At 45.8% G+C, this 115343-nt stretch carries 111 protein-coding genes, 4 tRNA genes, 1 other RNA gene and 2 pseudogenes (1 of these 118 running past the window's edge); 39 read left to right on the top strand and 79 right to left on the bottom strand.

All coding sequences use genetic code 11. The features are described 5' to 3' along the window. Positions 1 to 1604 precede the first annotated feature (1604 nt). Positions 1605 to 2015, bottom strand: a complete 411-nt coding sequence (locus tag BCOA_RS29440) for an Lrp/AsnC family transcriptional regulator (RefSeq protein ID WP_014097623.1) — start codon at positions 2013 to 2015, stop codon at positions 1605 to 1607. Between the two features lie 106 nt (positions 2016 to 2121). Here BCOA_RS29440 and BCOA_RS29435 point away from each other — a divergent pair, with 106 nt between their 5' ends. The 5 genes from BCOA_RS29435 to BCOA_RS29415 all read left to right on the top strand — a co-directional run bounded on the left by BCOA_RS29435 (position 2122) and on the right by BCOA_RS29415 (position 5900). Beyond that, complete coding sequence (locus BCOA_RS29435) at positions 2122 to 2538, top strand: carboxymuconolactone decarboxylase family protein (RefSeq protein WP_014097622.1); 417 nt, start codon at positions 2122 to 2124, stop codon at positions 2536 to 2538. 218 nt (positions 2539 to 2756) lie between these two features. Continuing rightward, entirely contained in the window at positions 2757 to 3944 is a 1188-nt protein-coding gene (locus BCOA_RS29430; RefSeq protein WP_014097621.1) for a M20 family metallopeptidase, read from the top strand. A 60-nt stretch (positions 3945 to 4004) separates the two neighbouring features. Next, entirely contained in the window at positions 4005 to 4199 is a 195-nt protein-coding gene (locus BCOA_RS29425) for a DUF3311 domain-containing protein (RefSeq protein WP_013860056.1), read from the top strand. Then, positions 4196 to 5665, top strand: coding sequence for a sodium:solute symporter family protein (locus tag BCOA_RS29420; protein WP_014097620.1), 1470 nt, complete (start codon positions 4196 to 4198; stop codon positions 5663 to 5665). Before BCOA_RS29425 ends, BCOA_RS29420 begins: the two co-directional genes overlap by 4 nt. Positions 5666 to 5816: 151 nt before the next feature. Continuing rightward, a tRNA-Leu gene (locus BCOA_RS29415) sits at positions 5817 to 5900 on the top strand. A gap of 301 nt (positions 5901 to 6201) precedes the next feature. Here the strand turns inward: BCOA_RS29415 and BCOA_RS29410 are convergent. From BCOA_RS29410 to BCOA_RS29405, 4 genes and pseudogenes are all read right to left on the bottom strand, one after another. Further along, complete coding sequence (locus tag BCOA_RS29410) at positions 6202 to 6525, bottom strand: four-helix bundle copper-binding protein (protein ID WP_014097619.1); 324 nt, start codon at positions 6523 to 6525, stop codon at positions 6202 to 6204. A gap of 185 nt (positions 6526 to 6710) precedes the next feature. After that, on the bottom strand, positions 6711 to 7034 hold the full coding sequence (locus BCOA_RS34770) for a four-helix bundle copper-binding protein (protein WP_014097618.1): 324 nt from the start codon (positions 7032 to 7034) through the stop codon (positions 6711 to 6713). 143 nt (positions 7035 to 7177) lie between these two features. After that, positions 7178 to 7309, bottom strand: a pseudogene (locus BCOA_RS34765) (four-helix bundle copper-binding protein); the annotation flags it as partial. 45 nt (positions 7310 to 7354) lie between these two features. Next, entirely contained in the window at positions 7355 to 7573 is a 219-nt protein-coding gene (locus BCOA_RS29405; RefSeq protein WP_013860060.1) for a DUF2933 domain-containing protein, read from the bottom strand. A gap of 216 nt (positions 7574 to 7789) precedes the next feature. Between BCOA_RS29405 and BCOA_RS29400 the strand changes: the two genes are divergently transcribed. The 3 genes from BCOA_RS29400 to BCOA_RS29390 are packed head-to-tail and all read left to right on the top strand — an operon-like array spanning position 7790 to position 10304. Then, positions 7790 to 8227, top strand: coding sequence for a hypothetical protein (locus BCOA_RS29400; RefSeq protein ID WP_013860062.1), 438 nt, complete (start codon positions 7790 to 7792; stop codon positions 8225 to 8227). Between the two features lie 30 nt (positions 8228 to 8257). Then, complete coding sequence (locus BCOA_RS29395; RefSeq protein WP_014097616.1) at positions 8258 to 9655, top strand: sensor histidine kinase; 1398 nt, start codon at positions 8258 to 8260, stop codon at positions 9653 to 9655. Beyond that, positions 9630 to 10304 carry a response regulator transcription factor gene (locus BCOA_RS29390; protein ID WP_013860064.1) on the top strand — a complete coding sequence of 225 codons (675 nt, stop codon included), beginning with the start codon at positions 9630 to 9632 and terminating at the stop codon, positions 10302 to 10304. The genes BCOA_RS29395 and BCOA_RS29390 overlap by 26 nt, the downstream gene beginning before the upstream one ends. A 71-nt stretch (positions 10305 to 10375) precedes the next feature. Here BCOA_RS29390 and BCOA_RS29385 read toward each other — a convergent pair whose 3' ends face one another. Then, complete coding sequence (locus BCOA_RS29385; protein WP_013860065.1) at positions 10376 to 10930, bottom strand: YdhK family protein; 555 nt, start codon at positions 10928 to 10930, stop codon at positions 10376 to 10378. Positions 10931 to 11140: 210 nt separating this feature from the next. Between BCOA_RS29385 and BCOA_RS29380 the strand changes: the two are divergent. Continuing rightward, a pseudogene (locus BCOA_RS29380) lies at positions 11141 to 11638 on the top strand (SDR family oxidoreductase); the annotation flags it as partial. A gap of 97 nt (positions 11639 to 11735) precedes the next feature. On the opposite strand, the gene BCOA_RS29375 reads toward BCOA_RS29380, so the two are convergent. Next, entirely contained in the window at positions 11736 to 12389 is a 654-nt protein-coding gene (locus BCOA_RS29375; RefSeq protein WP_014097614.1) for a YkyA family protein, read from the bottom strand. After that, positions 12386 to 13321 carry a polysaccharide deacetylase family protein gene (locus BCOA_RS29370; RefSeq protein WP_014097613.1) on the bottom strand — a complete coding sequence of 312 codons (936 nt, stop codon included), beginning with the start codon at positions 13319 to 13321 and terminating at the stop codon, positions 12386 to 12388. The genes BCOA_RS29375 and BCOA_RS29370 overlap by 4 nt, the downstream gene beginning before the upstream one ends. Positions 13322 to 13667: 346 nt before the next feature. Here BCOA_RS29370 and BCOA_RS29365 point away from each other — a divergent pair, with 346 nt between their 5' ends. The 4 genes from BCOA_RS29365 (at position 13668) to BCOA_RS35395 (ending at position 15446) form a co-directional block, all read left to right on the top strand. Beyond that, positions 13668 to 13955, top strand: coding sequence for a hypothetical protein (locus BCOA_RS29365; protein ID WP_014097612.1), 288 nt, complete (start codon positions 13668 to 13670; stop codon positions 13953 to 13955). Between the two features lie 144 nt (positions 13956 to 14099). Continuing rightward, positions 14100 to 14173: transfer RNA gene (locus BCOA_RS29360), tRNA-Pro, on the top strand. A gap of 694 nt (positions 14174 to 14867) precedes the next feature. Beyond that, the gene (locus BCOA_RS34755) at positions 14868 to 14975 is read left to right on the top strand and encodes a YjcZ family sporulation protein (RefSeq protein WP_014097611.1); all 108 of its coding nucleotides are present in this window, start codon (positions 14868 to 14870) and stop codon (positions 14973 to 14975) included. A gap of 309 nt (positions 14976 to 15284) precedes the next feature. Further along, positions 15285 to 15446, top strand: coding sequence for a hypothetical protein (locus BCOA_RS35395; protein WP_014097610.1), 162 nt, complete (start codon positions 15285 to 15287; stop codon positions 15444 to 15446). 1183 nt (positions 15447 to 16629) lie between these two features. Here BCOA_RS35395 and BCOA_RS29350 read toward each other — a convergent pair. The 4 genes from BCOA_RS29350 to BCOA_RS29340 all read right to left on the bottom strand — a co-directional run bounded on the left by BCOA_RS29350 (position 16630) and on the right by BCOA_RS29340 (position 19074). Next, complete coding sequence (locus tag BCOA_RS29350; protein ID WP_230090549.1) at positions 16630 to 17952, bottom strand: chloride channel protein; 1323 nt, start codon at positions 17950 to 17952, stop codon at positions 16630 to 16632. Between the two features lie 234 nt (positions 17953 to 18186). Further along, a non-coding RNA gene (ssrS, locus tag BCOA_RS34750) (6S RNA) lies at positions 18187 to 18381 on the bottom strand. A gap of 46 nt (positions 18382 to 18427) precedes the next feature. Next, positions 18428 to 18724 carry a rhodanese-like domain-containing protein gene (locus BCOA_RS29345; protein ID WP_014097608.1) on the bottom strand — a complete coding sequence of 99 codons (297 nt, stop codon included), beginning with the start codon at positions 18722 to 18724 and terminating at the stop codon, positions 18428 to 18430. 89 nt (positions 18725 to 18813) lie between these two features. Continuing rightward, positions 18814 to 19074 (bottom strand): metal-sensitive transcriptional regulator, encoded by a 261-nt coding sequence (locus tag BCOA_RS29340; RefSeq protein ID WP_014097607.1) that lies wholly within the window; start codon positions 19072 to 19074, stop codon positions 18814 to 18816. A gap of 581 nt (positions 19075 to 19655) precedes the next feature. On the opposite strand from BCOA_RS29340, the gene BCOA_RS29330 reads away from it, so the two are divergent. Further along, on the top strand, positions 19656 to 20444 hold the full coding sequence (locus BCOA_RS29330) for a thermonuclease family protein (RefSeq protein ID WP_014097606.1): 789 nt from the start codon (positions 19656 to 19658) through the stop codon (positions 20442 to 20444). Positions 20445 to 20545: 101 nt separating this feature from the next. On the opposite strand, the gene BCOA_RS29325 is transcribed toward BCOA_RS29330, so the two are convergent. The 3 genes from BCOA_RS29325 to BCOA_RS29315 all read right to left on the bottom strand — a co-directional run bounded on the left by BCOA_RS29325 (position 20546) and on the right by BCOA_RS29315 (position 24480). Next, a complete protein-coding gene (locus BCOA_RS29325) occupies positions 20546 to 21055 on the bottom strand; it encodes a PTS sugar transporter subunit IIA (protein ID WP_017551018.1) in 510 nt (169 codons plus the stop codon). 399 nt (positions 21056 to 21454) lie between these two features. Next, positions 21455 to 23056, bottom strand: a complete 1602-nt coding sequence (locus tag BCOA_RS29320; RefSeq protein ID WP_014097604.1) for a xylulokinase — start codon at positions 23054 to 23056, stop codon at positions 21455 to 21457. Positions 23057 to 23073: 17 nt separating this feature from the next. Continuing rightward, positions 23074 to 24480 carry a sugar porter family MFS transporter gene (locus BCOA_RS29315; protein WP_014097603.1) on the bottom strand — a complete coding sequence of 469 codons (1407 nt, stop codon included), beginning with the start codon at positions 24478 to 24480 and terminating at the stop codon, positions 23074 to 23076. A gap of 485 nt (positions 24481 to 24965) precedes the next feature. Here BCOA_RS29315 and BCOA_RS29310 point away from each other — a divergent pair, with 485 nt between their 5' ends. Both BCOA_RS29310 and araA (BCOA_RS29305) read left to right on the top strand, forming a co-directional pair. Next, complete coding sequence (locus tag BCOA_RS29310) at positions 24966 to 25664, top strand: L-ribulose-5-phosphate 4-epimerase (RefSeq protein WP_014097602.1); 699 nt, start codon at positions 24966 to 24968, stop codon at positions 25662 to 25664. A 31-nt stretch (positions 25665 to 25695) separates the two neighbouring features. Beyond that, on the top strand, positions 25696 to 27117 hold the full coding sequence (araA, locus tag BCOA_RS29305; RefSeq protein WP_014097601.1) for an L-arabinose isomerase: 1422 nt from the start codon (positions 25696 to 25698) through the stop codon (positions 27115 to 27117). A 698-nt stretch (positions 27118 to 27815) separates the two neighbouring features. On the opposite strand, the gene BCOA_RS29300 is transcribed toward araA (BCOA_RS29305), so the two are convergent. Beyond that, complete coding sequence (locus BCOA_RS29300; protein ID WP_014097600.1) at positions 27816 to 29810, bottom strand: glycoside hydrolase family 127 protein; 1995 nt, start codon at positions 29808 to 29810, stop codon at positions 27816 to 27818. A 2-nt stretch (positions 29811 to 29812) separates the two neighbouring features. Beyond that, on the bottom strand, positions 29813 to 31216 hold the full coding sequence (locus BCOA_RS29295; protein ID WP_014097599.1) for an MFS transporter: 1404 nt from the start codon (positions 31214 to 31216) through the stop codon (positions 29813 to 29815). Positions 31217 to 31362: 146 nt separating this feature from the next. On the opposite strand from BCOA_RS29295, the gene BCOA_RS29290 reads away from it, so the two are divergent. Next, positions 31363 to 32316 carry a helix-turn-helix domain-containing protein gene (locus BCOA_RS29290; RefSeq protein WP_014097598.1) on the top strand — a complete coding sequence of 318 codons (954 nt, stop codon included), beginning with the start codon at positions 31363 to 31365 and terminating at the stop codon, positions 32314 to 32316. A 615-nt stretch (positions 32317 to 32931) separates the two neighbouring features. Here BCOA_RS29290 and BCOA_RS29280 read toward each other — a convergent pair. Then, the gene (locus BCOA_RS29280) at positions 32932 to 34068 is read right to left on the bottom strand and encodes a GntR family transcriptional regulator (protein WP_014097596.1); all 1137 of its coding nucleotides are present in this window, start codon (positions 34066 to 34068) and stop codon (positions 32932 to 32934) included. Positions 34069 to 34483: 415 nt separating this feature from the next. Between BCOA_RS29280 and chvE the strand changes: the two genes are divergently transcribed. From chvE to BCOA_RS29255, 5 genes are all read left to right on the top strand, one after another. Then, complete coding sequence (gene chvE, locus BCOA_RS29275) at positions 34484 to 35557, top strand: multiple monosaccharide ABC transporter substrate-binding protein (RefSeq protein ID WP_014097595.1); 1074 nt, start codon at positions 34484 to 34486, stop codon at positions 35555 to 35557. Between the two features lie 120 nt (positions 35558 to 35677). Then, the gene (mmsA, locus tag BCOA_RS29270) at positions 35678 to 37204 is read left to right on the top strand and encodes a multiple monosaccharide ABC transporter ATP-binding protein (protein WP_014097594.1); all 1527 of its coding nucleotides are present in this window, start codon (positions 35678 to 35680) and stop codon (positions 37202 to 37204) included. 6 nt (positions 37205 to 37210) lie between these two features. Then, positions 37211 to 38374 carry a multiple monosaccharide ABC transporter permease gene (gene mmsB / locus BCOA_RS29265; protein WP_017550147.1) on the top strand — a complete coding sequence of 388 codons (1164 nt, stop codon included), beginning with the start codon at positions 37211 to 37213 and terminating at the stop codon, positions 38372 to 38374. Positions 38375 to 38495: 121 nt separating this feature from the next. After that, on the top strand, positions 38496 to 39917 hold the full coding sequence (gene araA, locus BCOA_RS29260; RefSeq protein WP_014097592.1) for an L-arabinose isomerase: 1422 nt from the start codon (positions 38496 to 38498) through the stop codon (positions 39915 to 39917). 150 nt (positions 39918 to 40067) lie between these two features. Further along, entirely contained in the window at positions 40068 to 41669 is a 1602-nt protein-coding gene (locus BCOA_RS29255) for a xylulokinase (RefSeq protein ID WP_041818104.1), read from the top strand. 194 nt (positions 41670 to 41863) lie between these two features. Here BCOA_RS29255 and BCOA_RS29250 read toward each other — a convergent pair whose 3' ends face one another. The 5 genes from BCOA_RS29250 to BCOA_RS29230 form a co-directional block, all read right to left on the bottom strand. Further along, positions 41864 to 43207 (bottom strand): GntR family transcriptional regulator, encoded by a 1344-nt coding sequence (locus BCOA_RS29250; protein ID WP_014097590.1) that lies wholly within the window; start codon positions 43205 to 43207, stop codon positions 41864 to 41866. A gap of 286 nt (positions 43208 to 43493) precedes the next feature. Continuing rightward, the gene (locus BCOA_RS29245) at positions 43494 to 44909 is read right to left on the bottom strand and encodes an ISLre2 family transposase (RefSeq protein ID WP_014097589.1); all 1416 of its coding nucleotides are present in this window, start codon (positions 44907 to 44909) and stop codon (positions 43494 to 43496) included. A 203-nt stretch (positions 44910 to 45112) separates the two neighbouring features. Beyond that, a complete protein-coding gene (locus BCOA_RS29240) occupies positions 45113 to 47164 on the bottom strand; it encodes a methyl-accepting chemotaxis protein (RefSeq protein ID WP_014097588.1) in 2052 nt (683 codons plus the stop codon). A gap of 222 nt (positions 47165 to 47386) precedes the next feature. Further along, positions 47387 to 48073, bottom strand: coding sequence for a glycerol acyltransferase (locus BCOA_RS29235; RefSeq protein ID WP_014097587.1), 687 nt, complete (start codon positions 48071 to 48073; stop codon positions 47387 to 47389). Further along, positions 48066 to 49160 carry a glycosyltransferase family 2 protein gene (locus BCOA_RS29230; protein WP_014097586.1) on the bottom strand — a complete coding sequence of 365 codons (1095 nt, stop codon included), beginning with the start codon at positions 49158 to 49160 and terminating at the stop codon, positions 48066 to 48068. Before BCOA_RS29230 ends, BCOA_RS29235 begins: the two co-directional genes overlap by 8 nt. A 325-nt stretch (positions 49161 to 49485) precedes the next feature. On the opposite strand from BCOA_RS29230, the gene BCOA_RS29225 reads away from it, so the two are divergent. Further along, a complete protein-coding gene (locus tag BCOA_RS29225) occupies positions 49486 to 50268 on the top strand; it encodes an SDR family oxidoreductase (protein ID WP_014097585.1) in 783 nt (260 codons plus the stop codon). 857 nt (positions 50269 to 51125) lie between these two features. Here BCOA_RS29225 and BCOA_RS29220 read toward each other — a convergent pair. The 7 genes from BCOA_RS29220 to BCOA_RS29190 all read right to left on the bottom strand — a co-directional run bounded on the left by BCOA_RS29220 (position 51126) and on the right by BCOA_RS29190 (position 58321). Continuing rightward, positions 51126 to 51596 carry a divergent PAP2 family protein gene (locus BCOA_RS29220; protein ID WP_014097584.1) on the bottom strand — a complete coding sequence of 157 codons (471 nt, stop codon included), beginning with the start codon at positions 51594 to 51596 and terminating at the stop codon, positions 51126 to 51128. A 61-nt stretch (positions 51597 to 51657) separates the two neighbouring features. Further along, positions 51658 to 52803, bottom strand: a complete 1146-nt coding sequence (gene solA / locus BCOA_RS29215; protein ID WP_014097583.1) for an N-methyl-L-tryptophan oxidase — start codon at positions 52801 to 52803, stop codon at positions 51658 to 51660. Between the two features lie 75 nt (positions 52804 to 52878). Beyond that, entirely contained in the window at positions 52879 to 54045 is a 1167-nt protein-coding gene (locus BCOA_RS29210) for an NAD(P)/FAD-dependent oxidoreductase (RefSeq protein WP_014097582.1), read from the bottom strand. Between the two features lie 527 nt (positions 54046 to 54572). Beyond that, a complete protein-coding gene (locus tag BCOA_RS29205; protein WP_014097581.1) occupies positions 54573 to 56042 on the bottom strand; it encodes an aldehyde dehydrogenase family protein in 1470 nt (489 codons plus the stop codon). Between the two features lie 14 nt (positions 56043 to 56056). Further along, on the bottom strand, positions 56057 to 56986 hold the full coding sequence (locus BCOA_RS29200; RefSeq protein ID WP_014097580.1) for an ornithine cyclodeaminase family protein: 930 nt from the start codon (positions 56984 to 56986) through the stop codon (positions 56057 to 56059). A 1171-nt stretch (positions 56987 to 58157) separates the two neighbouring features. Next, a tRNA-Ala gene (locus tag BCOA_RS29195) sits at positions 58158 to 58230 on the bottom strand. An 18-nt stretch (positions 58231 to 58248) separates the two neighbouring features. After that, a tRNA-Ala gene (locus BCOA_RS29190) sits at positions 58249 to 58321 on the bottom strand. A gap of 166 nt (positions 58322 to 58487) precedes the next feature. Between BCOA_RS29190 and BCOA_RS29185 the strand changes: the two genes are divergently transcribed. Then, entirely contained in the window at positions 58488 to 59489 is a 1002-nt protein-coding gene (locus BCOA_RS29185; protein ID WP_014097579.1) for a potassium channel protein, read from the top strand. Between the two features lie 117 nt (positions 59490 to 59606). Here the strand turns inward: BCOA_RS29185 and BCOA_RS29180 are convergent, their stop codons facing one another. Continuing rightward, positions 59607 to 60956, bottom strand: a complete 1350-nt coding sequence (locus BCOA_RS29180) for a glucose-6-phosphate isomerase (protein WP_014097578.1) — start codon at positions 60954 to 60956, stop codon at positions 59607 to 59609. Positions 60957 to 61112: 156 nt separating this feature from the next. Here BCOA_RS29180 and BCOA_RS29175 point away from each other — a divergent pair, with 156 nt between their 5' ends. The 3 genes from BCOA_RS29175 (at position 61113) to BCOA_RS29165 (ending at position 62526) form a co-directional block, all read left to right on the top strand. Beyond that, positions 61113 to 61343 carry a DUF378 domain-containing protein gene (locus tag BCOA_RS29175; protein ID WP_014097577.1) on the top strand — a complete coding sequence of 77 codons (231 nt, stop codon included), beginning with the start codon at positions 61113 to 61115 and terminating at the stop codon, positions 61341 to 61343. A 143-nt stretch (positions 61344 to 61486) separates the two neighbouring features. Continuing rightward, positions 61487 to 61966, top strand: a complete 480-nt coding sequence (locus tag BCOA_RS29170; RefSeq protein ID WP_225620993.1) for a GyrI-like domain-containing protein — start codon at positions 61487 to 61489, stop codon at positions 61964 to 61966. 362 nt (positions 61967 to 62328) lie between these two features. Then, positions 62329 to 62526 (top strand): hypothetical protein, encoded by a 198-nt coding sequence (locus tag BCOA_RS29165; RefSeq protein WP_014097574.1) that lies wholly within the window; start codon positions 62329 to 62331, stop codon positions 62524 to 62526. A 315-nt stretch (positions 62527 to 62841) separates the two neighbouring features. On the opposite strand, the gene yugI is transcribed toward BCOA_RS29165, so the two are convergent. Continuing rightward, positions 62842 to 63228 (bottom strand): S1 domain-containing post-transcriptional regulator GSP13, encoded by a 387-nt coding sequence (gene yugI, locus BCOA_RS29160; protein ID WP_014097573.1) that lies wholly within the window; start codon positions 63226 to 63228, stop codon positions 62842 to 62844. Between the two features lie 265 nt (positions 63229 to 63493). On the opposite strand from yugI, the gene BCOA_RS29155 reads away from it, so the two are divergent. Beyond that, positions 63494 to 63703, top strand: a complete 210-nt coding sequence (locus BCOA_RS29155; protein ID WP_014097572.1) for a helix-turn-helix domain-containing protein — start codon at positions 63494 to 63496, stop codon at positions 63701 to 63703. A gap of 394 nt (positions 63704 to 64097) precedes the next feature. On the opposite strand, the gene BCOA_RS29145 is transcribed toward BCOA_RS29155, so the two are convergent. Next, on the bottom strand, positions 64098 to 65129 hold the full coding sequence (locus BCOA_RS29145; RefSeq protein ID WP_014097571.1) for an NADH:flavin oxidoreductase/NADH oxidase: 1032 nt from the start codon (positions 65127 to 65129) through the stop codon (positions 64098 to 64100). 198 nt (positions 65130 to 65327) lie between these two features. On the opposite strand from BCOA_RS29145, the gene BCOA_RS29140 reads away from it, so the two are divergent. Continuing rightward, a complete protein-coding gene (locus BCOA_RS29140) occupies positions 65328 to 66185 on the top strand; it encodes an aldo/keto reductase (protein WP_014097570.1) in 858 nt (285 codons plus the stop codon). 382 nt (positions 66186 to 66567) lie between these two features. After that, a complete protein-coding gene (locus BCOA_RS29135) occupies positions 66568 to 67410 on the top strand; it encodes an aldo/keto reductase (protein ID WP_014097569.1) in 843 nt (280 codons plus the stop codon). A gap of 388 nt (positions 67411 to 67798) precedes the next feature. Here the strand turns inward: BCOA_RS29135 and BCOA_RS29125 are convergent, their stop codons facing one another. The 3 genes from BCOA_RS29125 to BCOA_RS29115 all read right to left on the bottom strand — a co-directional run bounded on the left by BCOA_RS29125 (position 67799) and on the right by BCOA_RS29115 (position 70408). Next, on the bottom strand, positions 67799 to 69049 hold the full coding sequence (locus tag BCOA_RS29125; protein WP_014097567.1) for a L,D-transpeptidase family protein: 1251 nt from the start codon (positions 69047 to 69049) through the stop codon (positions 67799 to 67801). Positions 69050 to 69464: 415 nt separating this feature from the next. Then, on the bottom strand, positions 69465 to 69677 hold the full coding sequence (locus BCOA_RS29120; protein WP_235221920.1) for a hypothetical protein: 213 nt from the start codon (positions 69675 to 69677) through the stop codon (positions 69465 to 69467). Positions 69678 to 69808: 131 nt separating this feature from the next. Beyond that, positions 69809 to 70408: a peptidylprolyl isomerase gene (locus BCOA_RS29115; protein WP_014097565.1), complete on the bottom strand. Its 600-nt coding sequence runs from the start codon at positions 70406 to 70408 to the stop codon at positions 69809 to 69811. Between the two features lie 134 nt (positions 70409 to 70542). Between BCOA_RS29115 and BCOA_RS29110 the strand changes: the two genes are divergently transcribed. Together BCOA_RS29110 and BCOA_RS29105 are read left to right on the top strand one after the other, a co-directional pair. After that, entirely contained in the window at positions 70543 to 70926 is a 384-nt protein-coding gene (locus tag BCOA_RS29110; RefSeq protein WP_014097564.1) for a kinase-associated lipoprotein B, read from the top strand. 206 nt (positions 70927 to 71132) lie between these two features. Further along, positions 71133 to 71954: a hypothetical protein gene (locus BCOA_RS29105; protein ID WP_148261660.1), complete on the top strand. Its 822-nt coding sequence runs from the start codon at positions 71133 to 71135 to the stop codon at positions 71952 to 71954. A 293-nt stretch (positions 71955 to 72247) separates the two neighbouring features. On the opposite strand, the gene BCOA_RS29100 is transcribed toward BCOA_RS29105, so the two are convergent. The 7 genes from BCOA_RS29100 to BCOA_RS34745 all read right to left on the bottom strand — a co-directional run bounded on the left by BCOA_RS29100 (position 72248) and on the right by BCOA_RS34745 (position 76745). Beyond that, positions 72248 to 73342, bottom strand: a complete 1095-nt coding sequence (locus BCOA_RS29100) for an NAD(P)/FAD-dependent oxidoreductase (RefSeq protein ID WP_014097562.1) — start codon at positions 73340 to 73342, stop codon at positions 72248 to 72250. Then, complete coding sequence (locus tag BCOA_RS29095; RefSeq protein WP_014097561.1) at positions 73335 to 73649, bottom strand: (2Fe-2S)-binding protein; 315 nt, start codon at positions 73647 to 73649, stop codon at positions 73335 to 73337. The genes BCOA_RS29100 and BCOA_RS29095 overlap by 8 nt, the downstream gene beginning before the upstream one ends. A gap of 22 nt (positions 73650 to 73671) precedes the next feature. Continuing rightward, positions 73672 to 74763, bottom strand: coding sequence for an NAD(P)/FAD-dependent oxidoreductase (locus tag BCOA_RS29090; RefSeq protein ID WP_014097560.1), 1092 nt, complete (start codon positions 74761 to 74763; stop codon positions 73672 to 73674). After that, on the bottom strand, positions 74753 to 75076 hold the full coding sequence (locus BCOA_RS29085; RefSeq protein ID WP_014097559.1) for a (2Fe-2S)-binding protein: 324 nt from the start codon (positions 75074 to 75076) through the stop codon (positions 74753 to 74755). The genes BCOA_RS29090 and BCOA_RS29085 overlap by 11 nt, the downstream gene beginning before the upstream one ends. Before the next feature lie 142 nt (positions 75077 to 75218). Further along, positions 75219 to 75380: a UTRA domain-containing protein gene (locus BCOA_RS35705; protein WP_196491390.1), complete on the bottom strand. Its 162-nt coding sequence runs from the start codon at positions 75378 to 75380 to the stop codon at positions 75219 to 75221. A gap of 243 nt (positions 75381 to 75623) precedes the next feature. Next, positions 75624 to 75791 carry a hypothetical protein gene (locus tag BCOA_RS29075; protein WP_230951772.1) on the bottom strand — a complete coding sequence of 56 codons (168 nt, stop codon included), beginning with the start codon at positions 75789 to 75791 and terminating at the stop codon, positions 75624 to 75626. Between the two features lie 33 nt (positions 75792 to 75824). Further along, on the bottom strand, positions 75825 to 76745 hold the full coding sequence (locus BCOA_RS34745; RefSeq protein ID WP_014097557.1) for an Rpn family recombination-promoting nuclease/putative transposase: 921 nt from the start codon (positions 76743 to 76745) through the stop codon (positions 75825 to 75827). Positions 76746 to 77536: 791 nt separating this feature from the next. Between BCOA_RS34745 and BCOA_RS29065 the strand changes: the two genes are divergently transcribed. Next, on the top strand, positions 77537 to 78745 hold the full coding sequence (locus BCOA_RS29065; protein WP_017552034.1) for an MFS transporter: 1209 nt from the start codon (positions 77537 to 77539) through the stop codon (positions 78743 to 78745). A 68-nt stretch (positions 78746 to 78813) separates the two neighbouring features. On the opposite strand, the gene BCOA_RS29060 is transcribed toward BCOA_RS29065, so the two are convergent. Further along, complete coding sequence (locus tag BCOA_RS29060) at positions 78814 to 79200, bottom strand: PaaI family thioesterase (protein WP_013860109.1); 387 nt, start codon at positions 79198 to 79200, stop codon at positions 78814 to 78816. A 99-nt stretch (positions 79201 to 79299) separates the two neighbouring features. Here BCOA_RS29060 and BCOA_RS29055 point away from each other — a divergent pair, with 99 nt between their 5' ends. Beyond that, entirely contained in the window at positions 79300 to 79662 is a 363-nt protein-coding gene (locus tag BCOA_RS29055) for a hypothetical protein (RefSeq protein ID WP_014097555.1), read from the top strand. A 426-nt stretch (positions 79663 to 80088) separates the two neighbouring features. Here the strand turns inward: BCOA_RS29055 and BCOA_RS29050 are convergent, their stop codons facing one another. Genes BCOA_RS29050 through BCOA_RS29035 form a run of 4 tightly spaced genes read right to left on the bottom strand, consistent with a single transcriptional unit; the run spans position 80089 to position 84333 of the window. Then, positions 80089 to 80268, bottom strand: coding sequence for a hypothetical protein (locus tag BCOA_RS29050; RefSeq protein WP_014097554.1), 180 nt, complete (start codon positions 80266 to 80268; stop codon positions 80089 to 80091). Between the two features lie 60 nt (positions 80269 to 80328). Then, on the bottom strand, positions 80329 to 81450 hold the full coding sequence (locus tag BCOA_RS29045; protein WP_014097553.1) for a GerAB/ArcD/ProY family transporter: 1122 nt from the start codon (positions 81448 to 81450) through the stop codon (positions 80329 to 80331). Between the two features lie 16 nt (positions 81451 to 81466). Next, positions 81467 to 82678: a Ger(x)C family spore germination protein gene (locus BCOA_RS29040; RefSeq protein ID WP_014097552.1), complete on the bottom strand. Its 1212-nt coding sequence runs from the start codon at positions 82676 to 82678 to the stop codon at positions 81467 to 81469. Next, positions 82675 to 84333 (bottom strand): spore germination protein, encoded by a 1659-nt coding sequence (locus tag BCOA_RS29035; RefSeq protein WP_014097551.1) that lies wholly within the window; start codon positions 84331 to 84333, stop codon positions 82675 to 82677. The genes BCOA_RS29040 and BCOA_RS29035 overlap by 4 nt, the downstream gene beginning before the upstream one ends. A 117-nt stretch (positions 84334 to 84450) precedes the next feature. On the opposite strand from BCOA_RS29035, the gene BCOA_RS29030 reads away from it, so the two are divergent. Further along, complete coding sequence (locus tag BCOA_RS29030) at positions 84451 to 84678, top strand: hypothetical protein (protein WP_014097550.1); 228 nt, start codon at positions 84451 to 84453, stop codon at positions 84676 to 84678. Between the two features lie 48 nt (positions 84679 to 84726). Here the strand turns inward: BCOA_RS29030 and BCOA_RS29025 are convergent, their stop codons facing one another. The 4 genes from BCOA_RS29025 to BCOA_RS29010 all read right to left on the bottom strand — a co-directional run bounded on the left by BCOA_RS29025 (position 84727) and on the right by BCOA_RS29010 (position 89308). Beyond that, positions 84727 to 86745, bottom strand: coding sequence for a leucyl aminopeptidase family protein (locus BCOA_RS29025; protein ID WP_014097549.1), 2019 nt, complete (start codon positions 86743 to 86745; stop codon positions 84727 to 84729). 73 nt (positions 86746 to 86818) lie between these two features. Next, positions 86819 to 87433: a 3D domain-containing protein gene (locus tag BCOA_RS29020; protein WP_014097548.1), complete on the bottom strand. Its 615-nt coding sequence runs from the start codon at positions 87431 to 87433 to the stop codon at positions 86819 to 86821. A gap of 256 nt (positions 87434 to 87689) precedes the next feature. Further along, complete coding sequence (locus BCOA_RS29015; RefSeq protein ID WP_014097547.1) at positions 87690 to 88007, bottom strand: YuiB family protein; 318 nt, start codon at positions 88005 to 88007, stop codon at positions 87690 to 87692. An 80-nt stretch (positions 88008 to 88087) separates the two neighbouring features. Further along, on the bottom strand, positions 88088 to 89308 hold the full coding sequence (locus BCOA_RS29010) for an NAD(P)/FAD-dependent oxidoreductase (protein ID WP_017552026.1): 1221 nt from the start codon (positions 89306 to 89308) through the stop codon (positions 88088 to 88090). A 354-nt stretch (positions 89309 to 89662) separates the two neighbouring features. Between BCOA_RS29010 and BCOA_RS29005 the strand changes: the two genes are divergently transcribed. Beyond that, positions 89663 to 90658: an NAD(P)/FAD-dependent oxidoreductase gene (locus tag BCOA_RS29005; protein WP_014097545.1), complete on the top strand. Its 996-nt coding sequence runs from the start codon at positions 89663 to 89665 to the stop codon at positions 90656 to 90658. 45 nt (positions 90659 to 90703) lie between these two features. Here the strand turns inward: BCOA_RS29005 and BCOA_RS29000 are convergent, their stop codons facing one another. From BCOA_RS29000 to BCOA_RS28975, 7 genes are all read right to left on the bottom strand, one after another. Beyond that, a complete protein-coding gene (locus tag BCOA_RS29000; protein ID WP_014097544.1) occupies positions 90704 to 91249 on the bottom strand; it encodes a hypothetical protein in 546 nt (181 codons plus the stop codon). Then, the gene (locus tag BCOA_RS28995) at positions 91239 to 91838 is read right to left on the bottom strand and encodes a TcaA second domain-containing protein (protein ID WP_014097543.1); all 600 of its coding nucleotides are present in this window, start codon (positions 91836 to 91838) and stop codon (positions 91239 to 91241) included. The genes BCOA_RS29000 and BCOA_RS28995 overlap by 11 nt, the downstream gene beginning before the upstream one ends. 3 nt (positions 91839 to 91841) lie before the next feature. Then, complete coding sequence (locus BCOA_RS35620; RefSeq protein WP_017552025.1) at positions 91842 to 91973, bottom strand: hypothetical protein; 132 nt, start codon at positions 91971 to 91973, stop codon at positions 91842 to 91844. A gap of 5 nt (positions 91974 to 91978) precedes the next feature. After that, the gene (locus BCOA_RS34440) at positions 91979 to 92542 is read right to left on the bottom strand and encodes a DUF5105 domain-containing protein (protein ID WP_080564924.1); all 564 of its coding nucleotides are present in this window, start codon (positions 92540 to 92542) and stop codon (positions 91979 to 91981) included. Then, on the bottom strand, positions 92451 to 92912 hold the full coding sequence (locus BCOA_RS34435) for a DUF4352 domain-containing protein (RefSeq protein WP_017552023.1): 462 nt from the start codon (positions 92910 to 92912) through the stop codon (positions 92451 to 92453). Before BCOA_RS34435 ends, BCOA_RS34440 begins: the two co-directional genes overlap by 92 nt. Positions 92913 to 93491: 579 nt before the next feature. Beyond that, positions 93492 to 93854 carry a HesB/IscA family protein gene (locus BCOA_RS28980; protein WP_013860122.1) on the bottom strand — a complete coding sequence of 121 codons (363 nt, stop codon included), beginning with the start codon at positions 93852 to 93854 and terminating at the stop codon, positions 93492 to 93494. Between the two features lie 172 nt (positions 93855 to 94026). After that, positions 94027 to 94371 carry a YuzD family protein gene (locus tag BCOA_RS28975; RefSeq protein ID WP_014097542.1) on the bottom strand — a complete coding sequence of 115 codons (345 nt, stop codon included), beginning with the start codon at positions 94369 to 94371 and terminating at the stop codon, positions 94027 to 94029. A 141-nt stretch (positions 94372 to 94512) separates the two neighbouring features. Between BCOA_RS28975 and BCOA_RS28970 the strand changes: the two genes are divergently transcribed. Then, positions 94513 to 94749, top strand: coding sequence for a NifU family protein (locus BCOA_RS28970; RefSeq protein ID WP_014097541.1), 237 nt, complete (start codon positions 94513 to 94515; stop codon positions 94747 to 94749). 336 nt (positions 94750 to 95085) lie between these two features. On the opposite strand, the gene yutH is transcribed toward BCOA_RS28970, so the two are convergent. Continuing rightward, the gene (gene yutH / locus BCOA_RS28960; protein WP_014097540.1) at positions 95086 to 96096 is read right to left on the bottom strand and encodes a spore coat putative kinase YutH; all 1011 of its coding nucleotides are present in this window, start codon (positions 96094 to 96096) and stop codon (positions 95086 to 95088) included. 131 nt (positions 96097 to 96227) lie between these two features. On the opposite strand from yutH, the gene BCOA_RS28955 reads away from it, so the two are divergent. Then, positions 96228 to 96731, top strand: coding sequence for a phosphatidylglycerophosphatase A family protein (locus tag BCOA_RS28955; RefSeq protein WP_014097539.1), 504 nt, complete (start codon positions 96228 to 96230; stop codon positions 96729 to 96731). A 123-nt stretch (positions 96732 to 96854) separates the two neighbouring features. Here the strand turns inward: BCOA_RS28955 and BCOA_RS28950 are convergent, their stop codons facing one another. The 4 genes from BCOA_RS28950 to lipA form a co-directional block, all read right to left on the bottom strand. Further along, on the bottom strand, positions 96855 to 97619 hold the full coding sequence (locus tag BCOA_RS28950; protein WP_014097538.1) for a TIGR01457 family HAD-type hydrolase: 765 nt from the start codon (positions 97617 to 97619) through the stop codon (positions 96855 to 96857). 26 nt (positions 97620 to 97645) lie between these two features. Further along, entirely contained in the window at positions 97646 to 98086 is a 441-nt protein-coding gene (locus BCOA_RS28945; RefSeq protein WP_014097537.1) for a DUF86 domain-containing protein, read from the bottom strand. A gap of 49 nt (positions 98087 to 98135) precedes the next feature. Further along, the gene (locus BCOA_RS28940) at positions 98136 to 98429 is read right to left on the bottom strand and encodes a YutD family protein (RefSeq protein WP_017552020.1); all 294 of its coding nucleotides are present in this window, start codon (positions 98427 to 98429) and stop codon (positions 98136 to 98138) included. A gap of 130 nt (positions 98430 to 98559) precedes the next feature. Continuing rightward, positions 98560 to 99480, bottom strand: coding sequence for a lipoyl synthase (gene lipA, locus BCOA_RS28935; RefSeq protein ID WP_014097535.1), 921 nt, complete (start codon positions 99478 to 99480; stop codon positions 98560 to 98562). 194 nt (positions 99481 to 99674) lie between these two features. Here lipA and BCOA_RS28930 point away from each other — a divergent pair, with 194 nt between their 5' ends. After that, the gene (locus BCOA_RS28930) at positions 99675 to 100658 is read left to right on the top strand and encodes a M23 family metallopeptidase (protein WP_014097534.1); all 984 of its coding nucleotides are present in this window, start codon (positions 99675 to 99677) and stop codon (positions 100656 to 100658) included. Positions 100659 to 100685: 27 nt separating this feature from the next. Here the strand turns inward: BCOA_RS28930 and yunB are convergent, their stop codons facing one another. The 15 genes from yunB to BCOA_RS28850 all read right to left on the bottom strand — a co-directional run. Further along, entirely contained in the window at positions 100686 to 101372 is a 687-nt protein-coding gene (yunB, locus tag BCOA_RS28925; RefSeq protein WP_258434701.1) for a sporulation protein YunB, read from the bottom strand. Between the two features lie 375 nt (positions 101373 to 101747). Continuing rightward, positions 101748 to 102050 (bottom strand): YunC family protein, encoded by a 303-nt coding sequence (locus tag BCOA_RS28920; protein WP_014097532.1) that lies wholly within the window; start codon positions 102048 to 102050, stop codon positions 101748 to 101750. 185 nt (positions 102051 to 102235) lie between these two features. Beyond that, positions 102236 to 103606, bottom strand: coding sequence for a bifunctional metallophosphatase/5'-nucleotidase (locus BCOA_RS28915; protein WP_026104669.1), 1371 nt, complete (start codon positions 103604 to 103606; stop codon positions 102236 to 102238). A 264-nt stretch (positions 103607 to 103870) separates the two neighbouring features. Beyond that, positions 103871 to 105268 (bottom strand): Fe-S cluster assembly protein SufB, encoded by a 1398-nt coding sequence (gene sufB, locus BCOA_RS28910; protein WP_014097530.1) that lies wholly within the window; start codon positions 105266 to 105268, stop codon positions 103871 to 103873. Between the two features lie 6 nt (positions 105269 to 105274). After that, positions 105275 to 105718: a Fe-S cluster assembly sulfur transfer protein SufU gene (gene sufU / locus BCOA_RS28905; protein WP_014097529.1), complete on the bottom strand. Its 444-nt coding sequence runs from the start codon at positions 105716 to 105718 to the stop codon at positions 105275 to 105277. Beyond that, a complete protein-coding gene (locus BCOA_RS28900) occupies positions 105708 to 106937 on the bottom strand; it encodes a cysteine desulfurase (protein ID WP_014097528.1) in 1230 nt (409 codons plus the stop codon). Before BCOA_RS28900 ends, sufU begins: the two co-directional genes overlap by 11 nt. Then, positions 106937 to 108247: a Fe-S cluster assembly protein SufD gene (gene sufD / locus BCOA_RS28895; RefSeq protein ID WP_017552017.1), complete on the bottom strand. Its 1311-nt coding sequence runs from the start codon at positions 108245 to 108247 to the stop codon at positions 106937 to 106939. Before sufD ends, BCOA_RS28900 begins: the two co-directional genes overlap by 1 nt. A gap of 16 nt (positions 108248 to 108263) precedes the next feature. Continuing rightward, positions 108264 to 109049, bottom strand: coding sequence for a Fe-S cluster assembly ATPase SufC (gene sufC / locus BCOA_RS28890; RefSeq protein ID WP_014097526.1), 786 nt, complete (start codon positions 109047 to 109049; stop codon positions 108264 to 108266). Positions 109050 to 109384: 335 nt separating this feature from the next. Next, entirely contained in the window at positions 109385 to 109741 is a 357-nt protein-coding gene (locus BCOA_RS28885; protein WP_014097525.1) for a hypothetical protein, read from the bottom strand. A gap of 248 nt (positions 109742 to 109989) precedes the next feature. Continuing rightward, the gene (locus tag BCOA_RS28875; protein WP_014097524.1) at positions 109990 to 110298 is read right to left on the bottom strand and encodes a thioredoxin family protein; all 309 of its coding nucleotides are present in this window, start codon (positions 110296 to 110298) and stop codon (positions 109990 to 109992) included. A 58-nt stretch (positions 110299 to 110356) separates the two neighbouring features. After that, positions 110357 to 110740, bottom strand: a complete 384-nt coding sequence (gcvH, locus tag BCOA_RS28870; protein ID WP_014097523.1) for a glycine cleavage system protein GcvH — start codon at positions 110738 to 110740, stop codon at positions 110357 to 110359. Positions 110741 to 110810: 70 nt separating this feature from the next. Continuing rightward, on the bottom strand, positions 110811 to 111170 hold the full coding sequence (locus BCOA_RS28865; protein ID WP_014097522.1) for an arsenate reductase family protein: 360 nt from the start codon (positions 111168 to 111170) through the stop codon (positions 110811 to 110813). Between the two features lie 103 nt (positions 111171 to 111273). Then, on the bottom strand, positions 111274 to 113058 hold the full coding sequence (locus BCOA_RS28860; RefSeq protein ID WP_014097521.1) for an acyl-CoA dehydrogenase family protein: 1785 nt from the start codon (positions 113056 to 113058) through the stop codon (positions 111274 to 111276). A gap of 264 nt (positions 113059 to 113322) precedes the next feature. Continuing rightward, positions 113323 to 114501, bottom strand: a complete 1179-nt coding sequence (locus tag BCOA_RS28855) for an acetyl-CoA C-acetyltransferase (protein WP_014097520.1) — start codon at positions 114499 to 114501, stop codon at positions 113323 to 113325. A gap of 178 nt (positions 114502 to 114679) precedes the next feature. Next, on the bottom strand, positions 114680 to 115343 hold the end of the coding sequence (locus BCOA_RS28850; RefSeq protein WP_014097519.1) for a 3-hydroxyacyl-CoA dehydrogenase/enoyl-CoA hydratase family protein. It continues 1721 nt past the right edge of the window; only the last 664 of its 2385 coding nucleotides appear in the window; the start codon falls outside the window, past its right edge; the stop codon is at positions 114680 to 114682.

Genomic DNA, 115343 nt, shown 5'->3' with positions numbered 1-115343 from the left:
CACTTGAAACGCGCCCTATGTGAAGGAAGACCTTCTTTTTAACGTAGACGCACCCTATGTTAAGGAAGAGCCTCGTTTTTCCGTACTTCCTTAACGTAGACGGGCTCTACGTGAAGAAAGGCCGTCAATTTTTCGTGCTTCCTTAACATAGACGGGCTCTATGTTAAGGAAGAGCCTCGTTTTTCCGTACTTCCTTAACATAGATGCCCTCTATGTGAAGAAAGGTCGTCTTTTTTCCGCGCTTCCTTAACGTAGACGTACCCTATGTGAAGGAAAGTCTTCGTTTTTCTGTGCTTTCTTAACGTAGAGCCCCTCTAAGGAATTGCGACTGGGCCCGAAATGTCTTTTTGAACCTGCCAAAAAGACAAAACACGTTGCATCCGGGCTCGAAATGTCTTTTTGAACCTGCCAAAAAGACAAAACACGCTGCACCCGAGCCCGAAATGTCTTTTTGAACCTGCCAAAAAGACAAAACACGCTGCACCCGAGCCCGAAATGTCTTTTTGAAGCCGTCAAAAGGACAAAACACGCTGCATCCGAGCCCGAAATGTCTTTTTGTACCTGCCAAAAAGACAAAACAAGCCTCGCCTAGGCTCGAAATGTCTTTTTGAAGCCGTCAAAAGGACAAAACACGCTGCATCCAGGCCCGAAATTCTTTTTGAATCTGTCAAAAGGACAAAACACGCTGCATCCGAACCCGAAATGTCTTTTTGAACCTGTCAAAAGGACAAAACACGCTGCATCCGGGCTCGGAATGTCTTTTTGAACCTACCAAAAGGACAAAACACGTTGCATCCAGGGCCGAAATGTCTTTTTGAAGCCGTCAAAAGGACAAAACACGCTGTATCCAAACCCAAAATGTCTTTTTGAAACCGCCAAAAAGACAAAACACGTTGCACCCGAGCCCGAAATGTCTTTTTAAACCTGCCAACAAGACAAAACACGTTGCATCCGGGCTCGAAATGTCCTTTTGAACCTGCCAACAAGACAAAACAAGCCGCACCTAGGCTCGAAATGTCCTTTTGAACCGGCCAAAAGGACAAAACACGCTGCATCCGAGCCCGAAATGTCTTTTTGAACCGGCCAAAAGGACAAACACGCTGCACCCGAGCCCGAAATGTCTTTTTGAACCTGCCAAAAAGACAAAACAAGCTGCATCCGGGTCCGAAATGTCTTTTTGAAGCCGTCAAAAAGACAAAACACACTGTATCCAGGCTCGAAATGTCTTTTTGAACCTGCCAAAAAGACAAAACAAGCTGCACCCGGGTCCGAAATGTCTTTTTGAACCTGCCAAAAAGACAAAACACGCTGCACCCGGGCCCGAAATGTCTTTTTGAAGCCGTCAAAAAGACAAAACACGGTGCATCCGAGCCCGAAATGTCTTTTTGAACCGGCCAAAAAGACAAAACACGCTGTATCCTGGCTCGAAACGTCCTTTTAAGACAAAACACTGCAAGGATGCTGACAGCCTTGGCAAAAATTTAAATGCAAGGGTGTTATAAAATTTGCACTTGAAGCTGATTCAATTATAGAGAAAACAAAATCGCATTTTTAAAGATGGATTCTTCTAGAGCTTACTCAGAATCGGATTCGTTCAGTAAGGCCTAAATTACTTTTGAAAAAATAAAGTTCGTTTTAGAATGTGCAAATAACTGCAGTTTATCAATAAATTGCTCCGCGTCTTCAAATGAGTGGAAGCGGGCTTTTAACATAAAGCATGCTTCACCAGCAATACGATAACAAAAATCAACATTCGAATACTGGCATATTTGCTTTTTAAAATCGTCATAACGATTATTTTTAATTGTCGCTTCAATGATGGCTTCTATCGGGTATCCCAGTTTTTTTTGGTTCAGTTCAATGGTATAGCGTTTAATGATATCCTGTTCTTCTAATTGTCGTACCCGCTCTCTCACAGCCGGGGCTGATAGATGAATACGCCTGCTTAGCTCGCTCATTGATAACCGGCTATCTTCTTTCAATTCATGTATAATTTGTTCATCAATGAAATCCATTTCTTCAAATTCCTTTCCAATTTGAAATTCAAATCAATCAAATGCCTTTTAATCGGTATGTAAAAGCCGCACGCTTTATTTTACACTATTTTTGGGAGGGATGAGCATGACACTGATACCATTACATGAAAGAGGAAATACGCCATTTCAACAATTGCTGGGATATAATGCGTCCATTCTGAAATACTGGAACAAACTCAGTGATGAATTTGAAAAGGATGGCCGGTTATCAGCGAAGTTAAAAGAAGAAGTCCGGCGTACACTTGCACAAAAAAATGGCTGCCTGTATTGTAAGGCAAAAGGCAAACCGAACCCCGTTGATTACGATGAAAAAACAGCGGTATGTACCGGATTTGCTGAAGCTTTTCTTGCGGGCAAAGGGCAAACATCTCCAAATGTAACAGCGGTTTTAAAGGAGTATTTAACAGATGCGGAGATCAGTGAGCTGATTGCTTTCATTTGCTTCACAACAGCATCACAATATTTTGGCGCCCTCATGCAACTGGGGGAGCAACAAAGATAAGTGAAACTTCCATCAGTGGTGTTTATCCACTGATGGAAACCAATGGAGATGGTTTGATGCCTATTTCTCTCCTCTGCAGAAAGTCCCCTTTTTTTGGAAGAAAGCTAGAAGTGAAACCAAATTGTTATTGCAATATAAAAGTATTTGATGTTATAATACTCTAAATTCTTTAAATCAATAAAGAAAATAGAAATATAGAATAAGAAAGGGATTTTGATATGGCATTATCTTTGGAAGCCGAAAAAATCGATGCATTGGTCGAACAAGTCAAGGAAGATGTAATCCATTGGCGGAGGCATTTGCATCAAAACCCGGAGCTTTCCTTCAAGGAAGTCGAAACATCGCAATTTATTTACGATACGCTTGCATCTTTCGGGGGTTTGGCGTTGTCCCGCCCGACAAAAACGAGTGTGGTAGCCCGGCTGAAAGGAGCAAAGCCCGGCCGTGTTTTAGCGATTCGTGCCGATATGGACGCGCTCCCCATTCAAGAAGAAAATGCATTTGATTTCGTCTCAAAGCATGACGGTGTGATGCATGCTTGCGGCCATGACGGGCATACCGCGATGCTGCTTGGAGCCGCAAAAATTCTGGCCGGCTTAAAAGACCAAATCGCCGGTGAAATCCGCTTTCTGTTCCAACATGCCGAAGAACAATTGCCGGGCGGGGCTGAAGAAATGGTCCAAGCCGGTGTCATGGACGGTGTGGACCAGGTGATTGGCGCTCATTTATGGTCACCGCTTGAAGCTGGAAAAATCGAGTTGGTGTCAGGACCGATGATGGCAGCACCAGATGCTTTCTACATCACGATTAACGGAAAAGGCGGACACGGGGCACAGCCGCATTTAGCAATAGACAGCATTGCAATTGGCGCACAAGTTGTAACAAACCTTCAACATATTGTTTCAAGAAATATTGATCCCTTAGATCCCGTTGTTCTTTCCGTGACCCAGTTTATAGCCGGTACTGCGCATAACGTCATTCCCGGTTCGGTTTTCATCAGCGGCACCGTCCGGACGTTTAAGCCGGCGTTGCAGGAAGAAGTGATCCGGCTGATGGAACGCGTCGTGAAAGGCGTAACAGAAGCGCACGGGGCGACTTATGATTTTCAATACGTGAAAGGTTATCGTCCCGTTATTAACGATCCGGAAGTCACGGCAAAGCTGCGTGAAGTACTGGTTGAGACGTTTGGTGAAGATGCCATTCAAGACGGCGTTCCAACCATGGGCGGGGAAGATTTTTCCGGATTCCAGCAAAAGGCACCCGGCACATTCTTTTTTATTGGAGCCGGAAATGCGGACAAAGGCATCGTTTATCCCCACCATCACGCCCGCTTTACTGTGGATGAGGATGTATTGCCTTACGGGGTGAAAGCGTTCGTCGCCGCCAGCCTGACGTTAACTGCCTGAAAAGGATCAGCCGCTTTTTCACCGGTTGGCCTTTTACACTAAAAAAAGTGAGGTTTTCAAATGAAATTCGTCCTTGCATCACTCCCATTTCTTGCTTTAATCATTGGCATGTTTTTTGCAAACCGTACCAATCCGATGATTCTCGGAATGCCTTTTATCATGTTCTGGACCGTGTTGTGGGTTGTTTTATCGACGGTTGTAATGTTCATTATCTATAAAACCGATCCGAAAAACCAAAGGGGGGATGCCGAATGAACAGCGCACTTCTTGTTATCCTCATCTTTTTGCTGGTGTCACTCTATCTCGGCATCCGGGCGCGCCGGGGCAAGCAAATGAACCTTGAACAATGGGCAACCGGCGGCAGAAGTTTTGGAACATTGTTTGTATTCTTGCTAAGCGCCGGTGAAATTTACACGACTTTCACTTTTCTCGGCGGCAGCGGATGGGCTTACGGCAAAGGGGGGCCGACGCTTTATATACTCTGGTACGGCTCATTGGCTTATGTTCTTTCCTATTGGCTGCTTCCGGCCATTTGGCGTTATGCAAAAGAACATAAGCTGTTGTCCCAATCCGACTTTTTCGCGAAAAAATACAATAGTCCCGCACTCGGTGTCCTTGTTTCGATTATCGGCATTATTGCAATGATCCCGTACCTTGTTTTGCAGTTAAAAGGGCTCGGCAGTATCGTCAGCATTGCTTCTTACGGCTCGATTTCTTCCGGCGTCGCCATCTGGATCGGCGTGATCGTGGTAACCATTTACACCACGATTTCAGGCGTGCACGGAACAGCCTGGACATCCGTCATGAAAGATGCATTGGTTTTGGCCGTCGTCGTTTTTCTCGGCATTTATCTCCCCGTTCATTATTTTGGCGGCTTTTCAGATATGTTTCATGCCATTGACCAGGCAAAACCCGGCTTTCTTGCGCTCCCGCACCAAGGGATGAGTGTATATTGGTTCATTTCGACCGTTTTGCTGACGGCACTCGGTTTTTACACGTGGCCGCATTCTTTTGCCGCCTCCTTTACAGCGAAAAATGAAAAAACGTTCCGCCGCAATGCGGTGATTTTTCCGCTGTATCAGTTGATCCTGTTGTTCGTATTCTTTGCCGGTTTTGCGGCGATTCTGACTGTAAAGCCGGCACTTGAAGGAGCAGCAACCGACAATGCCCTGCTCGTTCTTTCTATTGAAAGCTTCCCGCACTGGTTTGTCGGTGTCATCGGCGCCGCCGGTCTGTTATGTGCGCTGGTACCGGGGTCGATGCTGTTGATGAGCGCATCCACAATGATTTCGAAAAACTTGTTTAAAGTATTTAAACCGACCGCCAATGAAACACAAGTGGCCAATGTTGCCAAATATTTGGTTCCGGTCGTATCTTTAATTGCCCTCTACTTCACATTTAACGGCGGGCAAACCATTGTTGCCCTGCTGTTGATGGGGTACAGCATGGTTACGCAATTTTTCCCGGCGATCGTATTCAGCTTTATGAAAAATAACCCGATTTCAAAAGCAGGCGCATTTGCTGGAATTGTTGCGGGCGAACTTGTCGTTTCCTATGTGACGATCACGAATCAGACGGTTGCGACGCTGTTGCCGTTTATGCCGCAAGCAGTCAAAGACTTAAATACCGGGATCATCGCCATGGTTTTGAACTTGATTGTAACCTTTGCCGTGAGTGCTTTTACAAGAGACAGACAAAAAAGCGTTGAAATGGCTGCGTAAACTATTTCCCAAAAAGGAGCCGTGCATGCACGGCTCCTTTTTTAACAAGCTTTCCAGGGATCCAAAAAAATTTTAAAAAAGGTATTGCTTTTTTCTACCGGGCATTATATAATAAATTTGTCGCTGATGAGGCGAACAAAAACAAAACAATGCGGATGTGGCGGAATTGGCAGACGCGCTAGATTCAGGTTCTAGTGGTGGAAACACCGTATGGGTTCAAGTCCCTTCATCCGCATCACAAAAAGCAAAGATTTCAGTTTATGGCTGGGATCTTTGCTTTTTTATTTTGATATTGAATTTCCTGCCGCATTGTTCCGGAGACCAAGAAATATAAAACAAATACATCGAATTGTTTTCTGCCGGCCATCCATTTCATGATGTTAGGAGCGCCATGAGAAAAATTGGTTTTTACCTTGATTTAAACCGGCGATCCAATTTTTATTTTCTTCCGTTCGCTTAAACTTAAACACATCATTCCCGTTTTATTGATTTTGCCAAAAACCGGTTCCCTTTTTGATAAGGGAACCGGCTTTGTGTCAGGCCATTTTCCGGCAAGCTTCCGCACAGCGCAAGCATGCTTCGGCGCATTTTTGACAATGGTCATGGCTGTATTTCCTGCATTCCTCCCCGCATGCTTCGCAAATTTCCGCACACAAATTGCAAATTTGCTTCACAAACGGGCTGCCGCTTTGCATCGCTTGCAATGCCAAAGCACAAATATTTGCGCATTCTCTGTCCATGCGGATACAGCCAGCCATCATTTTCACATTGTCTTCCTTTAAACAGGCACTGTAACACTGATTACAGGCTTCCATACACTCCTGGCAGGCTTTGATGCATTCTTCATAGGACTTGTCCATTTATTTCCACCTCCAAATTGTCTTCCCTTATTTTTTGCCCGTTCTGTTAAACATTCAAACTGCATCATTTCTGCACATTTTCTTATTTTAGGATCCAATTTTCATCTTCTGCCGTTTGCTTAAACGCAAACACATCCGGATTTTCAGCTAAGCCGGTCCCTTTTGATAAGGGAACCGGCTTTGTGTCAGGCCATTTTCCGGCAAGCTTCCACACAGCGCAGGCATGCTTCGGCGCATTTTTGACAATGGTCATGGCTGTATTTCCTGCATTCCTCCCCGCATGCTTCGCAAATTTCCGCACACAAATTGCAAATTTGCTTCACAAACGGGCTGCCGCTTTGCATCGCTTGCAATGCCAAAGCACAAATATTTGCGCATTCTCTGTCCATGCGGATACAGCCAGCCATCATTTTCACATTGTCTTCCTTTAAACAGGCACTGTAACACTGATTACAGGCTTCCATACACTCCTGGCAGGCTTTGATGCATTCTTCATAGGACTTGTCCATTTATTTCCACCTCCAAATTGTCTTCCCTTATTTTTTGCCCGTTCTGTTAAACATTCAAACTGCATCATTTCTGCACATTTTCTTATTTTAGGATCCAATTTTCATCTTCTGCCGTTTGCTTAAACGCAAACACATCCGGATTTTCAGCTAAGCCGGTCCCTTTTGATAAGGGAACCGGCTTTGTGACAGGCCATTTTCCGGCAAGCTTCCGCACAGCGCAAGCATGCTTCGGCGCATTTTTGACAATGGTCATGGCTGTATTTCCTGCATTCCTCGCTTAACTAAAAAGGCAGGATCATTTTTCTCCTGCCACTTTATCTTCATGATGTTTTCTTCTGATCATATTTATCAAATGCATCCAGCCTTTTTTTCAATCTTTGATTTTCCTCTTCCAACTTCTGAATCCTCTTATGCATCCCATGGCTATGTTCCAGATGGGCTTTTTTTCCGTGCCCGCCTCCATGGCCATGTCCCCCTAACATCATGAAGATCATCATGAGCGGGCATGCAAGAAACAGCAAAGCATTTAACCATTCCATTTGTACTTCCCCCTTCTTTGCATCAATCGTAAAATTTTCTTGTGCAGAAAATGTGGAGATTTTCGAGGAACGCCCCCTCTTCACGTTTTGTTCACAACCCCTTATATCTTTTATAAAAGCACACGAATATGCATACTTTCTTCAAATTTATGATTTATACTATCTTTGATCATTTTTTGCAGACGGCAAATTATAAAGTTACAGGAGATGAAAAGCATGAGCAAAAGATTGGCAGGATTGGCAGCCATTTTGAGTTGCATACTCATTCTTGCAAGCTGCCAAAGCAAAACCAGCCAGGGGAAAGATGCCAGCCCTAACAAAGACCCCGGGCTGAGCGAAAAACAAGTGGAAGCCAAAATCAACGTCCAGCAAAACGGCAAAAATAATCTCTATGCTGTCAACTTAGTATCCGGAAAGCTCGGCACAAAAACAACCGGAAAAGTACTGACGGATACAGACTGCACTGCGGACATCAAAGGCGTGAGCCGCTGTAAATCGAAAATCAAGTTGGCGGATGGAAGCGTGATGAAGGTGATTACGCCACATAATATGAAATATTACCGGTGCTATAATATTGGGGAAAAAGTGACTGTCATACCGGGAAAAGACGGGCAAACCTATGTCCGGGTCAACACATCCTCAAAAGCAAGTTAATTTTTTGCAGAGAATTCCAAACGGGCGGGGGTGACGAAGCTGAAGCATTTAAATCATATTTCTTTTAAAATTGGCTTGATTTTCTTTGTGATTATGATTGATTTGGAAGGATTCGTGATTTACTTTTTGCACCAAAATATAGTCAAAGAGCGTGTAAAAGATGAATTCAATTCGCTTTTAGTGAGAAGCAACAGCCACCGGGATGTGCTGGAACAATACAATGACCCGGATTCCATCCACCGTGTTGCTGTAATGGAATCCAAATCCGATCTCATCGTGATTGTATTAAATGGCAATAAAAAATCCATCATTGCTTCACGCCCGCTCGACCGGGGAATGCGAAACATCATTTCAAAGCCCGTTGGCAAAATCACACACAAGGGAAAAATCATAGAAAAGCATTGGGAAGATGAAAAGTACATTGCATCCGTCAGCCCGTTTAAAAACGGCTATGTCTACATGTTTAAGGATACAAAACAAGTTCAGCAGCTGATCTCACAAATGAACCACCACTTCTGGATCGCCGGCCTTCTCGCATTCGGCATTACGCTGATTTTGATCATCCTTTTATCCCGCATTCTGGCGAGGCCGCTGATTAATATGAAAGTAGCGACAAAGAAAATTGCGAAAGGTGACTTATCTGTTGAAATCCCGGTTTACAGTAAAGATGAACTCGGACAGCTTGCTGAATCGATCCGCACGTTGGCCCGCGAATGGAACCATCTTCGCGAGGAAAGAAGCGAATTTTTGGCTTCCATTTCTCATGAACTCCGCACGCCATTAACTTACATCAAAGGTTATGCAGATATTGCGCGGAAAAACAACTGTGCGGATAACGAAACCTATTTAAATATTATTTATGAAGAAGCCGCGAAATTGTCAGATATGATTCAAAATCTGTTTGATTTGGCGAAAATGGACCGGAATTCATTTCAAATCCAAAAGCAAAACTTCCCGCTGTTTCAAATGCTAAAGCAAATTGAACATAAATTAAGCCCGGCTTTCCAAAACAAAAGGATCATCCTGACAGTGAAGTGTCATCCTTCCATCCAGCTGATTGCAGACCCGGTCCGTTTTGAACAAGTCGTCATCAACCTGCTGGATAACGCTTATAAATATTCAGAGCCACATACGAATATCTTTCTTACCGTAAAAAAAGCAGATGGAGCATGGAAACTCATTGTGCAGGATCATGGAAAAGGGATACCCGAAGAGGATCTTCCCTATATTTTTGAAAGATTTTACCGGGTTGATAAGTCCAGATCAAGGTCTTTCGGCGGTACGGGGTTAGGCCTTGCGATTGTAAAAGAAATTGTAGAGGCTCACAATTGGCATATTCACGCTGACAGCCGGGAAGGTATTGGGACCACTATGGAAATCCGGTTTCAAGGAGGAGATATCATTGAAGAAGCTGCTGCTCGTAGATGATGAAGAAAGGATGCTGGATTTGCTTGCGTTGTATTTGGAACCGGCAGGATATGCCTGCGACAAGGTAACACGGGGACCGGAGGCAATCAGGTATATTCAGGAGGAAACTTACGATCTTATTCTTCTGGATATCATGATGCCGGAAACGGACGGCTGGGAAGTTTGCAGACAGATCCGGAAAATGAGCCAGGTGCCGGTGATCATGCTAACGGCGCGTACAGATAAACCGGATGTTGTCAAAGGGCTGAAAATCGGTGCTGATGATTATATATCCAAACCTTTTGACGAAAAAGAACTTCTCGCCAGAATTGATGCAGTCTTACGGCGTTCCAACCAAAATCAGAATGAAACCATTGAAAAAAACGGATTAAAATGGGATCCGGTATCTTTTCAAGTATTCTACCAGAATCAGCCTGTCAGCGTGACACCGAAAGAGTTTGCGATGCTTGGGCTGTTTCTGCAGCATCCGAATCAGGTTTTCTCCCGCGAGCAATTATTAACTTCTATCTGGGGATATGAAGTGGAAACAGAAGACCGGACCATTGACTCTCATATCCGCAATGTACGGGATAAATTAAGAAATGCGGGATTCCCGGTTGACAGCCATTTGCAGACGGTTTGGGGCGTTGGATATAAGTGGGTATGGTGAAAAATGAAATTTAACGTTGAACACGGCAAAAAAGGGGCTGCCTGAAGAGCCCCTTTTAATCCTATTTAAAATTACTTGGCGGAAAGTTCATCTTCTGTTACCCATTTATGATTGGTTACCTTTTCTCCGCCATTCGCCGGCGTGTAATCCACCATATAGACTGTTGTTTTCTTTGACGAAACAATTTCAGCAGATGCCCCTTTCATGCCTTCCATATGATTTGCTTCCAATGTCACTTTTGTTCCTGGCTTTAACGCTTTATTCCCCGCCCCTTTAATTTCTTCCTGAACAACCCATTTATGGTTTTTTACTTCGGCTCCGCCTGTTACGGGCTTATAATTCACCGCATAAACGGTTGTGGCGTATGCAGCTTTTACAGTTGCTTTCGCGCCATTCATCCCTTCCATATGGTCAGCGTGGATGACAACCTGGCTGCCTGTTTTATATTTTGGGTTGCTTTCTTTTTTCATTCCTTTTGGTACTTCGCTCGAGCCGGAATGATTCATTTCCATGTGTGAATGGGAATCCGCGCTTTTGCTATCCGCAGATTTTGTTTCACTGTTGCCGCATGCCCCTAAAGAAAAGAGAATTGCGAGAGAAAAAATGCCTGCTAATACTTTTTTCATGATCTTACGTCCCCCTTGTCGCTTATCCTTTCTTTTAAAGATACCCGGCATTTGTGCAGAAATTGTGCATTTTACTGTTTACACAAGAAAAATATTGCGTGAATACGGTAGTTTCACGGCTTACTCCAGGACTCAACGCTGTTTTCAATATGGCTTTCAAATACATCTGAATAGGGTTTCATCAAATCGAATGGCGACCAGGCGGTTTACCGGGTAACAGATGTGACCAAACCGGAAGATTCCCGGGAGCTTGTCCGGCTTGCCAAAGATGCTTTCGGCGGTGTAGATGTGATTTTCCTGAACGCCGGCATTATGCCGGATTCCCCGCTTTCCGCATTAAAAACGGACGAATGGAACAGCATGATCGGCATTAACATTAAAGGGGTTTTAAACGGGATTGCGGCAGTATTGCCAACGTTTATCGCGCAAAAATCAGGGCATATCATTACAACTTCTTCCGTAGCCGGGCTTAAAGCTTACCCGGGAGAGGCAGTTTACGGCGCAACGAAATGGGCGGTACGCGATTTAATGGAAGTATTGCGCATGGAATCCGCACAGGAAGGGACCAACATCCGGACTGCGACAATTTATCCGGCGACCATTAACACGGAATTGCTGGAAACGATCACGGATAAAAATACATCACAAGGCATGACGGCACTGTATGAGCAATATGGCATTACGCCTGACCGGGTTGCCAATCTCATCGTATCACCCAATTTTCCAGCCGTTTTCCTGTCCCAAAAAAAGAAGCCCGGTTCCCGGCATAATGCCGGTCCCGGGCCTCTTTAAAAAAACGCCCAATTTAATAAAGCCCTGCTTTTTTAAAATACTTGTCTTTTTCGCGGTTATACCGTTTCGTATCCTGGTTGAATTGGCGAATCGTTTGTTCCATTTCCCCATTGTATTCATTTATTTTTTTTATTTGATTATCTAACTCGTCCGGGCTGAACTTCTCCAGATTTTTATAAAAGTTGCCTTGTAATGCCAATTGTTTTTTATAATCACCAAAAAAAGTGTTCATATATTTTTTGCGCTCATCCATGATGGTAAGCAGCTTCTGCGCCTGTTTCCGCTGCCCGCCGTCTTTAATTTTTTCCACATTTTCTTTTATGGATGTCGATTGTTCATATGCCTTTTGGAAATTCTTTTTGGATTTCCTCAGCTCTTTCCACTGCTTTTCGGTATAGCTGTCCGCAGTTTTTAATTTCTGCTTCACTTCCGGGCGGTTTTCGTCATTCAGTTCAAGCTGGTTTAGATCAGCATAAATGGATGCCACTTTTTCTTTGTATTCGTCCAGCTTCTCCTGGTTCGCAACAAAATCTTTTTCATACGAGGCGGATTTCTTTAATTTTTCGTATATGCTGTCCGCTTGTTTTTTGTCTGAATGGCAGCCGGCAAGAAGCAAAAGAAGCCCCGGCAACATCATTCCCAATACAATAAATCTTTTCACCCTCATCTTCTCCCCGTTTCAACTGGATGGTGGATTGGGTGACAGCGGCCTTCACACGGAAACGTTACCGGGGGCGTTTCATTGGTCAACACTTTTGTTTTATAGCCCTGCTTTTTGATAAACTTTAGCAACTTCGGCAAATATTTAACGGTTTCCGGTTTGTCATGCAAAAGGATGACCGGCGTTTCCCCCGCTTGTTTTTTTTGCCGGATTTGCTGAATCGTATACTGGACATAGCGTCCATTTTTTAATTCCCAGTCACTGCTGTCCACATTCCAATCCCAAATATGGAACCCATTTTTATCCAGTAAATCGCGCATTTCATCTGTTAAATACGGAATACTTCCATACGGGAGGCGCACCATATAAGATTTTACACCCGCCACGTTTTCCAATATTCTTTGATCCTCAGCCATTTCGTTTAATGGCGCGGACGTACTGCTGTAAATTGTTCTTGCTTTATGTGTGATCCCGTGCAGTGCAAGCCCGTTTCCATCTTTTAGCATGCGTTTTACGACTGCCGGATGCTCTTTCATCCTCGGCCCGAGCATGAAAAAGGTAGCTTTCATCTGATAAGTTTCCAACAGATCCAATAACTGGTTGGCCGCACTCGACGGGCCGTCATCAAATGTTAAGTAAATGGCATTTTCTTTCAGATCTTTCTCGTTTTGCTTCGCAACTTCTTTTTGTCTCTCCGCTTCTTTTTTCTGCCGCTGTTGCCCGATCATCGATTTGTACAAAGGAGAACCCGCAAACGCTGTCATCGGCGCAGGCGAAAAAGATAAAGTGCGCAGTGAGACAGCATGTGCATCTTTTCCTTTGTCTTTCGCTGACATCTTTTCCCCTTTGCCAACGAGTCCGGCCAAAACAACAACAATCAACGTAAATAAGAGCGCCAACACAACTTTTCCCTTGAAATTTAATTTCCTGCCGCGCATATCTCTCTCCCCTGCTCAAAGGCTCACCGTATTTTTCATTCGCTGCCATCTTCCGACATCATCCGCAAAAACTACCAAACATATATGATTCAGTATACATGAATATCCACAATTTTACCATACTCTACAAAATCTTAATTGTTTATCCATTTTTTTCTACATCTTGCTGCAGTCAAATTTCGACAGAGTGAAACGCGAATGGCGCGCTTATCCCTGCTATGGCCGTTTTTTTGTTTTTATTCCCTTAGCATTTTTGAAAAAACGTTCCACCCTAAGCACCTTCCCTTATTCCTGAACCCTCCCGCCTTTCCCCCTGCCTGTTTGTAAAAGGCAGCGCAACCCGCTCATGGCGAATGATAAAGCTGAAGGTGATGAAAATGAAGGCCATTTTAAAAGCATGATTTTTATGGCCTTTCAGTTTCAGGATTGCCCGGCGTTAGCTGCATTATTTTCAATGGACCGCTTCATCGAACATAAAGAAATGCCGATGAAAGAAGCAATGCTAGCTTCGCTGGAAAATACGGGAGTCGACATCATGCCGGCGGCGGTGATTCCCGGCGATATTCCTTTTTCCTGGAAAAACCATACCTCTAAGTTTTTTCCAAGCCGCCAAACCTTCTTATTTTCCAGTTGAAAAAGGAATGGCTGCCGTCTCGAAACCAGACCGAAAAAATTTCTTTAAAAAAAATAAAAAAAGGCTTTGACAAACGAAATTTATTGTCGTAGAATAATATTTGTCAGCAAGAGCTAAGGAGCTGGCAAGCAAAAATAAAATAACCGGGAAGTAGCTCAGCTTGGTAGAGCACTACGTTCGGGACGTAGGGGTCGCAGGTTCAAATCCTGTCTTCCCGACTCTAAAAACCTTGATGTATCGCGGATGCATCAAGGTTTTTTCGTTTTCAGCCGGGTGATTGTTGGTGTGAGTTGCCGTTGTTAGCGCATTCCCGTCACCAGTTCGTTAACAAGCCAGGATTAAAAAAAGAGAGCCATTATGATTAAAATTCCAATGATGATGAAAAACCATTTTTTCATCCATTATAGTACATCATTCCTTCATGCTCTATGCGTGTTAACTGCTTGTTGCTTGTCCGGATGGAATGTCCCCTGCCTCTGTCCTCCCATACATCCCTAAACGTATATTTCTTTTTCATTAAGATGTTTGTCCATTCCAATCCAGCTATTCCTTCATTTAATGTAGAGAGTTCACGATGAGGAGGTGTGTAAATTGCATTGCAGACCAATTGTTGCTGCACCAAGATACGTAGTTCGTAATCGTTTTGTCCCGCGTTTCCAGCCAATCATCCATCCACTTGTGGAAGTGAACCGTACAAATGTCGTTACAGTTCCAAGGCATATTATGAAACCGATCAGGAAAAATGAAGTGGTTTATCACAATTGTCCTTTTCCACGCCGGCATTTTTGGTAGTGCCAGAAACAATAACCACTTCGCCTTTTCTTCATCCCTTTCACGTTTGTCCATTACACCTTTCTTCGAAACAGCATATTTTAAAATGCAAGATATATTAAGGAAAGGAGGTGAAAGTCAATGACAGATGGCGGTTACAGCATGGGCTCATCTTTTGCCCTGATTGTCGTTCTCTTCATCCTGCTTATTATTGTAGGAGCGTTTTATATGGGTGGCTCCGGATATTAAGCAGAATCAACAAACGAGAGAGAAAAAAGTTTCGTCTCCACCTAATAGCCTCCATTCTGAAGCGTATCATTACGCTTCTTTTTTTATTCACTTTGTCATTGAACAGAGAGGTCCATGTCATGATAAAAGCAACCACAAAAGGATGAAAAGCAGTTGGCGCAATTTTTCGGAGCAGAGTCGATTGGAGCAAGGATGGAATGGTCTGCGTATTTTGAGTGAATACAAGTTCCGTCTATAGAAAAAAGGGGAAGCCTTAGATTGGTTTAAAAACTTCCGATTAACACACCCTATGTTTTGGAGGTGATAAAAATGGAAGAAGAAAAAAGTTACAAATCCAATACTTACTCGTACAATAATCAGCTCGAAGGAAATGTTCAGTCGCAAAATACCGGCAGCGAAGAGGAAGAAGGGCTGGCTGATACAATCCAAAATGTAATTAACAAAGTTACCGGACTCGGGGAAACCGAGTAAAGCGAGAAGGCTGCCGCAAAAAACCGTTGAGACGATTCTCAACGGTTTTTTGAACGCTTCTTGCAAAAAAATCGGCCCGGTCCGCAAAGTTCCTTTACTCAGAACGGCCCAACATTAAGATTGGCGCGATTTTGGCACGCTTCTTTTACACAGGAATATGTTAAGACAGACGCGCATTTCAGCGTCCTTTTTTTAGTTAGAGCGGCCCTTCTTTACTTAGAATACTCCTACGTTAAGGTAGACACACTTTTGGGCGACCTTCCTTTACATAGAGCGGCCCTATGTTAAGATAGACGCAGATTTTGCCGGCCTTCCTTTACGTAGAACGCCTCTATGTTAAGATAGGCACGCTTTTGGCCGGTCTTCCTTTACATAGAACGCCCCTACGTTAAGTTAGGCACGCTTTTGGGTGGCCTTCCTTTACTTAGAGCACCTCTATGTTAAGATAGACTCGCTTTCGGCCGGTCTTCCTTTACTTAGAACGCCCCTATGTTAAGTTAGACGCAAAATTTGAAGGCCTTCCTTTACATAGAGCGCCTCTACGTTAAGTTAGACACATTTTTTGCCGGGCTTCCTTTACTTAGAGCGCCTCTATGTTAAGATAGGCACGTTCTTTGCCGGGCTTCCTTTACTTAGAGCGCCTCTACGTTAAGTTAGACTCGCTTTTTGCCGGTCTTCCTTTACATAGAACGCCCCTACGTTAAGATAGGCACATCTTCTGACCGGCTTCCTTTACTTAGAGCGGCCCTATGTTAAGATAGACGCAGATTTTGCCGGCCTTCCTTTACTTAGAACACCTCTATGTTAAGATAGACGCAAAATTTGAAGGCCTTTCTTAACGTAGAAAGCCTCTACGTTAAGATAAGCACACTTTTGGGCGGCCTTCCTTTACGTAGAACGCCCCTATGTTAAGATAGACGCAAAATTTGAAGGCCTTTCTTTACGTAGAAAACCTCTACGTTAAGATAAGCACACTTTTGAGCGGCCTTCCTTTACGTAGAACGCCTCTATGTTAAGATAGGCACGCTTTTGGCCGGGCTTCCTTTACTTAGAGCACCTCTATGTAAGATAGGCACATCTTCTGACCGACTTCCTTTACGTAGAGCGGCCCGCCCAATGCTAAGATAGATCCATTTTTAACAGGAATGCTTAACATAAGCCTGATCATAAACGGCTTTTCCCACTACCACGGAAGATGGAACCGTCCAGTCTGATTTGAAGTACCGCTTGAAAGGCGGATAGATTCTTTCCTCAGTTCGACTCCCGGTTCCAGCTGCACCCATAAAGACTTTGGATCGTACACAAGCTGGTCGCGATAAACGCTGCGGTGCCCGATGATCAAATACCCGGCAATACAGGCGGCCAACATATACATCCCCGTAACATGCCCGTACAGCTCATATCCAAGCAGCACAGCGGAAACCGGCGTATTGGATGCAGCCGAAACCACCGCCAGCATACCCGCAGCCGCTCCTAATACAGGGTTCATCCCGAGCAAACCGGCAAATGCATTCCCGGCAGCAGACCCGATGACGAGCTGCGGGGTGAATGTTCCTCCGTAAAAGCCGGAACCAAGCGTAACCGCCACAAACAGAATTTTCCACAGAAATGCGAAAAATCCGACATGTCCCCCGTGCATCGCTTTGTCCAAAAGCGGCAAGCTCAGTCCTAAAAAGTCGGCAGGAAAAATCAATAATGCAACTGCGATGAGCATGCCGCCAACACAGGGCATCAGGAAGAAAGGAAGATGCAATTTTTCCCGGACAACTGAAAATAAGCGACCCCCCTGTTCAATAGATTCAACAAACAGCCATCCAGCCAGGCCGCAAATCATGCCAAGGGCTGCCACTTTTAAAAGCAGCAGAACAGAAAAAGACGGCATGGCATGGATCGTGAAATATTCATAAGGCGTATGCAACAGCCTTTTATTAACTTCAAAAGCAGCTATGCCGGAAACCGCCGAAGGGAAAAGAAACTGGTGCCGGATTGACCCGATAGCCAGTACTTCCAAACCAAACACGGCTGCTGTAACGGGCGCGCCAAACAGACTGGCAAAAGCAGCACTGATTCCGCATACGATCAGCTGGGCCCGAAGAAACGGCTGAATATGAAAAACTTTCCCGATCCATGTGGCAAGCGAACCGGCAAAGTGAGCGCTCGGCCCGAATTTTCCAGCCGAACCGCCGGATACAAGTGTAATGAGGGCCGCCAGATACTTGGCCGGGAAGCTTCTGTCAAAGGGCGGTTCCCCTTCGGAATGCACAGCAGCAATGGAAGAAGGCGCCCCTGATTTCATTTTATACAGCAACAGGCCGTTCAATAGGCCGCCAACTGGAAGCAGCAGCATCTTATAAGGCACGGGCAGCGCACCTGTTTTTCCGCTCAAAAAATTTAAAGCTTTCAAAAACAAACCGACCGTGGTCCCGGCCACAACGCCAATCAGTACGGCTACAGCGACATAGACGATCATGGTAAAAAACATCACGGCAGGCTCAATGTATTTCATTTGGTTCACATTTTCCCACTCCTGCATGTCAAAACATTGTTAGTTTTATTATACACCCAGTAATATCGAGGGCTAACACAAACGGACAGAGCGGGCTCTTTATACCGCGCGAAAAAATGGGCCGGGCACTGCATCCGGGCCGCAGGGTTAACAGGCTCAGCTAATGCCTTCGGTCTAGGTTCTTGATTGTGAAAAACCCCGCCCTTCTAAGAAGGACGGGGTTTAACAGATTATGTATGTGCCGCAGTTGCCGTAATCAAACTAAGAAAGTTTTAGAACCACACTCCTCAAAGTGGGTGTCCGCAAAAGCGTTCCTGCCATCCTCCCTGCCAAACGGCAAAAGGCTCGGCATTCCCGCAATAATGTTAAACTCCCTATAACAGTTTAAAGGTTAAAACTTTATTAATATTACGTACAACGCAGCTTGTACTCTTATACTACGCTTTATGCGCCGCAAGATCAAGAGGAAAATTTTTCATTCGATTTCGCCGCTCCACGCCATCATGCCGCCTTCCAGGTTTGTGACATCAAAACCCTGGCTTTCGAGAAACTGGCATGCCATATAGCTCCGCCCGCCGGAATGGCAAACGACAATATAGTTTTTGGAACGGTCAAGATCCTCTAGGCGGAATCCCAGCAAACCGAGCGGAATATGCAGCGCGCCCGGAATTTTTCCTTCCGCCACTTCCTCCGTTTCGCGCACATCGATAATATTGAGTTTTTCACCCTTGTTCAGTTTTTCCTCGACTTCCATCGCAGAAATTTCTTTCATCAAAATTCCTCCCTCGTAAAACAAAATCCCCCGCTTTTTGCGAAAAGTGCGGGCCTTGCCCCAGCGGCGATTCTGCGAAAAGACCGGTGTCAGCGGCTTTTCACAAGCAGGTTGACCGCTTCTTTTACAAGGCTTCCCGCGTCTTCCCCGTTTTGTTCGGCATTTTTCACACATTCCACCAGATTGGCACTGACAATGACGCCGATCGTGCGGTCAATTGCCGTCCGGGCGGCAGACAACTGGGCAATGACCTCTTTGCAATTGTCCTTTTCTTCCATCATCCGCAGTACTCCCCGCAATTGCCCTTCGATTCTTTTGACACGGTTTTTGATTTTCGCATCGTATTCCACCTTTTTCCCTCCCCGGTTCCAAGATCGTATAAGAATAAATATGAAATCCTTTTCTGCGTAATAAACGGATGCTGAAATTGGCTTCAAGCCGGCTGGAAACAATAAGGTGAAGACTGCCTTTTGGAATTTCGCCGGAAAACCGCTTTAAATAAGCCGTCGGAATCACAATGGCATCCGCGGTACCGCTTCCCACATGCTGGTAATCCCTCACATCGACCACCACTTTATGTTCAAGCACATCTTTTCTTAAATCCGCCCGCACAGCACCGCGAACGGGAACGTAACGTGTATAGCCGGTTTTCGCGAGAATGAGCGCAAGAACGAGCAAAACAATATACATTTATACGGATGACCTCCTGCCCGAAGTTCGGTTACAACCCCCATCATATACCCCAGGCGGTATTATTGTCAAATGGATGGCTTAAAGAAACCCGCTTAAAATGGTAAAATAATGGAGCTATATAAAATGAACTTAAGTTTTTACAACAAGCTCGAGCACCAATTTGCATGATGACTTGGCAACAGAGCTGCGATATTTTGTTCATTTTATATACATTTTTTAAAAGCAAGGAGAAGGGGAAATGAAGACAAAAACAGCAAGCTGGTTCACGCTCTTTTTGGCTATGATGCTCGCCGTTGCAGGGTGTGAACCGCATCAAAACAGCACAAAAACGAGTACAGAACAAAAAACAGCGCAACAAACAAATACCGGGCCAGGAGAAAACCGGCAAACGACAGGCAAGCAAATTGCTGTTAAACTCGCCGATGTAACCGATGGAGACACGATTAAAATTTATAATAATGGAAAAGAAGAGACGGTCCGCTATTTGCTCGTTGACACGCCGGAATCAAAAAAACCGAATATGTGTGTGCAGCCGTATGCAAAAGCAGCCTATTACCGGAACAAGCAGCTCGTTTCAAGTGGCAAACTGACGATCGAATTTGATCACGGGGCCAAACGCGACAAATACGGGCGGCTCCTCGCTTATGTATTCGTAAACGGCAAGTCCGTGCAGGAAAAGCTGCTGAAAGAAGGGTACGCGCGCGTGGCCTATGTGTATGAACCGCCCTATCAATATTTGGACACTTTCAAAAAAGCCGAACAGCGGGCTAAAAACGAAAAACTCAGGGTCTGGTCGCAACCCGGGTATGCAACAGACCGCGGTTTTAACGGGTGCGAAAAAGGCAGTTCCGCATCCAACTCCAATGCTTCCGGCGGGGAGAGCCGTTCCAGCAACGGGAGCAGCAGTTTCCAAAACTGTACGGAACTGCGCAAAAAATATCCAAACGGCGTGCCGCGTTCAAACCCTGCCTACCGTTCCTATATGGACGGCGACAAGGACGGATACGCATGCGAACCATATAAGTAAGAAACAGGCTTGCACACAAGCCTGTTTTTCTTTTTCTGGTGCAAGGTACCCCGGCTCGTGCCACCCTTCCCCATCACTTGCTTCAAGCCTGTTTTTTGGTTTCACAGACAAGCCCGCATGATTTCCGTCTGCCCGGCAACTGCCTCAACCCCGGTACTTTTTTCGAGCGATTTTACAAGCTCCCCATTTGTAATAATGATTGCTGTAATCGTATCCGCTGCATTGGCTTTGATAAATTCCAGGTTAAAACGAATCAGCGGGTCGCCTTTTTCCACTTTGTCCCCGGCCTGCACAACCGTTTCAAACCCCTTCCCGTCGAGTGAAACCGTTTCCAGTCCGATATGAATCAAAACTTCCAGCCCTGATTCGCCGCGCAACCCGATCGCATGCTTTGTCGGAAATATCTGGATCACCTCGCCGTCAAACGGGGAAACGACCCGGCCCTCAATCGGCCTGATTGCCACGCCGTCCCCAATCATTTTTTCGGAAAAGATGGGATCGGGCACTTCCTCAATTGGCGTCACCTCTCCCCCCGTTGGCGCAAAAATATGCTCTTCCTTTCTTTTTCGGTGGAAAAATGGAAACAAAACGGACACCTGCCTTGTTTTCAACTAAATACATCTTCTATTTTAACATGTATGAAAAAAATCCGGCAGTTTTCATGGAAAATGCCGGATTTATTATCTGTACTCACTGGCGGGCCGGACTGCATGGCTCCCCAAAATGTATGCAATTGTCGAGCAGCGTCTCCGTTGGGATATGAACGGAGCGTTTGCGGATGCTGCGTGCATGGAAACTGAAGACTAAGGGTTATACCGGGAAGCTGTCGTGTCATTTCACTTCGTTTATCAGCGCGATTGTGCTTCTCGAGCAACCAAAGGTTTATACTAGGAAGCTGTTGTGTCACACCGGCAATGCTAGCATCGCGTTTGTTTGACGGAATAACTAAGGGTTATACCGGGAAGCTGTCGTATGTCCATACAGCTGTTTTGACGATTTTTCCGTTCCCGTTAAAAAATCGACTGGACAGCCATCGACTCAACCGGCAAGCCCGCCTCATATCTTTTTATAAAGGCTTCATACCCTGAAACGCCTTCAGGTTCCGGGCTTAACGTCATGCTTTCGGGATGGGTGAACACGTTTTGGTCCAAAAAGTCTTCCAGGCTTTGCTTCCCGTTTCCGGATTTTGCATAAACCGCGAGCACGGCCATCCCCCAGGCGCCGCCTTCACCGGCAGTGCTCATCACCGTAATCGGCGTATTTAATGCATTGGCCAATACTTGCTGGCCAATGACCGGTGTTTTAAACAGGCCGCCCTGGGCAATCAGGACATCCGTTTTGATTCCTTCTTCATTTTTCAAAATATCCATCCCGATTTTAAGCGGCGCAAATGCTGCATATAACTGGGCCTGGACAAAATTTGCCAATGTAAAGGCACTGTCCGGTTTCCTGACAAACAGCGGGCGCCCGGCCGGCATTTTTGTAATGTTTTCACCTGACAAATAACTGTAATTGAGCAAGCCGCCTGCATCCGGATCCGCTTTTGCAGCCACCAAAAATAGCGTTTCATATAAACGGTCCGCCGGCAAGTCAACACCGAGTCGTTCAGCAAATTGTTTAAACAGGTTTGCCCATGCATTAATGTCAGACGAGCAGTTGTTGATATGGACCATCGCCACGGGCGCCCCGCTCGGCGTTGTGACAATATCAATATCCCGGTACACTTTTTCAAGCGGCTGATCCAGCACAATCATCGAAAATGCCGAGGTGCCGACGGATATATTTCCGGTCCGTTTGCGCACACTGTTTGTGCACACCATCCCGGTTCCGGCATCCCCCTCAGGCGGAGCCATCAAACTGCCTGCCTGAAGATTTCCGTTTACATCCAATAATGCCGCTCCTTCGGTTGTTAAAGTACCCGCATATTCGCCGGCTTTTAATACTTTTGGCAAGACCTCCCTGATATGCCATGGGTAGGGCGTCACATTTTCAAGCCGGTCAAACGTATCAAGAAAATCTTTCCGATAGGTACCTGTCTCTTCATCCACCGGAAAAACACCGGATGCATCGCCAATCCCTAACACCTTTTCTCCGGCTAATTTCCAGTGTACATAACCGGCCAACGTGGTGATAAAGCGAATATCCTTTACATGGGGCTCCTGGTTTAAAATCGCCTGGTAAAGGTGGGCAATGCTCCATCGTTGCGGAATATTAAATTGAAATCGTTCAGTCAATTCATCCGCCGCTTGTTCGGTGATGTTATTACGCCATGTCCTGAAAGGAACGAGCAGCTCTCCGTTTTCTGCAAAAGCCAAATACCCGTGCATCATAGCGCTTACACCAATGGCACTGATTTTTGTTAAAGTCGTATGGTATTTCCCCTGGACGTCTGCCGCAATTTGGGCATAGCTTCTTTGAATCCCTTCCCACACTTCTTCCAACGAATACGTCCAGATGCCGTTTTCAAATTTGTTTTCCCAAACATAGCCGCCGGATGCGATCGTTTCAAAATCGTCCGTGACAAGTACGGCCTTTATCCGGGTTGACCCCAGTTCAATGCCTAATGAGACATTTCCTTGTTTAATCGCTTTAGAAGTATCCACTAAATTCATTTTTATTTACCTCCGTCTCATATGTGTAAGTGGGCACCTTTTTTTTCAACAGCTTTTTCCTCCCCATATTTTTCAATTTCTTCCAACGTATGTCCCTGGGTTTCAGGTACGCGGGTCCGAATAAACAAAACACCAAGCAAACATATCACGCCGAAAATTGCAAAAACAGCTTCTTGGGACATGGAAGCAGTCATGATTGGGAACAGCAGCCCAACCAGGAAAGAACCAATCCAGTTAAAAGAGGAAGCTAATCCTGATGCGCGTCCGCGAATGACAAGCGGGAAAATTTCCCCAACGATTACCCAGGTTAAAGGAGCCCACGTGAAGGAATAAAGAGCTACATAGATGCTTAAAAACGCAACGATCATCATCGGGTTTGCATTTGGAATGAGCAAATTCAAAATGGCTGGCAAAATAAAGGACAGGCCCATAATGGTTCCGCCTACTGTCAACAAAGTCCGGCGTTTAAATTTATCAGCAATCCATAAGAAGACGAGTGAGCCCAATACGAGAATGATCCCTTGAATAATCGGCCACATCAATGCAGAACTGGCTGCATGCCCTGTTGCTTTTTCTACAATTAAAGGAATATAGTAAAAAATAGCATTTGCGCCCTGAAATTGTTGGAAAGCCGCAACGCCCACACCGGCAATGACTAAATAACGGTATTTGCCGCTAAATAAAGTACCCCATGATGCTTTTTGATTTGCCTGTTTTTCTTCTCTGGCAGTCTCTTGAATTTGTTTGATTTCAGCATCAATTGCCTCTTTTTTAGCGCGAATATAGCTCAAAACCTTGCGTGCTTCCTCAAGTTTATTGTTCTTTATTAAAAAGCGCGGTGATTCCGGCAACTTTAACACACCAAAGAATAAGATCAATGCTGGTACCGCTGCCAAACTAAGCATCAACCGCCAAGCCAATGATTCCGGCAAACCTTTTAATAAATAATCGACAATGTAAGAAAGTAACATTCCCGATACAATCATGGTTTGGTTAATCCCTGACAGACGTCCGCGCAAACGTGCAGGCGCCATTTCGGACATATAAGCCGGGACCAGTGCAGAAGCAGCACCAACCGCTAATCCTAATAACATCCGGACGATGATTAAAAAGTATTGCCCGTTATGAGGGGATATGCCAGATAAAACCGATCCAACAACAAAAATTAAAGCTGAAATTAAAATCATTTTTCGCCGGCCCAAACGGTCGGAAAGTTGCCCCGCCAGAGCGCCGCCGAATATAGCACCAAACATTACAGCAGAGGTAATCCATCCAATAACGCCTGCACTGTTTTGAAGGTTCCAGTCATGTTCCAGGAATGGCAAAGCGCCTGTCATTACCCCAATATCATAGCCAAATAGAATGCCGCCAAAAGCCCCGAAAAAGTAAATGAATCCACTTGAGATTTTCTTTTCACCAACCATTAAAGTTCCCTCCTTGATGTATCAGCCTTATTTTCTTCTTGCTGACGGCTCCTTTCTTTGTGAGCGGTATCATTTTAGAAAAAAGCGTTTTCATGCTGCAAGTACATGCTAGCACATTTATACCTATAAATCAATGACAAAAATATTTATACTGATAAATGAGGAAAAAATAACGTTTTCCTGCGTTTTTCTTAACCGCTTTCTTACCCATCATTATGCTACTTATATAGATGAAAGGATAGCAGGTAAGGGTACCCAATTGTGTGTTTTTTGTGTCTGTAGCTATAGTGAAAAAGCTATGGAAGCTGTGACATAAACCACTCTTTTCCATCCAGTGAAAAACACATTTATACATATAAATATTTTTTTGTTGACTTATACTGATAATTGATATAGCATTCTATTTGTAAGCGGTTAATCGCAGAATCCAAATGACATGTCAAAAACTTTTAAAGAATGATCAATTTCAAAGGGATGATCAATGAATGCTAGAAGAACTCAAGAAAGAAGTCTATGAAGCAAACATGCTGCTGCCGGAATATAATCTGGTCACCTTTACATGGGGAAATGTAAGCGGAATCGACCGTGAAAAGAATCTCATGGTCATTAAGCCGAGCGGTGTCGAGTATGAAGCATTGTCACCGGAAAAAATGGTCGTCGTTGATCTTGGTGGAAATGTAGTGGAAGGCGAGTTAAATCCGTCAAGCGATACTGCAACACATTGTGTGCTTTATCGCCATTTCCCGAATATTAAAGGAATTGTCCATACACATTCTCCCTGGGCGGTTTCATTTGCGCAGGCCGGCATTGATATTCCGGCGGCAGGAACGACACATGCCGATACATTTTACGGGCCGGTTCCGGTCACAAGGGCGATGAAGAAAGAAGAAGTCGTGACGGAATATGAAAAACAGACCGGTGATGTGATTGTTGAGACTTTTGAAAAGCGGCATATTGATCCGGACCAGGTTCCGGCTGTTCTGGTAAATGATCACGGCCCTTTTACGTGGGGAACATCCGCCCATGATGCCGTGCACAATGCCGTTGTGCTCGAAGAAGTAGCGAAGATGACCTACCACTCGCTACAGCTGAATCCGCATCAAATCAACATGGATCAATTTCTTTTGGATAAACACTATTTACGCAAGCACGGAAAAAATGCCTATTATGGGCAAAAAAAATAAATGTCTTGTACATTCCGGGGAGGAAAACAGCATGTTGAAAATAAAAGATTACGAGTTTTGGTTTATCGTCGGAAGCCAGCATTTATACGGCAAAGAAACACTGGATGCTGTAAAGGAAGATGCGGAAAAAATCATTGATGAAATCAACGCAAGCGGCAAGCTACCGTACCCGATCGTATTTAAAACGGTTGCCACAACAGCCGACAGTATTACAAAGGTCATGAAAGAAGTCAACTATAACGATAACGTCGCCGGTGTCATCACCTGGATGCACACATTCTCGCCTGCGAAAAACTGGATCAGGGGAACGAAACTGTTACAAAAACCTTTGCTTCATCTGGCTACACAATTTCTCGACCATATTCCGTGGGAAACGATCGACATGGATTATATGAACCTGCATCAAAGCGCCCATGGCGACCGGGAATACGGATTTATCAATGCGAGACTGAACAAAAATAACAAAGTTGTTGTCGGCCATTGGAAAGATGAAAAGGTCCAAACCCAAATCGGACGCTGGATGGATGTTGCCGTTGCTTATAATGAAAGCTTTAACATTAAAGTAGCGAGATTCGGCGACAACATGCGCAATGTCGCAGTCACGGACGGCGATAAAATCGAAGCACAAATTCAGTTCGGCTGGACAGTCGACTATTACGGCATCGGCGACCTTGTTGCGGAAATGAAAGAAGTCACTGATCAGGAAATAGAAGCCGTTTATGCGGAATGCCAGGAAAAATATGAATTGGTGGTTGGGAACAATGACCCGGCCTATTTTGAAGACCATGTGAAAGAGCAAATCCGGATTGAAATTGCCTTGCGCAAATTCCTCGACAGGGGCGGGTACACAGCCTTTACTACAAACTTTGAAGATTTATGGGGCATGAAACAGCTTCCGGGCATGGCGGTCCAACGGCTGAATGCGGAAGGTTACGGTTTTGCTGGTGAAGGGGACTGGAAGACAGCCGCACTCGACCGGTTGGTGAAAATCATGGCACATAACGAAAAAACCGGTTTTATGGAAGATTATACGTACAACCTGGTAAAGGGCCATGAAGAAATACTGGGTTCCCACATGCTTGAAGTAGACCCAACTTTGGCAAGCGGCAAAATCAGGGTAGAAGTCCATCCATTAGGCATTGGGGACCGCGAAGACCCTGCACGGCTTGTTTTTGACGGATCAGATGGAGATGCGATTGACTTAACCATTTCCGATTTTGGCGACAAATTCAAAATGGTGATGTATGAAGTAGAAGGAAAGAAACCGGCTGAAGCAGCGCCGAAACTGCCTGTCGCACGCCAGCTTTGGACACCAAAAGCAGGTTTCTATGAAGGGGTCCAAAAATGGATTGAAAACGGTGGCGGCCACCATACAGTATTCTCCTTTGCCGTAACAGCGGAACAAATTGAAGATTTTGCAAAAATGGCCGGGATTGAAGTTGTGAAAATTTGAATTTTATTTCAGATGGCACAGGCCATAACATCTCAACCCCAGCGGAAAAATATTATAGGGACGTACATGTAAAGATTGGGTTGTCAATAAGATTATGGCTCAATGCAGATACCCAAGGGAATGATAATTGAACCACCTTTCCCTTACCCAAACTCCCTACAGGTTGTTTGGGTAAGGGAACTCCTAAATACAGAAACATTGGATGAGGCGATCTCCACAGTTTCTTAGGTTAGAGCAGTAGCAAGAACAAAGCTGACTTGGTGGAAAGTTGTTCGTCCTTGTTACGACTTGCTTTCCTTTGTAATCAATCATGATTTTAACTTGATAACATGATTCTTCACTAATGGTCTTTGCTAAACTGTCGGGCAATCGAGATGGCAAATAGCCATCCCTTGTACTGAAGCGATTCATCCTTTTCCTATTGTGCGTTTAAAGAGGATGAATCGCCTTTTTTGATGAAAAATTTATGGCCATTATTTTTCTGGATTTACAGCACCCTATCGAAATGTGTCCCTTTTCACCCAGCCGTAAAATAAACGGAGAGGTTGACTCATTTTCATCCTTTTGCTGGTGCCACGAAACCGGTATGAATGTCTAAATTGGGAAAATAAGTGTCTATTTCCGACTTTAAAAAGCTCCCTTTATTTTTTATATATAAAAGCGGAGATGTCCCTGAGGTATCTCCGCTCTCTTTGTTTTTATTCACTCTGTTTTTTTATCCATACCTGCATCTCACCCGGTTCCCGGTTTACCCAAGCATAATATGGGATGAAGCGGATGTTTGCCGGCTTCCATACAGTTGGTCTGTAATCCCGGTAAAGTATGCCATCCGAGGGGTCTACTTCACGCCTTTGCGCCGTTGCGTCAATAATACCTGCACCTTCAAGTAAGTCCGGCTGATACGTAAAATCAAATTTAGGATTTGCTGGAAGACGATATAAACTGAGTGGCGCCGAATTATCCGCTTCTTCCATACAGTAAACAACCGGTCCACGCTGGATGGCGATTTTGTCCAAATTATTCTTGACCCGGTTATTTGCCTGAATTTCATGAACACTCATATCCAGATTAAGCTCAATTTCAAACTGTTCACGGTCAACTTTAAAATAAAGGAAACCATCCTTTAGCTTCGGCTTTAACTCCTTATCGGAGACGCTAAGTGTATAATGTTGTGCTGACCAAGATGGTATTCTCACCGCAAATTTGAACGATTTTTGTTGCGGATTTTCGATTTTAAATGTAATTGTACCATCCCACGGAAAGTTACTGTTCTGTTCAATAGAAATGCCGTTCCCGAATTGAGCCGTGTTGGCAATAAACTGATGGGCATAAATCGTTTGTTGGTCATCATCTGTTGTATAAATATACTGATCAACGGAGGCAATTAAACGGGCAAGGTTTGGTGGGCAACAAGCGCAACCGAACCAGTTTTGCCGTTCATACATGACATGGCTTTTGGCCGGATCTTTTTTGTGTGCCTCAATTGAAACTTCTAATGGATTGACATAAAAGAAGTGCTCTCCATCCAATGACACGCCACTGATCGTTGAATTATATAATTCTTTTTCCAAAATATCAGCATACTCACCTTTAGGCTCATTTTCTAGCATTCTGCGCGCAAAAAATGCCATCGCAACAGAAGCACAAGTTTCACAGTACATTGTATCGTTTGGTAAATCATAATCATAAGTGAAAGATTCACCGATTGAAGTGGAACCAATCCCACCTGTGACATACATTCTTTTGTTAACAATACTGTCCCATAAACGACGACACGCTGAAAGCAGATTTTCATCATGTGTCAGGTTGGCCACGTGCGCCATTCCCGTGCATAAATAAACAATCCGCACGGCATGACCCTCCGCCGTTTTCTGGTCGAATACAGTTTTATCTGCTTGATAGTAGCTGAGGGGAAAAGCTTCCATTCCGGCGATAATATCGCGCTCTTTTCCGTCCACTTCTATCTGACGATCAAAAAATTGCGGATCTTTTCCACGCTGTGTGATAAAGTACCGGGCCAGATCGAGGTAACGTTTTTCATTTGTTACTTCATATAGTTTAGCGAGGGCGAGTTCTATTTCGGGATGCCCATCATAACCGGGGATTTTTCCATCCGTCAGCCCAAAGTTTTTTTCAATGCAATCGGCCATGCGTCTTGAAATCTCAAGTGCTTTTACATTTCCTGTTGCTCCATAGTAGGCAACTCCCGCTTCAATATAGTGGCCCATACTATACAGCTCATGACTTTGTTTTAACCGTGCGAATTTCCTTTCCGGTGCTTCAATCATAAAATACGTCACAAGATAGCCGTCCGTTTCCTGCGTATCCGCAATCAGTTCAATTAATTGGTCTGCAACGGTCTGAAGATCCGGATCCGGTGCATAGTTTAATGTGTATGCGACTGCTTCCAGCCATTTATATACATCTGTGTCTTGAAAAACATAGCCGTAATGATGTCCTTCCAGCCGTTTTGCGGCAATAAGGAAATTTGCGACTGCATGGCTTTTTTCGGATGGAATCCGGCTATCCCCACGTTCTTTGGTAATCTGAATATTGGCGTTATCATTCATGACCGACCATTGGTAAGGAATCATTTTCTTTTTAACCAAGTTCCGGTAACGTTTCCAAAATGCATCAGTAATGGTAAGATGACGAAGAGAAAAGCTATTTATATTTCGGTAGTCTGTACTCATTTTTACATCTCCTCCTGTGAATTTTTGTTCATTAAATCACGAATTACAATAGGTTCATGTTCTTCGTATTTTTTATACATGTACAATGGGATAATGTTCAGTGCAAAGATGACGATTGGCATCCATATAAATGAAAACTTGATAGCACTGAGTGCACTTGCAGATTGTACATGATTTGGAACATAATGAAATGTCTTCATAATGACGGACGGGATAAAAGAGCCAAGGCCTGCCCCCATTTTAATGCAAAAAGAACTGCCAATTGCTGTTAAAAAACCGCTGGCCCGAACGCCATTTTTCCATTCGCCATAATCGACAGTATCGCCGACCATGGCAAAGAACATGGAACAAGCAATCCCACTCCCAATACAGGCAATACACCAGGAGATAAGCAAAGGGATCAGATGGCTGCCCGAGACTACCATCATTAGCTGGCCAATAATTGCAGCAGCAAGTCCGAAAACCGTCGTTCCCCACTTATTGAATTTTTTCACAATGAATGGTATGGATGCCATCCCGACGACCTGGATAATGGAGAAACCGTTGAATAACGAAATGTAGCCTGAATTATGCATATTGTACTGGAAGTAATAAGCCAGAGTTGAGCTTCGGGCTGTTAAGCCTATCCAGAAAATAATATTAGCCGCGACAATCAAAAACCAAGGCCAATTACGTTTTGCCGCTTTAAAACTTTGTTTAATAGGGATCGATTTCGTGCGCTGAATATTTTTCTCACGCATATCTGCAAAAGCAACAAGTAGTAAGACGACAGCAACGATGGCATAGAGCAGAACCGCCAGCGACCAGCCTCTTTGTGCATTGTTTCCGCCCAAAAATGCTGCGAGCGGTAGAATGAACGTCACTGCAAAGAAGTTCCCAATATTTCCGCCGACCATCCGGAATGAATTTGCAACCGTCCGTTCATCCGAATTTGATGATAAGTTCGGCAGGACAGAAGTGATTGGGGTAGAAACACCTGTGTAAGAAATACCAGCTAAAATATACATAATACCGGCATATAGCACTTTTACGGTTCCTTCTATGGGAGGGGTCGTAAACAGCAGCCAGACAAAGATAGCAAAAGGAAACGCCATCCATAAGAACCATGGGCGGCTTTGCCCGTATTTGCTGTGTGTATGGTCAATGATAATACCCCAAATTGGCGCATCAAGAGCATCAAAAAATCTCGCAACCAATAGAAGTGTTCCCGCGATCCCGACAGACAGGCCGTAAACATCTGTAAAGAAATACAAAATATAACTGCTCATAATACAGTAAAGCAAATTGCCAGCCATGTCCGTAAAAGAATACGTAATTTTACGGTGAAACGGCAACTCGGTTCCATGCTTTTTTCCAGAACTTGTTTCCGATTCCAGAATGGCTGTGTTTCGAAAATTTTCGGCCATCACCTATTCATCCTTTCCGAAAGATTATGATGTTTTCACGAAAAATTGTAAACCCTTGCATTTCGCAATGTAATCCCTTATATTGAAAAAAAGGTGTTCATTTCCGACTGTTTAAACTCCAAACGTGGTAGGGGAGTGGTACGATTATGAATTATTCTTTTAATCTTGTTCAGCCCTTTTTGTATTATAAATGCGGGGAATTTTCAGCTGATATACCATGGAAGCATAAGGAAATGTACCATCAGGGAGACTATGAAATTATTATTTGTACGAAAGGTCCGGTTTATATCCAGGTCGGTCCCGTGCAATATGAGCTGAATGAAAATGATGTATTGCTGGTTCCGCCGTATACAAAAATGTACGGCTATAAATTGTCCAGCCAGCCTGTTAATTTTTATTGGCTCCATTTTTTTACAAAGCACAAACCTTCATTCGTTGAAGATGAAGCGCTTACCAGCTATTTATCTGGGATTGCTTCCGGAAGTTTTGTTTCATCCATTAATGACAAAGTAATTTTGCCGGATTTTTTTCACATTAACGAGGCTGGAAAAATTCTAATTTTTATGAATCAGGTGCTCGATGTTGCAAACAGCTATCACTATAGCGAACAAGAAAACGATTATTTAACTACTGCTTTTTTAATTGAACTGAGTCATACTTATCTCACACAGCTATCGGTAAACCGGCATTTTAAGAATAGCAGGGTCAGTAAGATTAAAGAATGGATTCGTGCCAATCTATCTGAAGAATTGTCTGTTGAAGATGTGGCCAGAGCCTTTCAAATTCATCCGGATTATTTAACACGCCTATTTAAGCGCAATACCCATTGCACAACATTGCAATTTATAAACGAATTAAAGATAGAAACCGCAAAGATGCTGTTGTTGCGTACCAACCTGACAGTCAGCCAGATTGCAAGTCACGCCTATTTTATAGATGAGAAAAATTTTATGCGCCGTTTTAAAAAAATGACAGGATTGACACCTACTGAGTATCGGAACGCTTATACGCACACGCATTTGAATAATCCCCGTATTGATCCGACAATACCACTTCCAAAACAATTGGAAAACAGAATAAATATCACCAAAAAGGTTTAGTCTACGGGATATACAGGTATTTCAGGATAAATCAGAAATTATTCCAGTTTATTGTGTGATGGATACATACCGTCCGGCCGTTTCAGATCATGCTTTTTAATTATAGTGGAGGCAGATGTAGTAGATCCAAGAAGTCTCCTTCGTTGATCGGGAGAAGGGACATCCAGCTGAATCGTCTGGAACTTGGATCAGTTCTTTCTATAACTACAGTATCATCACTGCGTTAAATTTGTATGCCAGTTCCGGTGGTGAAATAGCCGAGATGTTAGCTGTGTCACGGCAAGGGCAACGGGTTATATTAAACAAATAATAATTAGAATAAATGTTCACTTTGCTTATATCATTATCGTTCCGGAGATTTTTTGACCTATAAGCATAAATTGAAAACAGAGCGCCCAAGACACCGGTAATCCGGCAAGGGACGCTCTGCTTTTTGTAAGCCTTTTTGTCGTTAATTGCCATAATGCTAATTTCCCTCTTGTTTTCGAACAGCCCGCCTTTCTGCTCTTATTCCCTATGGACCACTGTTATCTTCATAAACAAAAAATGAGCTGCTTTTAGATGAGTGGGGCTATTCTGCTTATCTTGATGGTGCGAAGGAATTATGATTATTGCTTAATTTATATTTGTTTTCTCAGCGTCTTTTTCCTGCAGGGTAGAATTTCTGACAATTAAAACTGGTTCATAAATGATGGAGTTATGGCTTTTTTCATAATGGTTTTCTACTTTTTCAACTGCTGCGACGATCCATTTTGCAGCATCGATCCCCATCTGAGTTTTAGGATGTGTAACGGTAGTTAGTTTAATTTCCGAGGCAACCGCAAGATTAGAGTCATCAAACCCTGTGATAGAAATATCTTGCGGAATTTTGATGTCTAATTCTCTTAGCACTCGGATCACTTCGATTGCCATCTGATCATTGTAACAGACAATTGCAGATGGTCGTTCCTTTGTGTTCTTTAAAAACACTTTATAATCCTCAATCATTTGATTCATATTTTCTGTTGAATACGTTTTCACCATGTTTTGAAAAAAAGGCACATGGTTTTCTCTGAGCGCATTTAAATAGCCTTTCATCCGGTACACACCCTGAAGGTCGTCTGTTTTAAACAACCCGGCGATTTTACTGTGGCCTAGCCTGATCAAATGTTCAGTCACCATGTAGGTGCCTCGTTCATCGTCAACGATCAAATGAGGCGGATTCAGCTGCTGATAAAATTGATTGATCATAATATAGGGAATGTGTAGCCTTTCCAGTTCTGTATAAAAGCAAACATTTGGATTAAACCCGCTGCTTTTTGTCGGCTCTACAATGAGTCCGTCAATTTCCCTACTCATCAACGTTTCTAAACATTGTTTTTCTTTTTTTGGATCGTTATCGGTACTTGCTAAAACAAGAGAGTATCCCTTTTCTGTCAAATAGGATTCGATCCCATTCAAAATTGAAGGGAAAATATAATCGGAAATGTAGGTTGTGATGACGCCGATTGTTTTTGTATTTCCGGATGAAGGTTTTTGACGGATTTCATGAAAGTTTCTATCCGCACAAAATGTTCCGGATCCCTGCTCCGTATATAACCACCCCTCGTTTACGAGCTGCCTGATGGCTTGGCGGACAGTGTGGCGGCTGACACGAAACAGTTTAACCAACTCATTTTCTGAATATATTTTTTCTCCCGGTTTAACTTGTCCGTTCAAGATCCATTCTTTAATTTTTTCTTGTACTACAACATATTTTGGTGATTCTGCCATACGTTTCACCCTTATTGTCGTTATTTTTCTGGACTTGAATACAAGTGTCTTACTTTACTATAACAGATGCCGGCCTGATTATCTATTATCTTTAAAGGAATGCTCTGGTGCTCTTGCAGAGATCTTGTTCCGCGGTGAAGGAAATATCTGTTCTGCATTCGGAAGCATTTATTCTGCGTAACAATCCATACTGTTCAACTTTATGGAATGACCGTTTATTTGTTCGTACAAATTTTTGAAATATAATGTTGACATGTACGGATGACTATAATACACTAGGGACAAATAAGAATGCGCTTACAAAATGCGTATTTACTGAACCTAGAGGAAGGAGTGGGTTACATACCAAAAAATGTAAGCGTTGACAAAATTGAAAATTTGGTTTTCTAATCTAACTATACGAGGGGGAAACATTGTGAAAAAATGGTTTATAACGGCCTGTGCACTGATTCTTGTTTTCGTCCTAAGTGCCTGTGGAAGTTCGGGGGCAAGCTCTGGAAAAAAAGGGTATGTAGGAATAGCAATGCCGACGAAATCATCGGAACGCTGGATTAAAGATGGAAACAATATGAAAAAGCAGTTTGAAAAGATGGGCTATAAAGTCGATCTGCAATACGCCGAAGATGATGTGCAAAATCAAGTATCACAGATTGAAAACATGATCACTAAAGGGGCGAACGTCCTTGTTATTGGTGCTATTGACGGAGAAGCATTAACCGATGTTCTCAAAAAAGCGCATGACCAAAAAATTAAAGTGATTGCATACGACCGGTTAATCCGGAATACGAAATACGTAAACTACTATGCTACCTTTGATAATTACAAAGTCGGCGTTATACAAGCAAAATATATTGAAGATAAACTTGGTTTAAAACAAAATAAAGGGCCATTTAATATTGAATTATTCGGAGGATCTCCGGATGATAACAACTCGCTGTTCTTTTATAACGGCGCGATGTCCGTTCTGAATCCGTATATAAAGTCCGGAAAACTTAAAGTGTTAAGCGGCCAGACGAAGTTCAACCAAATTGCAACGCTTCGGTGGGATGGGGCAACGGCACAATCCCGGATGGATAATATTTTAAGTGCCAAATATACAAATGCAAAAGTAGATGCAGTGCTCTCTCCATATGATGGAATCAGCATTGGCGTGATTTCATCCTTGAAGAGTGTCGGCTATGGTTCAAAAGACAAACCGATGCCAGTGATTACTGGGCAGGATGCAGAGTTGGCTTCTGTAAAATCGATCATCAAGGGTGAACAAACCCAAACCGTATTTAAAGATACAAGAAAATTGGCAAAACAGACAGTGAAAATGGTTGATCAGATGCTGAATGACAAGAAAGTGGATGTCAATGATACAAAAACATATGACAATGGCGTAAAAGTTGTTCCATCTTATCTTTTGGATCCTGTTTCTGTTGATAAATCCAATTATAAAAAGGTGTTGGTTGACAGCGGTTACTATAAAACAAGCGAATTGAAATAATATTTGGCAATGGGCTTTCCATTTAGAATGGCGTCCTGGAACAGGCGGATCAAACAGTCGTGATAACAGGTACGGTTTTCTTTTTGGAATGCCCTTTTCTGTATAACGGGGGTGAATCAATTGGCTGAATATATATTGGAAATGAACGACATTACAAAAGAATTTCCTGGGGTTAAAGCACTTGATAATGTGAATTTAAAAGTAAAAAAAGGCGAAATTCATGCCCTGTGCGGTGAAAATGGCGCAGGAAAATCAACCCTCATGAAAGTATTAAGCGGTGTTTACCCTTATGGAACGTATTCGGGAGACATCTTATTTAATGGAGAAATTTGCCAATTTAAGGATATAAAGCAAAGTGAGGCTCTGGGAATTGTCATTATTCATCAGGAATTAGCGCTTATCCCCGATCTTTCAATTGCTGAAAACATTTTTTTGGGCAATGAAAGGGCAAAAAATGGCGTGATTAATTGGGCAGAAACATTTATTCAAACTGAAACGTTATTGAAAAAAGTCGGTCTGAATGAATCACCAGATACATTAATCCGCAACATTAGCGTCGGAAAACAGCAGTTGGTTGAAATCGCAAAAGCTTTGTCAAAAGAAGTAAAACTGCTGATTTTAGACGAGCCTACCTCCGCTTTAAACGAGACGGAAAGTGAAAACTTGCTTTCCCTTATTTTGGAGTTTAAGGAACAAGGCATTACTTCTATTATTATTTCACATAAATTAAATGAAATTATGAAAATTTCTGATTCCATTACGATATTGCGGGATGGCAAAACCATTGAAACGCTAAATGTAAAAAAAGATAACATAACGGAAGACCGGCTCATTCGCGGAATGGTGGGAAGAGATTTAACGCATCGCTTTCCTGATCATACACCAAAAATAGCTGAAACCATTTTGGAAATTAAAAATTGGACCGTTTGGAACCCTGCCAACCCGGAACAAAAAGTTGTTGATCATGCAAATATTACAGTAAGAAGAGGAGAGATTGTAGGAATTGCGGGTTTAATGGGAGCTGGCAGAACCGAGATGGCGATGAGTATTTTTGGACGGTCATATGGAAAGAAAATGGAAGGACAAATAATCAAAGATAACAAACCGATTGAAATCAAGTCGGTTCAGGATGCAATACGCCATGGTTTTGCCTATGTAACGGAAGACCGGAAAAATCTTGGTCTTAACTTGATCTCAAGCTTGAAAGAAAATATGACGCTGGCGAATCTAAGAAAAATTTCCAACAAATCGGTAATCGACGAGGGAAAAGAGATTGTAAGTGTTGAGGAGCTACGTAAAAAGCTGAGGATCAAGTCTTCCAATGTGATGCAACTGGTTGGGAATTTGAGCGGTGGCAATCAACAGAAGGTTTTGCTGAGTAAATGGGTCTTTACCGAACCGGACATCTTGATTTTAGATGAACCAACCAGGGGTATTGATGTCGGTGCGAAATATGAAATCTACACCATTATTCATCAACTGGCTGATCAGGGGAAAGGCATCATTCTCATTTCATCAGAACTTCCGGAGTTACTGGGAATGGCCGACCGGATTTACACCATGAACAAAGGAAAAATTACCGGGGAAGTCTTAAAAGAAGAGGCAAATCAGGAAATTTTAATGAAATATATGACGAAAGTTGGGTGACCTCAAATGGATTCTATCCTTCAAATGATGAAAAAAAACATGAGACAGTATGGCATGTTTATTGCGCTTGTTCTGATTATGGTTCTTTTTCAAGTAATTACGGACGGGATCTTGTTAAGGCCGTTAAACATTACCAATCTTGTTATGCAGAACAGTTATGTATTGATACTGGCCATTGGTATGGTCCTCATCATTATTGCCGGCCATATTGATTTATCTGTCGGTTCCGTTGTAGCTTTCATCGGAGCAATATCTGCTGTCCTGTCCATACACATGCATCTGCCGACAATTGTTGTTTTTGTCATTTCTTTAGCAATTGGTGCATGCATTGGTGCCTGGCAGGGATTTTGGGTTGCCTACGTAAAAATTCCGGCATTTATTGTGACGTTAGCTGGAATGCTCGTTTTTCGGGGCCTGACGATGCTGATTCTTAAAGGCGAATCACTAGCCCCTTTTCCGAGAAACTTCCAACTTGTCAGTTCTGGTTTTATCCCGGATGTTTTTAAAGGAAGCTCCTTAAATATTTTGACCATCGCGGTCGGGCTGTTATGTACAGTTGCCTATATCTTCATTGAATTAAATGGAAGAAAAAAGCAGAAAAAATATCAGTTGCAAACAACATCGGGACCGTTGTTCGTTGCTAGAATTATTGTTATTGCATGTTTGATTAATGTATTTTCGTACATTTTTGCGACGTACGAAGGAATCCCTTACATTTTGGTAATCTTAATAGCCTTAATTCTTGCTTACTCATTTGTTATGAAAAGAACAACAATGGGTAGACAGGTATATGCAATTGGCGGTAATGCAAATGCAGCGAGTTTATCAGGGATCAAAACACCACGCGTAACATTTTGGATTTTTGTAAATATGGGCGTGCTTGCCGCATTGACGGGATTAATTGTTGCAGCCCGTCTAAATGCAGCAACGCCAAAAGCGGGAACGAACTTTGAACTTGATGCCATTGCAGCCTGTTTTATCGGCGGAGCTTCTGCTTATGGAGGAATTGGCACAGTCGGCGGAGCAATCGTAGGTGCGCTCGTAATGGGAGTGATGAACAATGGTATGTCCATTCTTGGCCTTGGCATAGATTGGCAACAAACGATTAAGGGCCTTGTCTTGCTTCTTGCTGTTGCGTTTGATGTTTATAACAAAAATAAAGCGGTTTAAAAAGAAATTGGCGCAAGGCTGTGCAAGTTTGCCTTGCCTCAATTATGTACCTTTAAGTACGTAAATGCCTATTAAGCACAAACAAAATAAATGTCTTGTACATTCCAGGGAGGAAAACAGCATGTTGAAAATAAAAGATTACGAGTTTTGGTTTATCGTCGGAAGCCAGCATTTATACGGCAAAGAAACGCTGGATGCTGTAAAGGAAGATGCGGAAAAAATCATTAATGAAATCAATGCAAGCGGCAAGCTACCATACCCGATCGTATTTAAAACGGTTGCCACAACAGCCGACAGTATCACGCAGGTTATGAAAGAAGTCAACTATAACGACAATGTTGCCGGTGTCATCACCTGGATGCACACATTCTCGCCTGCGAAAAACTGGATCAGGGGAACGAAACTGTTGCAAAAACCTTTGCTTCATCTGGCTACACAATTTCTGGACCATATCCCGTGGGAAACGATCGACATGGATTACATGAACCTGCATCAAAGTGCTCATGGCGACCGGGAATACGGATTTATCAATGCGAGACTGAACAAAAATAACAAAATCGTTGTCGGCCACTGGAAAGATGAAAAGGTCCAAACCCAAATCGGGCAATGGATGGATGTTGCTGTTGCTTTCAATGAAAGCTTTAACATTAAAGTAGCGAGATTCGGCGACAACATGCGCAATGTCGCAGTCACGGACGGCGATAAAATCGAAGCACAAATTCAGTTCGGCTGGACGGTGGACTATTACGGCATTGGTGACCTTGTTGCGGAAATGAAAGAAGTCACTGATCAGGAAATAGAGGCCGTTTGTGCGGAATGCCAGGAAAAATATGAATTGGTGGTTGGAAACAATGACCCGGCCTATTTTGAAGACCATGTGAAAGAGCAAATCCGGATTGAAATTGCCTTGCGCAAATTCCTTGACCGTGGCGGGTACACAGCATTTACTACAAATTTTGAAGATTTGTGGGGCATGAAACAGCTTCCGGGGATGGCGGTCCAACGGCTGAATGCGGAAGGTTACGGTTTTGCCGGTGAAGGGGACTGGAAAACAGCCGCACTCGACCGGTTGGTGAAAATCATGGCACATAACGAAAAAACGGGCTTTATGGAAGATTATACGTACAATCTGGTAAAAGGCCATGAAGAAATACTGGGTTCCCACATGCTTGAAGTAGACCCGACTTTGGCAAGCGGCAAAATCAGGGTAGAAGTCCATCCATTAGGCATCGGGGACCGTGAAGACCCTGCACGGCTCGTCTTCGATGGCACGGATGGAGACGCTGTAAATCTTACGGTTTCTGATTTTGGTGACCAGTTTAAACTCGTTATGTATGAAGTGGATGGAAAAAAACCGGCTGAAGCAGCGCCGAAACTGCCTGTCGCACGCCAGCTTTGGACACCGAAACCAGGTTTTTATGAAGGGGTCCAAAAATGGATTGAAAACGGCGGCGGACATCATACTGTCCTGTCGTTCGCAGTCACTGCTGAGCAAATTGAAGATTTTGCGAAAATGGTTGGCCTTAAAACTGTAAAAATTTGAATTTAGCAGTAAACAAATAAAAAGATGCACTTCTTTAACAATTTGCCACAACGATTAGGGAGGCCGGAAAAAAATAATCCGCAGTACCGGTGTCCGGCAGAGCCAGGGCTAGGAAGAGGTAATGATTTTAAGACTTGGGAAGTGAAAAAAATGAATTTAATCGAAACTTCACAGGCAATTCAGCAGGGAAATGTTTCTCTCGGCATCGAACTGGGGTCAACCCGGATAAAGGCCGTACTTGTCACGGACGATTTTGAAACAATCGCATCCGGCGGCTATGTTTGGGAAAACAAATTTGAAAACGGCATCTGGACGTATTCGTTGGAAGAAGTGTGGGAAGGGATTCAAAGAAGCTATGCCCAAATTGCGGCGGACGTCCAGGGGAAATACCATACCACTTTGACAAAAATCAGTGCCATCGGTGTAAGCGCTATGATGCACGGATATTTGGCTTTCGCAGAAAACGGAGAGCTGCTCATGCCTTTCCGGACATGGCGTAATAACATCACCGAACAAGCGGCGGATGAATTGACTGGACGATTTCAATTTAATATTCCGCAACGATGGAGCATTGCCCACCTTTACCAGGCGATTTTAAACCAGGAGCCCCATGTAAAGGATATTCGCTTTATCACCACGTTGGCCGGTTATGTACACTGGAAATTAGCCGGAGAAAAGGTGTTAGGGATTGGCGATGCATCCGGTGTTTTTCCGGTGGATGAAGAGACAGGTACCTATCGGAAAGATTTTCTTGATACGTTTGACCGGCTTGAAAATGTGACGCCCTACCCATGGCATATCAGGGAGGTCTTGCCAAAAGTATTAAAAGCCGGCGAATATGCGGGTACTTTAACAACCGAAGGAGCGGCATTATTGGATGTAAACGGAAATCTTCAGGCAGGCAGTTTGATGGCTCCGCCTGAGGGGGATGCCGGAACCGGGATGGTGTGCACAAACAGTGTGCGCAAACGGACCGGAAATATATCCGTCGGCACCTCGGCATTTTCGATGATTGTGCTGGATCAGCCGCTTGAAAAAGTGTACCGGGATATTGATATTGTCACAACGCCGAGCGGGGCGCCCGTGGCGATGGTCCATATCAACAACTGCTCGTCTGACATTAATGCATGGGCAAACCTGTTTAAACAATTTGCTGAACGACTCGGTGTTGACTTGCCGGCGGACCGTTTATATGAAACGCTATTTTTGGTGGCTGCAAAAGCGGATCCGGATGCAGGCGGCTTGCTCAATTACAGTTATTTGTCAGGTGAAAACATTACAAAAATGCCGGCCGGGCGCCCGCTGTTTGTCAGGAAACCGGACAGTGCCTTTACATTGGCAAATTTTGTCCAGGCCCAGTTATATGCAGCATTTGCGCCGCTTAAAATCGGGATGGATATTTTGAAAAATGAAGAAGGAATCAAAACGGATGTCCTGATTGCCCAGGGCGGCCTGTTTAAAACACCGGTCATTGGCCAGCAAGTATTGGCCAATGCATTAAATACGCCGATTACGGTGATGAGCACTGCCGGTGAAGGCGGCGCCTGGGGGATGGCCGTGCTCGCGGTTTATGCAAAATCCGGAAACGGGAAGCAAAGCCTGGAAGACTTTTTGGACCAAAACGTGTTCACCCATCCCGAAAGCATGACGTTAAGCCCGGAACCTGAAGGCGTTTCAGGGTATGAAGCCTTTATAAAAAGATATGAGGCGGGCTTGCCGGTTGAGTCGATGGCTGTAAAGTCGATTGGATAGCAGAAGGCGACGGCATACAATAGAAGCATAACCAACAGGGCTTGCCATTTAGCAAGCCCTGTTGACTTTATACCGGATCCGGCTGCTTCAGAATATCTGACTACCGGAATCATGATCTATTAAAGGCAGATATCATTACAAAAACTTTTGGCCTATTCATAAGTTGTTTTCGAAAAAAGGCAGAATCCATGATATTACTCATCGTTATCACAGATTGCTTTCTCCTCCCTATTTTTTTCCGTCCAATTGTCATTTGAATGATCAAGCGGCTTTACTGAATCCCTTTTTACCAATTCTGGTTCATATATTTTTGAGGTGACTGGTTGCTTATTAAGCATATCAATGATCATTTTACCAGCATCAAGCCCCATCTTTTCCTGCGGATGGCGAACAGTCGTCAATGCCGGATTGATAAACTTTGAAAACTGGTAATCATCAACTCCAATAACGGAGAGATCTTTTGGTACGTTCAGACCGATTTCTTTGACAAAATTCATGACTTGAATGGCCAGTTGATCGTTGTAGCAAACAATTGCAGTCGGAGCAAACTCAGGGCGCGACAGTATTGTATGAAGTTTTTTAAACAGATTGATTTTGTTTTCCTCTGTCTGGTACATCATGATTTCACCCATATTCGAAATCTCAGGGTGCTTCTGAAAAGCTTTGATGTAACCGTTCATTCGATGTATACCTTGCTTATCGTCCACTTTAAAAATCCCGACAATTTTTTTATGCCCCAGGGAGATTAAATAATCTGTGACCATTTCGCCGGTTTTTAGATCATCCATGACCAAGTACGGGATATTCATGTCATCGTAAACCGCATTAATAAACAGCATTGGAATGCCCAGTGATTTGATGTTGTCGTAAATGCTTTTATTGGTATTGCTCAATGCGCTTTTTGTCGGTTCAATGATTAATCCGGAAATTTTATTTGACAATAAATTGGACAAACTTTTCCGCTCTTTCTCCGGATTGTTTTGTGTGTTGGTAATCAAGATGGAATATCCATAGTTTGATACATAGTTATCAATTCCCGTGATGATATTTGGAAAAATATAATCGGATATATAAGTTGTAATCAAACCGATTGTTTTATTTTTCATGACGGTTTGGGGTTTGCCTTTCCAATCGTCAACAAAAATCCCCCCGCCCTGAATACGGTAAACGAAATTTTCTTTCTCCAGCTCATCAATTGCACGCCTTACTGTAAACCGGCTTACCTGGTACATTTCCATTAGTTCTGATTCGGTTGGCAATTTTTCACTTACTTTGTACTCTTCCGTTAAAATTTTTTCTCTAATATCCTGCTTAATTTTTTCGTATTTTTTGCTCATATTCATGTAAGTTTCCTTTTCTAGTATTGAAGAACTTAGCAAATCAGCAATGATTGTTACGTACATATCCGGCAAAAAAATAAAATTTGTGATCTGGGTGGCCACGGTGGCGTAATCCAGTTTCCTTTCGATATTTGTACGTATCATTATAACACGAATGCCCTTGCACAGGAAGAGGACTAAAAAACCGGTATGTGTCAAGTTTTTCTCGACAAGGTTTAAATATCGGGTATTCCAAGACACTCTTTTTGTACACTTTCGGCTACCGTGCTTTACTTGCTCGGTGTAATTTTCGGAAAAGATGTAATATTTCCGTATAAAGATGGATAACGGGGATGTTGAGGCGCGCGAAATTCACTCGCTTTCCGCGGGCGGCCGGCGAGCCTCCTCGCTCGTACCTCGCTGCGGGGTCTCTCCTGGCTCGCTTTTCCCGCAGGAGTCTCGTAAATTTCGCGCGCCTCAACGATCAGTCCCCACTGAGCCAGGCTTAAAACGAAAGCTCTAATATTTTGCTTAAATGTCCCATTGCCGATGAACTGCTTGAATGCAGGGCAACTGATCCGTGCTTTACGCCCACTGACGGGCGTACAGGCTGCTTGAGTAGTTGAGACATCCTGATGGATTGTTTCAAGTTCCGTTGCTTTCTCTCGCTTCTTGAACGGTGTTTCAGATAGGCTTCTCTCAATGTCCCCTTGAGTATGCCTTGTTTGATTTTCACCATGGCTTCTGCGCCAAGTTCACTCCAATGCATGCCCCTTTTTTTCATCCTGAAGGAGATATGCCTTTGATTCGATTCCATCGCTCCTAGGCCTCTCGCACCTTCCGGCACGTTTTTCACCCTGTCCCTCCAGTCAAAAATGCGGTCCCAGTTTTTCAAGATATACGAACGGAATTCCTTGATTTTCTTGAGGGCCTTTTTATCCGTCAAGGTGCTTTCGTGCGTATCCAAATATAACGTGAATTGGTCCAGGTCATGCGTTCTAATCGATTTTCTAATTTGCTCCTTGATCTCGCTCTTTCCGCCCCCAAATGTCCTTATGATGGCTTGTGCAACGTGGTAGGTATCCAGCTGGTTGAGCACCGGAAATTCCGACTGTGAGAATGCTGTTTGAAACCGTTCAGCTGTGTACCCAGCACCTCCATCACTGTTTGTAATGACTTGCGCTTTTTCGAGGGAATAGGTGTTGGCAGCTGTGGCTTGGACTTCATCCCAAAATGTCTGAATGTCTTCCGTCGTCATGATGACTGTGGGCTGACGCAGGGAGACCCTTTTTCCATTGGTTTCCCATCCCTCATAGAGAATGGCGTGGTGGACTTCCATACTCTGTTTCTTTTTTAGTCCCCGAACGAATACACCATCTGCTTCAGAAAACAGGTAGTCTACCTTCTTCCCCTCAGGCAGGGAAACAGCTATTTCTAGCTCTTCTACAAGTGCCTTATCGGCTTCCGCCTGAGTTTTCCCTACGTGTTTTACCATGTTCCCTACAGTTGTGTGACTAAGACTCACTGCTGTCCACTCTTTTAAAATATCAGCTACTTCCCGATAGGTGTTCTCACTTGCCAACTCTGCCACCTTTAATTCCACTAACGGGCTGTATCGTTGGTGTGGTACCAGCCCTAACCATTCATCCAGAGGATAATGGGAATTTCCTCTCTTGTCATGCATTAATGAGCGTTTAAAGGTCACACTTCCAAATAGAAACTGAATGTTTCTGTTATCACTCCGGCAGTACACCCAGCCCTCCTCTAACTTCTCCTGTTTAATTATTTTATCTAACTCTTCAAATATTTCCCCAACCCATTGTGTAAAAGCCTTCTGCATCAGAATTTTAATTTGTTCTTCAAATTCCATAAGACTCTTTGTACCCTTTAATAATCCAGCAATTATTGATATAATATCCATGGGAAGACCTCTCTCTAGATGTTCATTCAAGGTGTACATTTAGATGATAGAGTGTCTTCCCATTTTTTTCCACTCATTTGCCCCTTCGAGTAAAATTTTACACATACAAAAACCGTCTGTTATTCCCGTAATGTATTTTATTCATCTGGATGCAGCAGGCAAAAATCAGGGAGTGCAAGCACGGCTTTCACTCCCCTCCTGTATCATTTTTTAATTGTAAACTCCCCAATCTCCCTCTCCAGTTCCTCCGTGAGGGTGAACAGTTTTTCTGTGTAGCGGGAGAGTTCGCCGGCTGAGGCGGCTTGTTCTTCCATGGAAGATGAAATTTCTTCTGAAGCGGCGGCAGTTTGCTGGGAAACGGCGGACAGGTCTTCAATCATTTGGACAACGGCATCTTTTTGCTCCCCGATCGAGCGGATCGATTCAGCTTCCTGTTTAATTGAGCTGAGCATCTTCTCCAATCCTTCGGCCAAAACGGCAATCGAAGTGCTCACGGAGTTGACCGCTTTTTTCTGCCCGGTGCTGATTTCATTTGTTTCCCCCACGACGTCCACCAGTTCTTTCATGTCTTGGAGCACGTCCGCAATCGTTGCCCGGATATCTTTTGCCGACTGTTTCGACTGCTCGGCCAGACTGCGCACTTCATTGGCCACTACGGCAAATCCTTTCCCGTTTTCACCGGCGCGCGCCGCTTCAATCGAGGCATTTAATGACAATAGATTCGTCTGTTCTGCGATTTGCGTGATCACATCCGCGACTTGTGCGATTGATTTCGATTTTTCATTCAGCCCGGCCATCATCGATGTGACTCTTTCAAAAGCCTGTTCCAGTTTTTGATAAGAGGCTTCGAGATTATCGACCTGTTTCGTACCGGATTTGATCTCTGTTTCTGCTTGATCCACCGCGCTTTCAATGACCTGCGATTGTGCGGCGAGTTTTTCGATTTCGCCGCCCAAATCGCGCATTGCATTTGATCCGGTTTCAATATGATCGGACTGGTTGGCTGCGCCTGCCGCGATATCTTCCACCGCCTTAGAAACATCCGTCACAGCCGCTTCATTTTCTTTTGTCACCGTACGAAGGCCGGCAGTGGACTTGTTCACGGCGTCGACACTGTCCCTCACTTTTGCAATCAGGCTGCGCATATTGTGAAGCATGGCGTTGTAACTTTTGGCCAGTTCCCCGATCTCATCATTGGAGCGGAACGCAAACGCTGTAACCAGATCCCCTTCCGCCGTTTTGGCCAGGACTTGCTGCAAGTTTTTGATAATCTTCACGAGCCGGCCGGCAATCAACACAGCAAAGACAATGCCGATTAAAAGCCCGATCCCGATTGAAAGAAGGCCCATCTTCTTTATTTTGCCAATCTGGGCGCTGAACTCGGACTGCGGGTTAAACGAGGCTACTTTCCAGCCGGTTTTCGGGATCGTTGTGGCATAGACATCATACCCTGCCCCGTTCCAGTGAAAAGTTGCGGCCGCCGTCTTTTGGCTATAAATTTTTTCGGCAAAAGCGAAATCTTTTTCGAGTCGGGTGCTGCTTTCAATATCTTTTACCCCTTCTACTTTTCCGCTGTTTGCCGGCCTGGCATTTTTCCCGTCGCCGTTTTTTAAAAACGACGTCACGATCACGCCCTTCGCATCAAAAATCGCAAGTTTGTTGTTTGAATCGTGTTCGATGTCTGCCCGGATCTTGCCCATTTCGGATAAATTGATGTCATATCCGACGGCGCCGGCCATCCTCCCGCCGGAAAAAACCGGCGCGACAACAGACGTCATAATGGCGCCTGTCACCTTGTCTTTATAAATATCCATCCACTGAAGTTGCGGCTTTTTCTGCAAATAGCGGTATGTATTCGTATTGCGCACATCCAGATTAAGTTTTGCATACGGGGAAATATGGAGTTTCCCGGTCTGGAAATCCATATAATAAGCGGAAGCGAGTTGCTTATTCCGTGTCTGGACCGATTTGATTTCAGCTTCAATGTCCTGCATCTTGTTTTTCCGCTGGAGATCCGTTTCGACAAGGCCGGCCAGCTCGTCAAGTGACGTTTCGTATTTTGCAAGCCCTGCTTCGACCTGCGATGCCGCTTCATTTGCGACCATTTGGTTGACGCCGCGGTTTTTCGTTTTTAACAGATGGCTTGTGGTGGCATATTCCAGTCCGACCGTCGCCAAAATGGATATCAAAATGGCGGCGCAAATCAGGCCGCCCCATTTGACGGTGAGCGGAATGAATTTCTTTTGCTTTTTCAATGCTGTCTCCCCTTCGTTGTACATTCTCACTTATTAGGTATCGGAACCATCCCGCAAAAGCTTTAGGCAAAGGCTTGAATTCGTTGTTTTTGAAAGTTTTTGATATTGGGGGCTGGCCCGGCTTTAGGACCAAAGCCGAAACGGAAGGCATCTATAGCGACGGAACAGAATTCATTTTGCAGTAAAAAACGGCGGAGCATGCCCCTGCCGTTTTTTTGCCTGCTATTCGCCGTACTGCGCTGCGAGCCGGTTCAATGCCTTGTGCAATTTTTCATATACCACTTCCTTCTCCGTCCGGAAATCTTCCCCTTCCCGGAAAAAAACCGGCGTGCCTGTAACAAGCAATCGTTTCGTCTTGCTGGCGTACAAAGGGACAAACTGGACGTGGCGGCCGGTTGCTTTGTAAAAATATTTTTCCAAATACAGGAAACCCTCGTACATCCCTTTTACACCCGCCGCGTTGTCTGTGTAGTCAATATCGGGATAAATGGCGATGCTCTCCCCGTTCTTTAATGCTTCGACGCTTTCCTGAAACGTCCGGATGATTTTGCGCGAGCTCCGGAAAACGGGAATGCCTCTCCCGGATTTCAGCAGCTTCGTGATTCCGAATGACAGAAAAAAGGCGGCCGGGTTCGCCAAAGCCCGCGGCAAGCCGAATCTTTTTGTGAACGTGTAATCGGCGTATTGCCTGCTGCAAGATTTTCGGTCAAGAAAAACGTGCAAAATCCAGGTGCGGATAAATTCCGGATACCAAAGCAATGTAACAAACGGGCCGAATAAATTGCGATGATGTGAAACATAAACAGCCGGTCCGGCAATTTCCCCGGAAATTTGCGCTTTGTAGGACGGATAAACGAAACGTACAAGTTGGCGCACTGATTTAAAAAATAGTCCGTAACCTTTAGCCATGGCGCCTCTCCCCTGCCAGTTGCCCATATTCCGGATAGCCGGAAAAAATCCCCCAATGAAGCTGGAGCTGGTAGAAGAAAAGGGCAAGAAAAAGGCTTGCAATCGTTTTTGCCAGCACGGGATCAAATTGAAGCAGACCGGATCCGGCTTCGATGAATAAGAAAGAGACCACGATGAACAACAGGCATGCCATCAAGTACCGGACTAAAAATCGTTTCCATTTTAAAAGCCTGTATTTGACCATAAGAAAGACGGCAAAGGCAACCACCTGTGAGGCAGCAGTGGCCGCGAGCACTTTCCATACATGCGGAATCCCTGCCAGGACATACCGGTATAAAAGCGAGAAACTGAGTATATCTGCGATTAAAAAGATCAGTGCGGGAAAAGCATAATAAAAAAGCCCGGATATGATTTTACGGAAGATTTTCAACGAATCTTTAACCGGCCGGTAATGGGTACCTTCGTTGCGGTTAAAATAAATGGTGCGGATCGGCACTTCCCGGATTTTTACGTTCATTTTTCTCGCATAAATGAGCATGTTCATTTCATACTCAAACCGTTCGCCTTTCAGCGCCAGCAGCCAGCCGAGCTCCTGCTTCGGGATGCCGCGCAAGCCTGTCTGCGTATCGCCGATCTCTGCGCCGTACAGGGCTTTAAAGAGAAAGCTTGTCAAACGATTGCCGAACCGGCTTTTGGGCGGCACATGCTCCAGGCTGAAATCGCGTGCGCCAAGAATGATGCTATGCGGATTTTGCCGGAGGCTTGCTGCCATTTTTTCAACATCTTCCGGACTGTGCTGGCCGTCACAATCTGCTGTGACCACACCGGAAAGGCTGCCGTGATGCGCCAAAATATGGGCAAAAGCTGTTTTCAGCGCACGCCCCTTCCCGCGGTTCGCCGGATGATGGAGCACGGTGCATCTCTCTTTTTGCGACAGCATCTGAAAAATCGGCGCACATGCCGGACTGCTTCCATCGTCCACGACAATAATCCGCGCCGCTCCTTTTGCGAGCAGGCGATCGGCATAATGGACGAGCTGCGCTTCCGGATTCAGTGCCGGAATGACAACGGCGACATTTCCGATCATATCATCCAACCCCCTTTTAAACCAATCTGTCTAGAAAAATATTCTATTTTTATCTTACATGGAAAAGAGGAGAAAAACAAAGAACCGGCATTGTTCCGGTGCATGGAAACGGCCGTTTTTCCGAACGCCAATGCCTTACCCTAAACAGCAGCGCATACCATTTGGCCTAGGAAAACACCCAATCGAATGTTCCCCTTCTTCCATTTTGACCCCTTCGTCATGCTTTTCCGGCAAAGCCCGGCTTCTCTTTTCGAGCCTGTCTGTTACAAACAGTTGAAGAACGGGTAAACTACTGTCGTATTCCATCGGAGAGGAGTAAGTGAAGATGAGATTGAAAGATAAAGTAGCGATTATAACCGGCGGCGGTTCCGGCATCGGGGAAGCGTCCGCCTTGAAACTTGCTGCAGAAGGCGCAAAAGTTTGCGTAATGGATATTGAACAGAAACGGGCGGATGAGGTCAAAAGACGGATTGAACAAAATGGCGGGGAAGCGATGGCTTTGGAAGTCGATGTCACTGATCCGGAACAGGTGAAAACGGCTGTTGACAAGACAGTCAGGGAATGGGACCGGCTTGATATCGTATTCTCGAATGCCGGCATTAACGGGACCGTGGCACCGATTGAAGACTTGACCCCGGATGACTGGGAAAAAACGTTGTCGACCAATTTAAAAGGGACTTTTCTCCTCACAAAATATGCCATCCCGCATATGAAAAATAGGGGCGGCAGTATCATCATCACGAGCTCGATCAACGGCAACCGCATTTTTTCGAACATCGGCATGTCCGCTTACAGCAGTTCAAAAGCCGGGCAGGTAGCGTTTATGAAAATGGCAGCTTTGGAACTTGCCCGCTATAAAATCCGGGTCAATGCCGTTTGCCCGGGAGCGATTGAAACAAAAATTGAGCAAAATACGAACCGTACGGAAGAACTGGAAAAGGTGCAAATTCCGATTGAATTTCCTGAAGGCGACCAGCCGCTTTCCGGAAGGCCGGGAAAACCGGAAGAAGTTGCCGATCTTGTTTTGTTCCTTGCATCGGACGATTCCAGCCATATCAGCGGCACAGACATCTATATCGACGGGACGGAATCGCTGCTGCGGGGATAAATGGATTTTTCACACCAGCTGGCGGGCCTACGGGGTCCTAGCGTTTGCCGGGTGAATCCGGTTCGCTCGGCTATTCCATAACGGTTGCTTTGAAAAAGTGAAAGGCTGGATAAAATCATTTAAAAGACGGTAACGTTCTCCATGTCCGCCGCCTTTTTTTGCGTTTTTTAAAACGGGTACAAGAGGAACACAGTGCTTGTAATCGTACTCCGCAAACTACGATATAGGGCTTACTGAATACATAAAATTTCTATATTTGATAAGGATGTTGACAGCTTCGGCAGAAATTGGAAATAGCTTGCACCTGAAAGCTGATTCAACGTATAGAGAAGACAGAATCGCCTTTTCGAAGACGGATTCTTCTATTTTTTGAGACATAACTTGCTTGCTGACAAATTGGGTACAAACTTAGAATCGGATTCGTTCAGCAAGCCCTAACAGAGACGACCTATATGTTAGGGAAGAGCCTCGTTTTTACTTGCTTCCTTAACATAGACAGGCTTTATGTGAAGAAAGGCCGTCGTTTTTCTTCACTTCCTTAATCTATAGACGACCTATATGTAAGGAAGACCTTTATTTTTCCGCGCTTCCTTAACCTAGACAGGCTCTATGTGAAGAAAGGCCGTCGTTTTTCTTCACTTTCTTAACGTAGACGACCTATATGTTAAGGAAGACCTTCATTTTTCCGCGCTTCCTTAACGTAGACGCGCCCTATGTAAAGAAAGGCCTGCGTTTTTCCACGCTTACTTCACATAGACAGGCTTTATGCGAAGAAAGGCCTGCGTTTTCCACGCTTACTTTACATAGGGCTTACTGAACAGAGCGGCCACATTTTGTTCATTTATATAGTCGGTTTTTTAAAACGGGTACAAGAGGAACGTCAACACGGCGGTGAGGATGCCTGTTATGATCCCGAAAAATACTTCCGCCGGTTTATGCCCTAAAAGTTCTTTCAGTTTCTGCCGGGATTCGGCATTTTTCAGCCCCGGGTCTTTCATTGTATCGAGAAGCCGGGAGAAATCTGCAAGCAGCTGGTTCAGCACTTCTGCATGAAAACCAGCCTGCCTGCGCACACCGATGGCATCGTAAATAACAATGGATGAAAACACGATGCTGATGGCAAAGGCATTGGAACCGAATCCGGAAGTCAGCCCGATCGCCGTTGTAAGGGCAATGACCATCGAGGTATGCGAACTGGGCATTCCGCCTGTACTGAACGCCATTCTCCAGTCAAATTTCCCTGATGTGATGAAATGAATGGGCACTTTTATGATTTGTGCTACAAGCATTCCAAGTAAAGCGGATAAAATCGGATACGATAAAAACATTTTTCCTCCTTCATGAAAAAAACTATTTTTTTCTGTCCGGCTGTGTACGCTGCGATGATGATCATGCAAGAGCCGCCCGGTTAATTGAAAAAAGCGGCAATGGGCTTTCGGCATTTTCTTTTAACACCATTTGGCTGAGCATCTCTCCGACACTGCTTGCAAATTTAAAGCCGTGTCCTGAAAATCCTGCGGCTATGGCCACATTGGGATATACAGGATGGGTATCGATGATGAAATGTTCATCCGGCGTATTGGTGTACAAGCATACTTTTCCCTTTTTTAAGCGGCCGGCTGCCCCCCGCATGTATGTTTTCAAAAAGGCCCGGATATCTCCTTCGTCTTCACGGTATGCGCCAAATTCCCGGTTCATTGTATCAGGGTCTGCCGCCTGCCCGCCGTCATGGCGCCCGACTTTCACGCCGCTTCCATTAAAACTTGGAAAACCGTAGTATGTTCCTTCGTATCCGTCCATTGTAAAAGCCGGAAACACATCTGCATTGAACAGCGCTTCGTCCGCTTCAAACCAGCCGACCGTTTTCCGGACCGGCTGAAGCGGCAAATTGAGCCCTAAGTTTTCAAGCAATTTCCCGTTCCACGCACCGCCGCTGACAATGCATTTTTCAGCGGTGAATGTGCCGGTTTCTGTTACAACGGTGACAGTTTGTCCGTCGGTTTTCAAATCTGTAACCCGGGTATTGGCAAGCAAGCGCGCACCTTTTGCTTCCGCCAGTTTACGGTAGGCGCGGATACAATTTTCGGGAAACAGGACGCCGGCATCCGGTTCATAAATGGCCTGGAAGCCAGCGGGAAGTGAAATGCCAGGCCAGCGTTTTTCCACTTCCGCACCGGTCATCATTTTAATCGGGAGGTTGTATGTATTTGCGCTTTCGATTGCTTCGTTTAAAAAGGCCGCATGATCCTCCGGGCTGAAACTGAGGACGCCGGTCTTGGCAAAAATCTTTTCTCCGGATGCCTTTTCCAGTTCATCCCAAAGCGTTTGCGCCCGCAACACGAGCGGCACGTAATCCCGTCCTTCCCCGTAGGCATGGCGGATGATTCTCGTTTCGCCGTGGTGGCTGCCGGATGTATGCGGCGGGTCAAAAGCATCCAGCAAAAGCGTTTTTACACCTTGCCTTGCCAGAAAATAACCGGCTGCCATTCCCATTGAACCGGCACCAACGACAATAACATCGTAATGTTTCTCCATTGTATTCCCTCCCTTTCCGTTATTATAACTATACCATGTAGTTTGGAAAATGAGGCAAAAACAGAAGATGCCCTTTTAATAAATGGCATCTTCTGTAACAAGGTCGTTTTCTGCAAACCGTTCGACCCGGAGCGGTGTAAGATCAATGGTTTCATACTTTCCGGTCCGGATCAGGTCCGACAGCCCCTTTCCGACGGCCGGTGCCTGCTGCATGCCGTGCCCGCTGAACCCGAATGCGACAAAATACCCTTTCATTTCCGGATGCTCGCCGATGATGGCATTATGGTCGGCCGTATTGTAGTCATAAAGGCCGGCCCAGCCGCGTTCGACTTTTACCTTTTCAAAATTCGGGATGCGGCCAGCGAGAATAGGCCAAATCTGCTCCTCAAATTCGGACCGCTTCCAGCTGAAGTCGATCGCCGGCTTTTCCTCTTCCCCGTATCCGGCAATGATTTTGCGCCCCTCGTGCCTAAAATAGACACCGGTCAGATCCATCGTCAGCGGCAACGGTTTTGCGAGCGGTTTTTCCACATCAAACATAAAAATCCGCCGCGGTACCGGTATAACCGGAAGTAGCAATCCGGCTTTGCTGCTCAGTCCGGAAGCCCAGGCGCCCGCACAGTTCACGACAACAGGCGCAAAAAACGCCCGGCCATCCTTGAGCTGCACGCCTTTTATCCGGCCCTCTTCCGCTAAAAAGCGGTCCACTTCTTCATACATATACTCCGCGCCGAGATGTTTCGCATTTTTTATAAACCCTTGCATCGCCGTGTACGGGTCCAAATACCCGCTTTCCGCGCAATACAGCCCGCCTGCAAGATCACGCGTGCTGAGTTCGGGAATGAGCCCTAGCAGTTCTTTTTTTCCGAGCCATTCAGATGAGACGCCGTTTTGGTGCTGGAGTTTCAAATGCTTTTTAAAATGCGGCATCATTTTTTCTGACGCCAGAAATAAGTATCCGCGCTGTTTCAAATCAATTTCAAACGTTTCGCTGTCGATTGCCATATCACGGGCAAAATTTTGATAGGCTTTAAGGCTGTACCGGCTCATTTGAATATTGACCGCCGTTGTAAAAAGCTGCCGGATGCCGCCTGCGCTCCGCGGGGTTGAGGCATATGCATACGAAGGATCCTTTTCAAATACAATGATTCTGCCGGCAAATCCATCCGCGAGCAAATGGTACGCCACACTCGAACCGATAATCCCGCCGCCAACAATGATCACATCCGCTTTGTTTTTCATCCCATCCCGCCTCTATTCTAAAAATAGTCGCCTCATTCTTCCGCTGGCGCCGTATGCACGGGCCTCTATCCTGAAAATATGTGCCGGCTAACTTTCATTCTTTTGCTAGAGCCGCGTTCAGTGCGGCATGGGCGTCTACCCTGAAAATATGCATCGCTGATTTTTATTCTCCCGTTGGCCCATAAGCATGGGCCTCTATCCTAAAAATATGTGCCGGCTGATTTTCATTCTTTTGCTAGTGCCGCGTTCAGTGCGGCATGGGCGTCTAATTGTTGTCGACCTCTCTTTTTTGTCTTTGCCAATCCACTGATGGCGCTGCATGCATGGGCGCTAATTGTTGTCGATTTTGATATCGCGTACGCCTGATTCCACTTTCAACTTGTGGTTTGGAAAATCTTAAACATTCATGCTGATCATTTTGCCCCTGTTCCTATTGGCGCGAAGATAAAGCATGGCACTTTTTACCTGCCAAACATGTAATGATGTGCTGATCCGTTTTCACCCTGCTGCCCGTGCGGCAGAGGAGCCTAATTGTTGTCGATCTGGGCGCGCTGCAGTTTCCCGCTGAAATCGACATACACGGCCTTCCATTCCGTGTATACATCAAGTGCTGCCGGCCCTGAGTCACGGTGCCCGTTGCCCGTTCCTTTTGTCCCGCCGAACGGCAGATGGATTTCAGCCCCTGTCGTCCCGGCATTGATGTAGACAATCCCGGTATCCAGATCACGCATCGCCTGAAAAGCTTTATTCACATCTTTTGTAAAAATACCGCTCGACAGCCCAAAAGTGACGCTGTTGTTAACGACAATCGCTTCTTCAAGGCTTGCCACTGGAATGATCGAAACAACCGGGCCGAAAATTTCTTCCTGCGCAATGACCATTTCTGGGCTGACATCCGTAAAAACAGTCGGCGCATAGTAGTATCCTTTTCCCGGCAAAATGCGCCCGCCCGTAAGCAGCCTTGCCCCCTCTTTTTTACCTGTTTCGACATACTGGTGGATGCGGTTGAGCGCTTCTGTATTGATAACCGGGCCGACTGCCACCGTTTCATCAAGGCCGTCGCCAATTTTCAATTCCGCCGTTCGCCGAATCAGTTTTTCCTCCAGTGCATCTTTGATCTTTTTATGGACGATGACCCGGCTTGTGGCCGTGCATCTTTGCCCGCTCGTGCCGAATGCGCCCCAAAGAATGCCGTCCACTGCAAGATCGAGATCCGCATCATCCATGACAATCACGGCGTTCTTCCCGCCCATTTCAAGCGAAGTCCGTTTCAGAAGGCCGCCCGCCCGTTCGTTAATTTTACGCCCGACTTCATTTGATCCGGTAAAAGAGATGAGACCGATGCCCGGATGTTCCACCATCGCTTCACCAATCACGGAACCGGAGCCATGGACAAGATTGACAAGCCCTTTTGGGAGCCCCGCTTCTTCATAAATTTTCACAAATGCGCACGCTGTTGCCGGCGTTTCCGTGGCTGGCTTCCAAATCACCGCATTCCCGGTTACAAGCGCCGGCAGTGACTTCCAGGAAGCAATGGCGATCGGAAAATTCCACGGCGTGATCAGCCCGGCAATGCCGACCGGCACACGGATGCTCATCGCAAATTTATTTTGCAGCTCAGAGGGTACGGTATCACCAAATTGGCGTCTCCCTTCCCCTGCCATATAAAAGGCCATGTCAATCGCTTCCTGTACTTCCCCGCGCGCTTCATCGATCACCTTGCCCATTTCGCTTGTAAGCGTGCGCGCGATCTGTTCTTTTCTTTGTTTTAACAGTTCCCCGACTTTGTATAAATAGTTTGCGCGCTCAGGTGCCGGGACGAGCCGCCACACGCTTTGCGCGCTTTTGGCAGCCTGGACGGCACGGTCAAGGTCCGGTTCGGCGGATTGCGCCACTTCGCCCAATGTTTTCCCGTTTGCAGGATTTACAACCGGGGCAAATTTTCCCGTTGACGGTTCGCACCACTCGCCATCAATGTAATTCAAATATTTTTCCATGTGTTGTTCCCCCTTTAAAAATCGAGCATTTGCCCGATTCCAAGCTGAATGGCTTTTTTATAAACCGTTTCTGCAGCCACCAGGTCAAACAGGGCCATGCCTGTTGATTTAAAAACCTGTAGCGTGTTTGGATCCGGTTTTACTTTTTGCGTGACAATTTTGGAAAACGGAATGGTTTTAAGCCGGCTGTCTACATCCCCGCTTTCCTTTGCGGCATCGTGCGAGTCGATATATATCGATTTCAAGTTTTTCAGAAGCGCATCAGGAAATTCGCGCATATGCGGCTGGTATGAGCCAATGCCAATGACAAGCTTTCCGTCGTAAAGGTCTTCTTCCGGCAGTACAGGTGTGGCAGATGATGTTGCCGTAATGAGGATATCGGCCTTTTCGGCAAGTTCACGGGCGGATTTGGCAATATGAACCGGGATATTTGGAATGAGCGTTTTGAACCGGCGAATAAACGGAGGAATGTTAGAAGGTGTCCGGTTGAATAAAAAAATGTTTTCGATGTTGCGTGCGGTGCAAACACCGGCAAGCTGATACAGCCCTTGGTAACCCGTTCCGATAAGCCCGGCTGTTTTGGCATCGCTTGGCGCAAGATATTTTGCCGCCGCCCCGCCGATTGCCCCGGTCCGGAGCCCGGTTAAAACCGTTCCGTCCATGAGCGTTTTCATGGATCCATTCCTGCTGTCGACGAGCAGCACAGCACCCTGGGTCACCGGCCGGTCCTTGTTGTCCGGGAAAACGGAGACGATTTTTGCGCCGGCTGCCTCATTTGTGCTGCACGGCATGAAAAGGACGGAGTTGTCCCGGATGGTAAAATGCGTGCGCAGCGGCATTTGATAACCGTTTTCTTCATAGATGCGGTATGCTTTTTCTACAGCCGCCATCATTTCCTGCATGGAGGCTGCTTTGAGGACATCACATCCATTAAGGACAAGCAAGGCCGCACCTCCTTCCTTCAGGGATTTGGTAAAAATATATGTGAGGCAAAGCGGGAACATGATAAAAAGGATTTGGCAGCCGAGGATACAGCAACTTCGGGACGTGGGCTCGCGGCTTTTGTCTGATTGGAGGGCTCTAGTGGGACAATTCTTTGTTCCCGGGCTTATATTTTGTCTTTCATCAAACGAATGAAAGACCGTTTGCGTGTTCATGGACCTGTATTTTGTCTTTCATCGGCTCTATGAAGGGCAGTTCACTGTTTCCCGGCCAGTCTTTTGTTTTTCATCGGCTCTATGAAGGACAATTCGTCGTTTCCCGGCCAGTCTTTTGTTTTTCATCGGCTCTATGAAGGACGATTCGTCGTTTCCCGGCCAGTCTTTTGTTTTTCATCGGCTCTATGAAGGACGATTCGTCGTTTCCCGGCCAGTCTTTTGTTTTTCATCGGCTCTATGAAAGACAGTTCACTGTTCTTTGGCCGGTGTTTTGTCTTTCATAAGCCCTATGAAGGACAGTTTGCTGTTCTTTGGCCGGTGTTTTGTCTTTCATAAGCCCTATGAAGGACAGTTCGTCGTTTCCCGGCAGGTGTTTTGTCTTTCATCGGCCTTATGAAGGACAGTTCGTCGTCTCCTGGCAGGTGTTTTGTCTTTCATCAGTCTTATGAAGGACAGTTCACCGTTCATGGCCCGGTGTTTTGTCTTTCATCGGCCTTATGAAGGACAGTTCGCCGTCTATGGACCTGTGTTTTGTCTTTCATCAGGCTTATGAAGGATAAATTCTCCACGGGGTTAGCTGCTTTTATCTAATTGGATGCTCTATCGGGACAGTTCTCCACGGAGGTTCGTCGCTTTTGTCCAATTGGAGACTCTATCTGGACAATTCTACTCGGAGGTTTACTGTTTTTGTCTAATTGGGATCACCAACGGGACTGTTCTCCCTGGGTGTTTGCCGCTTTTGTCCAATTGGAACGCCTAATTAGACATTTCCAACCACGTTCTTGCTGCTTTTGTCTAATTGAGCTCGCCTGGGGACAATTCTCTCCGAATTGTTGCCGCTTTTGTCTGATGGCGTACACCAACGGGACAGTTTTTCGCAGGAATTGATTTTATTTTTCATCAGAAAGGCATATACGCAAAAACGTCCAACCCGTAACAGGCTGGACGTTTTCCAGTATGGAGCATAGCGGGTTCGAACCGCTGACCTCTTGCATGCCATGCAAGCGCTCTCCCGGCTGAGCTAATGCCCCGTGATATAAAGTTGGGAATGGAGCATAGCGGATTCGAACCGCCGACCTCTACAATGCGAATGTAGCGCTCTCCCAACTGAGCTAATGCCCCGTTTTGTCATGATCACCGTTTTTCATCAGCGACAATGTTATTATACAATGCGAAAAACGATCGTGCAACTATTTTTTTAAAAAAATATTTTCCCGTTTGCCGCCTTGTTTTTCCGCATTGAGGCCGGGGAATACTATTGGAGATACCAAAAAAGGAAGTGGACGGTATGTTTCATTTATTTTATTACCGTTTTTTACGCTGGCCGATCATTGTCCGGATATTGAACTTGGCCCTTGCTGTGATCTTTGCATTCGGGCTGGCTATCCATTTTGTCGAGCCGAAAACTTTCCCGACGGTTTTTGACGGTATTTGGTGGGCTGTTATCACGACGGCAACGGTCGGTTACGGGGATTTGTACCCGGTCACTTTGGCGGGCCGGCTGATCGGCATCATCCTCATTTTATCGGGTGCCGGCATACTGTCTGCCTATTTCGTGGCGCTGGCCGGTGCAACGGCTACACGGCAAAACGCTTTTTTGGAAGGAAAAGCGGCGTTTACGGGAGGGAAACAAATGGTCATTATCGGCTGGAACGAACGCGCCAGAAAAGTGATCGGGCAGCTCATGGAATTAAAAGAGCGGCAGCCCGTTGTATTGGTGGATGAAACACTTGAATCCAACCCTTACCCTTATGACAATGTTTATTTTATAAAAGGAAAGCCGTATCAGGACGAGACGCTGAAAAAAGCAAATGTCAAGGCAGCGAAGGCGGTGCTGATCACGTCCGACCAGCATAAAACGGAGACGGAAGCAGACATGGGCGCAGTCCTGACACTGCTTGCCGTCAAAGGCTTGAATCCGGATGCATATTGTATTGTGGAGATCCAGACAGCCGACCAGGTTGTAAATGCCAAGCGGGCGGGCGCGGATGAAGTGATCCAGGCAAATACACAGGCAAGCTTTGTCATGCTGAACAGCCTGATTTCAAACGGAATGTCCGATACGCTTTTGTCGTTATTGAACCAGCAGGAAAAAAATCACCTTGACTTTATTCCGGTGAAGCCGAAGTGGCGAAACTTGACGGTAAAAGATTTGAGCCGGCAGCTGCAAAAAGAGCGGAAAATTTTAATCGGCATCCAATCGGGGGATGACACCATGATCAATCCGCCCTTGGATTATACCATTACGGATGAAGAGCATTTGTTTGTCGTTTTGGAAAAAGACAAGTAACAATGCAAATGCAGAATCCCCTTTTGATCAGCCGAAAGTTTTGGCTTACAGTCGATCCTTGGCGCTTTCCTCAAATGAAAAAAAGCAGGGCTGCCCATTGCCCTGCTTTTTTCTGCATTATTTCAAACGTTTTTCGAGTGCTGCTTTTAAATCTTCATAGCCCGGTTTGCCGAGGAGTGCGAACATGTTTTTCTTGTATGCTTCAACACCAGGCTGGTCAAACGGATTGACGCCATTTAAATAGCCGCTTACCGCGCAGGCTTTTTCAAAGAAGTAAACGAGGTAGCCAAATGTGTAGGCATCGGTTTTCGGAATCGAGACGACCAGGTTCGGTACGCCGCCGTCTGTATGGGCAAGCAATGTGCCTTCAAATGCTTTGTTATTCACAAAGTCAACGGTGCGGCCGGCCAGGTAGTTCAAACCGTCCAAATCGTTTTCTTCTTTTTCAATTGTCAGTTCTTCGCGCGCCTGCTCGACTTTTACGACCGTTTCAAACAAATCGCGACGGCCTTCCTGTACATACTGGCCAAGGGAATGCAAGTCGGTCGAGAAGTTTGCGGAAGAAGGATAGATGCCTTTTTGGTCTTTCCCTTCACTTTCACCGAATAATTGTTTCCACCATTCAGAGAAATATTGCAGTCCCGGTTCGTAGTTAATCAACATTTCGATCGTTTTGCCTTTGCGGTACAGAATATTGCGGACAGCCGCATATTGATAGGCAATGTTTTCCGCTACTTCAGGGTTTGAGAAATCATCAACGGCTTTTGCTGCTCCGTCCATCATCGCTTGGATATCAACGCCGCTTACTGCGATCGGAAGCAGACCGACAGGCGTTAACACAGAGTAACGGCCGCCGACATCATCCGGAATCACGAATGTTTCGTAGCCTTCCGCATCAGCCAGCGTTTTCAATGCCCCTTTTGCGCGGTCTGTTGTCGCATAGACGCGGCCTTTTGCTTCTTTTTCGCCGTATTTTTCAATGAGCAGTTTGTTGAAAATACGGAAAGCAATCGCCGGTTCTGTCGTTGTTCCGGATTTGGAAATGACATTGATGGAGAAATCTTTTCCTTCCAGAACGTCCATTAAATCTTTCATATAGGTGGAGCTGATGCTGTTGCCGACGAAGAAAATTTGCGGGTTTTTGCGTTTTTCCTTCGGCAGCACGTTCATAAAGCTGTGGTTGAGCATTTCAATGGCAGCACGGGCACCGAGATAAGAACCGCCGATCCCGATCACAAGTAGCACGTCGGAATCATTTTGGATTTTTGCTGCTGCTTTTTGGATACGGGCGAATTCCTCTTTGTCATAGTCTTTCGGCAATGTCAGCCAGCCGGTAAAATCATTGCCGACACCGGTTTTTTCATGTAAAAGTTTGTGGGCCAATCGAATCGGTTCGCTTAAGTATGTAATTTCATGTTCGTTAAAAAACGCGAGCGCTTTTGAATAATCAAACTGAATATGCGTCATTGTCCAGATCCTCCTGTTATCGATTTACCATCTCCACTTTACCGAATCTTTACCCTTTTCGCAAGGAATGTAACGAATTTCTCACATTTCCTGCATGCATAATGTTTGCAGATTCTTGCCATGCTATTCCTGTACATTGAACAAGGAGGTAGAGAAATGAGCATTGTACAAAGAATTGCGTTAATTTTCACGATTATTGGCGCGATCAATTGGGGCCTTATCGGTTTTTTCAACTTTGATCTGGTAGCGGCCATTTTTGGCGACAATTCCGCGATCTCCCGGGTCATTTATGGCATTGTCGGCATTTGCGGCCTGATTAACCTCGGCCTGCTTTTCAAACCGGATGCCGAAGTGGAGCGGTCCACCCAGGCAAAACCGACGAGATAAGAGATACAGCCTTGGGAAACCGTGTTTTCATTGTAACAAAGGCAGTGCAGCATGCCTGCCTTTTTTTGTGTTTTTTTATCTTATTTTCCTTTACGCCCGCTTCTTTTTTCATTTAAAATGAAGCTATAAAGATGAGCGGGGAAGTGTGCAGCTTGGAAATTCAAATTGTTCAGAAACATGCATTTAACGCAGTCGGGAGCAAATGGACCGGTACCTTCGAACAGGCAGCAAACGGGGAGATCAAAAGATTTTTCCATCAATTTAAGCAAAAAATGGGGAAAATCCGTCATTGCACGGATCCCAGTGTTGTGATCGGGCTTTCCTACCACTCGCAGGATGATGAAGGTTTGTTTTCCTTTTATCTTGTCCGTGAAGTGGCCTACATAGAAGCGGTTCCGGAAGGCATGACAGCTCTGACTGTTCCTTCCTATACATTTGCGGCTGCGAAATATAAAGGCGAAGACGTGCAAAAAGCGTATGCCGAGTTGTATAAATGGATCAGGAAAAACGGCTACACCGTCTTTCAGGGGCAGCTTGAGCATCGTGAAGATTATCCGACATCATACGAACCTTTAATCGATGAACCCGAATTGACCCTTTATATCCCGCTATATATCGAATAATACACGGGTGAGTTTTCCCGCGTTAGGCAAACGATTCTGCATGGCACATGGTTTCAGACAGATGCAACTGGTAAAGCGCATTCAGCATACGATATAAAATGAACTTAAATTTTTCGCGTCAAAATCAACCGACATTGCTTCTTGCAACACATGTAGTCATGTTTCGTTCAACTAAAAAGAAGAACAGTGCAGGATCATCATGGGTTTCAAAATTGATTTAAATATAAATAATAGGTGGAGGTGGGTTCTATGCTTAAAAAAAGAACGGATTTTGAAAACGTTAAAGATTATGCCCAATACACGGAATCTGTGGAATTTCTTTCACAATATTCCTTTAAAGGAAAAAGTTTGAGATTTATGATATGGCCCTCGATGTGAAAGGGGAGGAAAAAGCAGCTACTGATGTTTATGCTAAATTGCATAAACATGGAGATAACGGTGATTTTTCTGGCTTCGTTTTCAACATTGGTATACAGAATTGGGAGGAACAAAACGAACCTGACTGGGACATTCCAGATGACTTTATTCCTCTCCAAAGAAATGATGGCGATGGAAACTAACATGAAAAAATATATCGATGTTTATACCTAATAGGGACCCGCTTGACGAAAGGGACGAAAATCAGCCAATTGGTCTAACGGTGACCTGTGCGTACAAGCGATCTGCATCACGCTTTTCATGCGGCGGCGCTGACAAGTTTTCCGTTATTGGCCATTCTTCCCGCTTCATGCTGTGTGACAGTAGCGGGATTTTCGGCCTGATCTTGGCGGCACGGCACTATGATCCGTAAACTGAATGGTCCGCGCAGACTGCGGTATGCCCGGCTTTTTTCGGATAAAAAAATCCGGACAATCTATATGCCCGGAATCGCCCGATTATTTTTTAATTAAATCTTCACGTTTTGATTTTTCAATCCACTCTTTTAACTTATCGCGCAGCGTGTTGAACCCTTCCCCGGACTCTTCAGCGGCCTTCACGGCACCCTGACGCCGGCGCGGTTTCCTTGTGTCCTGGTGCGGTGCTTCTTCCGTGGCTTTAATGGAAAGGCTGATTTTGCCGTTTTCTTCGTCTACCGACAACACTTTTACTTTGACTTCATTCCCGATGTGGACATGATCGTGAATATCTTTGACATATCCGTGTTTAATTTCGGAAATATGGACAAGGCCTTGTGTCTCTTCATCAAGCGCTACAAACGCGCCAAACGGCTTAATTCCGGTCACTTTTCCGGTATATACATTTCCTGCTTCATAATTTGACATGAAAACACTCCTAGTATTGTTTTTTCCTGTTATACGCAATAAAATATTATATCATAGTCACGGGTGCCTGTCATTCCCAAAATATTTTTCAGGCCTGGCCCCGGCTGGCACCCAGACATTATTTAACATTTTTATCGTGCCCGTGTTTAAAAAAGTTCAAAAAATTGCTTCAGCCTGCCACCCGCCTATATGCTACAATAAAATAAAGAAATGAAATGGAAAGGAAGTATTTTTATTCAAAATAATCGTTAAGGGAGGGCGTCTCATGAATAGCTTTGGCGAGAAGTTGAAATTTTACCGTGAATTAAGCGGGATGAGCATTGAAGAACTGGCCGTGAAAGCCCGGATTGGCAAGCATACACTCGAGCAGTACGAAACCGGGGAGCAAATTCCGACCACACAGACGATATTAAAACTCTCCACTGTTCTTGATGTAGCCGCTTCCGTATTTTTGGAAGCGCTCGGAAAAAAATAATTGTATAAGAGGTTTAAATTCACTTCACAACGGCTATCCTAATACTACAATGCTTTCTTTAGTGAGGGCGACTTTCGGGAAGCCGCACTATCATAAGTATTCCCCCTTTTTTTATTTTGCGGGTCCGGTTTTCCGGCCCCGTTTTTTGTATGCTGTAAAAGAAGAAAACAGCGCCCCGTTCAGTGCGCTGTTTTCCTGTTTTTGGATTCGCTTCATTGCAGGCCAAGTTGCCCGGTCCGGGATGCGCGGACGGCCGCTGCAAACGGCCTTCCTTACCTTTTTGAGAACCCTCTTGTGTCTTGGAGCGGCACACCTGCGTCTTTACAGGGCGCGATACCGGCTTCGAGTGGTCGATTCGGATACTTTCACGGATGGCCGCTGCAAACAGCCTTCCTTACCTTTTTGGAAACCCCCTTGTATATTGGATCGGCACACCTGCGTCTTTGCCGAGCGCGATCCCTGCATTGAGCGCCCAATAAGGGTTGCGGAGCATGCCTCTGCCGACCGCAACAAGATCTGCTTCTTCGTTTCCGATTACCGCATTGGCAAGAACCGGGTCTTCCAGCCGGCCGACTGCAATGACCGGAACGTTTAAAGCCTCTTTGATCTGGCGTGCAAGCGGCACCTGATAAGCGGCGTGCGTCCCCGGGCGGCCGGCCGCACCGATATGGCCCTCGCCTCCGGAACTAATATGAAACAGGTCAACACCGGCTTCTTTATACGCCTTCGAAAGCGCAATACTTTCTTCAATGCCATACCCGCCATCGACATATTCACGGGCTGAAATGCGCATAATAAGTGGCATGTCGGCAGGCATTTCGCTTTTGGCAGCGGCAATGACTTCTTTTCCAAATAATGCCAAATCCTGTCCGTATTCATCTGACCGTTTGTTTGTATAGCGCGACTGGAATTCATGGATCAGATAACCGTGTGCGCCGTGCAGTTCGATCGTGTCAAAACCGGCCTGGACAGCGCGGCGGACAGATTCGCCAAATTTGCGGACGATTTCTTTGATTTCTTCCTTCGTTAATGCCCTCGGTGTTTTTGCATGGTCATCAAAAGGGATGGGGGAAGGGGCAACTGGTTGTTTTGCATCCTGTGCTTTTCTGCCGGCATGTCCGATTTGAATCCCGACTTTGGCGCCGTACTGGTGGCACGCTTCCACAATTTTGGCAAGCGGCGCGATCTGCTCATCAGACCATAAGCCGAGATCGTTGTCGGTAATTCTGCCGTCCGGCTCCACATCGGTCATCTCCATAATGATCAGGCCGGTGCCCCCGATGGCACGGCTGACGTAATGGACATAATGCCAGTCAGTGGCAACGCCGTCTTTTTTCTCAACGGAATATTGGCACATGGGAGGCATGACAATACGGTTTTTCACTTCAAGCGATTTCAGCTTGTACGGGGTAAATAAATCATTCATTGCAAAACCACTCCTTACGGCTGTTATTTTTGCACCTGAACCGCTATGTAAATTGGCGGAAAAGTTCGTTCCAAATATAACAAACCGATGTACCAACCGTCAAAATTTGCGCTCACAGTCTTGTGCGTGGCACAAAGCTGCTTGATTGTGTTAAAATCATCGTACACTTACATATCTAAATGAAAGAGGGAATGAAGGATGGCTCAAACGATTCCAAATTTAAAATTCAATAACGGCGTTGAAATCCCGCAACTCGGTCTCGGTGTTTTTCTTGTAAAAGAAGAAAATGAGTTGAAAAACGCTGTGAAAGCCGCGCTGGAAACCGGCTACCGCCATATTGATACCGCGATGATTTACGGGAATGAAACATATGTCGGCGAAGCAATCCGGGAAAGCGGCGTAGACCGGAAAGAAATCTTCATTACGTCGAAAGTGTGGAACTACGACCATGGCTATGAGGAAACAAAAGCCGCTTTCCAGGCGAGCCTTGACCGTCTTGGCACCGATTATTTGGATCTTTATTTGATCCACTGGCCGTCACCGAAATATATTGAAACATGGAAAGCAATGGAAGAACTTTACCATGAAGGCAAAATTAAAGCGATCGGCGTATCGAATTTCCAAATCCACCATTTGGAAGATTTGCTGGCCCATAGCGAAGTGGTACCGGTGATCAACCAAATTGAGACACATCCGGAGTTTCCGCAAAATGAACTGCATGAATTTCTAAAGCAACACAATATTTTACATGAAGCATGGGGCCCGCTCGGCCAGGGCAAGAACAACCTGCTTGAGCAGCCTGTTTTGGTTGAGCTTGGGAAAAAATACGGGAAAACCCCGGCGCAAATTGTGTTGCGCTGGCACGTGGAACGCGGTATTGTCGTCATTCCAAAATCGGTGACCCCGAGCCGGATTAAAGAAAACAGCGAGATTTTCGATTTCTCGTTAACGCCGGAAGATATGGAAAAAATTGCTTCATTGAACACCGGGAAACGGTACGGAAGGAATCCGGATGACGAAGAATTTTTAGCACAAACTTCCGTAAGGCCGGAATAAAGATGGGCAGCTGTCCTCTGGGCAGCTGCTTTGTTATTTGATTTTCCGGAATGATACCGGTTTCTCCCGGAGCGCCTCCCATTGCCAATTTCTTGCGGCTTTCCGGCGATTGATTGATTTTTCCAGAGATCCCCTTTGGTTTTGCTGTACTTTTCATGCCGGCTGCTTTTTTTCCAGCGAATGCGAAGCCACCATGGGAGGTTCATGCCCGCCGTTTCGCGGGGGGCTGTGCCTGTTGTTTTGGATCTTTTCGCCTGAACCCGCTGGTTTAAATTTTACGCTGGTTTTTCTCTGCCCCAAGGCAGCAAGATCAATCATCAAAATGGACGCATTTTCCAGCCATTGGTATACTGATTACAAAATACGAAAGGAGCGATAGAAATTGTCTATTTCCATTCCTGAAATCAAATTGAACGACGGGATGACCGTTCCGGCTGTCGGATTCGGCACGTACAAACTGAACGGGGCGGCAGGCGTCCAGGCGATCGTAAGCGCGATTGACGCGGGTTACCGCCTGATTGATTCAGCGTTTAATTATGAAAATGAAGGGGCGGTCGGCGAGGCGGTCCGGCGCTCTTCTGTTCCGCGTGAACAGCTGCGCATCACTTCGAAACTCCCGGGGCGGCACCATGCTTATAAAGAAGCGGTCCAAACCATTCAGGAATCATTGTACAGGGCCGGCCTCGATTACTTTGACCTTTACCTCATCCACTGGCCGAACCCTAGCAAAGATTTATATGTGGAAGCATGGCAGGCGCTTGTCGACGCGCAAAAATGGGGGCTTGTCCGCTCGATCGGCGTTTCCAATTTTTTGCCGGAGCATTTGCAACGGATCATAAAAGAAACCGGGGTTGCGCCGAGCATAAACCAGGTGGAACTCCACCCTTATTTTGCACAGGAGGAGCAGCGCGCCTGGCATGAGGAACATGGGATCGTGACGGAATCATGGAGCCCGCTTGGAAGAGCGAACCATCTGTTTGAAGATCCGGCGATTCAAAAAATTGCTGCAGCCCATCAGAAATCTGTCCCGCAAGTGATTTTGCGCTGGCATACGCAGCTTGGCGCCATTCCGCTCCCGAAATCGGCTTCACCGGAAAGGCAGCTGGAAAACTTGTCTATCTTTGATTTTTCGCTTTCTGAAGAAGAGATGCGCACCATATCCGGGTTAAGCCGCCCGGACGGCAGGACTTTCGGCCAGGATCCGGCAACCTATGAAGAATTTTAAAGACATATTTGTGAACGATGCAGATACGTATTTTGAGAAGGTTCCGGCAATCTATGAAAAATTTTTAAGCCATGTAAAAAAAGGGGCTATCCCAATAGTCGTTAAACGGCTGATGGGAGCCCCTTATTTTTGTAAGTATGATATAGTTGGTTGTTGGTTGTTCATTTCAGTCACGATGCCCACAAACGTTTCATGAATCTCACAATTATCTGTTCAGGAGCCAACGGGACTGCTCCTTTTTTTATAAGCACGATACAATTGGTTGTTCGGTTTCCGTCACGATGCCCACTAGCGTTTCATGAATCTCACAATTATCTGTTCAGGAGCCAAATGGGACTGCCCCTTTTTTAAAACAAGAACCGGACCGGATAGAAGCCGGTTCCGGCCATTAATAAACGATGACCGGTTCGTTTTGTTCCAGGTTGTCATAGACGGTTTTCATGACACTTGGCGGCGTGTTCACACATCCGCCGGAGCCGTGGTGGACATAGGCGTCCATGGCCCAGTTCTTCCGCCAGCTCGCATCATGGAAGCCAACACCGCCGAGCGTGAAAGGCGCCCAATATTTTACCTTAACGGAATAATTCGGGTTGCCCGCTTCACTGCCCTCCAATACAGACGGGGACTCTTTATATTCGATGTACCAAACCCCTTTTGGCGTATCTTCGTGTGTATCATGCCTTCCCGTTACAACCCGGGTCGTGACTTTCAGCTTGCCGTCCTTATAAATCCAGATGCGCTGGTCGGAAATCGACACTTCCGCATACGTATCGCCAATCCCGTTTTCGGCCAGGACATGGTAGCCGACGCCGATCGTGCTGTACCCTTCGCCGTAAATATTGTAAGCCTTGACGGTATCCTTGCCGTTTTGAAAGGCGTCCGCAATCCGTTTCGCTTCCGCTTTCGTATCAATCGCCCAGCCGTACGACTGGCCTTTTACGGAAATGACGGAGCCCGCATGCGTTTTGAAACTGAAGTTTTTATGGAGCGTCGATTTCTCCTTGTTCAACGCATCCAGCCGCGACTGGATGCCGGACGGGTCAATTGCTAGTTTCATATCTTTTGAGACGGATGCATTTTGAATTAGTTCACTTGCCTTGAACGGATATTTCTTTTCCTGCAGGATATAGTTGACAGTCTTGTTCGAGAGTTCCTCAAGCTTTTGCTTTTCCTGCTTTACAATTTTGCTGTTTTCGCGGACCGGTTGAAGTTTTACCGGACGCAAATGAATTTCACTATTGTATTTTTGTGTGTCATATGCCTTTAACATGGCGGAAATGTCGTATTGATTGCCGTTTTCGCTTTTCGATACACCAATTTTTCCGTCCTTCAGATAAGCCTGTGCATCTTTTGGTGCCTGCAGATGTTGATTTTGCTGTTCCAGTTTTTTGGAAACTTCCTGCTTCAGTGTCACATTGCGGTAGTGATCCGTCCGCCCCGGCATGACCATATAATTTTTCTCTTTAAAAGACGGAATCCATGTGCGCTGGGTTTTGAAAACGCGTTTTACCTTCGCCATATCACCGTCTGTAAAACGGACCTTTGTATCTTTCCCGTCCACCAAAACTTTGTTCCCGACATATACTTTATTTGTTAATGTCATAGACTTTAATTTTTTCATCGCCTGTTCAGTGGTCATGCCGCCGACTTTGACGTTGTTGATTTTGACATGCGGATTAAAACGGGTAGCCTGGTAATAGCCGGCACCGCCTAAAAGAATGATGACAACTGCCGCAATGATGCCAATAAGAAGACTTTTCTTCCTGGTTATGGCCGATCACCCCAATAAAGTAGTTTATGTTACAAAAAGATTACATCATTTACATATAAGATATATGAATCAGTCCGGTTATACAAGTCATTTATTCCATTTCATCCAACGTTCACAAATCTTTGGGAAGCGCATGACGCCATCCCCTGCTTTTTCCCCCGGAAACAGCGGTGTTTTAGCCTGACATCTCATCTGTCTGCTCCTATAAAAAAGAAAACACAATAAGCGCATTTGTAATGGCATGCCGTAACCACATCTGCCACCTCCTATAAAAAAGAAAACGCTAATCCGCATGCGGAAAGCGATTTTTCTTCATGATTTCTTCTTCCAGTTTTTTTGCCTGCTTCACCTGCTTTTCATTGATTTTCCGGAAAATGAAAAACACGAGCACCGCAAGCAGCACAAAAAAGGAAAGTGAGATCAACGCCGGGATATAATATTTTTTCTCCTGCGGAAATTGAACAAGAAATCCGATGAGATATGGAAACAATGGCACTTCCCCCTTTTCAACCATTATAACAGCCAGGGGCCGCAAATGAAACGGTTACAGCACCGCATTTTTCACGCGGTGCTGTTGAACAGGTTTCCGAAAAAAGCCGCAGGGCAGGCCGGCATGGTAACTCGCGATTAACGTATGGTGATTTTTTCGATGATGACATCGTGCACCGGTTTATCCTGCAGACCTGTACGGACGCCGGCGATTTCATCGACAACCTCCATGCCTTCCATGACCTGGCCGAATACGGTGTGACGGAAATCAAGCCACGGTGTCCCCCCTTTTTCCATATAAGCTTCTACGACTTCAGCCGGGTAACCCGCCTGTTCCATTTGCCCTTTCATGCTGGGATCAACCGTTTTGCTTTGGACGATGAAAAACTGGCTGCCGTTTGTGTTCGGGCCGCCGTTGGCCATGGACAAGGCACCGCGGAAATTGAAAAGCCGTTCTGAAAATTCGTCTTCGAACGGGGCGCCGTAGATGCTTTCGCCGCCGGTCCCGTTTCCGCTCGGGTCCCCGCCCTGGATCATGAACCCATCGATCACACGGTGGAACGTCAAGCCGTCATAGTAACCGTTTTTGCTGTGCGTGACAAAATTCTCGACCGTTTTCGGCGCAAACGCTGGAAACAGCTTGATCGTGATCGTTCCCATATTGGTCTGCATGTCTGCGACCGTTTCGTTTTCGCGCACGCCCGCTTGAAGTTGCGGATACATGGTTTCGTCTGCCATATGTTTAAAACCTCCATTTGTTTCACTATTCTTGTCTACTTTACTAAAATCCGGGCAAAAAGTCCAAACGTTTTCTTTTGCTTCTTTCCGGCTTTTTCACCATAATGGTAGTAAAAGCGCAAGGGGGAATCAGCTTGGAAGTTGGAGATAAGATTGTGACAACGAAAAAAACCGGGAAATATATTGGAGAAATTACGCAAGTGTTTCCCGACCATTATGTATTTAAGGTACTGGCCGTGTTAAAGCATCCCGCCCAGGGGGATTTGCACCACCCGAATGAAGGGGATGTACCGTTTTTCCATGAGCGGAAAGCTTTGGCCTTCGGAGAACAAGCGAATATCCCGCGGAAAACGGTCAAACCGTACAACGGCGAGATTCCGGATTACGAGGCGTCGCTAAAAACCGCTGTCCGCGAACTGATGGAAAAGCTTGAAAAAGAAGACACACTTTACAGCCGGAAAAGCATCGCCGCGTTAAAAAGTCTGATGAAAGAATACGGCATATCACCCGTTGGATGATTTTTCCAGCGGGTTTTATGATGCTTTTAAAAAAAGTCAACCTAAGGGAATTCTTCTTTCACCCCCCTTTGCGGTATAGTTACAAACTTTATACCCAAAAAGGACCAAGAAATTAAGAGAAATGATGATTTCATCTTATATAGTCATATTTCAATGTTTTTGTCCTGGTTTTTTTGTTCATGTTAAAATAAAAGAAAAAATAGGGGGTGGCTACCATTTACAAACTGGCTCCATATTTGTTGATGGCAGGGATGATTTGTTTGACAGCAGACGGCCTTTGGGTTGCGGACCACTATGATTGGATCCGTCCCGCTTTTCCTAAACAAACGTGGAACTTTTTGGCAATCGGGGTGCTACTTGTTCTCATTGCACATTTTATCATCCGGCTCCATGAAACGAACGGGGTGAGAGCTGAAAACCATGGTTTGAAAACAGATAATCGCCAATATTTTAACAAATTATGGGAGAAGCGAGAAAGGGTTGGTAACCAACTATGTGTAATCGTTCTTATTTTACTGGGGTGCAGTTTTCTGGTTGATATTTTATTTATGGTCTTTATCGCAAAACTTCTCGTTCTGTTGGGGATTGTAGGCATTGCATTTGTTTATATGGCCCATGATGACCATATGCCTGAACATGAGTATCCGTACGGCAAAAGCACGCGTATAAGACGGATCCTGAAGTGGCTGGACTACAGAAAACATCCTTTCAGCATATCGTTTTTTCTGTATCTTTTTATCGTGATTGCCATTTTACTGCAAAAGCCACTGGATTATGAGCTGGATCTCCAATCAAACGGAAGCTCAAGATACGCTACCGATGTCCCATTTGATATGTATGCACTGGCCGGTTTTCTTTTTGCCTGTACATTCCTCTATATATTCCATCACTGTGACTTTTTTGGCATCCGCCCAAAAAAACAAAGTGATGATAAATTGCTCTTTATTCATTTTGCTGAGATGATGATTTGCGGGATTATTTTTTTTATTTTTATCTTTTTGCTGTTTGAAGCATTGTTGCAAGAATAGTTAACTCTTTCAAGGCTACTCCCTCATCAAGCCGTATGTGCCTTATTAAGGCATACGGCTTACTGATTTGTTATGAATCAAAACACAGACCTTGAGGCAATTCTCAGTTCGAGACAACGATTTTCCCGAAACGGAGCGTCAAACAACTTTTTACGATACCTTTTTTCTAATTCAAAAGATGCTCAAAATCCTGCTAAACTAAAAATCAATCTATAGATTTATTTTAAAGATAAATATTCTTCACTGTCTTTGCCTATTAATCAGGATCCTCCATAATCTATAGTAGTTTACCTTTAAACTGACTGCTTTGAAAAACGGCTGATCTGGTAATCTTTTATAGAAATAGAAGTCGTATCTTTCATAATCAGTTCGGACATTAAAGTCCCGATTAACGGAGATAAAGTAACACCGCTATGGGTTACAGCAATATATAATTGATCTACTTGAGGTACTTTCCCTAAAATGGGAATGCCATCTTCCGGGATTACTCTAATCCCCGAAAAACACCTGACTACATTGGCTTTGGCCAGATCAGGGTAGTACTGTATTCCGAATTTGGCAGTTTCCTGAATAATATCGAGTGTGCTTCTACGATCATAGCCAGCCTTCTCCATTGAGTAGCCAATTAATACAGGGCCACACTGCATTTGTCTCATCATTCCGCCGATTGTATGGTGAATGAATGGTTTTAATGGCTCTGTCACGATGATCTGTCCCCTCACTTTTTCAATCGGGACAGATACATTAAGAAAAGCGCCAAGTTTCTTAGTCCAGAGTCCTCCAGCCAGCACGAGTTTTTCCGCCGTAAATTTCCCTTTTTGGGTGTGTACAACAAACTTCCCTGCCTTCTTGTCGATTCCGGTGACTTCGTTATAAAAAGAAAAGGTGACATCGTGGGCCCGATTCGCTTTTATATACTTTTCCAGTAATTTAAAGGGATTTACATTGCCGTCCACTGGACTATATGTAGCCCCTACAACATTTTGAGAAAAATAAGGTTCCTTTTTTAACACTTCTTCCCGGCTCAATAATTCAACTGGAATTCCTGCATTACTTTGAGACTGTACCATTTTTTCAGCTTCTTTCATTTCTTCAACAGAAAAAAATGGTTCGATACCACCCGTCCGTGCATATTCGATATCGCCAATTTTCCTTTCCAATTCAGGATAGAGTTCTGCACTGCACTTTGTAAAATAGGCATAAGTATCCGGTTTTTTACCATGTACCCATACCCAAGCTTGGGTTGCTCCGGAAGTTCCAGATAATGGGAATCCCTTATCAATGACAAGAATATTTTTCTGTTTCTTATCTGATAGGTGGTACGCAATTCCATTTCCAACTACGCCGGCACCTATGATGATCACTTCATATTCACGTTGATTATTCATTTGCATGACCTTCACTTAACGAAGTTTTCACTGGTTTTTCCTTGTCTTCTCCGAGCAAAGATTCCAAGGGTATCATTCTAAGCGGCAATCTCATATGAGTGTAGGGAATTTTCGATAATGGGATCTGTTTACGTTTGCTTATCAATTTGGAAACTTGATAAAAGCATGCCTTTGCCTGGCAGGACCCCATGCCACATCTTGTAAATCTTTTAACATCATCAAAGGTCTCTGCGCCCAATGAAAGAACGGATTCCAAATCCGAATAGGTAACATCTTCACAGGGACAAATAATCGTTTCTTCATTCAATATGACCGCCTCCATATGTTTTTCAAGACATTTGTTTGATTTTCAACTGTTCAAATTGCTTCACATGCTGAATTCTTGCCTGATAAACGGTTGAATCATAAGCCATTTCAACTGTTTTTAGTTCATTCCACCATTTTTTTCGCTGTTTCGAAACAGTTTCCTTATTTGAATATTTCCCGAGTGCCTCGGCTGCACTTAAGCCTGCGATCAGACCGGTAATCAAAATGGCCCCATGACTGGTAATTCCTGCAGCATTCCCAGCTACAAATACATTTGGCGCACTTGTATGAAAACAGGAATCATAGGATGGGATCCAATTCCCCAAATCAGAATTAAACTGCAATTGGTATCCCAATATAAAATTAGACTCGACAACGGGGGACAGACCTCCATCTATACAAACAAGCTCTGTATTTATGGATTGCTCCTTCCCATCACCGGCCTTAAAGTGAATGTTTTCCACTTCTTCTTCTCCTTCTGCTCTTATCTTGGATACACCGGCAAAGAGAGGAATATTTAACTTTTTCAGGTGCTGTAAATCTGATGGAGAACAGTCAAATTTGGCTTTCTCTTCTATCACCCCCGCAATGATTATGCCTGCCTGCTGCATCTCACTTGCAACTTGGCAGGTTCGACTGCTCGATCCAATCATTACAGCTGTTCTGCCTGGAACAATTTTTTCCCGATTGATTAAGATCTGCATCGCACCAATTGAAAATGATCCCGGTAAAGTCCAACCAGGAAACAAAATAGGTTCTTCCGCTGCTCCCGTTGCTACAATGATACATTTTGCCCGGATTTTCCGCGTTTCTCTTCCATTATTCACTCCTATTGTTCCATCCGCTTCTACACCAATAAAACTAAATCCGGTTAAAGGTTTTATATCATAAGGCTCAATCAGATGGATCAATTCATGCGCCAGTTCAAAACCTGTTAATTGTTGGTTTGTAAAGATATCTGGTAAATTTTGAATCGGTTGCCTCTGCTGCTTTAACTGTCCTCCAAGCATTTGATTTTCATCAACGATGATGACGGATAATCCTGTTTTCCCCGCTTGCCAAGCAGCTGCTAAGCCTGATGGTCCTCCTCCAATGATGCATACATCACAATCCATTGTCATCATTCCTTATATCAAAATATCCTTTTGCCATTTCAACTTCCATATTTTCCTGGACAGGGGTCATGCATGCCCTGACATGTGAGCAGCCATCAATGTTCACTGTGCAGCTGTAACATCTCCCTGTAAAACAGTACGCTCCTCTAGGCTGTCCGAACTTTTTGCTTACAGCTATTTTTTTTATACCATTGTTTATCAAAGCAGCAGCAACAGATTGACCTTTCCGTGCTCTAAGTCTTCTGCCTTCAAAAGAAAATGACACTTCTTCTTGGTCTTCTTGAAGACAGCTCGTTGGATTCCACTGTTTCATCAAATCTTCTCCTTTAAAAATATAAAGTTATAATATCATAATTCCAATTGAATTTTCCTTACCTTTTAAAGAAATGTTGGAAAACCATTTTTTGATTTATCCTCATCCAATATATTAAACGAAACATATAAAAGTTATAATTTTATAACAATTCAAGAGATATATCTAAGTAATAACTAGCATTCTCCTGTTTCATAATAAATTTCGAGTACTCCATGATTTCTTCTTTTCCCGTGTATGTGTATCTTTCCAAAATAAACAAGGGCTTGTTCTTTTCTATTTGTAAAATTTCCGCCTCCTCCACTATCCGGCAGTTCACTAGAAAAATAAATTCTGGCACGGCTTAAATGGACGCTATCGTCACCTTTCAGTACATGAAACATCAAATGATTTTCTGACTGCTTTACATTCGAAATCCGGGCAGAGAGAATAAGAAAATACAAATATTCAATTGCAACAGGGTGACCGATCAATTAAATTACTATATACACCCATTTCAAAACCATTTGTGCTATCGTGCCACCCTCCCGTTTCAAAGCCATCAGCCTTATTCTTTTTCCAACTCCTCCTTTATTTCAAGGATCTTTTTTTCGGAAAGGCCTGTTGCTTTTTTGATAAAATCAAGGGAGGACCCCAGTTTAATGAGGTTTCGGGTGATTTTGATTCTTCCTTCTTTTCTTGCTTCTTGTTTTAGTTCATCTTCATACGTTATCATCGTGCCGCCCTCCCAATTCAAAGCCATCAGCCCTTATTCCTTTTCCAACTTCTCCTTTATTTCAAGGATCTTTTTTTCGGAGAGACCTGTTGCTTTTTTGATAGAATCGAGTGGTATCCCAAGTTTAATAAGGTTTCGGGTAATTTCAATTTTTTCTTCTTGTCTCCCTTCTTTTCTCCCTTCTTCTCTTGCTTCTTGTTTTAGTTCATCTTCATACGTTATCATCGTGCCGCCCTCCCAATTTTTGATTTCCTGGTCAAATTCCTTTTGGTAATGACTTTCGAGTTTTATCATGTGGTCCATGAAAATGAAAAGTGTCAGTAAATCCTTTTTATCGAGCTGCAAGCGATCTTTCATAACAGTTAAAACCCGGAGCAACTGCTTTTTCAATTCTAATTTGGTTGGCTGTGCAGCTGTTTTTCCATACAGGGCTTTTTTTGCCGCAAGGATTACAAAAGCAAATGGATTAGTCGATTGCAACAATTCATTTTCATCTTGTTCCGCTATTTTATACACATTGTATTCATAATTCAATTTTGTCCCGAAAAAGTTGTATTCATAACGGGGTGGGGTATACGTTTCGGAGTAATCTTCGGTGTAAATCACAAGCGCAAATATCTTTTTATCATACGCATCAAAAATCCGGTAGAAGTATTGAAACATTCTTTCTGCAAAACCAGTATCTTTCCACCCCTGCACTTCGATATGGACAAGTATCCACTGTTCGCTACCATTTTTCAAATACACTTTAAAAAGCCCGTCTGCTTCCCGGTCACGGCTTTTGCCGTCCGGATTCAGCTTTTGGAACTCCTTATCCAGGTCGTCAGGTGGCTTGTCCCAATCAATCATCTCATACAAGCCTGGTGAAAAAAACGCAACAAAATCTTCAAACAGCGAATGAATGACCCGCTTCCAATGACGGTCATATTCATTGCGCCCAGTCCGCATATCCATCCCATTCCCCCTTTTCAAGTATTAAAACTATTCCGTTTTTATTATACAACATTTTTGAAATGAAGGGAACACCAATTCGACAAAAATGATGATTTCAAAATTTTTCGTCTTTTTATCCGAAACGTAGATGGGTGTGAAAACGCGACTATATTTCAGATGTCTCCGCTGATGTCCGTGAAAGTAGACCGTACCCTGCAAACGCCGCAGATTCTATAAATCAACCGTTCTTGATATCCGCTACAAACCTGCCGACAAGCCCCTCCAGATAACCGACTTTTTTCCTTATCCTCATTTCATCGGCGAGCACCAGCAACTCGAGCCCACAATAACGTCCCCATCGATCACAACGCGACTATTATGCATTGAAAAAACAGATTTTCCACCTTTCCACATATGAAGATATACCTGAGCGGACTTGCTGAAAAATCACTTTTTTGCTTCATCTTCTTCCCGACTTTTTGGCAGGCCGCGTTTTTTCCATGAGGGCTAAAATCTCTCCTAAAGCAGCGGCATATCATGGCTTGGCCGGAACAGTTTGTAAATGGAAACCAATCTTTTCCAAAATGGGATTTATGTTTCAAACATATAATAGATGTGCAGGCGTCCTATACGAGAGTGCGTTTCAAGCATACGATACAAGGGGGAAATTCTCTGTCAAAAAACGGACACTTTTTTACAAGCCGGTTTTGTTGAAGTTTCGGTGATAAGTTTTATAATAATATTTAGTTCAACGAAATATTTACTCCGTATACTTTTGTTTTCATTGCGCAAGGAGGCGATTTTCTCATCTGATGAGCCAGGAAAAACGCAATTTGTATATCATGTTTGTCTGTAACTTTTTAGTAGGTGCAAGCTTAACGATGATCGTTCCATTTTTATCGCTATATATTCAAACATTCGGCCATTTCAGCGATAGCTATGTCCAGCGCTGGGCCGGATATATTTTTGGCGTGACCTTTCTGGTTGCTTTTTTTATGTCGCCAATCTGGGGACGTATCGGCGACAAATACGGCTTTAAACCGACGCTTATTATTACCGGGTTCGGTATCGCCGCGAGCCTGTTTTTTATGGGGCTTGCAAACAATGTCGCCACTTTATTTACGACCCGGATTTTCATGGGGATCGTGACCGGGTTTATCCCGACTTCTATGGCGCTCATTTCAAAGCAGACCTCTAAGGAGGAAGCCGGCAAGGTGCTCGGCACTTTGCAAATGGGAAATGTTTCCGGAAACTTATTTGGGCCGCTGATTGGCGGGTCGATTGCAGACAATTTTGGTTTTAAATACACTTTTATGATTACAGCCGTTGCCATTTCGATTGCCGCACTTGGCGTTGTTTTCGGCATTAAAGAAAAACGTGCTGATCCGGCCCGACGAAAAGAGAAGTCCGTTTCTCCTCTTGCTGTGATCAAACAAATTGTCAGCCGCCGGATTTTGATTACCGTCATGGTGATTGCGCTTTTGATCCAAATGGCGAACTTCTGCGTCCAGCCGCTATTGGCGCTGTATGTCAGCCATTTGACAAGTTCCGGCAATATTGCGTTCCTATCCGGGCTTGCTTTTTCCGCCACCGGGTTCGGCAACCTGCTTTTGACAAGGCAGTGGGGCATGCTCGGCGACAAATACGGGCATGCAAGGATTCTCTTGATTTTGCTTGTGCTTGCCTGTGCCTTCATGGTGCCGCAAGCACTCGTAAGCCATTTATGGCAACTGATTATTTTACGGTTCCTGTTTGGCATGGTGATCGGCGGAATGAACCCAAGCATTGTGGCGTTTATTCGTCTCGAAGCGCCGCTCAGCATGCAAGGTGAAGTGCTCGGTTATAACCAAAGTTTCCGGTTTCTCGGGAATGTAACAGGGCCGCTGATTGGCGGTTACGTATCCGTGATCTCCGGCATTTCGTCTGTGTTTTATGTAACCGGGGTTTTGTTCCTGTTCGCATTTGCGCTCCTTCTTTACAGTGTAAAATCAGAACAGCGCCGCACCGTCCGGGAAAGCTAAAACGGCAAGATACCCTTTTGATGGTATCTTGCCGTTTTTTTATTTTTCCTTGCCAGGTCGCGAAACTTTCAGCTTTTTTTCGGCACAACCGCAATGGTACAGCGCGACAGGCAAATTAAGTTTTCGTCTTCGTCTTTGATTTTGATTTCCCAAACTTGGGTGCTTTTCCCCCGGTGCACGGCCTCGGCAACTGCGGTTACGGTGCCGTTTCGTTTTGAGCGGATATGATTGGCATTGATTTCAAGCCCGAAGCAGACTTCTTTTTCTAAATCGATCAGCATCGCAGCCCCGAGGCTTGCTGCGGTTTCCGCGAGTGCGACGGATGCCCCGCCGTGCAGGTATCCGAGCGGCTGTATCGTTTTTTCATTCACCGGCATCGTCGCCACTACTTTCCCGGGCTCCATTTGGACAAGTTTTATGCCAAGCGCGCCGATCATTGTATGTTCCAATTCCATCTCTTTCCCCCCGGTTCGGATTGTCCATACATCTTTCAAGCCTTTCTTTCATACGATGTAAAAAATGATGATCCCCGCCTGAGAAAGAAGGTGAGAATATTGTACTACAATCCGTATTATGTTGTTCCTTCCTTTCCATACTATTCCATGCCTTACCGCCAATATCCTGCCGTCCACCCGAAAAAATTTATGGATTCGGCCATGCGCACGCACGCGCTTTTGGCAGATGCACAGCTTTTGCTTAACCGCATTTCCCGCTCTACAGCTTTTGCCGGGCAACTGATGTCTGCTGCACAAAAATCGGATTCGGCCGATGTTGGTCGCATGCTGACGGGCACCGGTATCCAGCATATACCGCGCGTGTTTTATACACCGGACGGCCTTGTATTGCAGTTTGTCCACCAGGCCGCGGGCAACCAGGAACCTTGCTGTGAGCTCCGGATGAAAATGCGCTGGTCATAACTTGCGGCTTGTCCATAGCTCTGGGATCCTGCCCCCCCGAATTGTTTTTTATAAGCTATATGAAGGACGAAACCAAAGACGCGGCTCTCTGAATTGTCCTTCATCGGCTGTATAAAAGACAAAATCAATGGCTCCGTGCTCCGAATTGTCCTTCGTCAACCCGATGAAGGACAAATTTCAAATCCCAGAACGGCGAAATGTCTTTCATAGACTGAATGAAGGATAAAATCAAGGACTCCTTACCCCAAATTGTCCTTCATCGTTTGTATGAAAGACAAAAACGTGGGCGCCGCTCCCCAAATTGTCCTTCATGTTTTATCATTTGAAGCCGTTCCAACAAAATCCTTGTTTCGGAGCTTCTTACAACCAAAGGAGCCGGGTATCTTTCCGAAAAAATAACCCCCGCTTGAGAAGCGAGGGTTATTTTTAATAATACGGGAATGGCGGATATCCCCCGTACGGAACCGGTGGATATGGCACCGGAGGGTATGGAAAATACGGGCGCGGCCTTACCAGTGCGCCGCCAAGCAAACCGCCGAGAAAACCACCCAGAAGCGGTCCTGCGAAAAACGGGGAACGTGCCGGGTAATGCGCATGCGGATACATCAAATGACCTCCTCTCCTTCTATTTTTAGTGTATGCATCCCGGCACTACCGGATTGGGCGTTACGCAGACGCTGACTTTTGCTGGCTCTTTTTTTTGCGCCTCTCTTTCCACAAAATCAGAAGAAGCGTTATCATCGGAAAAACCACTTGCATAGGGAGGTGAAGCAGAACAGGCACCACTTTGATGCCCTCATCAATATGTTCCGCATACGTTGACGCAATCATCACCGATGCGCACAACATGATCAGGCCGAGCGGATAAACTGTTCTCTTATAACTGCTCACATGAAACAGCTCCGTAAACATTATGCAAGCCGCATATAAGAAAATCCCTACTTTAAAAAAGCCGCCAACGATTAAAGCCAACATAAAAAATACATCCAACCGCTCCAGAAAATGGGCGATTTGAATTTCCTGGATGGTCGTAAGCAGCGGAAACGGGGAACGCATCATTACATCCACGCCAAGTACACAGGTATTGATCAGCATCGAGATCGCCAAATTTGTACCGCTTAACCACATGGCGGACAGCCCGGCTACCTTTACACCCTTTATCTTGTCTACAAGCGGAAAAATGGACAAAAACGCAATCGTTTCGCCGAAAGGAATATAAATCGTCTCTGTCGCCATTATTTTCATAATAGGCATGGGTCCGTTTTCCAGTACGGGTTTCAAATAATTAAGGTTAATGAGCCCCGATGAAGTAATCAATACGAAACTCATAATCATCAGAAAATAAACAAAGATGAAAAAGATCTCCCCGGTTCTGGCCATCACTTCCATTCCTTTTTTCACTGCATACATGACGCAAAAAGCCATGATCACTGTGATAATAAATCGCGGTGTTTCCGGATAAGCCGATATAATCAGCATTTCTCCAAAGTCGCGCAGCACCCTGGCAGAAAGATACAAAAAGTAAATGCCCATGGCAAAGCCGAAACACCAGCCAATGACTTTTCCGTAAATCGCCCGCAACCATTCGACCGGCGAAATGCCAGGATAGAAGGAAAATATTTTGTAATAAACGTAAAACAGGAAAAACCCCATGCTCAAGCCGCTTAAAATTGCAAGCCATGCATCCTGTTTTGCGCCGCTTCCGATTCCCAGCAAAAGGGCACTGCCAAGTTCAAACATAAAGATTAACACAAATAATTGGTACGAGGAAATTTTTGCCTTTTCCATATATCACCAGGCCCTGTTATTTTAAATTTGAATGGAATGGATTTGTCCGTATTCCAGAATTGGCGATGACGACGTTTGCATGCACTTTCACTTTTAAATGGGCAAAACCATTTTCATTCCAATGATGCTTTAAACTGTGCCACTCTTTCGGGTACTGGCGGTAAATCATTTCCCCGAAGCCGAACACATCACATTGCTCGCGCTGCATATGTCGGATGCCTTTGTTGATTTGCTGCTCCACATTTTTTTCGTATGCTTTTTCAATCCGGGCCATTTCCTTGGAATCCATTACATCAAGCGGCACATCGACTTCTTGTAGCTGACCTGCAAGGCGAATGTGAATATGCATTTCCGGCTTCCCGTTTTTCATAACCGGTTTCATTCCGATAATCGTTTTTCTTACCTGCAGCCCGAGCGCACGCGGATGATGTGCCCAGTCTATTTCAAGCGACGTCATTTTTGTTTTTTTCAATAGCCATGTAATCGTACGGGCATCCTGTCCGCCTACCCAGTCAATCAATTTTCCATGTTTTAAGATCCCGATTCCGCCGCTCGTTAAGTATGCGTCCAGTTTTGTTTGATTCTGGCTTTCCTGCTTTCCTCCTTTTTTCGGATCCCCCATCAGCTTGAAGCTTCCCACTACCGCTTCTTTTCCTTCCGTTGTAAAGTCATATAAGATATCGGAAACATCTGTTTTTATTCGCCCACCGACATTTTCTTCCGCATCTTCCAATGTTTTATTGATTTTATTGGTCGGAATATGGTCAATCGGCGTCATCACCTGAAGAATATCTTCCGCCTTACCTTTGCGGGCAATCAGAACGGAAGCAGTATTGCGGAATTCTTTACGCCTGTCAAAAGTATCAATAACCGGATAGATGCCATTTTCCGCCAAGTTTCTGCCAATCAAGAGAACGTTTGTATGAGAAAAATATAGTCTCCTGGAAATTTCCTGGTCTGAAGCGAGAATGGCTTCCTCAATCGTTTTGCCTTCCGTCTGATAGATGGTAACAGGAGGACCCTGCCCGCCGCTTGTTTGCATGCCGCTTGGAATATTTAAGGAATTGACAATTTGATAGGTCAGCAAATAATTCCCGTTTTCAAGCCGGTCAATGCCGATGGCGCTTACAAAAGCAATATCCGTTAATTCTTTATGGCTCCAGCAGCCTGCCAGCAAAAAAGATGCCGTAAAAAGTGCAACGGCTGTTTTCCATCGTCTTCTTCTCATGGTTGCTCCCCATTTTTCACACTTTTTTGTTTCGGCGGCATCGGCTTCTGGTTTTCGGCCTGGCGGATGATATTTTTCTGACTGAAGAGCCGCGGCCTGGCGCTCATTGACCAAAGCGGCGCCCGGATCACCGTATCACGGGAGTTGGAACGGATGAAAGGGGCAATCGGCGCCATGTAGGGCACACCGAATGACCGCAAGCTGGTCAAATGGACAGCAAGCGTAATCATCCCGATAATGATGCCATAAAAACCGAAAGTGGCCGCCAGAAACATAAAAACAAAACGGTATAATCTGGCTGAAATGGCAATGAAAAAAGACGGGGTGGCAAAACTGGCAATAGCCGTAATCGAGACGACAATGACCATTGCGGGAGAAACAAGCCCGGCCTGCACTGCCGCCTGCCCGATAACAAGCGCCCCGACAATCGAAACCGTCTGGCCGATTGGGCGCGGCAGACGGAGTCCGGCTTCCCGCAGAATTTCAAATACAATCTCCATCCCAATTGCCTCGACAACAGCCGGAAAAGGAATCGTCTCCCGCTGCGCCGCAAGTGCAAAAACAAGCTGTGTCGGGATGAGTTCCTGATGAAAAGTGGTCACGGCGACATATACAGCAGGCCCAACAAGCGAAATTAAGTAGCTGAGCACCCGCAAAAGGCGGATCGCTGTCGCAATATCAAACCGTGTATAATAGTCATCCGCCGACTGGAAAAATTGGATAAAAACAGCAGGTGCGAGCAAAACGAACGGCGAACCCTCCACAACAATGGCAAAACGGCCTTCCAATAAATTGGCTGCCACGACATCCGGCCTTTCCGAATGGTGCATTGTCGGAAAAATGGTATACGTTTTATCTTCAATGAGCTGTTCAATATAACCCGAATCCAAAATGGCATCGATTTTAATCGTGTTTAACCGTTTACGGGCTTCCTCAAGGACTTTATCGTTTGCGATTCCTTTTATGTACATGAGCGCAACATCGGTCCGGGTCACTTCCCCGATTTTAAAGTTTTCAATCCACAGATTCGGATCTTTAATCCGTTTGCGGATCAATGAGGTGTTGACGCGCAATGATTCAGTAAAACTATCACGCGGCCCGCGTACAGTCACTTCGATTGCAGGCTCTTCAATCGCCCGCTGTTGCCCGCCCCTTGTGCTGATGCTTAATCCGCCGTATACCCCGTCAATCAGTAAAATGGACTGGCCACTCAACAGCTCCGAAAACAAGTCATTCCAATTCATGACCTTTTTTACACCGCCAATTTTAATGACGTGCTTCATGATGCTGTCGAGTATATTTTCACTTCCCAAATACCCGTCGATTTCCGGATTGCCCATCAAGACTTCAAGCAGGTTTTCATTGATCATTTTCGGATCATCCAGGCCATCGACGGAAATAACGGCAGCCGGCAAATCATTGCCGCTTCCAAGCATGATTTGATGGATGACAATGTCGGAACTGTTCCCGGTTGTTTTTTTCAACTGCCCGAGGCGCGTTTTTAAATCGGTGCCCATGGTCAAAAACGGGATATCCGTTACAGTCCCGCTCGTATCGTCTCCGCGCACAGGTGTTTTCTGCACGCCCCCGCTTTTCTTTTCATTTTTGTTATCAGTTTTTGCAGCGTTTCTCTGCTTTTTCCACCAATATGGCATACCGGTCCTCCTTTTCGCCCGTGCATGGCTGGTTATAACGGAGCGCAAACTACTGATGAAGGTATCTTGTTGTTAGTATGTTTCGATCCGAAAAAAATATGAAAGGAATTGGCACGCATGAAAATCGCTTTCCTGACCGGGATTGTCGCACTGGTCCTCTATGTCTTCATCGCCGGCATTGATTTTTATATGACGAGGGACCTTATTAGCTCTATCTACCATCCGATCGGTACCTTCGATACTTTTTATCCTATTGAAAAAGGCGTGCTGATGTTATGCATCATGGCGCTCATATTTAAAATCACAATCGGTGTGTTGAAACAGGAAGAACGGCTGCAAAAATGAAGAATCGAGTAGGAGGCTAATCATGATTCATTAGCCTCCTACTCGATTTTAATCCTGTTCTGCCATCTTCTCAGCCAGCACGGCCAGTGTCCGTACCATTACGCCGGTTGCGCCGGCCGGGCCAAGATCGGTTTCTTTCCCTGTTATGGCGGTTCCTGACATTTCCAGATGGACCCACGGGGTGTCTTCCGCAAACGCCCCGATAAAAGCCCCGTTTTCGATCACGCGGCCTTCGCTGCCCGGCCAACCGTTCAAATCGGCAATTTTGCTGCTTCGTACGTTCTCTATGTCCGCTTCCGTTACAGGGAAGCGCCAGATGAATTCGCCTGCTTCCTTTGCAGATTCCAGCACCCGTTCAAAAAAAGCATCACAATTGGCGACAGCGCCTGTTTTATCGCGGCCGAGCGCCGGGATCACGTCCGCAGTCAAGGTTGCAACATCTACAATTTGACTTGCACCATATTGTTTCGCATACGTTACGGCATCTGCAAGCATCAGCAACCCGCTGGCACCGGTATCCCGCACTTCAATCGTTTTACCGTTCATGCTCGTGATGACAGTGCCCGTTTCAACAGGCATTTTACCCTGTCCATCGTTTGCAGGAACGCCCCCTGTGGTACCGTTTATGCGATTACCGGTTACGGGAAGTACCGCCACCACGTTTTTTGCCGGTTTCCGTTCCCCGACCACTTCCATGGCACCCAGAATAGCTGCTGCCCCTGCCATGCCTACATTTGCACCGGGTGTGCAACCATCGATCACGGCGCCGGTTCCGACAAGTGCAAGCACATTGCCCCATTCTCGTTCGCCCGCATATCTCAGCACGATCATGTTCGGCGGCTCTTTTGATTCCCCGGCCGCAGCCAAAATCGCCCCCATTCCAAGCTTTTCCATCTCCGTTTTTTTAAGGATTTCCACTTCAAAAGCGTATTTTTCAGCAAGTGATGCGGCGTATTCCGCGAGACGGACCGGTGTCCAAATATTCACCGGCGTATTGACAAGCGTTCGTGCCGTATTCACGCCTTTGCCAAAAACGTACCCACGGTGCAGGGCAGTGCCCACTGTTTCCCCGGGGAGATCGGTATTACGGTATGTACCCGTTTGAAGACTGGCGTTTTTAACCGGCCGGCCTTTTGCTTTTCCGGCGGCACCAGCATGTCCAATGTTCTCCGGTCGGATCTCTGCTTCCCCAGCGACATTAACATGCTCTGCGTTTCCCGGCCGGCCTTTTGCTTTCCTGGGGGCATTAACATGCTTGGCATTTCCCAGCCGGCCTTCTGTTTTTCCGGCAGCACTCGCTTGTTCGGCGTTCCTCAACCTGCCTTCTGCTTTCCCGGCAGCACCCCAATGAGGATTGGCGTTTTGAATCGGTTGTGCACCTGCTTTTCCGTTGACACGAACGTGTTCGGCGTTTTCCAGTCGGGCCTCGGCTTTTCCGTTGGTACTAACATGTTCGACGTTTTCCGGTCTCCCGGGGCCACTAACATGATCTGCGTTTTCCAGTTGGGTTTCAGCCTTCCCGGCAACCCTGGAATGAACATTTGTGACGTTTTCCACCGGTTCCGGTTTTTTCCCGGCAGCCCGGATGTAAACCGCTACTTTTTCGAGCTGCACTTCCGGAATATTCGGCTGTCTTTTGTAACCGGCAAACTGGTATGCGGCCATGGGAGCGGCTTCACCGAGCAACTGCGCGGCTTCCTCCCCGTTGATTGTGCCGGCGCAAAACGTATCGAGAAAAACCGCTGCCGTAGCCCATCTCATTTTCAGGATGTGTTTCACTGCTTTTCCAAACATCCTTTTCAAATGTTCTTTTCTGATTTTTTTCGGGTTGCCAAGCCCGATAAACAAAAGCCGTTTTACAGGCAGTTTTCCGAGGGTATGAATGACAGAAAGGCTGCCGGCGTGCGCGGATAGATCGCCGGATTTTACCAGTTCCGTCAGTTCCCCGTCGAAACGGTTGTCGAGTTTTTCCAGCAAGCCGTCAAACTTTTTTGGAACTTGCTGCAAGCCGATTACAAGGCAGTCTTCCCGGCATTCAAACGGATCCCCTGTACAAATTTCAAACATACAACCACCTCTGTTCCATTATAGCCGTCCGCTTGAAAAAAACGCACAAAAAAAGCGCAACCGGCATTTTGCGCTATTCTTCCGTTTCCGGTCTAATATATTGCTGCCGGAACACTTGCATCGTTTTGTTTTCGTTCAGTTCAGCCAGTTCCTTTTCAGTCAGGGACCCGTCCCCCATTTTAATAATATACACATCAAGCGTCTGTTTTCCCCATTTCTTGTAAACATCCGAAACCGTTTCAAAATACAGATCGAGCCGGTTCCCTTTTATGGCGGATCCTGTATCGGCCACAACACCGAAATCGTAGCCTGGGATATAAAGGACCGTCCCGATTGGAAAAATGGATGTATCGGCAGCAATCGTTGAATATAAATCCCGTTTCACTTTCACCCCGGAGTAGGTGATGCCGTAGCCGGGATGATCGGGACTTTTTCCGGTCGATTCGGCCCCTGCCGTATACCCCGTTGCTGTCACTTTCTTTTTCGGGTAATTGCTCCAGTCATAGGCATCAAGGGATGGCTGCGGCTGGCTCGCGGCAATAGCGGCCAATCCTTTTTCCAATGTTGAAGCAGGTGCCGCTTTTGCAGCTGCTGCTTTTATCCCCGAAAGCGCCTGGAAAGTGGAAATCATTGCCCATATGAATAAAATGGCCATCAATAAGCGGATCATCCATTTTTTCATGTTCAATTGGTTTCACTCCTCTTAGGGCTATTGTTTCCCATGCCGTTACAAAATATGCGGGCATATTGGCAAAAAAACGACTGATCCGCCTGCCATTTTTTCGCGACAACTTATTCCGCCCACTCTCTGTTCTGAAAATGGCTCTTCCAAAAAGCGCTGGTTGATGTGCATTTTTTAAACGCTTTATCCGGGAATATTTGTGCCGGCTTTTGCCGGTCCGCCTCCAATTTGAAGGCAAAAAAAAGCTGCCTCAAAGGCAGTTTTAAAACATCCGGTATCCGTTTTTCCGGAGCGCTTTTATCGCAACACCGGCCAAAAGTGCCCCCGCAAGGCCGCTCGATAGCACGAGGGCATCCGATAAATGGATGGAAGCAAGATGCTCCCCAAGTTGCCGGAAAGCCGTCCCGGGATCGGTAAAATACCGGGAAAAAGTAATCCGGTCAATCATCGAAAGCGCAATGACCGGGTAAATGAAACAGAGAATCCAGGTCATCCGCAAAAGCATATTGGCAATAAAACCGATACCGAAAAACAAAACAAGAAAAAGGACCATCGAAATGATCAATACCGGTATACTCATAAGCCCCTCCGCATCCCCGTTATACATCTAGTTTACTGAAAAAACCGAATTTCGTCAAAAATAACGCGATGATATTTTTGCTATATAAAATTAAATTTTCCTTTCTTTAAAACAAGCCTCGTGCCGCCGATCATATACAAGGCACGATCATCCACGACTTTTTTCATAACAGAAGCAGAAGTGCCTTTCAGCTTTTTGCCAAACACAATGCCGATCGCATTGTCTTCCCCAAGGGAGCAAACAGTGCCTTTGTCATGAAAGGTAAAAGCTTCAAGGCTTTCTTCACCGCGGATCTTTTTCAGGAGGTTCCGTGCGCATATTTCTCCATGCTGCATGGCCATCTGTGCTGTTGGCGGGTACGGACGGTTTGTGTCCTTATTGATGATCAACGCACAGTCCCCAATCACAAACACATTCTCATGCCCCGGAACGGTCAAATCCGGATTGACTTTCACTCGGCCGCGCACCGTTTCAAACCCGGACGCATCAATCACGGTATTCCCGCGCACACCCGCGGACCAGATGACAGTTCCTGCCTTGATTTCATATGGCTCTCCGCCTTTTTTGCAGGCCCATACCCCATCTTTTGTTGCTTTTTTAACCGCCGTACCAATATGGAACTCGACACCTTTGCTTTCCAAATACGAAAGGGCATAATCGACAAGTTCGCGGTCAAATTGCGGGAGGACGACAGGATTGGATTCAATCGAAACGATCCGCACTTTATCCCGCTGGATCCCGTATTCTTTGCAAAGCGCCGGAATCCGGTTCACCAGTTCGCCAAGAAACTCGATGCCGGTAAAACCCGCACCGCCGACTACAATGGTGAGACGGTTGTCATCTTTATCGAGTTCCCTTCGATAGGCATCGAACTGGCGCTCAATATGTTCCCGTATTTTTTGGGCAGCGCTTACATCTGTAATCGAAAAAGTATGCTCTTTCAAGCCTTCGATTCCGAATGTTTCCGCGTTGGATCCAAGTGCAATGACGAGATAATCATATGGTAACACTTCCCCGCCTTTTAACTCAACTGTGTTCGCGTCTTTTTTTATCCGCTTGACTTCCGCCTGCTTAAATTGCACTTTATTCTTATTTAAGACGTTTTGAATCGGGTAGCGGACCCGGTCATGGTGCAATGTGCCGGCGGAAGCTTCATGAAGCCATGTTGTTTCGTAATGGTAATCATTTTTGTTCACAAGTGTGATGTCCGCTTCCCCTTTTACAAGCTGTTTTTGCAGCCGCGTCACGGTCATGAGCCCGCCGTAGCCGGCACCTAGTATCACCACTTTCGGTTTCTCCATTTTTCTCACTTCCATCTCTTTATTTTGGACAGGCCGGTGCCTGTATGACAACATCATCCATTATTTGTGATTTTATTCACGATAATTGACACGTCAAATTTGTCACATGATTTCCATCAAATTGTCACAAAAAATACATATTCTCCACTTCAATCATATGCTTTTTACCCGCTATTTTCAATTGAAAACTGTACTAAAATAATAATAAAAATATTCTAATATATCACATCGCACCACGAAATTTTTCCGGACGCATGAATACCTACCTCCTTGCCTCATAGAGTTTTTTTGCCTGTGCGCCTATCCCAAAATGTGCTATGATGAAGGAGAATGAAGCGTATTGGAGGGGTTTCGTTGAAGGAAGATCAAACCGTTTATGATATAACCGTTATCGGGGGCGGGCCGACCGGCTTGTTTACAGCATTTTACGCCGGATTACGGAAAATGTCCGTAAAAATCATTGAAAGTCTGCCACAGCTTGGCGGGCAGCTGGCTGCGCTTTACCCTGAAAAGTATATATACGATGTCGCCGGTTTTCCGAAAGTGAAGGCGGCTGATCTTGTAAATCAATTAGAAGAGCAGGCCTCCATGTTCCAGCCGGTGATCTGCACGGGCCAGTCCGCAGAAATGCTTGAAAAGAATGAAGACGGCATTTTTACGCTAACAACTGATAAAGAAATCCACCATTCCAAAGCGGTCATCATCACTGCCGGTGTTGGTGCATTCCAGCCGCGCCGCCTCGAAGTTGAAAATGCTGCACAATACGAAGGAAAGAATCTGTTTTATTTTGTGAATGATATGGACCAGTTTGCCGGCAAAAGTGTTGCCATCCTTGGCGGCGGCGATTCCGCGGTTGACTGGGCGCTTATGCTGGAACCGGTTGCCGAAAAAGTGACGCTCATCCACCGCCGGGACAAATTTCGTGCCCATGAACGTACGGTGGAACAATTGAAGCAATCGCGCGTTGAGATTAAAACACCGTTTGTCGCGAGCGAAGTGATGGGTGATGGGGAAAATATCTCCCGGCTTATGATTGAAGAAGTAAAAGGCGATGCGAAAGAAGCGCTTGATATTGATGCCATTATCTGCAATTATGGCTTTATTTCGTCACTCGGCTCGATTAAAAACTGGGGCCTTGAGATTCAAAAAAATTCCATTGTCGTCAACTCCAAAATGGAAACAAATATCCCAGGCGTTTACGCAGCCGGCGATGTTTGCACGTTTGAAGGTAAAGTGAAGTTAATCGTAACGGGGTTCGGGGAAGCCACCACAGCGGTCAGCAACGCGAAAACGTATCTTGACCCGAAAGCCCGCGTCCAGCCGATGCACAGCACTTCGCTGTTTGAATAAGGAAAAATCAAAAATCCCGGATGGCTGCCCAACCGGGATTTTTGATTAAATATTGCTCTTATCGCCGCTCCGGATCCATTTCAGGACGGGGGCATTTTTTTGTTTCAGTTCTTTTTTGTTCTCCCATGCACTGCTTTCTGATCCATCCGCTTTGGCGTCTGCCGCATCATCCACGAGCCATTTTTTTGAATTCTTGTCATATTTAAGCGTATATTTGCGGAGGGTCTTGTAGGAATAGTCCTCATAATTTTTTTCTCCCGTATATTTGATCTTTTCGTTATAGGAAACGAGTGCTTCAATTTCCGCTTTCCAGTCTGCATCAAAATGGTTGATGCTCAGTTCATCCATATTTACGACGGAACCCAAATACTGGGAAGTCACTTCATTTACATAATCTTTAATGGCTTCAAACTGCGCCTGTTCAAGTGAAAAGTCTTCCTTAAAAGAATCGGTCGCGTTTGAAAGCTTATTGGCATCCAGTCCGGAAGTCGTATATACACTTAGATCCTCGTTGAACTTGCGGATCGCCTCCAAAATCCCTTTTTGTACGTTTTCGCTTTTTTGGGCAAGGCGGCTGTCATCAACAATCATGCTGACTTCGGAATTTCCCCATAAATCCTTTTTCTCTTTTTGGAAAAAGGTTCCCAAACTGTTTTTTACCGTTACATTCGTTTGGTAAGTTCCGGGCAAAAGTGGGCCGTAAGTATGGCTTTCTTTTTTTCTGAACTTTCATATTTCCGATTGACACATTAAGCTGGTCGTTGTCGCTTTGCCCGGTCACTTTTAAGTGGACGGTCTTCACTTTCAGCTTATAGTCGGGGAAAAATCCCCATTTCTTTCCGTCTTGAACGAGGCTGATTTGCTGGTTCGTTTCCGCGTAATTTTCGTCCTTTATTTGGTTATGAATGCCATCTCTTATCACCTGATAACTGTTTGCATTGGTTTTTAAATACCGGATCATGGCCTGAAGGGAAGTATTGTTCACCAATGCATTCGGATTGTCGGCAACAATCAGCCCTTCCAGCTGCTTCGTATCCTTTGTTTTGACCGCATTCTCGAACTTTTCCAGTACCCGGTCAGGTTTTGAAGCCTGGGAGAGCGCGATCCGTATAACCGCAAGTACAAGAATCACGGCTGCAGCTATGGCAATCAGCCATTTATGTTTCGTGAGTTGCGCCATAGGTTAATACACCTCTCCGCCTGTAAAAGCTTCTTCCAGCTCATTTGTATAGTCATTCTCCTGCCAAACCGTCCATTTTCCGTCTTTTTTCACCATGGAAACTTCTGCCGGGTCTTCAGCTTCTTTTGATTCCATGGAACTTACAATGGAATCGAATTTGGAGAGGGCATATTTTTTGTTTTTTCTGAATCGTAATTTTCGCTGTTATCCAAATATTCATCTGCATATTTTTCCGGTTTTTCAGAAATATCGTCCATAGAAATGGTGGAATAGGTCAGCTTTACGACCGCTTTATTTTTGTAGCTCGCAACGGCTTCCGCATCCAGTTTCGCTTTTTCGGCAGCGGCCGATTTGTAGGCTTCATAATACTTTTTCATATCTGCATCTGATATATCATCGGTAATATTGTCGTTAAAGGCTTTTTTAAAGGTTTTATATGCATCTGTCTGGACAGCTTCCTTATTCTCTGAAACATATTTTTCATAATCGGCATTGTCCTTGTTTAAATAAATGGTGTCTATATATGCCTTTAACGCTTTTGCCGGGTCCTGCAGGGAATCGTACGATTTACTGTATTTTTTGGTATCTAGCGCAAGTTTCAACTCGTCACTGTCATCCCCGCTTTTTTCCGTAAACGGCTGGATGCCCAATGTATATGTTTTGCCTTTTTTTACTTTTACCAGTACGGTCATCTTTTTTTGCATTGCCCGCCCCGATACTGCCGCCGCGTGAAGTGCCCATATCGAGCCGGGTGCTGTATATGTCTTCTTCTATGTTCACTTCTTCGTTGCCATCGTATAATTTAATATTGCTATATGGAGAGATATGGACCGTATCCGAAGACACATTTTTGATCTTTAAGTCAACGGCCAGGAGGTCTTTCTCACCGTCTTCCGAAACATCCGCATCGTCATCCTTCAACAGGGCATAGGACGCGTCTGTAATTGAAGCTTCAATTAACTTGTTTTTATTGGCAGATCCCCCTTCCGCTTCTGCTTTTTTATCTGATTTCCCGCAGGCAGCCAATCCCCATACCAATGCCAGAACAACAAGCAGCACATGCCATTTTTTCACTGCAGTTTCCCCTTTCCAATCTTCATTCTGCAGCTGATAAATCGCAGAATTTCCTTAACTTTTTATCGAACCCGGGGTACGGTTTTTTTATGTATAATGCGGGTAAAGGAATACATAACGCAGCTTCCCCCTCGACATTCCTTTCTCCCCCATTATGCAAGGACCAAGTTCCCTTCCCCTTTTTCCGAAAAATCCGGGCAAATGAGCAGCTAAGGTATATCTACCCTTTTTTCCATGAATAAACATATTTACGAAAAAGTATTTTATTTTTAATGACTTTGTAAAAAGTTGTGGCTTTTTAGCGCAAGGAAGGCGTTTATAAATGCGGATGTACAAACAGCGAAGGAAATTGGCGTGCCCGGACAGGAAGAAAACCGGAAGACAGGCGCTGGCTGGATTTTTTGAAAAGATTTTTGTGAGGCTTGCGAATGAAAGGGACTTTGCCAAAAAGGAGCTTAAATCAATTCAGCAGCGCAAAAGCCCCGCCTGTCATTGGCGGGATATCCTGCGCTGCTGCAATGAAATGGGAACCTTGCTGGCGTATAAATATCCTGTTTTTGCAGCATCACTTTAAATGCTTCAGCATTTTTCCGGTGTGCCGGCTTTTGTTTTAGTTTTAAATGAGGAGCCGCATCCGCAGGTGACAATCGCATTCGGATTATCGATCGTGAACCCGCCCCCTAAAAGCGACTGCTTATAATCGATGACCGTGCCGGTTAAAATCGGGGCGCTCTCATGATCGACGAGAATCCGGATGCCGTGCTGTTCGCCGACCGCATCGCCTTCTTTGATTTCGTGGTCAAGCGACAGGCCGTACGACAGGCCGCTGCAGCCCCCGCCGTTTACAGACACACGAAAATATGCGTCCTGCTCATCGTTTTGCTCCATCATGTCTTTAATTTGAAACGCAGCTGCTTCTGTAAGATGAATCACTTCACTCATTTTCCGAACCTCCTTTCCTTGATTATAACCATTTACACCGTGCAAAACAATGATTGCGTATCTCCCGGGCGCCGGGCAGTCTTAAAATGCGGGCTGCTTTATTTTAAAATTGCAGTGCATCTCGAAAAATTCCACAAAGTCGGTGTTGTAAACGTTTTTTAATGAAAAATTTTTAATCGTGCGCTGCAAACGCATTTTCCGGGATATAACCGTACTGCTCCATGACCGCATAAATTTTCTTTAGCCTTGGATTGCCTTCTGCCACCGGCTCACCTTCAATGACAACAACCGGGTAAAACAGATCTTCATCCATCACTTTTTGCGCAAAAGCACGCACTTTTTGATCATCACCGGGTGCAAAAATATCGATATACTGGATGTCAAACGGCTGGCCCGGGTATTTCCGCGAAAGTGCTGCTTTGAGCCATTCGAATGTATCTTTAGAAGACGGCGCGCCAACGCAGCTTGCGCATATTTGCTCCGCCCCGTAAACTTGAATCGTCACTTTTTTCTCCATCAAACCCGCACCTCTCCCGGGGATTTCTTATTCATATTGTACACAACAGCTTGCAAAAAGGAAAACACTATATCCCGTTTTTTTATGATAGATTTTTCTTGTAATCCTGTTTATAATGAGAAGTAAGAAAGGAGCGATCATATGCCTGCAGATACAATTACAGAACAAGTTCAGGAAGTATTGGATAAATTGCGCCCGTTTTTGCTCCGTGATGGCGGCGATTGCGAGCTGATCGACGTGGAAGACGGCATTGTTAAACTCCGCCTTTTAGGGGCATGCGGCAGCTGCCCGAGTTCCACGATCACGTTGAAAGCCGGGATAGAACGCGCATTGTTTGAAGAGGTTCCCGGCGTTATGGAAGTAGAACAGGTTTTTTAACGGGCAGTACGCGGTTTCCTATCAAGGAACCGCTTTTTTACTGGAATAAATTTTACTTGGACGGGATGATTCTCTGGTTATTCACGCATCCGTGCTTGCCTTCACTACGGTCCGGCCCGGCATTCGAAACCTGGCCCGAGATGTGTTTCAAGTGCTTGCTGTCCTTTTCTACAAGGAGCCACATTTTTATTGAATATCTGCATGGTGAATGGTTTTCTGAAATGCTCACCATGCCTGACATCCACACTTGCCTTCACTACGGGCCGGGCTTCATTCGGAAACCTGACCGGAGATGCGTTTTAAACTAGCCGGCCTTTTCTACAAGGAGCCGCTTTTTTATCGGGCTTTGAGCCATGCCACCCTGGGAATATTGTATTTTCTTATCGGAACTTCCGAGAGCTCATAAAATTCAGCCAGAAATGCTTCGTATGCTTCTGCCCCCCGTACAATTTTCCAAAGCTGTTCCTCATGCATTTTTTGTTCTTTTTCGGACCGGGTGAGAAAATAGGTTTCTACACATTCAAAATAGTGAAGGGGAAACAGCAGGCGCGCGAAAATGAGCCGCCACGAAAAAGGCGAAAGCGGCGAAAGCGAAACATATTGCTGCAAAAACGCGCGGACATCAGGGCGGAACGTGTGTGTTTTCTTAAAATACTGCGCGCGGATCCACTCGGCAATATCCCTGCCTGCGTGGTCAAACACCCAGTCAAACGGGTGGTGGATGATAAATTTCCGGCCCCACGTTTCGTTTGAAAACCGTTCATGGCAAATGGTGCCGGCATCTCCCGGGCCAGGCGCCTCATCCATTTCCGTATCGACGACATACTGGATCGCATTTTCACAAAGCCCCATGTAATAGGGAAACGTTTCGGCAAACAGGCGTTCAAACGGGTGGTCGGGGTGCTCTTCTACTGTTCGGTACCATGCCTTTTCCATTTGTTCAAGGCGCATTTCCCAGTAATTTTTCCATTCGCCCATCCGGTTTGTTTCCGTTATCGTGGCGGAAAGCGTGCGGCCGCGCAGGTGGAATTTCGCAAGTTTCCTGCCCGTGCGCATATTTCCGGGCGCTTTTTTATAACGGTTTTCCAGTAAAACATAATCGCTATCCCCGTCTGTTACGAGAAATTTCTTTTCTTTAGATGGATAAAAGGCGGAAGCATAGCGGTCGCCATTCGTCACGAGGTGCCGGGACATTTCATATAATTCAACAAGCACATTTTCTGAAACATTTGTCACGGGAACGAGCGTATAAAGATTACCGTTTGCTTCATAGCGGACCTGTTTTCCGTCAAAAAAAGACTGCCCGGCGTCAATGCCGTAATATTTTTTCAAAATGGCTTGTGCCATCATCTTCCCTCCCCAAAAAATGCATTGCACTTTCTACATTATATGTGAAGGAACGTGTATTCTTGCTTGATCTCATAAAATCCATTAGAATGATCATGCTAAAGAAAATGTCGAATAATTGAGGTGAGAACATGGAAAACAAGAAAAATATGGATGTGTCAGAACAAATTGCAAGGCAGCGGCTGAAAGAACGGGGCGTAGAATTGGAAGATATTGCGAAACTCGTCCTGTATTTGCAAGAGAAATACTTTCCGGAAATGACGCTTGAGGATTGCATGGAAAGTGTCAACGCCGTTCTTTCCAAACGAGAAGTGCAAAACGCCATTTTAACCGGGATCCAGCTGGATGTGCTGGCGGAAAAAGGGATGCTTGATGAACCGCTGCAAAGCACGATTGCGGTCGATGAATCCCTTTATGGTATTGATGAAATTATGGCTTTGTCGATTGTAAACGTGTACGGTTCGATCGGTTTTACCAACTACGGTTATATTGACAAACAAAAACCGGGCATTTTGGCAAAGCTCAACGACCATTCCGACGGCTCATGCAACACGTTTCTCGATGATATTGTCGGGGCCATTGCCGCTGCAGCCGCAAGCCGCCACGCACACAGAGTGGCGCACGTGCAGCCGTAAAAACACGAAAAAAAGGCAAGATACGTTTTTGTATCTTGCCTTTTTTCGATATTCGTTTTCCAAACAAATCGGACTTTACAACAGGCGGGCATATGGAGCCTTCCTGATTTGCACCCGCGCTTGTCACACTTCCCACTGGTCAAGGGAATCAACCGTATAGGTCGGCAGGATTTCTTTTGTCTTCAACATTTCCTTCGTCGTTATGCCGGTATGGACGAGCAGGGTGTCAATGCCCGTGCGGATGCCCGCCAGAATATCGGTATCGTAATTGTCCCCAACCATGATCGTCTCTTCTTTTTTCGAACCGAGGTATTCAAGCGCCTGCTCGGTAATGATCGGTTCCGGTTTGCCGATAAAGACCGGCTTGGTTTGGGTCGCAACCGCAAGCACCGAGGTTAAAGCCCCGTTTCCTGGTAGCAGACCGCGTTCAGTCGGAAGCGCAATATCGGCGTTAGTGGAAATAAATTTGGCCCCGTTCCGGATCGCAATGGCGCCGAGGGCGAGCTTTTCGTAAGTAATCTCCCGGTCAATGCCGAGCACGACATAATCGGGGTGATCGGATGTGATCGTAAAACCTTTTTCTTTGATGGCCGTTTTGATGCCTTCTTCGCCAATCACATATACAGAAGCATCCGGCTTTTCATCATAAATAAACCGGGCGGTCGCCATGGATGTCGTAAAGACCTGCTCCGTTTTTGCCGGGATATCGAATCCGCGCAGTTTTTCGGCAACCTGTGCCGGTGTTCTCGAAGAATTGTTTGTAACAAATAAATACGGAATCCCTTTTTCCTGCAACCGGCTGACAAAATCGCCGGCTTCTTCTATTTTTTCCGTTCCGCGATACATGGTACCGTCCAAATCAATCAAATAGGCTTTATACTTTTTCATGCTGAAATTCCTCTCTGTTTCGTTGCTTATTCCCCTTTAAAAGCGTTGACCGGGCCGAGTTCGTTTGCCAGGTAAGTGCGCACATCTTCCGGAAACCGTTCAAGCGCCTTGAAATTAGCCGCAAGCACTTCCTGAAGGGTGCCGTAATCCAGATCCATATACCCCCGGACAAGCTGCTTCCTGAGCGCGATGACAGCCGTCAGCTGCTTTGCCGATTCAGCGGAAACCACATTTTCATCTTCCAAAATGTCAATGATGTCTTCGTAGCTCCCCGGATCGCGCATAATAAACCCGTCAATGATCGCGTTTCCGACATCCAGAACCGATTCGATGACGGTTTCTGCAATTCTTTCCAAAGCAGCCTTTTCGATTTCCGTCTGCCAGGCCGGCTGCGCTTGAAACGAGGCAAGCCGTTTTTCCATAAATGACAATATCCCGTTTATTTTTTCACGATCGACAAAATACATCCTGTCACCTTCTGCCTAAAGTTTATCAAATGGCGGTGCCGGGCAAAACTTATTTGGCAACGATTTTCTTTGCGACAAAATAGGCACAGCCGAAATTGCAGTATTCATAAAGATATTCCGTGAGTGTACTGATTCTGGTGTCAAAAGTGGATTTCGGATTTCGGTCATCAAAAAAACCGCGCAGCCGCAGCTGTCCGTAACCCCAGTCGCCGACAATATAGTCGTACTTTTCCAGTATTTCACTATATCTGCTTCGGAATGCTTCTTCATTGTAGCCATTCCGGTAATTGGCAATAATCTCGTACGTATGGCGGTGGATGGTGACCAATTTCAATTCCTCCATTTTCCCCGTGTGCCTTCCTGCCTTATTTTATTATAACGAAAAACCGCCCAAATTCTAAGCGGAACGCGAAAAATTTTTTCAGCCCCATTGAACGGAAAAACTGCGCCCATTAAAGTGCGCAGCCCGTTTCTCAAATTTTTTGCGTCTGTTCCACGTTCCCTAAAATATGCTTTGCTTTTGCAGCGGCACTGACCTGTTCATCCGCATGGTATGAAGAGCGGACAAGCGGACCGGATTCGCAGTGGCTGAATCCTTTTTCAAGTGCAATTCTTTTTAATTCGGCAAATTCATCTGGATGGTAATATTTGACCACTTTCATATGTTTTTTCGTCGGCTGTAAATATTGCCCGAACGTCACGATGTCCACATCGTTGGCGCGCAGGTCATCCATCGCTTCCGCCAATTCTTCCATCGTTTCGCCGAGGCCGACCATAATGCTTGATTTAGTCGGAATCTCCGGCTGCATTTCCTTTGCCCGCCGCAAAAATTCAAGCGACCTGTCGTACGTGGCGCGGGCGCGGACCCTTCTTGTCAGCCTCCGGACGGTTTCAATATTGTGGTTTAAAATATCCGGTTTTGCATCCATCAATGTTTTTAAACTTTCGTACCGGCCCTGCAAATCGGAAGGCAGCACTTCAATGGTGGTAAACGGGTTCATGCGGCGGATCGCTCGGATCGTTTCAGCCATCACCGCTGCACCGCCGTCTTTCAAATCATCACGAGCCACCATCGTCACAACCACATGCTTTAAGTTCATTTTTTTCACCGATTCAGCAACCCGTTCCGGTTCCTGCCAGTCGAGTTCGGACGGCAGCCCGGTTTTTACGGCGCAAAAACGGCAGGCGCGTGTGCACGTATCGCCCAGAATCATGAAAGTCGCAGTCCGCCTTGTTCCCCAGCATTCATGGATATTCGGGCATCTCGCTTCTTCGCAAACCGTATGTAAGTTTTCCGTACGCATTAATTTCTTCAGTCCGGTATAATTTTCATTCGTATTGAGTTTGATTTTCAGCCATTCGGGTTTCCGCAAAATCTCTTCCTGTTTGTTCATTTTCCATCTCTCCCACCGGGTTCGTTCTCTCTCACTTTACCACATTCGTCCCTTTTTTGAAAAGAAAACGCCACCGGTTTTTCCAATATTTAATATTGATGAAAATCCGCTTCTCTTTCCACAATAAGCGTAAGAGGATTTTCATATTGCGGTTTTTCTGTTTCGACAACATTGATAGAAAGAGGGTTTTCGCATTGCGGTTTGTTTTGCTTTTCTGCCTTGTAACAGGGCTTTCATTTTCTGCCCTTCATGCCCAAGCAAAAGAAATATCCGATAAAGAAATGTACAAAAAACGGATGGAACTTTATCAGCATATGGAGGCATTTACCCAGATTCCGTGGTACAATTTGGCAGCCATCGACCAGTATGAACGGAGCATCCGGTTTGTCCGTTCCGACCTACCGAAACCAGCCGGCCTTATTTCCATTTATTTTCCCCCTGAAAAATGGTCCGGGCTTGCCAATCCGAACCACAATGATACCCATCCGCTTTCGATTGCGTTTTTCGGCGGGATCGGAAAGGACGGGAACGGGGATGGGAAAGCTGACCGCAACGATGATCTTGACGTGCTTTTTACACTGAGCGAGTATTTGTTGCGGTATGGAACGGATGATGATGACTTTGAAATTGCGCTGTGGCATTATTACAAACGGGATAAAGCCGTACAGCTGATCACGGAAAAGGCGAAGATTTACAAGACATTCGGCACCATTCAGCTGACAGACAAGGCGTTCCCGATCCCGCCCGGATACAATTACAGCTACCGGAGCACATGGGGCGACCGGCGCGGCTGGGGTGGCCGCCGTATCCACGAAGGGACGGATATTTTTGCCGATTATGGCGTCCCGGTACGCGCGACTTGTTACGGGGTGATTGAATTGAAAGGGTGGAACAAGTACGGCGGCTGGCGCATTGGCATTCGTGATTTAAACAATTCGTATCATTATTTTGCCCATTTAAGCGGTTATGCAAAAAATTTACATGTCGGCCAAGTCGTCAAACCGGGCATGTTGATCGGCAGCGTTGGCAGCACCGGTTACGGCCCGCCCGGCACATCCGGAAAATTTCCGCCGCATTTGCATTATGGCATATACAAAGACAACGGCCGAAGCGAATGGTCTTTTGATCCTTACCCGTCCTTAAAGAGATGGGAATTACTTGAGAAACAGCGGAAATAAGGAACGCTGGAGCGAGCGCAGCGCTTTTTATTTCGTGTTTTTTGGCAGTTCGATGAGCGGCTGCGCTCCGCCACCGTTTCCATTATAAAATTGCGGGACATCGCCATTATAGTTACCCATTGCAAGCGGGACATCATGTGTATAGGTGATGACATCCGATGCAAACGGGATAATGACCTGCATTTTGATTTTGATTTCAACATAAATATAAAAAAATGCGTTGTTAATGCCATATTCTTCTTTTTTCACTTTAATATTGGAGCTTTCAACATCCCCCACCATTTGAAAGGTCACGGGAATATCCGGACCCATGTTTCCGAGCAGAGCAATATTGGTCACTTTCCCGAGCGGAACGGAAAAAATTTCAGGTTCTGATTTTTTCTTTTTCCCGAGCATGCCGTCGTTTGATATTTCTTCAAGAGACGTAATGTCTCCTTCTTCCACTTCTTTAAACTGGCGGGTAATCTGGTTTTCAATTTCAGACTGGGTGGCGGCCAATTCCCGCGGGTCAATCGTATCCAACTTGCTGTTTTTTCCGCCGCTCACATGGTCTTTGATCGCTTCGTTCGTGACATATGAGGCGATTTTTTTCATTTCTGACTCGGCGTACCGCATTAAAGTAGGTTTTATGCCTTCATCAATAATAACAATGCTGATAATGGTGGTAACCGTAAAAAATGCGATGGAAAGCAAAAGCACGTACCGCGTCGGCAAGGGTCCCCGCCGTTTTGAGGTGCGGAATTTTCGCATAAAAAATCCCCCCTGCAAGCAAATGTATGTCTGCATAAGGGGGATTATGATCATATTAAAAAGCGTGGGTCCGGATTGTTGTGCTGAAGGACATTTTATGCTTTCAGGCACAGTGGTTTGTCTTTCATGATCTGGATGAAGGACATTTCGCTGGTTCTCGGCTCATGTTTTGTCTTTCATCGCCCTGATGAAGGACATTTCGCCGGTTCTCGGCACGCGTTTTGTCTTTCATTACCTCGATGAAGGACATTTCGCCACTCCTCGCACTCCGTTTTGTCCTTCATCACACGGGAAGGACGAATGCAACATCATCTTTTGTGCTTCAACCTAATCGAACGTTTAAATCATTTTTAACAATGCTTGTTTCCCGATCATGCCGGCGGTAACCCCGATCTTTTCCGCTTCATGGGTGACCGACTCGAGCGGTGCTTCCAGCAATTGTTCAATCGTCTTCACACCGACTGCCCTGCCGGCGATAATATGGCGGTCCTTTAGTTGATCATTCAACAAGCCCACATCGAGCGCGCCGCACATAATATAGCCTTTGTCGCACGATACGGCCAGCAAGGTTGTTTTCGGCAGCCGGACAGTTGTCGCGATAAACGTATGTCCCCCGATCTCAACAGGTGTTACGGTTACCATTTCCATCCGCCCCTTTCTTTCATATTTTATGAAAAGAGCGGTGAAAAGTGCCTGCCAGCCAATGTGCTGCCATATTACATCCCAAATTCGATCTTTGGAAACTCCATTGACCGTCGCTGCTTCTAAGAAGCCAGGAAACTGCCATTGATTCATTGCTACATTGCTTTGCGCATGGGCATTTCATCCTACTGACCATATTCCTGCAATAACTTCCATTCCATCACATCACGCAAAAATTCCGGCATAAAATAATGGATTTTCGCCTCCCGGATATGCGGGAAAAAGTCGCCAAATGTATACATATCAATCGTACCAAGCCTGTAGATACGATCCGGTTCCAGCGGCCTGCCCCCCACCTCTATTTTCCGCAAAGCATGATTGAAACCGATATTCCGGTAAATAAACCGGCCCATGATTTTCCCGCGGAAGCCGAGCCCCTTCAGCTCCAGATGCGGCCATTTCGGGTCGAGCGTTGAAAGAAGTACTTCCTGAAGTTTTTCGCCCGTCAGCTCGATCAGACACGGGTTAATCGGATGCGGGAGAATCCGGTGGAGATCAAATTTCGTGACCGGCCCGTGTTCCAGACTGTCAAGCACAAGGCCGGCATTCAAAAATGCGCAATCGGCATCGCACCATTCCATGACCGCATCACAAAGCAGGCCCGCAAGCCGGTTTTCCTTGAACCAGTCCGATTCCAGTTTTTCCGGTAAATACACGAGTTTTTGATTCAATAATTTTTTTCCTTCAAAATAATAATGTTCAATCTCGGCCGCTTCTCCGGGCGGTTCCTGGAAGTTCCCGGTCGGTAAAGCACGGGCTGACTGATAGACGATTTTTTTGGCAGCCGGATCGATTTCAAGCTTGACATGCCCGATATAATAGCCGTATTTGCCGGCTGCCGCAAGAAGCGTCCGCCCGTCCAGTTCACCTTTTGCCAACACATGGTGCGTATGCCCGCCCAACACAAGGTCCACTTCCGGGTACAGCTTTGCAATAAGGCGGTCTTCATGAATGCCGAGATGCGATAAGACGATGAGGATATCCGCCTCTTTTTTTAAAATATTCATTTGTTTCCCTAGTTCTTCCAGTGGATTAGAAAGCTGCCAACCCAGCAGCCGGTACAGTTTATAAAATCCTGCTGTCACACCGGTTACCCCGATTTTGACACCGCTTTTTGTCGTGTACAGTTTCCGCGGCACTGCCCACTGCGGCCGTTTCCCGTTTTCATCGAACAGGTTGGCAAGAATCACGTCAAATTGTGCTTCCTCATACAATGTGTCTAGCGCCTCGTGCGGCATCGTAATCCCTTCATTATTTCCAATGGTCGCAGCCAAGTACCCCAGTTGATTTAAAAGCCGGACATTTGCCTTGCCCATGGTCCCTTCTGTATACGGATGCCATCTGTCGACGTGGTCGCCGAGGTCAAACAGCAGCATCTCTTCATTTTGCCGGGCATGCTGCGCCTGTTTCCTCTCAAGAAAATGCCGGATTTTCGGCCAGTTTTCAAAATGGCTGTGGATATCATTTGTATGGTATATATGTAAAATTTCGTTCATATTTGGTCCCCTTATCATCATGAGGGTAATCTCGTCATGCCGTTTCATACGGCCGCTTTTTATCCTTTATGCTTATGCAGTTTATTTTACCACGATTTTCAAATTGGCGCCCCATGAAAAAACAGCCGTGCGGAATCCGCAAGCGGCTGTTTTTTCTGCCATCACCGTCTAAAACTAGGCTTTACAGCAATATATGAGGGGTGATTTGTGGGTAAATCGCACCCCTACGTTCAAAAACTCTCTATAACCGTTGATATATCAAGGTTATCCAATCGAACCTTCCATTTCAAACTTAATCAAACGGTTCATTTCGACGGCGTATTCCATCGGGAGTTCTTTTGTGAACGGTTCGATGAAGCCCATAACGATCATTTCCGTTGCTTCCTGTTCGGAAATGCCGCGGCTCATCAAGTAAAAGAGCTGTTCTTCCGACACTTTTGATACTTTTGCTTCGTGTTCCAAAGAAATATTGTTGTTTAAAATTTCGTTATAAGGCACGGTATCTGATGTGGACAGGTGATCCATAATCAGCGTGTCGCATTCGACATTGGAACGCGCGCCGTCCGCTTTCCGGCCGAAATGCACCATGCCGCGGTATGTGACTTTTCCGCCGTGTTTTGAAATCGATTTGGATACGATCGTGGACGACGTATTCGGCGCAAGATGGTACATTTTCGCGCCGGCATCCTGGTGCTGGCCTTTTCCGGCGATCGCGATCGACAGCGTCATACCGCGCGCCCCTTCGCCTTTCAGCAGCACGGAAGGATACTTCATCGTCAGTTTTGAACCGATGTTGCCGTCAATCCATTCCATTGTCGCATTCTCTTCACATACGGCGCGTTTCGTTACAAGATTATAAACGTTGTTCGCCCAGTTTTGGATCGTCGTATAACGGCAATACGCATTTTTCTTAACGATGATTTCAACGACTGCGCTGTGGAGCGAGTTTGTCGAGTAAACCGGCGCCGTGCAACCTTCGACATAGTGGACGGAGGCACCTTCGTCAACGATGATAAGGGTCCGTTCAAACTGCCCCATATTTTCCGAATTGATCCGGAAATAAGCTTGCAGCGGGGTATCCACTTTTACACCCGGCGGAACGTAAATGAAAGATCCTCCCGACCAGACAGCCGAGTTTAAAGCCGCAAATTTATTGTCCGTCGGCGGAATGACGGTTGCCCAGTATTTGCGGAAAATATCTTCATTTTCTTTTAAAGCGGAGTCCGTGTCTTTGAACACAATCCCGAGTTTTTCGAGATCCTGCTTCATGTTATGATAAACGACTTCCGATTCATACTGTGCGGAAACGCCGGCCAGGTATTTTTGTTCCGCTTCCGGAATGCCAAGTTTATCAAATGTATTTTTGATTTCCTGTGGTACTTCATCCCACGAACGGCCGGCATGTTCCGTCGGTTTGACGTAATACGTAATGTCGTCGAAATTTAACGCGGAGAGATCGCCGCCCCATTGCGGCATCGGTTTATTGTAAAAGTGTTCAAGAGACTTCAGACGAAAATCAAGCATCCATTGCGGTTCTTCTTTCATTTTTGAAATTTCTTCCACAATTTCTTTCGTCAATCCGCGTTTTGCACGGAAAATGGAAACATCTTTATCATGAAAGCCGTACTTGTAATCACCGATTTCCGGCATTTTTTTAGCCATCAGCCATCATTCCTCCAATCCTTTTTCGCTTCTTACCCCTTTTTCCATTGCTTTCCATGCCAAAGTTGCACATTTGATCCGGGCAGGGAATTTGGATACGCCGTGTAACGCTTCAATATCGCCAAGATCTTCAGCCTCTTCATAGTCTTTTCCCTGCACCATTTCCGAGAAAATGTGGGAAAGTTTCAGCGCTTCGTCTACTGTTTTTCCCTTTACGGCCTGCGTCATCATGGAGGCCGATGCCATCGAGATGGAACAACCTTCACCAGTAAATTTCGCATCTTGGATGAGGCCGCCCTCCACTTTCAATGTCAAATGAATCCGGTCGCCGCAAGTTGGGTTATTCATATCGACTGTCAGGCTTCCATCTTCCAAACTGCCCCTATTCCGCGGATTTTTATAATGGTCCATAATCACACTGCGGTAAAGCGCATCAAGATTAGAAGACATTTGTAAAATACTCCTTTGCTTTCACGATACCGGCAACAAGTTTGTCAATATCTTCTTTCGTATTGTATAAATAAAAGCTTGCACGTGCGGTCGCTGTCACGTCCAGCCATTTCATCAACGGCTGTGCGCAATGGTGGCCCGCGCGGATCGCAATGCCTTCCGCATCGAGGATGGTCGCGGCATCATGCGGATGCACGTTTTCTAAATTAAACGTCACAAGGCCGGCGCGTTCGTCTGCGCTTTCCGGGCCGTACACCGTAATCCCTTCTATTTCAGAAAACTGACTGAGGCAATAGGCACTTAAATCCTGTTCATGCGCCGTAATTTCATCAAGCCCGATTTCTTCGAGAAAATCGATGGCTTCCCCGAGCCCGATTGCACCGGCAATCACCGGAGTGCCGCCTTCAAACTTCCACGGAAGTTCTTTCCAGGTGGAATCGTACAGGCCGACAAAATCAATCATTTCGCCGCCGTATTCGAGCGGTTCCATCTCTTCAAGCAGCGCCTTTTTGCCGTACAGGACGCCGACGCCGGTCGGACCGCACATTTTGTGACCGGAGAAAGCAAGAAAGTCGCAGTCAAGATCCCTTACGTCCACTTGCATATGCGGCGCACCTTGGGCGGCATCGACGACCATGTAAGCACCATGGCTGTGTGCGATTTTCGCTATGTCTTTTACCGGGTTAATGGTGCCAAGCACGTTTGAGACAAGCGCTGCAGCCACGATTTTCGTCCGCTCCGTAACCGTTTTTTCCACATCTTCAAGTCGCAGCGTACCGTTTTTTTGCATCGGCACATATTTCAAAACGGCGCCTTTTCTTTTGGCGAGCTGCTGCCACGGGATGAGGTTGCTGTGATGCTCCATGTAGGTAATGACGATCTCATCGCCTTCCTGCACTTGTGCATCGCCGAAACTGTGGGCAACAAGGTTCAGCCCGGCTGTCGTCCCTTTTGTAAAAATGATTTCTTCCGTTGATTCGGCACCGATAAATTTGCGGACTTTTTCGCGCGCGCCTTCGTAATGGTCAGTCGCTTTTGTCCCAAGCGTATGGACGCCGCGGTGAACGTTCGAATTATATTCACGGTAGTATTGGTTGACGGCTTCAATGACACGGAGCGGCTTTTGTGAAGTCGCAGCACTGTCTAAATAAACAAGCGGGTGGCCGTTTACTTCCTGGTCCAATATGGGAAACTGCCGGCGAACTTCATTGATATCCATTATCTGACTTTCCTTTCAATGACTTCCGTCAATTGTTTTTTTACACTTTCGATCGGGAGCTGTGTGACAACCGGTGCAAGAAAGCCGTGGATGATCAGCCTTTCCGCTTCATTTTTCGAAATCCCGCGGCTCATCAAATAGTAAAGCTGAACCGGATCGACACGGCCGACAGATGCGGCGTGACCGGCCATCACATCATCTTCATCAATGAGCAACATCGGGTTTGCATCGCCGCGCGCTTTTTCGCTTAGCATGAGCACGCGCGATTCCTGCTCAGCGTCCGATTTGCTCGCGCCGTGCTCGATTTTGCCGATCCCGTTAAAAATCATCGTCGACGCGTCTTTGACAACGCCATGTTTTAAAATAAAGCTTTCTGTATTTTTCCCGAAGTGGGTAATGCGCGTCGTAAAGTTTTGCGTCTGCTTGCCGCGGCTGACCACAACCGTTTTGGAATGGGAAACGGATCCGTCGCCGACAAGGTTGGTCGTATTATCTGAAATCGTATTGCCGTCGTTCATCATGCCGAGCGCCCATTCAATTTGGGCATCGCGCCCGGTGTAACCGCGGCGGTTCACATATGTGGTGACCCCTTTTGCAAGCGTATCAACCGCGCCGTATTCGATCTTTGCATTGGCGCCGGCAATGACTTCCGTTATGATGTTCACAATGCCTTTCGCGCCATCGTTTGCCGAAATATAGTTCTCCACATAGGTGACGGCACTGTTTTCTTCGGCAACCACCAGCACATGGTTGAAAAGCGGTGCCGTTTCATGGTCGTGCACATAAATGGCCTGAACCGGTTCTTCAAGCACAACATTTTTTGGCACATATAAGAATGTCCCGCCGTTCATGAGTGCAGCATGTAGTGCCGTCAAACGGTGTTCATCGACTTTAACCGCCTCTGTCATGAAAAATTTTTGGACAAGCTCCGGATGTACTTTGACCGCTGTCAATATATCGGTCAAAATGACGCCTTGTGCTTTTGCGCTTTCCGACAAGGACAGATAAGCCGGTGTCTGGTTATGCTGGATATACAAATTTTGCTTCGCGTTTTCGAGATCCACGAGTGCCTTCACTTTTTCCGGCAATTCGTTCAAAGCGCTGTAGGTTGTGCTTTCCACGCTAAAATCGGTAAATTGTGTAAAGTTCCACTTGTTCAGTTTTGTCTTGTCCACTTCCGGAAGCGGCAGGACCTGGGCCCGGGCGAATGCCTGGAGGCGGAACTCCTTCAGCCATTCCGGTTCACCGTTTTGTTCGGAAAAGGTGCGGACATCTTGCTCGTTCATTGCTAATTTCGTTTCTGTCATCAAGTCTCTCGCCCCCTGCTTAAGCTTCCTGGCCGACCGTTTCGTCTTCGATGCCAAGTTCCTGTTTAATCCATTCGTAGCCTTCCGCTTCAAGGCGGTTTGCCAGTTCAGGACCGCCCGATTTGACGATGCGCCCCTGCATCATGATGTGGACAGCATCCGGTGTAATATAGTCTAACAAACGTTGATAGTGGGTAATGATGATGCATCCGAAATCTTCGCTGCGCATCGAGTTGATCCCTTTTGCGACAACCTTCAATGCATCGATGTCAAGGCCGGAGTCGATTTCATCGAGAATCGCAATTTTCGGTTCGATCATCATGAGCTGTAAAATTTCGTTCCGTTTTTTCTCACCGCCGGAAAAGCCTTCATTCAAATAGCGTTGCGCCATGTTCGTATCCATTTCAAGATATTCCATTTTTTTGTCGAGTTCGCGGATAAATTTCATCAGTGGAATTTCATTGCCTTCGCCGCGGCGCACGTTAACCGCCGAGCGTAAAAATTCCGCATTCGTCACGCCGCTGATTTCGCTTGGGTATTGCATGGCGAGAAACAGGCCGGCTTTCGCACGTTCATCCACTTCCATTTCCAGCACATTTTTTCCGTCAAGCGTGATGGTCCCCTGGGTGACGATGTATTTCGGATGCCCCATAATGGCAGAAGACAGCGTCGATTTCCCTGTTCCGTTCGGGCCCATGATCGCATGGAATTCACCGCTGTTTACTTCAAGATTGACCCCTTTTAGAATTTCTTTTCCCTCTACTTCGACGTGAAGATCTTTTATTACGAGTTTTGATCCTGCCATAAAAAATTCCTCCGTTATTTGTATATTCAGTTCCAATTTATTCTCAATTTATTCTCATTATTATTTTATAACAAATGAAAACTATGCGCAACTAGTAAAAACCTGTGGATAACCATGGCATGCCATCTTTTTTCCGCGGTTTTCCGGCCTTGCTTATTCATTAATCATAGCACAAAATGTACCCGGCATAAAATTCCTGATACAGATTTCTTGAATTTCCCTGTATTGCACATTGGAAATCCGGCAAGCTGCCTGAAACAGCATAAAAAAAGCCGGGATTTGTTTTGCAATCCCGGTTATGCTGTGATTCTCATTTTCAGCCTGTTATTTGATAATCAGGCGGATTTGGCCTTACTTTTTGGTGCAGGTTGCGGGGTTCCTGAAAGCCAAAACAAAGATTCCAGCAGCAAAAAATGGCGGTACGTGCCCCTGTACCGGAGTTCGCCCATTTTCAGAAATGTGCCGAGGCGCGCGCGGCGGGAAAGGAGCTGTTCGAATTGCCGGAGCGCCATTTCCAGTTCAAAATCGGCATTGCCGGTTTCAAGCTGCACGCATCGCTCCTTGGAAAAAGCAACGAGGCAGCATTCGTCCCCATCACGGAATAATACGGTAACAGGCACCGCCGGCAGCAGCATTCGCAATTGTTTTTTCCGTGCCAGGCTATTCAGGAAAAATTGGATGGTCTGTTTCATGGCAACACGCTCCAATCATTATTTCCTTTCCCTATTCTGCACAGACGCTGCTGATCCTGCTGAAATCGTTCAACAAATCGTGCGCTTTCCCGGCTGATTTTGGCGGCCATGCTCGAACGGTGTCTGAAAAAAGTTTTTTCTGCGGTTGAACGGCGTTTCCGCGCAAAAGCCCTGCCATTTTTTTCGCCATTCAAGCGAGGTTTCCGTTTATGAATGCCCACACCGGATTGGTTTGCGCTGTTGTCTCATTAAAAAGAAGACAATTTTTCAAATAGTGACGGGACGGATTGAAAAGCGTACACTTTGTCTATTACTTTCCCGTTTTTGAGCAGGAGCAGGCACGGCACGCTTTCGATCTGGTATTTTTCCGCCATTTGCGGCACGTAATTCAGATTGGCTTTGGCATAAGGAAATCGGGGGACAGCCTGTTCTGCAATCTCCAGCATCCTCCCCGCCAGCTGGCATGTACCGCATAATGGCGTGTAAAAGTACAGGGCAAGTTTTTCTTCCTGCAAAATCCGTTCCTCCAGTTGTTTTTCCTTTGTCCAGTCTTGCATCGTAATCCATCCTTTACACAAAAAGGCACCGCAGCTTGGTGTGCAGTGCCTGTTATTTTTATGCTTCGTTGATCATTTCCTCGTACTGTTCCGCCGTCAGCAAATCATCCAATTCAGCCGGGTCGGACGGTTCAACGACAATCATCCACGCTTTTTCGTACGGGGATTCATTAACGAATTCCGGGCTATCGCTTAAATCTGCGTTGACCGCAACGACTTTGCCGCTGACCGGCGCATACAGTTCCGATACCGTTTTCACGGATTCGACACTGCCAAACGGTTCTTTTGCCGTGACTTCATCGCCTTCTTCCGGCAGCTCAACAAATACGATATCGCCGAGTTCGGCCTGGGCAAAATCGGTGATGCCGATCCGGACATGGCCGTCTTCTTCTTTCACCCACTCATGATCTTCCGTATACCGCAGTTCCTCAGGTACCGCCATCTCAATCCCTCCGTTATGTATCCGTAATAGCCTTCAGTTTTAAATTACCGAAAAACAGCGCTTAAATCAATCACTTTTTCAGCAATTTTTCATACGCATCCTCTTTAAATCCGAACACGGCAAAGGCATCGCCTGCAAGAATCGGCCGTTTGATCAGCATGCCGTCGGAAGCCAGCAGTTCAAGCGCTTCTTCTTCGCTCATTTCCGGGATCTTGTCTTTCAAACCGAGTTCGCGGTACTTCTGCCCGCTCGTGTTGAACAGCCTTTTGATCGGCAGCCCGCTTTTTTCATAAAAGTCCTTAAGAAGTGCTTTTGAAGGGGGATTTTCGACAATGTGCACCGCTTCATAGGCAACGTCATGTTCGTCCAACCATTTTTTCGCTTTCCGGCAAGTCCCGCATTTCGGATACCAATAGAAAGTAAGGGCCATTTTTGTCCACTCCTGTCATCTTGTCTTATCTGTATGTTAGCTGATTTTTCCCGGCGATGCAAAAGAAAAGGGACTCCGGCCGGGCCGGAAATCCCTTCTTTTATTACAGCACATAGCGTTCTGCATCGATCAATTTATCCGCGGCTTCGCGTTTTTTCGCAATGACATTGGTTGGCGTATGGCGCGTCAGCTTGCGGAGGGCGGAAAGCGTCATTTGCAGCTGGTCGCCTTCAAGGCAGGCTGCGAGCGATTCTTTTGCAATTTGTTCGCATTGATTGAACGCTTCCTGTGTGAAAATTTGGGTATACAGCAGTTTTTGGTTCTGTTTTTCGGCACCATCTTTGTTGATTGCTTTTTCCGTCCGAAGCACGCACGATTCTGCCGCATATATATTCGAAACGAGATCTGCCACGTTGGCAAGCAGTTCCTGTTCGTTTTCGAATTTTTTGCCGTACGTTTGCAACGCAGTGCCTGCGACGAGCAGGGCGATCTTCTTCATGTTGCGGACGAGGTATTTTTCCTGTTCAAGCGGCGCGTCGCCGACTTGTTCCGGCATCATCATCATGAGTTCTTCCTGCAGGCTTTGCGCTTTTTGTAACAGCGGCAGTTCCCCGCTGAACGCTTTTTTCACGTATGTGCCCGGTACGATCAGGCGGTTGATTTCGTTTGTTCCTTCAAAAATGCGGTTAATCCGGGAATCGCGATAGGCACGCGAGACTTCGTATTCGTCCATAAAGCCGTAACCACCGTGGATTTGCACCGCTTCATCGACGACATAATCCAGCACTTCAGAAGCGAAGAATTTGTTCAGCGAGCATTCAATCGCATATTCGGCGATCGCATTGGCCACTGCCCGCCCGTCTTTTTCTTCTTCCGGTGTAAAGTGGCTCATTCTTTCATCGAACAATCCGACTGTCCGGTAGACGGAGCTTTCGGCTGCATACAGTTTCGATGCCATCGTGCCGAATTTTTCTTTTGTCAGGTTAAACTGCGAGATCGGTGTTTTGAACTGCTGGCGGCCGTTCGCATATTTTAAGGCGATTTCAAGCACGTGTTTGCTGGAGCCGACCGCGCCGACGCCTAATTTATAACGACCGATGTTTAAAATGTTAAACGCGATTTTATGCCCTTTGCCGATTTCCCCAAGCACGTTTTCAACCGGAACCGGTACGTCTTCCAGGATAAGCGTTCTTGTGGAAGAAGATTTGATCCCCATTTTCTTTTCTTCCGCTCCCGTTGAAACGCCCGGGAATGTGCGTTCCACGATAAAGGCCGTGAACTTGTCGCCGTCAACCTGCGCATACACGGTGAAAACATCAGCAAATCCGGCGTTCGTGATCCACTGTTTTTCTCCGTTTAAAATATAATGCGTGCCGGCTTCGTTTAATCTTGCAACCGTTTTGGCGCTCCGTGCGTCCGAGCCCGAGCTTGGTTCCGTTAAGGCATAAGCCGCAAGCCATTCGCCGGTTGCGAGTTTCGGCAAATATTTTTTCTTTTGTTCCTCGTTGCCGAACAAAACGATCGGAAGCGAACCGATGCCGACGTGCGCGCCGTGGGAAATGGCAAAACCGCCGACTTTTGCGAGCTTTTCGGAAATCAGGGCGGAGCTTACTTTATCAAGGGCGAGACCGCCGTATTCTTCCGGGACATCGGCGCTCAAAAGCCCGAGTTCGCCTGCTTTTTTCAACAATTTGACAGAGCGGTCAAATTCATGGTTTTCCAGATATTCAATTTGCGGGACCACTTCATTGTTCGTATAGTCTTCCGCCGTTTTGGCGATCATTTTTTGTTCTTCTGTCAGCTCTTCCAGCGTAAACACTTGGTCCGGTGTGATGTCCTCAATTAAAAAACTGCCGCCTTTTACAAATGCATCCGTTTTGTTTGCCATTTACAATTCCTCTCCTTTTTATCTATAATGATCGGCCGCAGATGTGCTCCGCGGCTCTTATTTCCATTAATAACGATTCAACAGGCGGATCCGGCTCCGGCGTTTTGCCTTTAGAAACAGCTGATCCGCTTTTTACCATGGTCCGGTGTTTTGCCGTTCGGAACCGGCTGCTCTGCTTTTGGCCCCGGCATCTATCCATTTCATGATCCGGTATCTGACGTTGCCATTTGAAACCGGCTAGCCGCCTGGTTCGGCTCACTGCAATCAGGACACGAGCTCAAACACACCTGCTGCACCCATGCCGCCGCCGATACACATCGTGACGACGCCGAACTGCACGTTTCTGCGCTTCATTTCATGGGCAAGCGTCAAAGTCAGCTTGGCGCCTGTGCAGCCGAGCGGATGGCCGAGGGCAATTGCGCCGCCGTTAACATTGACGATGTCTTCATTAAGGCCGAGCTGGCGGATAACCTGGATGGACTGGGAAGCAAAAGCTTCATTCAGTTCGAACAACCCGATATCCTCAAGGCTCAACCCTGCCAGTTTCAAAGCTTTCGGCACGGCTTCCACCGGGCCGATCCCCATGATTTCAGGCGGCACCCCGGCAACGGCGAACGAGCGGAATTTCAACAGCGGCTTAAGCCCGAGTGATTCAGCCTTTTCTTTATCCATGAGCATTACTGCAGCCGCGCCGTCGCTTGTTTGCGACGAGTTCCCGGCCGTTACGGTTCCGGTTACCGAGAATGCCGGGCGCAGTTTTCCGAGCGTTTCTACATTTGTATCCGGCCGGACCCCTTCATCCTGCGAAAAGACGACTTTCTTTTCAACAAGTTTGTTGTCTTCGCCGACCGAACGTAATGTGACCTCAACCGGCACAATTTCGTCTTTGAATTTGCCTTCTGCAATCGCTTTTGCCGCTTTTTGGTGGCTGCGCACGCTGAAGGCATCCTGGTCTTCGCGGCTGACGCCGAATTTTTTGGCGACTTCTTCGGCCGTATGCCCCATGCCCATATAATATTCCGGCGCAGTTTCTGCAAGTCGTACATTCGGGCGGACGACATGCCCCATCATCGGGACAAGGCTCATCGATTCCGCACCGCCGGCAATGATCGTGTCAGCGTGGCCGAGCATGATCCTTTCGGCGCCGTAAGCAATCGCCTGCAGCCCGGATGAGCAGTAGCGGTTGATCGTAATCGCCGGCACCGTATCCGGCAATCCTGCTAGGGCCCCGATATTGCGTGCCATATTGAGCCCCTGTTCCGCTTCCGGCATGGCGCAGCCGATAATCAAATCATCAATATTTCCTTCATAGTTGCCGGCGCGTTTTAACGTTTCTTTTACGACAAGTGCACCTAAATCATCCGGCCGTGTTTGTGCGAGCGTCCCTTTTTTTGCTTTGCCGACCGGTGTTCTCGCCCCTGCAACAATGACAGCTTCCCTCATCACATTCCCCTCTTTCCGTGTTTTTGTAAAAGGCCCCTTCATCACCGCATGGGGTGATGAATCGGGGTTTTCCCATATACAGCCGCTTTCCTTGGGAGAACCCCTTTATGTTGTATGCGAAAAATTTGGACGGAATCTTTTCCTGCCAGAGGATCGGCATTCGCCAATCCGTGTGGCTTTAATTCCGTAACGGTTTTCCTTTTAACAGCATGTGTTGCATCCGCTGCTGTGTTTTCGGCTGTGCAATCAGGCTCAGGAACGCTTCCCTTTCCAAATCGAGCAAGTATTGTTCATCCACTTTTGTCCCGAACGGCACTTTCCCGCCTGAAAGCACAAAGGCGATCTTTTTCGCGATTTCAAGGTCATAGTCGGAAATATAGCCCGACAGATGCATTTGCTGTGCCCCGAGCAACAGCGCCGCATAACCGGATTCACCTGTGACCGGCACTTTTTCGCGGACAGGCGGTTTGTACCCTGCGTCAGCAAGGCGTAGCACAGCCTGTTTTGCATCATAAATCAAATGGTCCTGGTTAAAGCTGACGCCGTCCGTCCGGTCAAGGAAGCCGGACTCGCGCGCTTCTTCAGCAGAAGTGGACACTTTCGCCATTGCAATCGTTTCAAATACCTTGTTCACGACATTTTGCAAGTCAAACTGTACGCCTTCCGGAATGTTTTTCAAATGCTTGATGTACAGCTCTTTGTTACCGCCGCCGCCCGGAAGCAGGCCGACACCGGTTTCGACAAGGCCCATATACGTTTCGCTTGCCGCCTGGATATGCGCCGTATGCAGGCACACCTCCGCGCCGCCGCCCAAAGTCATCGCAAACGGTGCCGCGACAACC

Source organism: Heyndrickxia coagulans 36D1 (assembly GCF_000169195.2).
Classification (GTDB): domain Bacteria; phylum Bacillota; class Bacilli; order Bacillales; family Bacillaceae_C; genus Weizmannia; species Weizmannia faecalis.
This window is presented reverse-complemented; position numbering and strand designations above follow the sequence as displayed.

Bases quoted from the DNA above. Each gene is read 5' to 3' on its own strand.
- BCOA_RS29440 (WP_014097623.1), bottom strand. From the start codon at position 2,015: ATGGATTTCATTGATGAACAAATTATACATGAATTGAAAGAAGATAGC.
- BCOA_RS29435 (WP_014097622.1), top strand. From the start codon at position 2,122: ATGACACTGATACCATTACATGAAAGAGGAAATACGCCATTTCAACAA.
- BCOA_RS29430 (WP_014097621.1), top strand. From the start codon at position 2,757: ATGGCATTATCTTTGGAAGCCGAAAAAATCGATGCATTGGTCGAACAA.
- BCOA_RS29425 (WP_013860056.1), top strand. From the start codon at position 4,005: ATGAAATTCGTCCTTGCATCACTCCCATTTCTTGCTTTAATCATTGGC.
- BCOA_RS29420 (WP_014097620.1), top strand. From the start codon at position 4,196: ATGAACAGCGCACTTCTTGTTATCCTCATCTTTTTGCTGGTGTCACTC.
- BCOA_RS29410 (WP_014097619.1), bottom strand. From the start codon at position 6,525: ATGGACAAGTCCTATGAAGAATGCATCAAAGCCTGCCAGGAGTGTATG.
- BCOA_RS34770 (WP_014097618.1), bottom strand. From the start codon at position 7,034: ATGGACAAGTCCTATGAAGAATGCATCAAAGCCTGCCAGGAGTGTATG.
- BCOA_RS29405 (WP_013860060.1), bottom strand. From the start codon at position 7,573: ATGGAATGGTTAAATGCTTTGCTGTTTCTTGCATGCCCGCTCATGATG.
- BCOA_RS29400 (WP_013860062.1), top strand. From the start codon at position 7,790: ATGAGCAAAAGATTGGCAGGATTGGCAGCCATTTTGAGTTGCATACTC.
- BCOA_RS29385 (WP_013860065.1), bottom strand. From the start codon at position 10,930: ATGAAAAAAGTATTAGCAGGCATTTTTTCTCTCGCAATTCTCTTTTCT.
- BCOA_RS29375 (WP_014097614.1), bottom strand. From the start codon at position 12,389: ATGAGGGTGAAAAGATTTATTGTATTGGGAATGATGTTGCCGGGGCTT.
- BCOA_RS29370 (WP_014097613.1), bottom strand. From the start codon at position 13,321: ATGCGCGGCAGGAAATTAAATTTCAAGGGAAAAGTTGTGTTGGCGCTC.
- BCOA_RS29365 (WP_014097612.1), top strand. From the start codon at position 13,668: ATGGCGAATGATAAAGCTGAAGGTGATGAAAATGAAGGCCATTTTAAA.
- BCOA_RS34755 (WP_014097611.1), top strand. From the start codon at position 14,868: ATGACAGATGGCGGTTACAGCATGGGCTCATCTTTTGCCCTGATTGTC.
- BCOA_RS35395 (WP_014097610.1), top strand. From the start codon at position 15,285: ATGGAAGAAGAAAAAAGTTACAAATCCAATACTTACTCGTACAATAAT.
- BCOA_RS29350 (WP_230090549.1), bottom strand. From the start codon at position 17,952: ATGAAATACATTGAGCCTGCCGTGATGTTTTTTACCATGATCGTCTAT.
- BCOA_RS29345 (WP_014097608.1), bottom strand. From the start codon at position 18,724: ATGAAAGAAATTTCTGCGATGGAAGTCGAGGAAAAACTGAACAAGGGT.
- BCOA_RS29330 (WP_014097606.1), top strand. From the start codon at position 19,656: ATGAAGACAAAAACAGCAAGCTGGTTCACGCTCTTTTTGGCTATGATG.
- BCOA_RS29320 (WP_014097604.1), bottom strand. From the start codon at position 23,056: ATGAATTTAGTGGATACTTCTAAAGCGATTAAACAAGGAAATGTCTCA.
- BCOA_RS29315 (WP_014097603.1), bottom strand. From the start codon at position 24,480: ATGGTTGGTGAAAAGAAAATCTCAAGTGGATTCATTTACTTTTTCGGG.
- BCOA_RS29310 (WP_014097602.1), top strand. From the start codon at position 24,966: ATGCTAGAAGAACTCAAGAAAGAAGTCTATGAAGCAAACATGCTGCTG.
- araA (WP_014097601.1), top strand. From the start codon at position 25,696: ATGTTGAAAATAAAAGATTACGAGTTTTGGTTTATCGTCGGAAGCCAG.
- BCOA_RS29300 (WP_014097600.1), bottom strand. From the start codon at position 29,810: ATGAGTACAGACTACCGAAATATAAATAGCTTTTCTCTTCGTCATCTT.
- BCOA_RS29295 (WP_014097599.1), bottom strand. From the start codon at position 31,216: ATGGCCGAAAATTTTCGAAACACAGCCATTCTGGAATCGGAAACAAGT.
- BCOA_RS29290 (WP_014097598.1), top strand. From the start codon at position 31,363: ATGAATTATTCTTTTAATCTTGTTCAGCCCTTTTTGTATTATAAATGC.
- BCOA_RS29280 (WP_014097596.1), bottom strand. From the start codon at position 34,068: ATGGCAGAATCACCAAAATATGTTGTAGTACAAGAAAAAATTAAAGAA.
- mmsB (WP_017550147.1), top strand. From the start codon at position 37,211: ATGGATTCTATCCTTCAAATGATGAAAAAAAACATGAGACAGTATGGC.
- araA (WP_014097592.1), top strand. From the start codon at position 38,496: ATGTTGAAAATAAAAGATTACGAGTTTTGGTTTATCGTCGGAAGCCAG.
- BCOA_RS29255 (WP_041818104.1), top strand. From the start codon at position 40,068: ATGAATTTAATCGAAACTTCACAGGCAATTCAGCAGGGAAATGTTTCT.
- BCOA_RS29245 (WP_014097589.1), bottom strand. From the start codon at position 44,909: ATGGATATTATATCAATAATTGCTGGATTATTAAAGGGTACAAAGAGT.
- BCOA_RS29235 (WP_014097587.1), bottom strand. From the start codon at position 48,073: ATGGCTAAAGGTTACGGACTATTTTTTAAATCAGTGCGCCAACTTGTA.
- BCOA_RS29230 (WP_014097586.1), bottom strand. From the start codon at position 49,160: ATGATCGGAAATGTCGCCGTTGTCATTCCGGCACTGAATCCGGAAGCG.
- BCOA_RS29225 (WP_014097585.1), top strand. From the start codon at position 49,486: ATGAGATTGAAAGATAAAGTAGCGATTATAACCGGCGGCGGTTCCGGC.
- BCOA_RS29220 (WP_014097584.1), bottom strand. From the start codon at position 51,596: ATGTTTTTATCGTATCCGATTTTATCCGCTTTACTTGGAATGCTTGTA.
- solA (WP_014097583.1), bottom strand. From the start codon at position 52,803: ATGGAGAAACATTACGATGTTATTGTCGTTGGTGCCGGTTCAATGGGA.
- BCOA_RS29210 (WP_014097582.1), bottom strand. From the start codon at position 54,045: ATGAAAAACAAAGCGGATGTGATCATTGTTGGCGGCGGGATTATCGGT.
- BCOA_RS29205 (WP_014097581.1), bottom strand. From the start codon at position 56,042: ATGGAAAAATATTTGAATTACATTGATGGCGAGTGGTGCGAACCGTCA.
- BCOA_RS29185 (WP_014097579.1), top strand. From the start codon at position 58,488: ATGTTTCATTTATTTTATTACCGTTTTTTACGCTGGCCGATCATTGTC.
- BCOA_RS29180 (WP_014097578.1), bottom strand. From the start codon at position 60,956: ATGACGCATATTCAGTTTGATTATTCAAAAGCGCTCGCGTTTTTTAAC.
- BCOA_RS29175 (WP_014097577.1), top strand. From the start codon at position 61,113: ATGAGCATTGTACAAAGAATTGCGTTAATTTTCACGATTATTGGCGCG.
- BCOA_RS29165 (WP_014097574.1), top strand. From the start codon at position 62,329: ATGGCCCTCGATGTGAAAGGGGAGGAAAAAGCAGCTACTGATGTTTAT.
- yugI (WP_014097573.1), bottom strand. From the start codon at position 63,228: ATGTCAAATTATGAAGCAGGAAATGTATATACCGGAAAAGTGACCGGA.
- BCOA_RS29155 (WP_014097572.1), top strand. From the start codon at position 63,494: ATGAATAGCTTTGGCGAGAAGTTGAAATTTTACCGTGAATTAAGCGGG.
- BCOA_RS29145 (WP_014097571.1), bottom strand. From the start codon at position 65,129: ATGAATGATTTATTTACCCCGTACAAGCTGAAATCGCTTGAAGTGAAA.
- BCOA_RS29140 (WP_014097570.1), top strand. From the start codon at position 65,328: ATGGCTCAAACGATTCCAAATTTAAAATTCAATAACGGCGTTGAAATC.
- BCOA_RS29125 (WP_014097567.1), bottom strand. From the start codon at position 69,049: ATGACCACTGAACAGGCGATGAAAAAATTAAAGTCTATGACATTAACA.
- BCOA_RS29115 (WP_014097565.1), bottom strand. From the start codon at position 70,408: ATGGCAGACGAAACCATGTATCCGCAACTTCAAGCGGGCGTGCGCGAA.
- BCOA_RS29100 (WP_014097562.1), bottom strand. From the start codon at position 73,342: ATGAATAATCAACGTGAATATGAAGTGATCATCATAGGTGCCGGCGTA.
- BCOA_RS29090 (WP_014097560.1), bottom strand. From the start codon at position 74,763: ATGGATTGTGATGTATGCATCATTGGAGGAGGACCATCAGGCTTAGCA.
- BCOA_RS29085 (WP_014097559.1), bottom strand. From the start codon at position 75,076: ATGAAACAGTGGAATCCAACGAGCTGTCTTCAAGAAGACCAAGAAGAA.
- BCOA_RS29075 (WP_230951772.1), bottom strand. From the start codon at position 75,791: ATGATAACGTATGAAGATGAACTAAAACAAGAAGCAAGAAAAGAAGGA.
- BCOA_RS34745 (WP_014097557.1), bottom strand. From the start codon at position 76,745: ATGGATATGCGGACTGGGCGCAATGAATATGACCGTCATTGGAAGCGG.
- BCOA_RS29065 (WP_017552034.1), top strand. From the start codon at position 77,537: ATGAGCCAGGAAAAACGCAATTTGTATATCATGTTTGTCTGTAACTTT.
- BCOA_RS29060 (WP_013860109.1), bottom strand. From the start codon at position 79,200: ATGGAATTGGAACATACAATGATCGGCGCGCTTGGCATAAAACTTGTC.
- BCOA_RS29050 (WP_014097554.1), bottom strand. From the start codon at position 80,268: ATGTATCCGCATGCGCATTACCCGGCACGTTCCCCGTTTTTCGCAGGA.
- BCOA_RS29045 (WP_014097553.1), bottom strand. From the start codon at position 81,450: ATGGAAAAGGCAAAAATTTCCTCGTACCAATTATTTGTGTTAATCTTT.
- BCOA_RS29040 (WP_014097552.1), bottom strand. From the start codon at position 82,678: ATGAGAAGAAGACGATGGAAAACAGCCGTTGCACTTTTTACGGCATCT.
- BCOA_RS29035 (WP_014097551.1), bottom strand. From the start codon at position 84,333: ATGCCATATTGGTGGAAAAAGCAGAGAAACGCTGCAAAAACTGATAAC.
- BCOA_RS29030 (WP_014097550.1), top strand. From the start codon at position 84,451: ATGAAAATCGCTTTCCTGACCGGGATTGTCGCACTGGTCCTCTATGTC.
- BCOA_RS29025 (WP_014097549.1), bottom strand. From the start codon at position 86,745: ATGTTTGAAATTTGTACAGGGGATCCGTTTGAATGCCGGGAAGACTGC.
- BCOA_RS29015 (WP_014097547.1), bottom strand. From the start codon at position 88,007: ATGAGTATACCGGTATTGATCATTTCGATGGTCCTTTTTCTTGTTTTG.
- BCOA_RS29010 (WP_017552026.1), bottom strand. From the start codon at position 89,308: ATGGAGAAACCGAAAGTGGTGATACTAGGTGCCGGCTACGGCGGGCTC.
- BCOA_RS29000 (WP_014097544.1), bottom strand. From the start codon at position 91,249: ATGATTGTTGATGACAGCCGCCTTGCCCAAAAAAGCGAAAACGTACAA.
- BCOA_RS28995 (WP_014097543.1), bottom strand. From the start codon at position 91,838: ATGGCGCAACTCACGAAACATAAATGGCTGATTGCCATAGCTGCAGCC.
- BCOA_RS35620 (WP_017552025.1), bottom strand. From the start codon at position 91,973: ATGGAATCAAAAGAAGCTGAAGACCCGGCAGAAGTTTCCATGGTGAAA.
- BCOA_RS34440 (WP_080564924.1), bottom strand. From the start codon at position 92,542: ATGCAAAAAAAGATGACCGTACTGGTAAAAGTAAAAAAAGGCAAAACA.
- BCOA_RS28980 (WP_013860122.1), bottom strand. From the start codon at position 93,854: ATGAGTGAAGTGATTCATCTTACAGAAGCAGCTGCGTTTCAAATTAAA.
- BCOA_RS28975 (WP_014097542.1), bottom strand. From the start codon at position 94,371: ATGGAGAAAAAAGTGACGATTCAAGTTTACGGGGCGGAGCAAATATGC.
- BCOA_RS28970 (WP_014097541.1), top strand. From the start codon at position 94,513: ATGCCTGCAGATACAATTACAGAACAAGTTCAGGAAGTATTGGATAAA.
- yutH (WP_014097540.1), bottom strand. From the start codon at position 96,096: ATGGCACAAGCCATTTTGAAAAAATATTACGGCATTGACGCCGGGCAG.
- BCOA_RS28955 (WP_014097539.1), top strand. From the start codon at position 96,228: ATGGAAAACAAGAAAAATATGGATGTGTCAGAACAAATTGCAAGGCAG.
- BCOA_RS28950 (WP_014097538.1), bottom strand. From the start codon at position 97,619: ATGAAAAAGTATAAAGCCTATTTGATTGATTTGGACGGTACCATGTAT.
- BCOA_RS28945 (WP_014097537.1), bottom strand. From the start codon at position 98,086: ATGTATTTTGTCGATCGTGAAAAAATAAACGGGATATTGTCATTTATG.
- BCOA_RS28940 (WP_017552020.1), bottom strand. From the start codon at position 98,429: ATGGAGGAATTGAAATTGGTCACCATCCACCGCCATACGTACGAGATT.
- lipA (WP_014097535.1), bottom strand. From the start codon at position 99,480: ATGAACAAACAGGAAGAGATTTTGCGGAAACCCGAATGGCTGAAAATC.
- BCOA_RS28920 (WP_014097532.1), bottom strand. From the start codon at position 102,050: ATGGTAACCGTAACACCTGTTGAGATCGGGGGACATACGTTTATCGCG.
- BCOA_RS28915 (WP_026104669.1), bottom strand. From the start codon at position 103,606: ATGAACGAAATTTTACATATATACCATACAAATGATATCCACAGCCAT.
- sufB (WP_014097530.1), bottom strand. From the start codon at position 105,268: ATGGCTAAAAAAATGCCGGAAATCGGTGATTACAAGTACGGCTTTCAT.
- sufU (WP_014097529.1), bottom strand. From the start codon at position 105,718: ATGTCTTCTAATCTTGATGCGCTTTACCGCAGTGTGATTATGGACCAT.
- BCOA_RS28900 (WP_014097528.1), bottom strand. From the start codon at position 106,937: ATGGATATCAATGAAGTTCGCCGGCAGTTTCCCATATTGGACCAGGAA.
- sufC (WP_014097526.1), bottom strand. From the start codon at position 109,049: ATGGCAGGATCAAAACTCGTAATAAAAGATCTTCACGTCGAAGTAGAG.
- BCOA_RS28885 (WP_014097525.1), bottom strand. From the start codon at position 109,741: ATGAAACAGACCATCCAATTTTTCCTGAATAGCCTGGCACGGAAAAAA.
- BCOA_RS28875 (WP_014097524.1), bottom strand. From the start codon at position 110,298: ATGCAAGACTGGACAAAGGAAAAACAACTGGAGGAACGGATTTTGCAG.
- gcvH (WP_014097523.1), bottom strand. From the start codon at position 110,740: ATGGCGGTACCTGAGGAACTGCGGTATACGGAAGATCATGAGTGGGTG.
- BCOA_RS28865 (WP_014097522.1), bottom strand. From the start codon at position 111,170: ATGGCCCTTACTTTCTATTGGTATCCGAAATGCGGGACTTGCCGGAAA.
- BCOA_RS28860 (WP_014097521.1), bottom strand. From the start codon at position 113,058: ATGGCAAACAAAACGGATGCATTTGTAAAAGGCGGCAGTTTTTTAATT.
- BCOA_RS28855 (WP_014097520.1), bottom strand. From the start codon at position 114,501: ATGAGGGAAGCTGTCATTGTTGCAGGGGCGAGAACACCGGTCGGCAAA.